75 protein-coding genes and 2 pseudogenes (1 of these 77 running past the window's edge) are annotated in these 92,874 nt (G+C 73.7%); 35 read left to right on the top strand and 42 right to left on the bottom strand.

The window, feature by feature from the left end:
• Nucleotides 1–1,643: 1,643 nt before the first annotated feature.
• Nucleotides 1,644–1,874: pseudogene (locus ACIBQZ_RS12895) on the top strand (transposase family protein); the annotation flags it as partial.
• 7 nt (nucleotides 1,875–1,881) lie between these two features.
• Nucleotides 1,882–2,283: a transposase gene (locus ACIBQZ_RS12890; RefSeq protein WP_396088761.1), complete on the top strand. Its 402-nt coding sequence runs from the start codon at nucleotides 1,882–1,884 to the stop codon at nucleotides 2,281–2,283.
• Between the two features lie 263 nt (nucleotides 2,284–2,546).
• On the opposite strand, the gene ACIBQZ_RS12885 is transcribed toward ACIBQZ_RS12890, so the two are convergent.
• Genes ACIBQZ_RS12885 through ACIBQZ_RS12865 form a run of 5 tightly spaced genes read right to left on the bottom strand, consistent with a single transcriptional unit; the run spans nucleotide 2,547 to nucleotide 8,931 of the window.
• Complete coding sequence (locus ACIBQZ_RS12885) at nucleotides 2,547–3,155, bottom strand: isochorismatase family protein (RefSeq protein WP_396088752.1); 609 nt, start codon at nucleotides 3,153–3,155, stop codon at nucleotides 2,547–2,549.
• A complete protein-coding gene (locus ACIBQZ_RS12880) occupies nucleotides 3,152–5,023 on the bottom strand; it encodes a hydantoinase B/oxoprolinase family protein (RefSeq protein ID WP_396088751.1) in 1,872 nt (623 codons plus the stop codon). Before ACIBQZ_RS12880 ends, ACIBQZ_RS12885 begins: the two co-directional genes overlap by 4 nt.
• Nucleotide 5,024: 1 nt before the next feature.
• Nucleotides 5,025–7,091, bottom strand: a complete 2,067-nt coding sequence (locus ACIBQZ_RS12875; protein ID WP_396088750.1) for a hydantoinase/oxoprolinase family protein — start codon at nucleotides 7,089–7,091, stop codon at nucleotides 5,025–5,027.
• Nucleotides 7,092–7,099: 8 nt separating this feature from the next.
• The gene (locus ACIBQZ_RS12870) at nucleotides 7,100–8,293 is read right to left on the bottom strand and encodes a CaiB/BaiF CoA transferase family protein (RefSeq protein ID WP_396088749.1); all 1,194 of its coding nucleotides are present in this window, start codon (nucleotides 8,291–8,293) and stop codon (nucleotides 7,100–7,102) included.
• The gene (locus tag ACIBQZ_RS12865) at nucleotides 8,290–8,931 is read right to left on the bottom strand and encodes a GntR family transcriptional regulator (protein WP_396088748.1); all 642 of its coding nucleotides are present in this window, start codon (nucleotides 8,929–8,931) and stop codon (nucleotides 8,290–8,292) included. Before ACIBQZ_RS12865 ends, ACIBQZ_RS12870 begins: the two co-directional genes overlap by 4 nt.
• Before the next feature lie 94 nt (nucleotides 8,932–9,025).
• Between ACIBQZ_RS12865 and ACIBQZ_RS12860 the strand changes: the two genes are divergently transcribed.
• Entirely contained in the window at nucleotides 9,026–9,925 is a 900-nt protein-coding gene (locus ACIBQZ_RS12860; protein ID WP_396088747.1) for a hydroxymethylglutaryl-CoA lyase, read from the top strand.
• A gap of 21 nt (nucleotides 9,926–9,946) precedes the next feature.
• Here the strand turns inward: ACIBQZ_RS12860 and ACIBQZ_RS12855 are convergent, their stop codons facing one another.
• The 3 genes from ACIBQZ_RS12855 to ACIBQZ_RS12845 all read right to left on the bottom strand — a co-directional run bounded on the left by ACIBQZ_RS12855 (nucleotide 9,947) and on the right by ACIBQZ_RS12845 (nucleotide 13,178).
• The gene (locus ACIBQZ_RS12855; RefSeq protein ID WP_396088746.1) at nucleotides 9,947–11,056 is read right to left on the bottom strand and encodes a pectinesterase family protein; all 1,110 of its coding nucleotides are present in this window, start codon (nucleotides 11,054–11,056) and stop codon (nucleotides 9,947–9,949) included.
• A 350-nt stretch (nucleotides 11,057–11,406) separates the two neighbouring features.
• The gene (locus ACIBQZ_RS12850; protein WP_396088745.1) at nucleotides 11,407–12,480 is read right to left on the bottom strand and encodes an FG-GAP repeat domain-containing protein; all 1,074 of its coding nucleotides are present in this window, start codon (nucleotides 12,478–12,480) and stop codon (nucleotides 11,407–11,409) included.
• Between the two features lie 152 nt (nucleotides 12,481–12,632).
• Nucleotides 12,633–13,178 carry an RICIN domain-containing protein gene (locus ACIBQZ_RS12845; protein WP_396088744.1) on the bottom strand — a complete coding sequence of 182 codons (546 nt, stop codon included), beginning with the start codon at nucleotides 13,176–13,178 and terminating at the stop codon, nucleotides 12,633–12,635.
• A gap of 202 nt (nucleotides 13,179–13,380) precedes the next feature.
• Here ACIBQZ_RS12845 and ACIBQZ_RS12840 point away from each other — a divergent pair, with 202 nt between their 5' ends.
• Complete coding sequence (locus ACIBQZ_RS12840) at nucleotides 13,381–14,103, top strand: TetR/AcrR family transcriptional regulator (RefSeq protein ID WP_396088743.1); 723 nt, start codon at nucleotides 13,381–13,383, stop codon at nucleotides 14,101–14,103.
• On the opposite strand, the gene ACIBQZ_RS12835 is transcribed toward ACIBQZ_RS12840, so the two are convergent.
• The 3 genes from ACIBQZ_RS12835 to ACIBQZ_RS12825 form a co-directional block, all read right to left on the bottom strand.
• The gene (locus tag ACIBQZ_RS12835; protein ID WP_396088742.1) at nucleotides 14,089–14,823 is read right to left on the bottom strand and encodes a hypothetical protein; all 735 of its coding nucleotides are present in this window, start codon (nucleotides 14,821–14,823) and stop codon (nucleotides 14,089–14,091) included. The genes ACIBQZ_RS12840 and ACIBQZ_RS12835 overlap by 15 nt on opposite strands.
• 29 nt (nucleotides 14,824–14,852) lie before the next feature.
• Nucleotides 14,853–15,515 carry a DUF6230 family protein gene (locus ACIBQZ_RS12830; protein ID WP_396088741.1) on the bottom strand — a complete coding sequence of 221 codons (663 nt, stop codon included), beginning with the start codon at nucleotides 15,513–15,515 and terminating at the stop codon, nucleotides 14,853–14,855.
• Nucleotides 15,516–15,593: 78 nt separating this feature from the next.
• The gene (locus ACIBQZ_RS12825; RefSeq protein ID WP_396088740.1) at nucleotides 15,594–16,781 is read right to left on the bottom strand and encodes a helix-turn-helix domain-containing protein; all 1,188 of its coding nucleotides are present in this window, start codon (nucleotides 16,779–16,781) and stop codon (nucleotides 15,594–15,596) included.
• 139 nt (nucleotides 16,782–16,920) lie between these two features.
• On the opposite strand from ACIBQZ_RS12825, the gene ACIBQZ_RS12820 reads away from it, so the two are divergent.
• Nucleotides 16,921–18,138 carry a YncE family protein gene (locus ACIBQZ_RS12820; protein WP_396088739.1) on the top strand — a complete coding sequence of 406 codons (1,218 nt, stop codon included), beginning with the start codon at nucleotides 16,921–16,923 and terminating at the stop codon, nucleotides 18,136–18,138.
• Nucleotides 18,139–18,249: 111 nt separating this feature from the next.
• Here the strand turns inward: ACIBQZ_RS12820 and ACIBQZ_RS12815 are convergent, their stop codons facing one another.
• Entirely contained in the window at nucleotides 18,250–21,012 is a 2,763-nt protein-coding gene (locus ACIBQZ_RS12815) for an AfsR/SARP family transcriptional regulator (RefSeq protein WP_396088738.1), read from the bottom strand.
• A gap of 174 nt (nucleotides 21,013–21,186) precedes the next feature.
• Here ACIBQZ_RS12815 and ACIBQZ_RS12810 point away from each other — a divergent pair, with 174 nt between their 5' ends.
• The gene (locus ACIBQZ_RS12810) at nucleotides 21,187–21,588 is read left to right on the top strand and encodes a hypothetical protein (RefSeq protein ID WP_396088737.1); all 402 of its coding nucleotides are present in this window, start codon (nucleotides 21,187–21,189) and stop codon (nucleotides 21,586–21,588) included.
• A 39-nt stretch (nucleotides 21,589–21,627) separates the two neighbouring features.
• On the opposite strand, the gene ACIBQZ_RS12805 is transcribed toward ACIBQZ_RS12810, so the two are convergent.
• The gene (locus ACIBQZ_RS12805; protein WP_396088736.1) at nucleotides 21,628–21,948 is read right to left on the bottom strand and encodes a hypothetical protein; all 321 of its coding nucleotides are present in this window, start codon (nucleotides 21,946–21,948) and stop codon (nucleotides 21,628–21,630) included.
• A 243-nt stretch (nucleotides 21,949–22,191) separates the two neighbouring features.
• Here ACIBQZ_RS12805 and ACIBQZ_RS12800 point away from each other — a divergent pair, with 243 nt between their 5' ends.
• Nucleotides 22,192–24,093 (top strand): adenylyl cyclase, encoded by a 1,902-nt coding sequence (locus tag ACIBQZ_RS12800; protein ID WP_396088735.1) that lies wholly within the window; start codon nucleotides 22,192–22,194, stop codon nucleotides 24,091–24,093.
• 142 nt (nucleotides 24,094–24,235) lie between these two features.
• A pseudogene (locus ACIBQZ_RS12795) lies at nucleotides 24,236–24,964 on the top strand (lysostaphin resistance A-like protein); the annotation flags it as partial.
• Between the two features lie 230 nt (nucleotides 24,965–25,194).
• Here the strand turns inward: ACIBQZ_RS12795 and ACIBQZ_RS12790 are convergent.
• The 3 genes from ACIBQZ_RS12790 to ACIBQZ_RS12780 all read right to left on the bottom strand — a co-directional run bounded on the left by ACIBQZ_RS12790 (nucleotide 25,195) and on the right by ACIBQZ_RS12780 (nucleotide 27,269).
• Nucleotides 25,195–25,914 carry a SigB/SigF/SigG family RNA polymerase sigma factor gene (locus ACIBQZ_RS12790; protein ID WP_396088759.1) on the bottom strand — a complete coding sequence of 240 codons (720 nt, stop codon included), beginning with the start codon at nucleotides 25,912–25,914 and terminating at the stop codon, nucleotides 25,195–25,197.
• Nucleotides 25,915–26,100: 186 nt separating this feature from the next.
• Nucleotides 26,101–26,775: a DUF6766 family protein gene (locus ACIBQZ_RS12785; protein WP_396088734.1), complete on the bottom strand. Its 675-nt coding sequence runs from the start codon at nucleotides 26,773–26,775 to the stop codon at nucleotides 26,101–26,103.
• 83 nt (nucleotides 26,776–26,858) lie between these two features.
• Entirely contained in the window at nucleotides 26,859–27,269 is a 411-nt protein-coding gene (locus ACIBQZ_RS12780) for a hypothetical protein (RefSeq protein ID WP_396088733.1), read from the bottom strand.
• A gap of 97 nt (nucleotides 27,270–27,366) precedes the next feature.
• Between ACIBQZ_RS12780 and ACIBQZ_RS12775 the strand changes: the two genes are divergently transcribed.
• Nucleotides 27,367–27,939 (top strand): DUF2087 domain-containing protein, encoded by a 573-nt coding sequence (locus tag ACIBQZ_RS12775; RefSeq protein WP_396088732.1) that lies wholly within the window; start codon nucleotides 27,367–27,369, stop codon nucleotides 27,937–27,939.
• Nucleotides 27,940–27,954: 15 nt separating this feature from the next.
• Here the strand turns inward: ACIBQZ_RS12775 and ACIBQZ_RS12770 are convergent, their stop codons facing one another.
• Both ACIBQZ_RS12770 and ACIBQZ_RS12765 read right to left on the bottom strand, forming a co-directional pair.
• The gene (locus tag ACIBQZ_RS12770) at nucleotides 27,955–29,637 is read right to left on the bottom strand and encodes an aminotransferase class V-fold PLP-dependent enzyme (protein ID WP_396088731.1); all 1,683 of its coding nucleotides are present in this window, start codon (nucleotides 29,635–29,637) and stop codon (nucleotides 27,955–27,957) included.
• Between the two features lie 93 nt (nucleotides 29,638–29,730).
• Nucleotides 29,731–32,805, bottom strand: coding sequence for a PAS domain S-box protein (locus ACIBQZ_RS12765; protein WP_396088730.1), 3,075 nt, complete (start codon nucleotides 32,803–32,805; stop codon nucleotides 29,731–29,733).
• Between the two features lie 177 nt (nucleotides 32,806–32,982).
• On the opposite strand from ACIBQZ_RS12765, the gene ACIBQZ_RS12760 reads away from it, so the two are divergent.
• Nucleotides 32,983–33,222, top strand: coding sequence for a hypothetical protein (locus tag ACIBQZ_RS12760; protein ID WP_396088729.1), 240 nt, complete (start codon nucleotides 32,983–32,985; stop codon nucleotides 33,220–33,222).
• On the opposite strand, the gene ACIBQZ_RS12755 is transcribed toward ACIBQZ_RS12760, so the two are convergent.
• Complete coding sequence (locus ACIBQZ_RS12755) at nucleotides 33,209–34,105, bottom strand: methyltransferase domain-containing protein (RefSeq protein WP_396088728.1); 897 nt, start codon at nucleotides 34,103–34,105, stop codon at nucleotides 33,209–33,211. The two genes, ACIBQZ_RS12760 and ACIBQZ_RS12755, sit on opposite strands and share 14 nt — an antisense overlap.
• 136 nt (nucleotides 34,106–34,241) lie before the next feature.
• On the opposite strand from ACIBQZ_RS12755, the gene ACIBQZ_RS12750 reads away from it, so the two are divergent.
• On the top strand, nucleotides 34,242–34,562 hold the full coding sequence (locus ACIBQZ_RS12750) for an STAS domain-containing protein (RefSeq protein WP_396088727.1): 321 nt from the start codon (nucleotides 34,242–34,244) through the stop codon (nucleotides 34,560–34,562).
• A gap of 6 nt (nucleotides 34,563–34,568) precedes the next feature.
• Here the strand turns inward: ACIBQZ_RS12750 and ACIBQZ_RS12745 are convergent, their stop codons facing one another.
• The 4 genes from ACIBQZ_RS12745 to ACIBQZ_RS12730 all read right to left on the bottom strand — a co-directional run bounded on the left by ACIBQZ_RS12745 (nucleotide 34,569) and on the right by ACIBQZ_RS12730 (nucleotide 38,515).
• Nucleotides 34,569–35,015 (bottom strand): ATP-binding protein, encoded by a 447-nt coding sequence (locus ACIBQZ_RS12745; protein ID WP_396088726.1) that lies wholly within the window; start codon nucleotides 35,013–35,015, stop codon nucleotides 34,569–34,571.
• A 104-nt stretch (nucleotides 35,016–35,119) separates the two neighbouring features.
• A complete protein-coding gene (locus ACIBQZ_RS12740; protein ID WP_396088725.1) occupies nucleotides 35,120–36,637 on the bottom strand; it encodes a PP2C family protein-serine/threonine phosphatase in 1,518 nt (505 codons plus the stop codon).
• A gap of 100 nt (nucleotides 36,638–36,737) precedes the next feature.
• Nucleotides 36,738–37,583, bottom strand: a complete 846-nt coding sequence (locus ACIBQZ_RS12735; RefSeq protein ID WP_396088724.1) for an amidohydrolase family protein — start codon at nucleotides 37,581–37,583, stop codon at nucleotides 36,738–36,740.
• The gene (locus ACIBQZ_RS12730) at nucleotides 37,580–38,515 is read right to left on the bottom strand and encodes an aldo/keto reductase (RefSeq protein WP_396088723.1); all 936 of its coding nucleotides are present in this window, start codon (nucleotides 38,513–38,515) and stop codon (nucleotides 37,580–37,582) included. Before ACIBQZ_RS12730 ends, ACIBQZ_RS12735 begins: the two co-directional genes overlap by 4 nt.
• A gap of 209 nt (nucleotides 38,516–38,724) precedes the next feature.
• On the opposite strand from ACIBQZ_RS12730, the gene ACIBQZ_RS12725 reads away from it, so the two are divergent.
• The 12 genes from ACIBQZ_RS12725 to ACIBQZ_RS12670 all read left to right on the top strand — a co-directional run bounded on the left by ACIBQZ_RS12725 (nucleotide 38,725) and on the right by ACIBQZ_RS12670 (nucleotide 52,320).
• Nucleotides 38,725–39,438: a FadR/GntR family transcriptional regulator gene (locus tag ACIBQZ_RS12725; protein ID WP_396088722.1), complete on the top strand. Its 714-nt coding sequence runs from the start codon at nucleotides 38,725–38,727 to the stop codon at nucleotides 39,436–39,438.
• Between the two features lie 448 nt (nucleotides 39,439–39,886).
• Entirely contained in the window at nucleotides 39,887–40,600 is a 714-nt protein-coding gene (locus ACIBQZ_RS12720; RefSeq protein WP_396088721.1) for an AbfB domain-containing protein, read from the top strand.
• 42 nt (nucleotides 40,601–40,642) lie between these two features.
• On the top strand, nucleotides 40,643–41,164 hold the full coding sequence (locus ACIBQZ_RS12715; protein ID WP_396088720.1) for a hypothetical protein: 522 nt from the start codon (nucleotides 40,643–40,645) through the stop codon (nucleotides 41,162–41,164).
• 69 nt (nucleotides 41,165–41,233) lie between these two features.
• Nucleotides 41,234–42,262: a substrate-binding domain-containing protein gene (locus tag ACIBQZ_RS12710; protein ID WP_396088719.1), complete on the top strand. Its 1,029-nt coding sequence runs from the start codon at nucleotides 41,234–41,236 to the stop codon at nucleotides 42,260–42,262.
• Between the two features lie 110 nt (nucleotides 42,263–42,372).
• Nucleotides 42,373–44,547 (top strand): carbohydrate-binding protein, encoded by a 2,175-nt coding sequence (locus tag ACIBQZ_RS12705; RefSeq protein WP_396088718.1) that lies wholly within the window; start codon nucleotides 42,373–42,375, stop codon nucleotides 44,545–44,547.
• A gap of 2 nt (nucleotides 44,548–44,549) precedes the next feature.
• The gene (locus ACIBQZ_RS12700) at nucleotides 44,550–46,676 is read left to right on the top strand and encodes a glycoside hydrolase family 36 protein (RefSeq protein WP_396088717.1); all 2,127 of its coding nucleotides are present in this window, start codon (nucleotides 44,550–44,552) and stop codon (nucleotides 46,674–46,676) included.
• Between the two features lies 1 nt (nucleotide 46,677).
• Entirely contained in the window at nucleotides 46,678–47,985 is a 1,308-nt protein-coding gene (locus ACIBQZ_RS12695; RefSeq protein WP_396088716.1) for an ABC transporter substrate-binding protein, read from the top strand.
• 6 nt (nucleotides 47,986–47,991) lie between these two features.
• Nucleotides 47,992–48,933, top strand: coding sequence for a carbohydrate ABC transporter permease (locus ACIBQZ_RS12690; protein ID WP_396088715.1), 942 nt, complete (start codon nucleotides 47,992–47,994; stop codon nucleotides 48,931–48,933).
• Nucleotides 48,930–49,766 (top strand): carbohydrate ABC transporter permease, encoded by an 837-nt coding sequence (locus tag ACIBQZ_RS12685; protein ID WP_396088714.1) that lies wholly within the window; start codon nucleotides 48,930–48,932, stop codon nucleotides 49,764–49,766. Before ACIBQZ_RS12690 ends, ACIBQZ_RS12685 begins: the two co-directional genes overlap by 4 nt.
• A 74-nt stretch (nucleotides 49,767–49,840) precedes the next feature.
• A complete protein-coding gene (locus ACIBQZ_RS12680) occupies nucleotides 49,841–50,458 on the top strand; it encodes a TetR/AcrR family transcriptional regulator (RefSeq protein ID WP_396088713.1) in 618 nt (205 codons plus the stop codon).
• Between the two features lie 165 nt (nucleotides 50,459–50,623).
• Entirely contained in the window at nucleotides 50,624–51,397 is a 774-nt protein-coding gene (locus tag ACIBQZ_RS12675) for a phosphatase PAP2 family protein (RefSeq protein WP_396088712.1), read from the top strand.
• Nucleotides 51,394–52,320 (top strand): hypothetical protein, encoded by a 927-nt coding sequence (locus tag ACIBQZ_RS12670; protein WP_396088711.1) that lies wholly within the window; start codon nucleotides 51,394–51,396, stop codon nucleotides 52,318–52,320. Before ACIBQZ_RS12675 ends, ACIBQZ_RS12670 begins: the two co-directional genes overlap by 4 nt.
• A gap of 145 nt (nucleotides 52,321–52,465) precedes the next feature.
• Here ACIBQZ_RS12670 and ACIBQZ_RS12665 read toward each other — a convergent pair whose 3' ends face one another.
• The 11 genes from ACIBQZ_RS12665 to ACIBQZ_RS12615 all read right to left on the bottom strand — a co-directional run bounded on the left by ACIBQZ_RS12665 (nucleotide 52,466) and on the right by ACIBQZ_RS12615 (nucleotide 64,411).
• Nucleotides 52,466–52,948, bottom strand: coding sequence for an ATP-binding protein (locus ACIBQZ_RS12665; protein WP_396088710.1), 483 nt, complete (start codon nucleotides 52,946–52,948; stop codon nucleotides 52,466–52,468).
• A 334-nt stretch (nucleotides 52,949–53,282) separates the two neighbouring features.
• On the bottom strand, nucleotides 53,283–53,957 hold the full coding sequence (locus ACIBQZ_RS12660) for an enoyl-CoA hydratase-related protein (protein WP_396088709.1): 675 nt from the start codon (nucleotides 53,955–53,957) through the stop codon (nucleotides 53,283–53,285).
• 1 nt (nucleotide 53,958) lies between these two features.
• Nucleotides 53,959–54,600, bottom strand: coding sequence for a TetR/AcrR family transcriptional regulator (locus tag ACIBQZ_RS12655; RefSeq protein ID WP_396088708.1), 642 nt, complete (start codon nucleotides 54,598–54,600; stop codon nucleotides 53,959–53,961).
• 38 nt (nucleotides 54,601–54,638) lie between these two features.
• Entirely contained in the window at nucleotides 54,639–55,316 is a 678-nt protein-coding gene (locus ACIBQZ_RS12650; protein ID WP_396088707.1) for a response regulator, read from the bottom strand.
• Nucleotides 55,313–57,814 (bottom strand): DUF4118 domain-containing protein, encoded by a 2,502-nt coding sequence (locus ACIBQZ_RS12645; RefSeq protein WP_396088706.1) that lies wholly within the window; start codon nucleotides 57,812–57,814, stop codon nucleotides 55,313–55,315. The genes ACIBQZ_RS12650 and ACIBQZ_RS12645 overlap by 4 nt, the downstream gene beginning before the upstream one ends.
• Nucleotides 57,815–57,838: 24 nt before the next feature.
• Nucleotides 57,839–58,705, bottom strand: a complete 867-nt coding sequence (locus tag ACIBQZ_RS12640; protein WP_396088705.1) for a potassium-transporting ATPase subunit C — start codon at nucleotides 58,703–58,705, stop codon at nucleotides 57,839–57,841.
• Between the two features lie 5 nt (nucleotides 58,706–58,710).
• Nucleotides 58,711–60,843: a potassium-transporting ATPase subunit KdpB gene (gene kdpB, locus ACIBQZ_RS12635; protein WP_396088704.1), complete on the bottom strand. Its 2,133-nt coding sequence runs from the start codon at nucleotides 60,841–60,843 to the stop codon at nucleotides 58,711–58,713.
• Nucleotides 60,840–62,486, bottom strand: coding sequence for a potassium-transporting ATPase subunit KdpA (gene kdpA, locus ACIBQZ_RS12630; protein ID WP_396088703.1), 1,647 nt, complete (start codon nucleotides 62,484–62,486; stop codon nucleotides 60,840–60,842). Before kdpA ends, kdpB begins: the two co-directional genes overlap by 4 nt.
• Nucleotides 62,486–62,575 carry a K(+)-transporting ATPase subunit F gene (kdpF, locus tag ACIBQZ_RS12625; protein ID WP_396088702.1) on the bottom strand — a complete coding sequence of 30 codons (90 nt, stop codon included), beginning with the start codon at nucleotides 62,573–62,575 and terminating at the stop codon, nucleotides 62,486–62,488. Before kdpF ends, kdpA begins: the two co-directional genes overlap by 1 nt.
• Before the next feature lie 215 nt (nucleotides 62,576–62,790).
• A complete protein-coding gene (locus tag ACIBQZ_RS12620) occupies nucleotides 62,791–63,726 on the bottom strand; it encodes a DUF2332 domain-containing protein (protein WP_396088701.1) in 936 nt (311 codons plus the stop codon).
• 25 nt (nucleotides 63,727–63,751) lie between these two features.
• Complete coding sequence (locus ACIBQZ_RS12615) at nucleotides 63,752–64,411, bottom strand: alpha/beta fold hydrolase (RefSeq protein ID WP_396088700.1); 660 nt, start codon at nucleotides 64,409–64,411, stop codon at nucleotides 63,752–63,754.
• A gap of 242 nt (nucleotides 64,412–64,653) precedes the next feature.
• Here ACIBQZ_RS12615 and ACIBQZ_RS12610 point away from each other — a divergent pair, with 242 nt between their 5' ends.
• Nucleotides 64,654–65,742 carry a winged helix DNA-binding domain-containing protein gene (locus tag ACIBQZ_RS12610; protein ID WP_396088699.1) on the top strand — a complete coding sequence of 363 codons (1,089 nt, stop codon included), beginning with the start codon at nucleotides 64,654–64,656 and terminating at the stop codon, nucleotides 65,740–65,742.
• Between the two features lie 9 nt (nucleotides 65,743–65,751).
• Here the strand turns inward: ACIBQZ_RS12610 and ACIBQZ_RS12605 are convergent, their stop codons facing one another.
• Nucleotides 65,752–66,591: an ATP-grasp domain-containing protein gene (locus tag ACIBQZ_RS12605; RefSeq protein ID WP_396088758.1), complete on the bottom strand. Its 840-nt coding sequence runs from the start codon at nucleotides 66,589–66,591 to the stop codon at nucleotides 65,752–65,754.
• A 158-nt stretch (nucleotides 66,592–66,749) separates the two neighbouring features.
• Here ACIBQZ_RS12605 and ACIBQZ_RS12600 point away from each other — a divergent pair, with 158 nt between their 5' ends.
• On the top strand, nucleotides 66,750–67,850 hold the full coding sequence (locus tag ACIBQZ_RS12600) for a phosphatidylserine/phosphatidylglycerophosphate/cardiolipin synthase family protein (protein WP_396088698.1): 1,101 nt from the start codon (nucleotides 66,750–66,752) through the stop codon (nucleotides 67,848–67,850).
• Here the strand turns inward: ACIBQZ_RS12600 and ACIBQZ_RS12595 are convergent.
• Both ACIBQZ_RS12595 and ACIBQZ_RS12590 read right to left on the bottom strand, forming a co-directional pair.
• A complete protein-coding gene (locus ACIBQZ_RS12595) occupies nucleotides 67,847–71,485 on the bottom strand; it encodes an ATP-binding protein (RefSeq protein WP_396088697.1) in 3,639 nt (1,212 codons plus the stop codon). The genes ACIBQZ_RS12600 and ACIBQZ_RS12595 overlap by 4 nt on opposite strands.
• 377 nt (nucleotides 71,486–71,862) lie before the next feature.
• Nucleotides 71,863–76,878: a family 43 glycosylhydrolase gene (locus ACIBQZ_RS12590; protein WP_396088696.1), complete on the bottom strand. Its 5,016-nt coding sequence runs from the start codon at nucleotides 76,876–76,878 to the stop codon at nucleotides 71,863–71,865.
• Between the two features lie 225 nt (nucleotides 76,879–77,103).
• Between ACIBQZ_RS12590 and ACIBQZ_RS12585 the strand changes: the two genes are divergently transcribed.
• The 5 genes from ACIBQZ_RS12585 to ACIBQZ_RS12565 are packed head-to-tail and all read left to right on the top strand — an operon-like array spanning nucleotide 77,104 to nucleotide 85,514.
• A complete protein-coding gene (locus tag ACIBQZ_RS12585; RefSeq protein WP_396088695.1) occupies nucleotides 77,104–80,316 on the top strand; it encodes an amino acid adenylation domain-containing protein in 3,213 nt (1,070 codons plus the stop codon).
• Nucleotides 80,313–81,602: an ATP-grasp domain-containing protein gene (locus ACIBQZ_RS12580; protein ID WP_396088694.1), complete on the top strand. Its 1,290-nt coding sequence runs from the start codon at nucleotides 80,313–80,315 to the stop codon at nucleotides 81,600–81,602. The genes ACIBQZ_RS12585 and ACIBQZ_RS12580 overlap by 4 nt, the downstream gene beginning before the upstream one ends.
• A 54-nt stretch (nucleotides 81,603–81,656) precedes the next feature.
• On the top strand, nucleotides 81,657–83,108 hold the full coding sequence (locus ACIBQZ_RS12575) for an ATP-binding protein (RefSeq protein WP_396088693.1): 1,452 nt from the start codon (nucleotides 81,657–81,659) through the stop codon (nucleotides 83,106–83,108).
• Nucleotides 83,105–83,554: a response regulator gene (locus tag ACIBQZ_RS12570; RefSeq protein WP_396088692.1), complete on the top strand. Its 450-nt coding sequence runs from the start codon at nucleotides 83,105–83,107 to the stop codon at nucleotides 83,552–83,554. Before ACIBQZ_RS12575 ends, ACIBQZ_RS12570 begins: the two co-directional genes overlap by 4 nt.
• Entirely contained in the window at nucleotides 83,547–85,514 is a 1,968-nt protein-coding gene (locus tag ACIBQZ_RS12565) for a response regulator (protein WP_396088691.1), read from the top strand. Before ACIBQZ_RS12570 ends, ACIBQZ_RS12565 begins: the two co-directional genes overlap by 8 nt.
• On the opposite strand, the gene ACIBQZ_RS12560 is transcribed toward ACIBQZ_RS12565, so the two are convergent.
• Complete coding sequence (locus ACIBQZ_RS12560) at nucleotides 85,502–85,921, bottom strand: hypothetical protein (RefSeq protein ID WP_396088690.1); 420 nt, start codon at nucleotides 85,919–85,921, stop codon at nucleotides 85,502–85,504. The genes ACIBQZ_RS12565 and ACIBQZ_RS12560 overlap by 13 nt on opposite strands.
• 349 nt (nucleotides 85,922–86,270) lie before the next feature.
• On the opposite strand from ACIBQZ_RS12560, the gene ACIBQZ_RS12555 reads away from it, so the two are divergent.
• Both ACIBQZ_RS12555 and ACIBQZ_RS12550 read left to right on the top strand, forming a co-directional pair.
• Nucleotides 86,271–86,615 (top strand): Lsr2 family protein, encoded by a 345-nt coding sequence (locus ACIBQZ_RS12555; RefSeq protein ID WP_396088689.1) that lies wholly within the window; start codon nucleotides 86,271–86,273, stop codon nucleotides 86,613–86,615.
• Nucleotides 86,616–86,756: 141 nt separating this feature from the next.
• Nucleotides 86,757–87,269: a S41 family peptidase gene (locus ACIBQZ_RS12550; protein WP_396088688.1), complete on the top strand. Its 513-nt coding sequence runs from the start codon at nucleotides 86,757–86,759 to the stop codon at nucleotides 87,267–87,269.
• On the opposite strand, the gene ACIBQZ_RS12545 is transcribed toward ACIBQZ_RS12550, so the two are convergent.
• Nucleotides 87,262–88,755 (bottom strand): diguanylate cyclase, encoded by a 1,494-nt coding sequence (locus ACIBQZ_RS12545; protein WP_396088687.1) that lies wholly within the window; start codon nucleotides 88,753–88,755, stop codon nucleotides 87,262–87,264. The two genes, ACIBQZ_RS12550 and ACIBQZ_RS12545, sit on opposite strands and share 8 nt — an antisense overlap.
• Nucleotides 88,756–88,814: 59 nt before the next feature.
• On the bottom strand, nucleotides 88,815–89,453 hold the full coding sequence (locus tag ACIBQZ_RS12540; protein ID WP_396088686.1) for an NADPH-dependent F420 reductase: 639 nt from the start codon (nucleotides 89,451–89,453) through the stop codon (nucleotides 88,815–88,817).
• Nucleotides 89,454–89,575: 122 nt separating this feature from the next.
• Between ACIBQZ_RS12540 and ACIBQZ_RS12535 the strand changes: the two genes are divergently transcribed.
• Entirely contained in the window at nucleotides 89,576–90,283 is a 708-nt protein-coding gene (locus tag ACIBQZ_RS12535; protein ID WP_396088685.1) for an ANTAR domain-containing protein, read from the top strand.
• A 21-nt stretch (nucleotides 90,284–90,304) separates the two neighbouring features.
• Here ACIBQZ_RS12535 and ACIBQZ_RS12530 read toward each other — a convergent pair whose 3' ends face one another.
• Nucleotides 90,305–90,886, bottom strand: a complete 582-nt coding sequence (locus ACIBQZ_RS12530; RefSeq protein WP_396088684.1) for a TetR/AcrR family transcriptional regulator — start codon at nucleotides 90,884–90,886, stop codon at nucleotides 90,305–90,307.
• Between the two features lie 81 nt (nucleotides 90,887–90,967).
• On the opposite strand from ACIBQZ_RS12530, the gene ACIBQZ_RS12525 reads away from it, so the two are divergent.
• Nucleotides 90,968–91,987 carry an aldo/keto reductase gene (locus ACIBQZ_RS12525; RefSeq protein ID WP_396088683.1) on the top strand — a complete coding sequence of 340 codons (1,020 nt, stop codon included), beginning with the start codon at nucleotides 90,968–90,970 and terminating at the stop codon, nucleotides 91,985–91,987.
• Nucleotides 91,988–92,013: 26 nt separating this feature from the next.
• Here the strand turns inward: ACIBQZ_RS12525 and ACIBQZ_RS12520 are convergent, their stop codons facing one another.
• Entirely contained in the window at nucleotides 92,014–92,442 is a 429-nt protein-coding gene (locus ACIBQZ_RS12520; protein WP_396088682.1) for a hypothetical protein, read from the bottom strand.
• A gap of 168 nt (nucleotides 92,443–92,610) precedes the next feature.
• Between ACIBQZ_RS12520 and ACIBQZ_RS12515 the strand changes: the two genes are divergently transcribed.
• Nucleotides 92,611–92,874: the 5' portion of a hypothetical protein gene (locus tag ACIBQZ_RS12515; protein ID WP_396088681.1), read on the top strand. The gene runs 138 nt beyond the window's last position; only the first 264 of its 402 coding nucleotides appear in the window; its start codon is at nucleotides 92,611–92,613; its stop codon lies off the right edge, out of view.

The raw sequence follows: 92,874 nt of genomic DNA, 5'->3' as shown, positions 1-92,874 counted from the left end.
GGCAATGCTTGGCGCGGCCGTTTCGGCGCGGCAGAAGCGTGTCGCCCGTCCGGGGGATGGCGATCGATCATCACAACAGCCATGCAAAAGACTCCGGAGCTAACACCCATGCTCCAAGATCTGGCCGAACCACCCTCCCCCGATAGCCCGCGCACCGATCATACTGCGCATTTCGGTCCGGATTGATCTCATTCGGAAGGTCATCGACGTGTCGCACGAATGCATTTCTGCGACGCGATGAATTGGCACGATCCACCCCTGAGCCGAGGGCCAAAAATGTCACCCGGCGGCGAGAAAATGGTTCCATGGGGCAGCTTCAATTGTTCACTGCGACCGAGGTGGCCGCGATGCGCGACCGCACGAAGGCCCGCGGTTACTCACGCGAGCGCGAGGAGTTCCGCCGCGAGCACGAGCGCCATCGCGCCTGGGGTTTGGCTCAGCGCCACGCCGAGCGCCTGCGTCAGTTGCGGGAGAGGCCGCGTGATTCCCGGCCCTCGGCAACCGGGCAGCATCCGCCACGTTCCCGGACGCCAGGCCGGTCGTCCGAAACCCCGCCGACTGACTCGCGACCGTGCCCGGCGCCGGGCGGCGAGGCCGTGATCAGCCGGGACAACCCGGGTAGCCGGACACGGAAGCCCACGCTGCCGGAGTCCGCCGAGCCGCGCTCGCCGCGCCCCGCACCCGCCGCCACACCCACAGCTGGCCCCGGGCCCACAGGCGCGCCGGGCGGTGGGACGGGGCGCGGCGGTGGTCACGGGACCAGGCCAGGGACCGGGACCAGACCAGCAACCGACACCAGACCAACAACCGGGACCAGACCAACAACCGACACCAGACCAACAACCGACACCAGACCAACAACCGACACCAGACCAACAACCGCACTCGATGCCGTTGGGTCCCGGCGGTCTCGGCCCGCCGGGCGAACCATCGCCGATGAAGACGTGCCGCAGCCGATCGCGCGAGGCGCCGCCGCTGGCCATCCCACACCCCAACCGGCGCTACCTGCCGAACGAGACACCCACGCTGAGCCCAGGTCGATCACCCGAGCCGCCACCGCTGACCGCCCAACGCCCCAATCACCACGGCCCACCACCAATGCCGCTGCGCCCCGGCCCACCGTGCAAACCACTGCTACCGATTGCCCAGCACCACGACCGTCTCGACCCGCATCGGAGGGCACGGGCCATGGTGTCCGCGCGCCCTCGGTGCGGACTGTCCCAGTGCCGGCGAGCGGCCGAATGTCGGCAATGCATGCGACAGCGGCCAGCCCGCGTGGCCCACCGAGATCGGCCGGAAGATATCGCCATTCGGCCCGACAATGGTTCCAGGCGAACGGTGCCGGGTCGATCGGATCCGTTACTTGCGGCTGCGAGAAATGTGCATGCCTCCGCATTTGCTCGGTGAATCCGCCCTGGTCTGTCAAACGAACGGTGCCTTCTTGTTACCGGCGCCTTGATGACACAGGAGGCGCCGCTCCATGCCGGAATAGGGCAGGGCTATTGCGTGTTCGCCCGGCGGCGGTTTGAACTGGGGTTATGCGGGTTGATCGGCCCTTGTGGAGGCGGCTGGGACGGGTGAGGTCACTCAGGTGATCATGGAGTTCTCACACAGCCACGGCACCTTCGAGGACCTCACCCGCGATGTCAGCATGCCCGATCCAGGTACTGTCCGCAGTCGCCGCCCCCACCGATACACCCGCCCGCCCGATAACCGAGGGTGAACAAGCTCGGCTGCTGGACGCGTTGACCGCGATGCCGGACCCGCGCAGCCCGCGCGGTCTGCGCTACCCCCTGACCGGGCTCCTCGCGGTCGCGGTCTGCGCGGTCATGGCTGGTGCCAGCTCGGTCGCCGCGATCGCGGACTGGCTACACGATCTGGATGACATCGCCCGGGCCCGGCTTCCCGCACGCCGAGCAGGCCATCCGGATCACCCGAACCCGCACCATCACCCGCACCGGCAAGACCACCCGCGAAACCGCCTACCTGACCATCTCCCTGCCCGCCGCCGACGCCCACCCGGTCGACCTACAGGAATGGATCCGGCGCGAGTGGCTCATCGAAAATCTCGTGCACTACGTCCGGGATGTAACGTTCTGTGAAGACTCGCAGCAAGCCCGGACCGGCAACGGCCCCGCCGTCATGGCCACACTGCGTAACACCGCGATCGGCTTCCACCGGACCAGCGGCGACACCAACATCGCCCGCGCCACCCGACGCGCCAACCGCCGCCCCCACGACCTCATCACCGCCGTGATCAGCAGCAACCCGAGAACGCAATGACCCTGCGGAATAGGGTCCGCCGGGATCGGGCGGGAGGTGGCTGCTTCGCGCCCGCTCGCCGACGTGTCATGAGCCGGGTGACCTCCCGACTCCGATGAGATGTCGATCGTCGGTGTGGTCGTGCAGGTGGGTCATGACAGCGTCGGCTCGAGCGCCGCGATCGGCGGTGGCGCCGGGCGGGTGAAACGGGCCGGGAGGTGCAGCCGGATGAGCCAGGGGTGTTGCGCGGGCACCACCCGGGACGGGTCTGCGTGAGCCCGATCTCATCCGCCGGCTGCCGAAATTCTTTCCACCGCCTCGGCGACTGTGGTGATGTCCGCGTATTTGGCGCCCAGGTCGTACAGGTTTGCGTTGTGTGCTTCCGGGGTGCGGTCGCCGCAGGCGTCGGCTACCACGATGGGGTGGAAGCCGTGTTGCATGGCGTCTGTTGCGGTTGCTCGGATGCAGCCTGATGTGGAGACGCCGGCGATCACTGTGGTGTTGATGCCGGCTGCGGTCAGGGTTGCGGCCAGGGATGTGCCGAAGAATGCTGATGCGTACTGCTTTGTCACTACCGGTTCGCCGGGGGCGGGGGTCAGTTCCGGGACGAATTCGCCGAGGGGGCCGGCGCCCTCGGCGAGCAGGGCCAGGCTGGGCACCTTGCGGACGAACAGGCCGCCGTCCGCGCATCCGGGTGCATAGCGCACCCGGGTGTGCAGGACCGGTACGCCGGCAGTGCGGGCCGCCGCCAGCAGGGTCGCGCATCCTTCCACCGCTGCCCGGGAGCCCAGGTCGAACGGGCTTCCCGGGGTGAAGTACGCCCGCATCATGTCGATGACCAGCAGGGCGGGGCGGCTGCCCCAGCCCAGCCGGCCACCGAACGGTGACGTCATGCCCAGACGGGCCGGGTCGGCGCCGGCAGGCCGGTTTCCTCCAGGCACCGGGCCAGGATCGTGTCCAGGTCCGGGCCCTTGTCGAAGACCGGCAGCTCGTCCGGGCGCTCGGTGCGCAGCCGCGCCCGCAGTTCCTCGGTCGCGGCCGGGTCCGGCGTCCCGTGCTCGTCCACCACGACACCGTAGCGCCGGGCGCCGTCGGGCGTCACCAGGCCGCGCCGGACCTCCAGGCCGACCAGGGCCGGGTCGCGTTCCAGCGGGTCGCCCCAGCCGCCGCCGCCCCAGGTCACGAAGTGCAGCACGTCGCCGGGGCGGACCGGGACGTCGTGGCACTTGCTCGGCAGGATCTCCCGGGTGCCGTCCACGCGGTCGATCCACTTGCGGCCGCGGGCGCCCGGCTCGCCGCCGTTGACGCCCCACGGGTACATCAGCCAGCGGTCGTCGTGGATGGCGATGGTGCCCGGTTCCAGGAAGTTGTAGGCGACGTCCACGCCGTTGCCGCCGCGGTGCAGGCCCGCGCCGCCGGTGTCGGCGATGGTCTCCCACTTCTCGATCCGCAGCGGGTAATACGATTCCAGGAACTCGCAGGGGATGTTGACGAAGCTGGGCCACAGCGAGTGCCCGTCCGGGCCGTCGCCCAGCGGCCGGCCGGGGATGCCACCGAAGCCGATCGAGTAGAGCTGGAACCACTCGCCCTTGCGGTCGCCGCCGGAGTAGGTGCCGGAGTACATGAAGTGCGGCGACGACGAGAAGCCGGCGGCGTTGAGCAGCGCCGGGTTGGTCTGCCCGAGCAGGCCGCCGAACAGGTCGAAGACCCGGCCGATGCCGTGGTTGCGGGCGTTGAGGGCGGCCGGATGCTTGGGTTTCCAGTAGGAGCCGTCCGGGATCGTGACGTCGATCAGCGGGTAGAAGCCGTCGTTCCAGAGGATCTGCGGGTCGGCCACGGTGATCATGTAGATGCCGAAGAACATCCGGGCCAGGTTCTCGTTGAGGTAGTAGTTGATCGGCCCCTGCGCCTGCGGCGACGAGCCGGTGAAGTCCAGGTGCACCTTGTCGCCGGTGCGGGTGAGTGACAGCTTCAGCTCGTACGGGCCGAAGCCGACGCCGTCGTCGCAGATGTAGTCGGTGAACGACAGCGTCCGGCCCTCGGCGAAGACCAGGTGCAGCAGGGCCTTCATCGCGTCGTGGTTGCGCTGCAGCAGCGCGTCCAGCGCGGACAGGTACGTGTCGACCCCGAACCGGGCGCACATCTCCTGCACCCGCCGGGCGGCCGTGCGGCAGGCGGCGACCAGCCCGTTGAGGTCGGCGCGGTTCCAGTCCGGCACCCGCACCTGGTTCAGGATGATCCGCAGGGCGTCCTCGTTGATCCGGCCCTCGGCGTAGAGCTTGAACGGCGGGATCACCACGCCTTCCTCGTAGATGGTGCGCGCGTCGGTGGGCATCGAGGACGGCGTCTTGCCGCCCACGTCGGACATGTGCCCGAACATCGACGCCCAGCCGACCACCCGTCCGTCGACGAAGATCGGCAGCACCACCAGCCAGTCGTTGGCGTGGCTGATCGCGGCGCCGCACGCGTACGGGTCGGAGGTGAGCAGGACGTCGCCCTCGCGGATCTCACCGTCGAAGCCGGCCAGGAAGTCCGGGATGGACAGTCCGAACTGGCCCACCACCATCTTGCCGGCCGGGTCGGCGATCAGCGGGAACTCGTCGTGCTGCTCGCGGATGCCGGGCGAGAGCGCGGTGCGGAACAGCACCTCGTCCATCTCGTACCGGGCGTTGCGCAGGCCGTTCTCGACCAGGTCGAGGGTCACCGGGTCGACCTCGACGCGCGGGACCGGGGTGCTGTTCGGCTCGACGATCGTTGCCATCTCAGGCCTCCGTAGCGCTGGGGCGGATGAGCAGACTGCCGCCGGCGTCGGCGGTCGCGGTGTGCCCGGGGAGCACGAGGGTGGTCGAGTCCATCTCGACCACGATGGCGGGGCCGGGCACGACGTCCCCCGCGCGCAGCTTCAGCCGGTCGTAGAGGCCGGCGTCGACGAAGCCGCCGTCGACGTAGATCCGGGTCTCGCCGGTGCGGGCGGCGGTGGCGTCGCCGTCGCCCGCCTCCAGCCGGATCGGGGCGACCCGTGGCCGCGGCCCGGTGACGGTGGCCCGCGCGTTCACCAGCTCGTGCCCGGCGGGCAGCGTGAACGAGAAGAGCCGCTCGTGCTCGGCGTCGAACTGCCGGGCCAGCTGGGCGGGCCCGTCCGCCGCGGCCAGCAGGTCCGCGTCGAAGATGACGGCCAGCTCGTTGCCCTGCCCGACGAACCGCAGGTCGGCCGAGTAGGTGGTGGTGTGCGCGCTCGCCGGTACGCCCTGGGCGACCAGCCGCTGCGAGGCGGCCTCGGCCAGCTCGCCGAAGACCGTCCGCAGCTCGGTGGCGTCCAGCTCGTCGAGCTTGCGCAGCACCGTGCGGGCCGACTCGTCGCGGGCGGAGGTGGTGGCGTCGCCCAGCGCGCAGAGCACCCCGGGCGACGGCGGCACGATCACCGGCCAGGCCCCGGTGAGCCGGCCGAGCGCGTTGGCGTGCAGCGGCCCGGCGCCGCCGAAGGCGACCAGCGCGAAGTCCCGGGGGTCGAAGCCCTGCTGCACGCTGACCAGGCGCAGCCCGCCGAGCATGTTCTCGTTGACGATGTCGATGATCCCGGCCGCGGCGGCCTCGGCGCTGGGCAGGCCCATCGCGTCGGCCACGGTCTGCACGGCCGCGCGGGCGGCCTCCCGGTCGAGGGTGATCTCGCCGCCGGCCAGCGCGGACGGCAGGTAGCCGAGCACCACGTTGGCGTCGGTCACCGTGGGTTCGGTGCCGCCCTTGCCGTACGCGGCCGGTCCGGGCTCGGCGCCGGCGGACCGGGGGCCGACCCGCAGCGCCTTGGTGAGCTGCGGGACGTGGGCGATGGAGCCGCCGCCCGCGCCGACCGTGCGCACGTCGACGGCGGACGCCCGTACCGTGAGGTCGCCGACCTTGGTCTCCCGGCCGATCCGGGCCGTGCCGCCGCGCACCAGCGCCACGTCGGTCGAGGTGCCGCCCATGTCGAACGTGATCAGCTCGGTGTGCCCGGACTGCTCGGCGATCCAGACCGCGCCGGTGACCCCGCCGGCCGGGCCGGAGAGCAGCATGGTGACGGGGGCGGAGATGGCGGCGTCGGCCGAGGAGAGGCCGCCGTCGCTGCGCAGGATCGACAGTTCCCCGGGTACGCCCTCCCGGGCCAGCTGGGCCGAGAGGTTCGCGACGTACCGGGCGACCTGCGGCTGCACGTAGCCGTTGGCCACAGTGGTCAGCGCGCGCTCGTACTCCCGCATCTCCGGCAGCACCACGCTGGAGAGCGAGACCTCGACGCCGGGCAGCTCCTCGGCGGCGAGCTCGGCGATCCGGCGCTCGTGCCGGTCGTCGGCGAAGGCGTTGATGAGCGAGACCGCCAGGGCCTCGACGCCGTTGGCGCGCAGCGCCCGCAGCGCCTGCCGGGTGGCCTCCTCGTCCAGCTCGAGCACGACGCTGCCGTCGCTGCCGATCCGCTCGGGAGCCTCCACAGTGTTCTCCAGCGCCGCGAGCGGTTCCGGCTTGGGCCAGATGATCCAGCCGGCCAGCCCGCCGGGCACGAAGGAGCGGGCGATCTGCAGCACCTGCCGGAAGCCGCGGGTGGTCACCAGCCCGACCGTGGCGCCCTTGCCCTCCAGGATCGCGTTGGTCGCGACGGTGGTGCCGTGCAGGACGTGCGCGATGTCGCCGCGGGCCACGCCCGCTTCCGCGCACACCTTGTCGATGCCGTGCAGCACCCCGATCGACTGATCGCTCGGCGTCGAGGCGGTCTTGGCCCGCCAGGTGGATCCGGATTCCTCGTCTACCAGTAACACGTCGGTGAAGGTTCCGCCGACATCCACGCCGAGTCGATATGACATGTCGCTCCTCAGATGATTCCGTCAGCGCGCAAGCGCACCTGCTCCTTGCCGTCCAGTCCGATCAGTCCGCCGTAGATCTCGTCGTTGTGCTCCCCGAGGGCCGGCCCGGCGGTGCGGACGGCGCCGGGGGTCGCGGACAGCCGCGGGGTCGCGTTCTGCATGGGCAGCTCGCCGAAGTCCGGGTGCGGCACCCGGACGATCGCCTCGCGGGCCGCGAAGTGCGGGTCGGCGAACATGTCCTTGGCCCGGAAGATCCGGCCGGCCGGCACCCCGTTGCCGTGCAGGGTCTCGAGCAGCTGCTCGGCGCCGATCGTGGCGGTCCACCGGGCGATGTGGTCGTCGAGCTCGGCCATCGCCGCACCGCGCGCCGAGTGGGTGGCGTACCGGGGGTCCCGGGCCAGTTCCGGCTCGCCCATGGCGGCCGCCAGCCGGCCGAACACCGTGTCCTGGTTGGCGGCGATGAGGATCAGGTCGCCGTCGCCGGTCGGGTAGACGTTGCTCGGCGAGACGTTCGGCAGGGTGGCGCCGGTGCGCTCGCGCTGGTAGCCGGCGACCGACCACTCGGGCAGCAGCGACTCCATCATCGCCAGCACCGCCTCGTAGATGGCCGAGTCGACCACCTGGCCGCGGCCGGTGCGGCTGCGGCTGTGCACCGCGACCAGGGTGCCGAGGCAGGCGTAGACGGCGGCCAGGGAGTCGCCGAGCGAGATGCCGGCGCGCACCGGGGGGCCGTCCGGCTCGCCCATCACGTACCGGATGCCGCCCATCGCCTCGCCGATCGAGCCGAAGCCGGCCCGCCCGGCGTAGGGTCCGGTCTGGCCGTAGCCGGTGACCCGGGTGATGATCAGCCCGGGGTTGGTGCGCCAGAGCGTCTCCGGGCTCATCCCCCAGCGTTCCAGGGTGCCGGGCCGGAAGTTCTCCACCACGATGTCGGCGGTGTCGACGAGCCGGCGGATGAGCTCCTGGCCGCGCGGGTCGCGCAGGTTGCAGGTGATCGACTTCTTGTTGCGGGCCACCACCGGCCACCACAGCGACTTGCCGTGCGGCTTCTCCCGGCCCCACTCGCGCATCGGGTCGCCCTTGCCGGGGTCCTCGACCTTGATCACCTCGGCGCCGAAGTCGCCCAGCAGCTGCCCGCAGAACGGCCCGGCCAGCAGCTGCCCGAACTCCACCACGCGCAGATCGTCCAACGGAAGGTTCATGACGGGACCCCGATCATCGTGGCGCGGGCGTTGTAGAGGTGGGCGCGCATGATCGCCTCGGCCCAGTCGCCGTCGCCGGCCCGCGCGGCGGCGACCATCTCGACGTGGTGGTGCAAGCTGCGCTGGAGCGCCTCCGGGCTGTAGTCGTGGAAGTTCTGGTGGACGACCGCGGCGTGGGTGACCCCGCGCAGCGCGGCCGCCAGCGGCGGCGAGCCGGCCGCCTCGATGAACAGGCCGTGGAACCGCCGGTTCGCCTCGACGATGGGGGTCAGGTCCTGCCGGCGGCCCGGCCGGCCGGTCCGCAGCATCAGCTCGGCCAGCTCCTGCAGCTCGTCCAGCTCGGCGGCGGCGAGCTTCGGGACGGCCAGGCGGACCGCGTACGGCTCCAGCCGCAGCCGCAGGTCGAAGATCTCCCGCAGTTCGTCGGTGGACCAGCTCGCCACCCGGGCGCCGCGGTTGGGCTGGAGCTCGACCAGGCCCTCGGCGGCCAGCCGGGTCAGCGCCTCGCGGATCGGCGTGCGGCTCACCCGCAGCCGGCCGGCCAGTTCGGCCTCGCCGAGCCGGGCTCCGGACGCGATCGCCCCGGAGAGGATCTCCTCCCGCAGGGCCTGCGCCGCCTGTTCCGCTGCTGGTCGCACCGGGCCTCCCGTTCCGCTCGATTGCATGCAATCCTTGTCATCGATCGGGTGTTTGCGCAAGAGAGGTGTCCACGATGTCGACAGGTTGTATGCAATGAGCGTTTCGATCGTGGAGGTCTCCCCGCGCGACGGGCTGCAGAACGAGGCCGTGCCGGTGGCCACCGACGACAAGCTGGCGCTCATCACGACGCTGGTGGCCGGCGGCCTGCGCCGGATCGAGGCGACCAGCTTCGTCAACCCCAAGCGGGTGCCGCAGCTGGCCGACGCCGAGGCGCTCGCCGCGCGGCTGCCCCGCGGCGAGGTCTCGTGGATCGGGCTGGTGCTCAACGAGCGCGGGCTCGACCGGGCCATCGCCGCCGGCATGGACGAGGTGAACGTCGTGGTGGTCGCCACGGACCCGTTCAGCGAGCGCAACCAGGGCGTCGGCACGGCCGAGGGGATCGTGGCCTGGCACCGGATCGCGGCCCGGGCGAAGGCCGCCGGGCTGCGCACCACGGTCACCGTGGCGGCGGCGTTCGGGTGCCCGTTCTCCGGCGAGGTGCCGGTGGCGCGGGTCCGCGAGGTCATCGCGGGGTGCCTGCAGGCCCAGCCGGACGAGCTGGCGCTGGCGGACACCATCGGGGTCGGGGTGCCGGCGCAGGTGCGGGAGCTGGCGGCGGTGGCGGCGGCCGAGGCGCCCGGGGTGCCGCTGCGGTGGCATTTCCACAACACCCGCAACACCGGCTACGCCAACGCGATCACGGCGGCCGAGCTGGCCGGGGCCGGCCCGGTGGCGCTGGACAGCAGCGCCGGCGGCATCGGCGGGTGCCCGTTCGCGCCGGACGCCACCGGGAACATCGCCACGGAGGACCTGGTGTATCTGCTCGGCCGCAGCGGGTACGACACCGGGGTGGACGTCGCACCGCTGCTGCCGCTGGGCGCCCGGCTGGGCGGGCTGCTCGGGCACGAGGTGCCGGGGCAGCTGGCGCGGGCGGGAGTGTTCCCGCCCGGGTGATCCCGGATCAGCGCGAGGCGCTCAGCACTGCGGCGACCAGCCGTCGGCGCCGGCGAGGAACGCGGCCACGGTGAGGCCGGCCGCCTCCTCCCGGGTGAGCTGCGGGCGGTCCGGCGTGACCAGCGCGCCCGGCCCCCAGTTGTGGTATTCGGCGAACCGCGCGTCCCGCCAGGGCCAGGTGCCGAAGTCGCTCCACGGGGTCGGCCCCACGTGCGCGCCGAGCCACGAATCGCGGATGACGGTCTGGCCGATCGCGTTCGGGTCCTGGCTGGGGTGCCAGGGCCGGCCCAGGTAGACGCTCGCCGCCGGCGCATCCGAGGTGAACGCGCACCCGGCGAAGAGCAGCCCGTACGGGTTGGTGATGCTGGTGCTCGGCGCCGTCACGTACCCGTTGTTGGTGGCCGATCCCCGGTCGAGCGCGTGGATCCGGCACCGGTCGAAGGCGGCCGTGCCGCGGCCGAAGATGAAGTCCACGTCCCCCTCGACGTAGCAGCGGCGCAGGTAGATCCGGGCCGGCACGTCCGCGGCGCGGCTGTTGAGATAGAGCGTGTCCTGGTTGCCGAGGAACCGCACGGTGTCGAACTCGATGCGGTCGGCCCGGGTCAGCACGGCCACCGCCTGCCGCCCGGTGATCTCCGGGTGCGCCGCCTCGTCGAACGAGTTCCCGAAGGTCAGGTTGCGGGCCGCGAAACCGGCGCCGTCCACGGTGACCGAGGCGCTGCCCGAGGTGCCCCAGGTGCCGCCGTCCGGGCGCGGCGTGCCGTTGGCCCGATCGTCGGTGATCACCACCTGCTCCGGGCGGGTGCCCCGGCCGCGCAGCAGGATGTTCGGCTTGTCGGCGGGGATGATCACCTGGCCGGGGTAGGTGCCGGGCTCGACGTTGATGGTGAAGCGCTCGGTCCGGCCGGCCGGCACGGCGTCGACCGCCGCCTGGATGGAAACGAAGTCACCGCTGCCGTCCGCGGCCACGGTGCTGCGGTCACCGGATCGGGCGGAAGCGGCCGGGGCGCTGCGGGAACCGGACCGGGCGGAGGCGGCCGGGGCGGCCTGGGCGGGGCCGCCGGTGACGGCTCCGGCGGCGAGCGCCGCGCCGGAGCTCGCCGCGAGCCTGATCAGGGTTCGGCGATCCATGAGGACTCCTGCCGGGGACGGAGCGCTAGAGGTAAGCGCTTTCCCGCCGACCGTAGAAGCCGGAACCACGTCCGTCAATGCCTGGGCGCGGACCGAGCCGGGCCGTGTGCCGGCCCGGCTCTTTCCATACGGCGCAACCGGCGCCACCGGCCTCGCTGGCGCAACCAGCGCTACCAGCGCGACCAGCGCGACCAGCGCGACCAGCGCAACCAGCGCAACCAGCGCAACCAGCGCAACCAGCGCGACCAGCGCGACCAGCGCGACCAGCGCGACCAGCGCGACCAGCGCGACCAGCGCGACCAGCGCGACCAGCGCGACCAGCCTCGCTGGTGCAAACGGCGCTACCAGCGCTACCAGAGGATGCCCGGCTGCGGGATCTCGGCGCCCACGGCGAAGAAGTCGTGCCACTTCACGCCGGTGCCGACGAAGCGCCGGCCGGTGGACCGGGCCACGTACACGTCGGCGGCCGGGCCCCGGGTGAACGTCGCGATGTCGGTGCGGCCGTCGCCGGTGAAGTCGCCGGTGCCGGGGATCTCGGTGCCGACGGCGAAGAAGTCGTGCCACTTCACGCCGGTGCCGGCGAAGTAACTCCCGCGGGACAGGGCGACGTACGCGTCCGCGGAGCCGCCCCGGGTGAACGTCACGATGTCGTCCCGGTGGTCGCCGTTGAAGTCGCCGACCGAGGCCAGCTCCGAGCCGACGGCGAAGAAGTCATGCCACTTGACCCCGGTGCCGGCGAACGAGTGGCCGGTGGACAACGCGACGTACACGTCCGCCGCCGCACCCCGGGTGAACGTCACGATGTCGTCCTTGTTGTCACCGTTGAAATCACCGACCGCCGGCGTCTCCGAGCCCACCGCGAAAAAGTCATGCCATTTCACCCCGGTGCCGGCGAACGAATACCCGGTGGACAACGCGACGTACACGTCCGCCGCCGCACCCCGGGTGAACGTCGCAATGTCGTCCTTGTTGTCACCGTTGAAATCACCGACCGCCGGCGTCTCCGAGCCCACCGCGAAAAAGTCATGCCATTTCACCCCGGTGCCGACGAACGAATACCCGGTCGACAACGCGACGTACACATCCGCGGCCGGGCCCTTGGTGAACGTCGCGATGTCGTCCTTGTTGTCGCCGTTGAAGTCGCCGACCAGTGGCGTCTCGGTGCCCACCGCGAAGAAGTCATGCCATTTCACGCCGGTGCCGGCGAACGACGATCCCGTCGACAGTGCCACGTAGACGTCGGCGGCCGGGCCCCGGGTGAAGGTGACGATGTCGTCGCGGCCGTCGCCGTTGAAATCGCCGGCCACGCCGCTGAAGCCGCCGCCCGCGGGCGGGGCGGCGGCCGCCGGAAGGGCCGCGACCTGGACGGCCATCGTGACTGCGGTGACCGCTGAGAGCGCCAGCAGGCGCCGGTTCCTGAGCATTGTTCTCCCCGTTCCGATGATGCTGACCGAATGGTGTGGTGCCGGGAGAAAACTAACGCCGGAAAACGCCGGCGCGACCATTCAGTCCGCTTGCCGTCCAGCTCCGGTAAAGCCGGCGGCGCGCGCGGGAAAGGGGTACGATCGCCGCCGGTTCAGCCCCGCTCGGTGCTGCCGATCAGGCGCGCGTCCCAGCGCCGCGAGCGCGCGGGCCCGCAGCCGGCCAGGACCACGGCGGCGTTCTCGGCCCGGCCGCCGCCGGCCACGGTCAGGCACCGCCCGCTGGTGGCGGCACGGATCGTGAAGCCCGTACGCCCGGCGTCCCGGAGCCGCCACCGGCGCGGGAGCGCGTCGTCGCACCGGTACTGCACGACCCGCCCGCCGCCCGCCGCGGAGAGGCACCGGCCGCTCTTGATGTTCTGCACCTGGAACAGCCCGGTCAGCGACACCAGGCGCATCCGCCACAGGTGGGCCCGCTCCTCGCGGCACGCGCTCTGCACCACCGCGGTGTTGTCGGCCGTGCCGCCGCCGGCGATCGCGAGGCACTTGCCGCTGTGCACGTTGACCAGCTGGAACCCGCGCAGGAACGGGAACTCCGGCGCCGCCCGGGCCGGGCCCGCCGGCGCCGCGACCGCGACCGCCGCGGCGGCGGCGGCGACCATCCGCGCCCCGGCGAAGAGAACAGTACGGCGAACAGACATGACACACCTTTCACATAAGACCTCACCATTCATTCCACAGCCGACAAGAAGGTATCCGTAGCACCATTTCCGATCGTGGACATCCGCGCGAATCACCCATCGCGTCGCGCCGGTTCACCCGCGTCGGCGTCTCGTCTAGGCTGACCACAGCGGTGCCGCGGCCATTCGACAGTCCCGCCCCGGACGGCGAGAGAAGGTGACGGTGTCCTCGACGGCGCATCCCGACGAGCGCATTCCGGGCTCCCGGTCGGCCACCGATCCGGACCGGCTGCTGCCGCGCGGGCGCCACGATCTCACCCGGGAATTCGTCAGCCGGACCCAGCGGGACCGCCTGATCGACGCGATGGCCCGGACGGTCGCCGAGCGCGGCTACGCCAACGCCTCGCTGGGTGAGGTGTGCACCGCCGCGGGAGTGTCCACGCGCGCCTTCTACCAGCACTTCACCGACAAGGAGGCGTGCTTCCTGGCCACCTTCGACCGCGGGGTCACGCTGCTGCAGAGGTCCGTCGCCGTGGCGTACGCGCGCCCGGCCCGCTGGCCGCAGCGGATGCACCGGGGCCTGGACACGCTGCTGCGGATCCTGGCGGCGGAGCCGGCCTTCGCCGCGCTGGCGGTGGTCGAGGTGCTCGCCGCCGGGCCGCGGGCGCGGGCCTGCCGGCGGCAGCTGCTGGACGCCTACGCGGTGTTCTTCGCCGAGGCGCCGCGCCGGGCGGGGGCGCCGCCGGTGCCGGACGGGGTGGTGGAGGCGGTCATCGCCGGCGTGTACGGCGTCATCTACGACTTCGTGTCCACCGGCCGCACCACCGAGCTGCCGGCCCGCTTGGGCGACCTGACCTACCTGGTGGTGGTGCCGTTCCTGGGCCCGGCGGCCGCCGCTCGGGTGGCCGCCGGGACACCGGGATGGGCCGCGCTACGCGCTGGGTGAGGGCTCGACCGGCGGCGCGCCGGCCGAGACCGTGATCTGCTGGGTGGTGTCGGTGGTGTCGGTGACCGCGTACCGCGCCGAGAACCGGGCCGTGGTGGCGCCGGTCGGGCAGGTCAGCCCGCCGGTCACCCGGATCGGCAACGTCACGCCCGCGGAGAAGTCCAGCACCGGGGCGCCGGCCTCGGTGCCGGGCAGCCACGGGCCGCTGATCGACGCGGGGCCGTCCGGCGCCACCGTGACCACGCAGGACGCCAGGCCGGAGATGGTGGTGACCACGCCGGCCTGCGGGATGGTCATGGTGCCGACCGAGCCCGCCTCGTCGTACTGCAGCGCGATGGTCCAGTCGCCGTTGGTCGAGTTGGAGACCGTGCGCGCGGTCGTGAAGAGCACGTTGGTGGGACAGGACCCGCCGTTGTTGGCGAACGTGGCCGGGGTCAGCGACGAGACCACCGGGCCGTCCGGGCTGGAGTTGCCGGGCTCGGCCGGCACGGCGCCGGTGTTGCCCGACTGGTTGCAGGTGACCGTGGTGCTGCCGACCAGGAAGGTCGCCGTGGTCCCGGGCACCAGCGAGGCGGTGCAGCTGTGCCCGGCCGGGCCGACCGTGGTGGCGGCCGCGGCCTGGGCGGGCCCGGCGGGGAAGGCCGCCAGGCCGGCGCCGGCGACGACGGCCGTCACGGCCAGCGCCGACCGGCGGACGGTACGGGTACGGGTGCGAACCATCTCGATCTCCTTTGATCGCGGATTACCGCTCAGACGCACTCGTCCTTGCCCCACTTGAGCCGCAGCGACAGGCCGGTGAGGTTGAACTCGCCGGCGGTCGTCGCCCAGGCCACCTGCTTGAGGTCGGTGATGGTGACCTTGTCGGCCTGCTGGCTGAACATGCCCTCGCGGCGCTGGGCGGTCTCGGCGGGGTCGTTGACCGGTCCCTTGTCGAGGGTGGCGGCGTCCCGGCCGATCTCCATGCCCTGGAACTTGGCGTTGCCGTCCATCGCGTTCATGTCGATGACCATGTTGGTGGCCGTCACCGGGTCCTTACCGGTGCCCGCCCTGATCTTGAGGGTGACCGCGCCGAAGTCACCCAGGTCGGTGACGACCGACTGGCACAGGTTGGTCAGCGTGGCGTTCCTCATCGCCGACACCGCCACCGGTTCCGGCCGCGGCGAGCCGGCGCCGGGCTCGGTCCGGGCGTCGACCGTGCCGTACTGGACGAAGCCGGTCGCCACGAGCTGGTCGGCGCTGACCTTGAACTGCTGGCCGGACACCGAGAACGAGGCGGCGAGCGCGCCGTGGGACATCAGCGTGAGCAGCCCGCCGACGGTTGCCGCGCAGAGGCCGACCAGCAGGCCGAAGCGGCGCCAGCGGGTGCGGCCGTACCGGGTCAGCCGATGCTCAGGACATTGACAATCGCGCATGGGCTCTCCCCCACTTTGATCCAGAAAAGGTGGTTGTTCTGGATGGGAGGCACGCTAACCCCCGAGCCCGAGACATCGTCAAGCGTCGAAGTCTGCGCCGCCCGGTCCGGCCCCGGCCGGCGACTCCCGCCAGGTCCGCAGCGCCCACCACAGGCCCACCGTGGCCAGCACGGTCCCCGGCGCACCCGGCACCAGCGGGACCCCGGTGAGCTCGTGCAGCCGGCGCAGCCGGTACCGGACCGTGTTCGGGTGCACGTGCAGCGCCGCCGCCGTGTGGTCCAGCCGCTGGCCGTGGTCCAGATAGGCCATCGCGGTGCCGGCCAGCTCGCGGTGGAAGTCGTCGCCGGGGTGCAGCGCACCCAGGACCGCGGCGCCGGCGAGCCCGGCCAGCAGCGGCTGGGCGGTCAGCGCGAGGTCGCCGGCGTGCTCGACCAGCAGGTGCAGCCCGGCGCGGCCGGACCCGGCGGCGACCGGCAGCGCGGCCACGCACAGGTCGTACACCCCACGGATCTCCGGCAGGGGCCAGGCCGGCGCCGCGACCATCAGCAGACCCGGGTCGAGCGCGTCCGGCCCCGGCAGGCGTGGCGCCAGCACGGCCAGCCGGCCCAGCACCGTACCGGCGAGGCCGCCGCCCACCACCAGCCGGCGGCCGGCCGCGCGCAACCGGGCCGGGTCGGCCACCTCGGACAGCAGGCAGTGGTAGCGGCCGTCCGGCCGTAGCCCGGCGCCGGTCAGGTCCGGCGGCGTCGGTGCCGGCTCCGCACCGAGCAGCAGCCCGCGCAGCACCCGGTCGCCGGCCGCCGAGCGGCTCCCGGCGAGGTCGCGCTCCGCGGCCCGGTGGCCCGCGATCACGTGCCGTTCCATGATCCCGAGGTAGCGGTCCAGCTCCAGCAGCACCTCGAGCAGCACGCTGTCGGGGATGGCCGCGGTCCGGGCCCGCTGCACCGCGATCTCCAGCGCCCGGTTGCGGCCCGCCTGGATCGCGCCGAGCAGGCCGCCGATCGAGATGCCCTGCGCGGCCCGGTCCGCGCCGAGCCGGGCGGCCTCGGCGAAGTCCCGCTCGCTGGGGTCACCGGCCCGCTCGAACGAGGCCAGCCCGGCGGAGAAGAGCAGGGCGACGTGCCGGCGGGTCTCCGCCTCGGGCAACCGGGCCACCTCCGGGGCCTCGGCCCGGGCCGCCCGCACGAGGTCGTCGACGATGCGCTCGTCGGCCGCCATCGCCGCCAGCACCTTGAGGAACACCTCGCCGCGCGTGGTCAGCGTCATCTCTCCCCCGGGCCGGTTGTGGCCGCCGCACAACGACGGGGCCGAACGTTGGACACCGGCACCTATCGACGGGCGACGATCCCCTGTTTCCTGTGCGTTACCGCAAAGTAACATCACTCGCCGTGGTCAGGAGAGTCCCGTGGCCCGAAAATTCCTCGCGTTGACCGCCCTCGCCGCCGTCCTGCTGGCCGGCCCGCAGCCGGCCGCCGCCGCGCCGGCGCTGCAGGAGGTGATGTTCGTCGGCAACAACTGGGCGGGCACCGTGGACGTGATCCGGTCCAGCGGCGACTACGCCAAGCTCGGCGGGTTCAGCGTGGTGCCGGACCTCGACGCCCGGCTGCTGGACATCTACCTCAACCCGATCAAGCTGGCGTACTTCCTCGGCATCCGCTCCGGCCCGGGCGAGGGGCACGACCAGCTCGTGGACGACATGTACACCACCCCGGACGGCACCGCGCTGGTCGCCTCCCGGCCCAGCCTGGCCGACGTGGTCTCGATCGACCTGCGCACCCGCGCGGTGAAGTGGCGCTTCGGGGTCTCGGGCTTCCGCGCCGACCACATGGCGGTGTCCCCCGACGGCACCCAGGTGGCGGTCTCCGCGTCCACCTCGAACACGGTGCACGTGCTCGACATCGCCACCGGCCGGCAGCTCGGCTCGTTCGGCACCGGCGACAAGCCGCACGAGAACGTCTACACCGACGGCGGCCGGTACCTGTGGAACATGTCCATCGGCGAGGTCAACACGGATCTCGACGCGCCCGGCTGGGACTGGACCAAGGGCAACCGGCGGATCACGGTCGTGGACACCACCACCTTCCGGACGGTACGCACGATCGACATGCGCGCCCGGCTGGACGCGTTCGGCCGCAAGGACCTGTCCAACGCGATCCGGCCCGCGGTGTTCACCCCGGACGGCGCCAAGCTGTACTTCCAGGTCTCGTTCTTCCACGGCTTCGTCGAGTACGACGTCGCCACGGACAAGATCACCCGGGTACGGACGCTGCCGAAGAACCCGGCGACCAGCGACGACCGCACCACCTTCGTCAACGACTCCCGGCACCACGGCCTGGCGATGAGCCCGGACGGCGGCAAGCTCTGCATCGCCGGGACCATGGACGACTACGCCACCGTGGTCGACCGCGGCACCCTCCAGGAGGGACCGCTGGTGCCGGCGAGCAAGCCGTACTGGGCGACGGTCAGCGGCGACGGGCGCGACTGCGTGATCTCCGAGTCGGGCGCGGACCAGGTCTCCGCGATCAGCTTCGCCACCGGCCGGCGGGTGGCCACGGTGCCCGTCGGCGACCACCCGCAGCGGGTCCGGATCGGCCACGTGCCCACCGGCTGGACGGCGCCCTAGCGCACGCGGCATCCTGACCTGCACCGACGGCGCACACCGCGTCATCCATCTCCTGGTCCGCGACCCGCCGGCCCGCTCCGTCGAGCGCCGGCGGGTGCGGCCGGGGCCGGCTCAGGTGTCGGCCGGGACGCCGGCCGTGACCTCGCCGAGCTCCCGGCGGACCACGTCGGCGTCGGCGTGGCCGAGGTCGCCGAGGATCACCGCCGCCCGGCGCCAGGCCGCGCAGCCGTCCGCGACCGCTCCGGTGTCCAGCAGGACCGCGCCGAGCCGGCGCAGCGTGTCGGCTTCCTGGAAGCGGTCGCCGCAGGACCGGAAGGCCGCCACCGCGAGCCGGAAGTGCGTCAGCGCGTTCCGGTGGTCCCCGGTGAGCCGGTACGCCACCCCGAGGGTGTCCCAGGTCAGGCCCTGGCCGAAGCTGTTGTGCAGCCGCTCGTGCAGGGCCAGCGCCCGCCGGCAGTGCGTGATCGCCGCTTCGGGCCGGTCGAGATGCGCGTGGTGCCAGCCGATCGCGTTGAGCGCCGTGGCCTGCCCGGCCAGGTTGTCCTCGGCCTCGAACAGGGCCAGCGCGCGCTCGTCGTGCCCGAGGGCGTCCGCGTGCCGGTGCCGGCGGGCGAACATCCTGGCTGTCGTGCGGTGGGCCGCCGCCAGGCCGGTGCGGTCGCCGATCGCGCCGAACAGCTCCCGGGCGATCGTCAGCTGGGCGGCCGCGTCGTCGTAGGCGCCCAGCCAGATCTGGGCGATGGCCAGCCCGCGGCGGGCCTCCGCCTCGGCGCCGCGGTCGCCGAGCCGGATCGCCGCGCTGATCGCGGCCCGCTGCAGCGCCGCCCGGTCGTGCCACCGGCCGCGGCGCTCCAGATAGGTGGTCAGGCCCTGGACCAGCTCCAGCACCCGCGCGTCGGCGCCGCACTCCGCGGCCCGCGCGACGCAGGAGAGCAGCACCTGGTATTCGTGGTCGAACCAGACCGCCGCGTCGACCGGGTCGACGGCCGCCGGCTCGGCGGCGCGGGCCCGCGGCAGGTCCCGGGTCGGGTCGAGCGCCCGGTCCGCGGCCAGCGCGGCCTCGGCGTAGTAGCCCAGCATCCGGTCCCGGACCGGGGCCGGGTCGCCGCCGACCTCGGCGGCGTAGAGCCGGACCAGGTCGTGCATGCGGTAGCGGCCCGGCTGGTGTTCCTGCACCAGGTGACCGTCGACGAGGTCGCGCAGCGAGGGCAGCAGCTCGGCGCGGGCCAGCCCGGTCAGGCACCGCACGGCGGCCAGCGCGATGTCCGGGCCCGGCGCCGAGCCGAGCCGGCCGAACAGCTCGGCGGCGGCCGGCCGGACCGCGGCGAGCGAGGCGGCCAGCACGGCACGCAGGTTGCCCCGCAGCTCGCCGCCGTCCAGCCCGTCCAGCCGGGCCGACGACTCCCGCAGGTCGGCGGCGAGCGCGGCCAGCGGCAGCTCCGGGGCGAGCGCGGCCCGCCCCGCCACGATGCCGAGCGCCAGCGACAGGCCCGCGCAGTGCCGGATCAGCTCGGCGGTGGCCTCGGGCTCGGCGGCGAGCCGGTCCGGGCCGAGATGACCGGCCAGCACCCGCGCCGACTCCCCGTCGTTGATCACCCCGAGCGGCACCGGCCGGGCGCTGTGCCCGGCCACCAGGTCGGCCAGCCCGGTGCGGCCGGTGATCAGGGTGGCGCAGCTCGCCGAGCCGGGCAGCAGCGGCTCCACCTGCGCCGAGCTCCGGGCGTCGTCCAGCACCAGCAGGATCTGCCGGCCGGCCAGCAGGCTGCGGTAGAGGGCGACCTGGCTGTCCGGGTCCGGCGGGACGGCCGCCGCGGTGACGCCGAGCCCGGACAGCAGGCCGCGGACCGCCACCTCGGCCGCCAGCGGTTCCCGGCCCGGGTCGAAGCCGCGCAGGTTCAGGTACAGCTGGCCGTCGGCGAACCGGTGGGCGTTGTCGTGGGCCCAGCGCAGCGCCAGCCAGGTCTTGCCCACCCCGCCCGGTCCGTGCACGACAGCCACCCGGCTCGCCCGGGCGGAACCCGCGGGCAGCAGCGCGGCGTCGAGGCGGGACAACATCACCGTACGGCCGGAGAACGCCGCCGGCAGCGCCGGCAGTTGCCGCGGCACCGCCCGGTGCCGGGGCCCGCCCGCCCGGGGCGCCGCCAGGGCGGCATCGGTGCGCAGGATCCGCTGGTGCAGCCGCTGGAGCGAGGGGCCCGGGTCGATGCCGAGCTCGTCGGCCAGCTGCCCGCGCACCCGCTGGTAGTGCGCCAGCGCGTCGGCGCGCCGGTCGCTGCGGTACAGCGCCAGGATGAGCTGGCCGGCGAGCCGCTCGTCGAACGGGTCGGCCGCGGCCCGGGCGGTGAGCGGGCCGACCAGCTCCGCGTGCCCGCCGCCGGCCAGCAGCAGGTCGACGTGGTCCCGCTCGACGGCCTGCCGCTCCCGGGCCAGTTCCGCCCGCACCTGCGCCGCCCAGGGGGTGTCGAGCCCGCCGAGCGGCTGCCCCCGCCACAGCCGCAGGGCCGCGGCGTACGCGTCCGATGCGCTCGCCTCGACACCGGAGCGTGCCGTCCCGACGAGGTGCCGGAACCGGTGCACGTCCACCGCCGGCGGATCGACCGCCAGCAGGTAGCCCGCCGCCTGCCGGACGATCGTGGCGTCCCACGGCTCGAGGGCCTGCCGGAGCCTGCACACGTACGCGCGGGTGGTGTCCCTGGCGCCGCGGGGCGGGTCGGCACCCCACACCCGCTCGACGAGGCTGCCGGTCGGCACGCACCGCCCGGCGTCGATCGCGAGCGCGGCCAGCACGTACGCCTGCTTGCTGTGGCCGATCGCGATCGGCCGGCCGTCGACGCCCACGCCGATCTCACCGAGCAGCCGGAACTCCACTGGCACCGTGATCAGACCCTCCCCCCGCACGCCGCCGCCCCAGTCTGTGCCACCGGCGCCCGGACCGCTGTCGGGCAGCGGACCTGCGGTGCAACGGGAATCCAACGTTGGCCCAACGGCGCCGGCCCACGGTGAGGGGCAACGGCGGGCCATCGGGCCGGCCATCCCGCAGGAGGAATCATGAACAGCACGGCAGGAAACAGCACAGCCGGCAGCAGCACCGCGGGCGCCGGCACCGCCGGCGCCACGGCGACCAAGCGGTACCGGGTCCAGCTCACGTCCCTGACCTGCAACCGCCGGCAGGACACCATCGGACGCGACGAGCCGCAGCTGTTCGTCAACGGCGTCTCGGTCTACGGGCCCGGCGACATCGGCAAGGGCGAGACCGTGGACCTGCGCCCGCGGTCGGCGGTGTTCACCTCGGTGGCCCACCTGGCGCTGGTCGAGGTGGACGCGGGCTCGGACGACTCGCTCGGGGTGGTCACCGCGATCGCGGGGCAGTCCGGCCAGGGCGCCCAGCGCGGCGAGTTCCACCTGACCAACGCCGACTACTCGATCACCTTTCAGGTCGTACCGGCCTGACGGCTCCCTCGCGCGGCGGCCCACCCGGGCCGCCGCGCGTCAGCAACCCGACGGCCCTTTCGCGGTGAGTGCGGCCATCAGGTCTTCGACCTCGGGCACCCCGGCGAGCCCGCCCGGTGTCCGGTACACGCGGCAGGCCAGCACGCCCACCGACGGCGGCGGGCCGAACAGGTCGACCCCGTCGACGGTGAAGGTCGGCGACCCCGCGAACCCGACCGCGGCCGCCTCGGCCTCCGTCGTGACCGGGACGAGCCGTACGTCCGCGTCACCACGGCCGATCCGGTCGAGGGCCCGCCGGAGACGCTGCTCACCGACGCGCCAGCTCGGGCAGTCCGCGAAGTACCACACCGTCACCCGCACATCCCGATTCTGCGACACCTCGAATGGATCTTCCTCGGCGCAGGCGGCGACCGGCGCCGGTGGTACGCGCAGCCTGCCGGGATGGTCCGTTCGGGTGCCGCCGGTTCCGGAACTCGGGCGAGTTGTCCGGATGCCGCCGGGATTGCGGCTTGCCGGGCGAGAGCGCTCTCTTGACAGTTGGCCCCGGCTGTCGCTTGCTGTGACGAGCTTCATTGCAGCCCTGTTACGAAAGGACCTCCCCGCATGACGACACGCCCCTCCGGCGTTCGCCGTCTCGCCGGGCGCCGGTATCTCGCCGGCGCCCTGGCACTCGCTCTCACCCTCACGGCGACCGGCACGCTGACCGGGTCGGCAGCCGCCGCCACGCCGGGCCGGCCGGGCACGTCCGGGCCGAACCTCGGGGCCAACGTCACCGTCTTCGATCCGGCCACGCCGGTCGCGCAGATCCAGGCCACCCTGGACGCCGCATATGCCAAGCAGGTCGACAACGAGATGGGCACCGAGCGGTACGCCTTCCTCTTCAAGCCCGGCACGTACGGCACCGCGGACCAGCCGCTGCAGATCAAGGTCGGCTACTACACCGAGATCTCCGGGCTGGGCGCGTCCCCCTCCGACGTCGTCATCAACGGCAAGGTCGAGGTGTACAACCGCTGCCTGACCGAGGGTGGCACCGCCAACTGCCTCGCGCTGGTCAACTTCTGGCGCACGCTGTCCAACCTGTCGATCAACGTCAACGGCAAGGGCCAGGACGGCTGCCGGGGCTCGGCGAACTTCTGGGCCGTGTCGCAGGCCGTGTCGCTGCGCCGGCTCAACATCAGCGGCGGCAACCTGTCGCTGATGGACTACTGCACGGCGGGCCCGCAGTACGCCAGCGGCGGCTTCATCGCCGACTCGACCATGCCCGACGTGATCAACGGCTCGCAGCAGCAGTGGCTCACCCGGAACAGCAAGGTGAACAGCTGGTCCAACGCCGTGTGGAACCAGGTGTTCGCCGGGGTGGAGGGCGCGCCGTCCGAGTCGGCCTTCCCGGCCACTCCGTACACCACGCTGGAGAAGACCCCGGTCAGCCGGGAGAAGCCGTACCTGTTCACCGACGCCGCGGGCAGGTACAGCGTCCGGGTGCCGGCCGCGCAGCGCAACACCAGCGGCACTTCCTGGTCCGCCGGGCTCACCCCGGGCCGGACCATCCCGCTGGGCAACTTCTTCGTGGCCAAGCCGGGCGACCCGGTCCGGCTGATCAACGCCAACCTGGCGCTGGGCAAGAACCTGCTGCTCACCCCGGGCGTGTACGACATCGCCCAGAGCATCAAGGTCCGGCACCCCAACCAGGTGGTGCTCGGCATCGGGCACGCCACCCTGACCGCGGTCAACGGCGCGACGCCGCTGACGGTCGCGGACGTGCCGGGCGTGGTGGTCGCGGGCGTGACCATCGACGCCGGGACGAAGAAGTCGAAGAACCTGCTGAAGGTCGGCAACAAGAACGCCTTCGGCCACAGCTCGGCGAGCAACCCGACCACGCTGTCCGACGTGTACTTCCGCGTCGGCGGGCCGCACATCGGCAAGGTCGACGTGGCGCTCGAGGTCAACAGCGACGACGTGCTCATCGACCACACCTGGGTGTGGCGCGGCGACCACGGCGTCGAGGGCTTCACCGAGGGCGTGAACGGTGACACCCAGCGGTGGCGCACCAACACCGGCCGCAACGGCGCCGTGATCAACGGTGACGACGTGACCGCCACCGGCCTGTTCGTCGAGCACTTCCAGGAGTACAACACCATCTGGAACGGCGAGAACGGCACCACCGTGCTGTACCAGAACGAGCTGCCGTACGACCCGCCGACGCAGGCGGACTGGACGCAGCAGGACGGCACGCTCGGCTGGGCCGGTTACAAGGTCGGCGCCAAGGTCCGCAACCACAAGCTGTACGGGGCCGGCGTCTACGTCTTCAACCAGAACAACCCGGCGATCCACACCGAGAACGGCTTCGAGGTGCCGGACCGCCCGGGCGTCAAGCTGCACCACATCATGACGGTCAACCTCAGCGCCGGCGTCATCGACCACGTGGTCAACGGCGTGGGCGCGGCGGCGGACACCACCAAGATCGGCGTACCGGTCTACGTGACCGACTACCCGGCCGCCCCGTAACACCCGCATCACCCAGCGGCGAGGGCCGGATCCGTACGCGGGTCCGGCCCTCGCTCGTGCGCGGGGCTATATCCTGCGGTGGAGCCGGGAATCCCGCTGCGGCCGGATCCGCCGGGCCCGTCGTTCCCGCGAGACTTCCCGCATGCCGAATCTCGCACCGCCGCTGAGCCCGTACCACCGTCTCGGCCGGACCGCCGCCCACCGCTGGTGGCGTCCCGTCGCCGGCACCGCCCTGGTGATCGCCGGCAGTGTCCTGCTGGTCCTGCTCGGTCTCGGGCTCACCGCGCTCGCCGCGGCGCTCGCCGGGCGGCCGGTCAACGCCGACGGCATCCCGTCCTTCGGGCCGCTGGCCGACCTGGCCCTGGATTTCCTGCTGATCGCCACGCTGCTGCCGGCCGTCCTGGCCGCCGCCCGCTGGGTGCAGCGGCGCCCGGCCGGCACCCTGTCGTCGGTCGCCGGGCGGCTGCGGCTGCGCTGGCTGCTGACCTGCCTGCCGGTCGCGCTGGTCGCGATCGTGACGATGATCGGCGCCGGCCTGGCGGTCGCCGCCGCGACCGGCGAGGACCTCGGGCTCGGTGCCGGGCCGGCCGGTTGGCGGCCGTTCCTGCTGGGCAGCCTGGTGCTGCTGGCCGTGGTGCCGGTGCAGGCGGCCGCCGAGGAGTACCTGACCCGGGGCTGGCTGCTCCAGGCGGTCGGCGCGTTCTGCCGGGGGCCGTGGGTGCCGATCGGGGCGCAGGCGGTGGTGTTCGCCGCGCTGCACGGCTGGGGCACCCCGTGGGGCTTCGCCGACCTGGTCGTGTTCGGGATGGTCGCCGGCTGGCTGACGGTGCGCACCGGCGGGCTGGAGGCGGCGATCGCGCTGCACGTGCTCAACAACCTGATCGGCGGCGCGCTCAGCGCGGCCCACGGCGACCTGTTCGCGGACGAGACCGCGGCCGACATGCCCTGGCAGCTGGCGGTGGTGGACGTGCCGGTGCTGCTGGCGTACGCGGCGGTGATCGTGGTGCTGGCCCGGCGCCGGGGCCTGGCCACCCGCAGCGCCGCGGCCGATCCGGCCGGGCCGGTCGTGCTGCCGGCGCCGGCCCACCGGGAGCGGTTCGCTCAGAGAGTGTCGTCGCCCAGCTTGCCGCGCAGCGTCGCCAGCGCGCGGCTGATCAGCCGGGAGACGTGCATCTGCGAGATGCCGACCTGCTCGGCGATCTCGGTCTGGGTGAGGTTGCCGTAGAAGCGCAGCGTCAGGATCCGGCGTTCGCGGTCGTCGAGCGAGGCCAGCGCCGGGCCGAGCGCCAGCCGGGCCTCGGCCAGCGCGTACTCGTGGTCCTCGCCGCCCAGGGTCTCCCCCAGCTCGGTGGTCCCGTCGGCGCCCACCGGGGTGGACAGCGACGTGGCGTTGTACGCCCGCGCGCCCTCCAGGCCCTCCAGCACCTCCTCCTCGGTGATGCCGAGGTGGACGGCGATGTCGGCGACCGTCGGCGACCGGCCCAGGGTGTGTGCCAGGTCGTTGTTGGCGGCTGTGATGGCCAGCCGCAGCTCCTGCAGGCGCCGGGGCACCCGGATGGACCAGGTGCGGTCCCGGAAGTGCCGCTTGATCTCGCCGATGACGGTCGGGATCGCGTACCCGGCGAAGTCGGTGCCGAAGCCCGGATCGAACTTGTCCACCGCCTTGATCAGGCCGACGGTCGCCGTCTGGAGCAGGTCGTCCACCGGCTCGCCGCGGCCGGCGTACCGGTTCGCGAGGTGCCGGGCCAGCGGCAGCCAGGCCTCGATGGCCCGGTCCCGCATGGCCGGCCGGGACGGGTGCGCGGGCGGCATCGCCGCCATCGCGCACAGCAGCTCGTCCGCGTTGCCGGCGGTCCGCGTGCTGGTCAGCGGGTTGTCCTCAGTCGCACGCCGAGCGGTCTTCGTGTTCACGCGATCTCCCTGCAATAGTTGCCGTACCGCAATGGACTTTACCGGCGCCGGAGGTGCTCAAACCTCCTCGAAACCGGAAGTACCCTAAGGTGTCGGTCACCCCTCGACGCCGGTCGCGGAGTGTGCGGCGCCCACCGGCTTGGACTGCGGGGACCCGCGCTGACGCAGGTAGATGGCCAGGACCGCGATCGAGGCCACGGCGAGCAGCTCGGACTGCCAGTTCTGCAGCGTGCGGTTCCAGAAGTCCGGCTCGCCCAGGTACCGGGCCCAGGAGACGGGATCCTGGAGCTTGCCCAGCTGCTGCTCGTTGTAGGCGGCCACGCCGGCGACCGACTGGGCCAGCCAGGAGCCCAGGAAGATCAGGCCCATCACCAGGCCCAGCGAGTTGGAGTACAGGTGCCGCCGCCAGCCGCCGGCCCGGGCCCACTTCGGCGAGTCGGCGCCGGCGTACCGACCGACCTTCTGCTCCTGGTCGGACTCCAGGCCGGACTCGCCCAGCGACTTGGACTCCGGCGAGCCCTTCTGCAGCAGCCAGACGGTCATGAACGTGTAGAGGAAGAACTGCAGGTACTCGGACTGCCAGTTCTCGGCCACGTCGGCGCCGAAGCTCGCCGAGGTGAGGTAGCGGCCCAGCGAGACCTCGGGCAGTCCCTCGGTGAGCTGCATCCGGTTGAAGTCGGCGTGCCCGGCGGCGGCCTGGCCGGCCAGCACGACGAGGAACAGCAGCCCGAAGACCAGCCCGAGGGAGTTCTCCCGGAGGAAACGCTTCACCGGTGCAGCACCCCCAGCGCAACGATGGAGATCAGGCCGGCGCCGACCACGACCAGCAGCAGAACGAACAGCGCTCGCACGGCTCAGCTTCCCTTCAGCACACAGTCGTAGGGGCGCTCCGGACGCGGGGTGCAGCCCGCGGCGACCACCCGCCAGCCGCCCGGGAACGCCGCGAGGAACACCGTGTCGCCGGTGAGCCGGACCTGGGCCCATTGGCCGTACACGTCGGTGCCGGTGACCGCGCCGGCAGCGGGCAGGTCCGCCGCCAGGACGGCCTCGGGGCAGGGCCTGTCGCCCGCGTCGGCCACCTCCTCGGCGGTGTCGGGGGCGAGCAGCGCACAGGCCGTCTCGCCGTCCCGGGCCGCCACCGCGGTCAGGAACCGCACGCCGGCCTCCTCGGCCGCCCGGCTCCGGTCGCCGACCGTGGCACATCCCGCCAGCAGAACGCCGGTCACGCCGAGCAGCGCCACCGACCGAGATCGACTCCTGGACACGGCACCTCGTATTCCCACCGTCCCGGGCCTTCATGCCTGATCCCGGCCGGCGCGAAATGCGGGTGCGGGGCGGGCCCCCGCTGGCTACGTTGGCGGGATGTCCGTCGAAGCCGCCCGGGCCGCCGAGGTGCTCGCCCAGCTGTCCGTGCCGGTCCGCCTGCTGGCCCTGGCCGAGCTCGTCCGCCGGGGCAAGGAGGGCGCGTCGCTCGGCGAGCTGTCCTACGCCATGGACCTGCCGCTGCCCGAGGTCGGCGACGCCTGCGCCCGGCTGGTCGGCCTGGGGCTGGCGACCGGCACCGGCAACGGCTTCTACCGGGCCCGGCCCGAGGGCCTGCGCGACGCGGCCGCCGCGGTGGACCGGCTCCAGCCGATCACCGCGCTGCTCGCGGACTACCCTCAGCTGCGCGGCAACTTCTCGCACGGCCGGCTGACCGGCCTGCCGCCGACCCTGAGCGACCGCTACCAGCTGATCGGCGAGCTGATCGCCCGGTTCCTGGCCCTGGACGGCTTGTACGCCGAGGACGAGATCAACCGCAGGCTGGCGGCGATCACCGACGAGGTGGCCGGCACCCGCCGGATGCTGGTCGACACCGGCTGGCTGGAACGCGACCGGGCGGGCCGCACCTACGGCCCGGGACGGCCCCTGCCGGAGCCGGCCCGCACCGCCTGACGGGCGTGCCGAAGGCTACGGTGCGGGCGACAGGCACACCGCGGGCAGCAGGAACCAGCGCAGCTTCTCGAAGGCCGGCGGCAGGTCCAGGCCCGTCCCGTCGAGCGGCTCCTCCCGGTCGCGCATGAGCCGGCGGGCCTCGTCGAGGTAGCCGGCCAGCACCTCCTCGCCCAGCGTCGGCCGGGACGGCGGCATCGTGACGCTGCCGTCGGCGCCGAGCCGCAGGTCCGCCAGGCGCACCGGCAGGCGGGGCGCGGTGACGTGGCACCAGCGGCCGGTGCGCGGGTCGAAGCGGTAGTCGGTGAGCAGCCGGTGGCCGTCCCGGGCGATCAGCGCGACCGCCTCGGCGAGGTAGCCGGCCACCGTGTCGGAGATGAAGTAGTTGAGGTTGATCCGGGACCAGCCGGGCTTGATGCCCTCCCAGCCCGCGACGATCTCGGCGTGGAACTCACGGGAGTGCGCCTCGTCGATGCCGAGCAGCCGGTGCCCGTACGGGCCCGCGCACGAGCAGCCGCCCCGCGCCTGGATCCCGAACAGGTCGTTGAGCAGCGCCACCACGAAGTTGTGGTGCAGGTGCCGCTGCCCGGCCCGGATCTGAAACGAGACTATGGACAGCCGGTCGGCGGCCAGGTCGCCGAGCACCTCGATGCCGGGCTCGCCGGCCCAGCGGTCCAGGGTGCGCGACCACAGCGCGCGTTCCCGGGTGCCGATGGTGGCGGTGCCGACCGCGTCCTTGACCGCGAAGACCAGCCCGGCCCGGATGGACTCCACCACCGCCGGGGTGCCGCCCTCCTCCCGGGCCACCGGGTCGTCCAGATAGCGGTGGGTGACCGGGTCGACGAAGGCCACCGTGCCGCCGCCCGGCACCGTCGGCACCCGGTTGGTCAGCAGCGCGCGGCGCAGCACCAGCACGCCCGGGGTCTGCGGGCCGCCGACGAACTTGTGCGGGGAGAGGAACACCGCGTCCTTGTGGTCACCGTGGCCCGGCGCCGACTCGCGCATCCGGATCGGCAGGTACGGGCCGGCCGCCGCGTAGTCCCACACCGACAGTGCGTCGTGCTCGTGCAGCAGCCGGGCCACGGCGTCGGCGTCGGTCAGCAGCCCGGTGACGTTGGAGGCGGCCGAGAAGCTGCCGATCCGCAGCGGCCGGTCGGCGTGCACGAGCAGCAGCCGGCGCAGGTCGTCGAGGTCGATGTGCCCGTCCGGGCCGGCGCCGACGGTCACCACGTCGGCGATCGTCTCGCGCCACGGCAGCTCGTTGGAGTGGTGCTCGTACGGCCCCACGAACACCACCGGGCGGTCCTGCCACGGTATCGCCGCGGTGAGGTCGTACCGGTCGGCCAGGCTCTCCGGCAGCCGCAGCCCGAGGATCGCCACCAGCTTGTTGATCGCCGCCGTGGCCCCCGAGCCGCAGAACAGCACCACGTCGCCGGGGCCCGCGCCGACGCCGCGGTGGATGATCCCGCGGGCCTCCTCGCGCAGCGCGCCGGTCTGCAGGCCGGTCGCGGAGGCCTCGGTGTGGGTGTTGGCGTAGCGGGTCAGCACCTGCCGGCGGATGAAGTCCTCGACGAAGTCCAGCGCCTGACCCGACGCGGTGTAGTCGGCGTAGGTGAGCCGGCGGGGCCCGTACGGCCCGTCGAGCACCTCGCCCGCGCCGATCAGCCCCCGGCGGATCCGGTCCAGCAAGGTCATCTCCATCGCGGCCTCCCCCGCCCGGACCGGCGGCGGTGGCGGCCCGGGTCCTGCTCACCCCCGGTTCTACTGCACCGGCGCCACCGCGTCCACGCCCGGTCAGCAGGAGGGGTCGCCCGGGTGCGCCGCGGCCAGCCGCTCGGTGCCGTCGTCGCCCTCGACGGGGGCGCCGTGGTGCAGCCGGGCGTGCACCCGGTCGAGCAGGTCGCGCCGGGTGAAGGGCTTCTCGATGATGATGACGCCCGGCTGCAGGGTGCCGTTCTCGGTGAGGACCGGCTGGGCGTAGCCGGACATGTACAGCACCGGCAGCTCGGGGCGCAGCGCGCGGACCCGGGTGGCGACCTCGTTGCCCATCATGTTCGGCATGATCACGTCGGTGAGCAGCAGGTGGATCGGGGCCGGGTGGTGCTGGGCGAGGCGCAGGGCCGCGGCGCCGCCGTCCGCGGTGAGCACCTCGTAGCCGGCCCGGACCAGGATGCGGCTGGTCGCGATCCGCAGCGCCTCCTCGTCCTCCACCAGCAGGATCGTGGCCCCGGCCGCGGCCGGCGGGGACGTCGTGACCGGCCGCGCGGCCACCTCGGCCTCGTCGATCGCGGCGTCGCTGGCCGGCAGCACGATGGTGATGGTCGTGCCGATCCCGGCCTCGGAGTACAGCCGGACGTGGCCGCCGGCCGCGGAGGCGATGCCGTACACGGTGGCCAGTCCCAGGCCGGTGCCGGCGCCCTGCGGCTTGGTGGTGAAGAACGGCTCGAAGGCGCGGTCGGCGACCTCCGGCGGCATGCCGCTGCCGGTGTCGCTGACCCGGACCCGGACGTAGCGGCCCGGGGAGAGCTCCGTGCTGTCCGCGACGTCGTCCTCCTCCAGCTCGGTGTTGCTGGTGTCGATGGAGAGCGTGCCGCCGCCCGGCATCGCGTCCCGGGCGTTGACCGCGAGGTTGAGCAGGATCTGCTCGAACTGGCTGGGATCGACGCACACCGGCCAGAGGTTGCGGTCCAGCTCGGTGATCAGGTGGATGTGTTCGCCCAGCGTGCGGCGCAGCATCTGCTCCACGTCGCCGACCACGTGGTTGAGGCTGAGCACCTGGGCCTGGGTGATCTCGCGCCGGCCGAAGGCCAGCAACTGCTTGGTCAGCCGGGCCGCGCGCTCGGTGGCCCGGGCGATCTGGCCCAGGTCGGCCCGGGCCGCGGTCAGCTCCTCGGGGTCCGGTACGGGGGCTTCCAGGGTCTCGGTGAGCAGCTCGGTGTAGCTCGCGATCACCCCGAGGATGTTGTTGAAGTCGTGCGCCACCCCGCCGGCGAGCTGGCCGAGGCTCTCCAGCCGGCGGGTGTGCTGCAGCCGGCGCTCGGCGGCGTCCCGTTCGGCCTGCGCCGCCAGCCGCTCCCGCTCGGCCTGCGCCTGCAGCCGCTCGGTGACGTCGCGGACCGCGGCCGACACGATCACGCCCTGGTCGGTCTCCAGCGCGGACAGGCTGATCTCCGCCGGGAACTCGCTGCCGTCCTTGCGGACCGCGGCCAGCGCCATCCCGGCGCCCATCGGCCGCTGCTGCGGGTTGGCGAAGTAGTGCAGGCGGTGACCCGGGTGGGCGGCCCGGACCCGCTCGGGCACCAGGCAGTCCACGGACTGCCCGAGCAACTCGTCGCGCTGGTAGCCGAACAGCCGCTCGGTCTGCGCGTTGAGCAGGGCGATCTTCCCGTCGGCGGTGACCCCGATGATCGCATCCGGCGCGGCCTCCAGCAGGCCCCGGAACATCACCTCGGCCCGCCGCCGCTCGCTGGTGTCGCGCACGATGCAGGCCACGCCGGCCGGCCGGCCGGCGCCGTCGGTGATCAGCGAGGAGGTGAGCGACACCATGACCGGGGCGCCGTCCCGGGTGCAGTTGCGCACCTCCAGCTGGTCGATCCGCTCACCGCGGGCGGCCCGGGCCAGCAGCTCGGTCTCGAGCTCGCGTTCCTCGGGCGCGAAGAGCATGGCGGCGTTGCGGCCGAGCACCTCCTCGACGCGGTAGCCGTACAGCCGCTCGGCGGCGGCGTTCCAGCTGGTGATGACGCCGTCCAGGGACTTGCTCATGATCGCGTCGGCGGAGGACTCGACGATGATCGCGAGCCGCTGGCGGTCACCGAGCACGGCGGCGCGCTCAGCCAGGGCCGCGGCCTGGCTCGCCAGCTCCGCGTAGAGCTCGATGTCGTCGTCGGTGAACAGGGTCCGGTGCCGGTGCAGCAGGACCAGCACGCCGCCGGAGCCGGGCAGCGGCGCCGCGTCCACGAACCGGGTGCCGCTGAGCCGGGCCAGCTCGGCGGCGACCGGCGGCGGACCGGTCCAGCCCGCGAGCGCGTCGAGGGTCCCCGGGCCGGCGGTCAGGCCCTCGATGTCGGCCGTCCGGTAGCGCGGCTCGGCGGTCCCGAGGCCCGGATCGCTGATCAGCTGGACCGAATCCCCGGCGCCGGGCAGCAGAACGACCACGGCGTCGGCGCCGAGCACCTGCCGGGTGCCCTCGCAGTAGCGCCGCCAGATCCGCTCGGCGGGCTCGGTCGGCGGAGCGGCGAGCAGGCTCCGCATCAGGGCGTACGCCGTGCCCGCGGCCCAGGCGCGACGCAGCCGGCGCGGGGGCAGGAAGGCCAGCAGATACATCAGCGCCGAGACGACCGCGACCGATCGGGCCAGCACAGCCACGCCGGCGCCGGCGAACAGCAGCGTCGCGCCGAACAGCACCGTCCCGACGGCGGCGCACCAGAGCCGGATCCGGGCGGCGCCGCCCCGCCGCCGGCCGTCGACCGCCAGCAGTCCCGCGGCGACCGTCTCCACCACGAAGAACAAGGTCACCGCGACCCACACCACCGGGCCGGGCAACGGCCGCGGCAGCACCAGCACCGGCACCGCGCCCGCGACCCAGCCGGCCAGCGCGCCCCGGATCACCCACGCCGGCACCGGGCGCAACCGGCTCACCAGCCGCACCGTGAAGAACGGCTGGCCCAGCAGCAGCGCGCTGACCAGCCCGGCGACCGGCCAGGGCGGCGAGCCGAAGAACAGTCGGAGCACGCCCAGGACGAACAGCATCGCCACCGACCCGAAGATCAGCATGACGTCGCGCAGCAGCGGGTCCCGCCGGCGCCGGTACTCCACCGCGGCCCAGACGAAGATCAGCAGGAACAGCGCCGTGACCGCCAGAATCGCCATCAGAGCGCCCGCACCGTCGAAACCCCGTCACGCATCCCCTCATCGTCGACGATTCCGGGTCAAAATGGAGCGAATTTCGGCCAACGCACCCGGCAGCCGGCCGCCGGTGCATCCGTGCGGGCGCCGGCGCCCGAAGCCCCTTCGCACGGCTACCGCGACGACAGAGGGGGTCAACACGTGTCGGTCACCCCGGACACCGCACCTGAGCAGGGACGACAGAGCGTTCAGGAGATCACCGACGGCCTCCGGTCGGCGGTCTGGGACCTGGCGTACGCCGGCGAGGTGCCGGCCGAGCAGGCCCTGCAGCTCCACCACGCGGCGCAGCTGATGCTGTCGGCCAGCGAACAGCTCGTCCGGGCCGCCGTCGCGGCCACGGCGGGCGCGGCCGTACGGCGGGAGCAGGTCAGCCCGCGCTGAGCTCGAAGTCCCAGAAGATCACCGCGGGCGCGTCGTGCCAAGCGGCCGCCGACGCCGCCGGCACGAGGCCCACCAGCGACCACGGCCAGCTGTCCCAGGGCCCGGGTTCGATCTCCGCCGGCGCCGCCCCGGCCGGCACCTCGCCGCCGGCGCGTCCGGGCTCCTCGCACCGCCGTACCCGCAGACCCAGCGGCAGCGCCGCGGCCAGGTAGTCGGCCGCGTGATGGCGGTACGCGGGCAGCAGTCCCGGCTCCCCCGCGGCGGAGCGCATCCGGGGCACCGAGCCCAGCGCCACCGTCTCGTGGTGCACGTCGGTGATCAGCAGCCGGCCGCCGGGGCGCAGCACCCGGGCGAACTCGGCGAAGGCCGGCCCGAGCTCGCCCAGGTGGACCAGGGCCAGCGCGCACACGACGAGGTCGACGTGGCCGTCCGGCACCGGCAGCCGGTGCAGCTCGCCCAGCCGGAACTCCGCGCCGGGCACCCGGGCGCGGGCCCGCTGGAGCATCTCCGGCGAGCTGTCCACGCCGATCGTCCGGTGGCCCCGGCCCGCCAGGTACGCGGCGTGCCGGCCGGTGCCGCAGGCGGCGTCCAGCGCGACGCCGGCCGGCAGCAGGTCGACGGTGCCGTGCACGAGCGGCTCCTCGAACGCGAACAGCCCGTTGCCCGGCTCGTCGTAGGTCCGCGACCAGGCCCGGTAGCCGGCCACCGTGCCGACCCGGGCCGCCGTCACGCCGGGGCCGGTCAGCTCCGGGCTGTCCAGCAGCCGGCGGATCTCGGCGATCCGGGCCTCGGCGAACTCCCGGTCTCGCTCCCCCGCGAACGCCCGCAGCAGGGCGACGCCCTCCAGGCCGAGCAGGTACATCAGGGGGTGCTGGTAGACCATGGCCGGGACGCTAACCGACCCCGCCGGGGGCGGCCAGCGGATTACCACCCGGCCGGTCCGGCGGGCCGCCGACGTGACCGGATCGTGCTGTGCGTCCGGGGTGCGATGTCATACCTCCGTGCTAGACATGCTGCTTGTGACTACTCCGATCCACGAGATCAGCACCGAGCTGGGGCCCGGCGGAGTGCTGACCGTGTGCCTGGCCGGTGACTTCGACATGAGCGTGGCCGGCGAGCTGAGCGACGCCCTGGTGCGCGCCGCCCGGGCGCCGGGCGTGCACCGGGTGGTGGTGGATCTGCGGCACACCGCGTTCCTGGACTCGCACGGCATCGCCGGGCTGCTGGCGGGCTTCGAGGCGGCGCGCCGGGAGGGCCGGGGGTTCCGCGTGACCAACGCCGCGGGCATGGTGCGCCAGGTCCTCGAGATCACCGGCCTGGCCGAGGTGTTCGCGGGCTGACCGGGCTCACCCGCCGGCGCCGTCCGCGCGGGTGGGAAAGGACGCCCAGATGTGCTTGGTCCGGTCGGTGCGATACCAGCACATCTCGCGCGACAGGGTGCGGGCGATGTGCAGGCCCCGGCCGCCGACGCCGTCGTGGCCGACGTGGGCGAGCTGGGGTGTCCCGGCCGGGTCGTGGTCCGCCACGTCGAGCAGGAACTCACCGGCGCCGCGCAGCAGCACGACAACCGCCGGCGGCGAGCCGTGCCGCAGGGCGTTGCTGGCCAGCTCGGTGGCCACCAGGATCACCCGGTCCCCGGTCTCGGCCGGCTCCGCCGGGCCGACCAGCCCGTACGCGGTCAGCGCGGCACTCAGCCCCACCCGCATCGGCCGCAGGTCCGTGCCGCTCGAGAGCAGCCAGCGCTCCAGCTCCACGGCCTGGGCGGGCGGCAGCGCGGTCCGCAACAGACTCATGGGGTCGCTCATTGCCCTCCCGGATCTTGAGGAAACCTTAGCGACGATTCGCCGTGGTCGATACCGGGGGTTGATCTTCCCGGGGCGGCGGCCCCGGCGCGCGGTCAGGACAGGACGCGCACGGCGAGGGTGCAGGTGTCGTCGTCCGGGCCGGCGGCCGGCAGCAGGTCCCGCAGGCGCTTGAGCGTCAGGTCTCCGGTCTCGCCCGACACCTCGGACATGGTCCGCATGACCTCGTCCAGCAGCCCCGCGTCGCCGGGGTCGCGCCGCTCCACCAGCCCGTCGGTGTAGAACAGCACCAGGTCGTCCGGGCACAGCGGCACGCTGACGACCGGATAGCGGGACCGGTCGGCCGCGCCGAGCAGCACCCCGGGCGGCAGCGCCAGTTCGCCGGTGCGCCCGGCCCGGGTCAGCAGCGGGGCCATGTGGCCGCCGCGGGCCCAGGAGAGCACCCGGGTCGCCGGGTCGTAGGCCGCGATCACCGCGGTGCCGGTGACGGCGAGCTGGCGGCTCAGCCGGTTCAGGTTCGCGACCAGCTCGCCCGGGTCGCTGATCCCCACCGACAGCCAGGCCACCAGCGCGAACCGCAGGTGGGCCATGCCGCTGGCGGCCCCCAGCCCGTGCCCGGCGACGTCGCCGATGGCCAGCAGCGACTGCCCGCCGGGCAGGGCCTGCGCGTGATACCAGTCGCCGCCGACCTGCACCGCGCGCTCGGCCGGCAGGTAGCTGACCGCGGCCTGCAGGCCGGGCAGCGGGAACGGGTCCCGGGGCACCGGCTGGATGAGATTCTGCAGCTGACCGGCGAGCCGGTGCTCGGCCAGCGCGGTGATCTCCCGGCTCCGCAGCCGGTCGCCCAGCCGCTCGATCTCGCTCCGCGAGTCCACCCGGGCGGTGACGTCCTGCACCACCGCGCAGATCTTCATCGGCACCCCGTCCGCGTCCCGCGCCACGTCGGACAGGATGCGCAGATACTTGACCCGCCCGGCCGGCTGGAAACGGACCGTCACGTCCGAGGTGGCGCCGCTGTCCAGGGTCTGCCAGGCCGCCTCGCTGAGCCCCTCGTCGGCGGGGACCAGCATCGCCGCCTGCTCGGTGCGGGACAGCGGGCCCAGCGCGGGATCCCGGTCGAAGATCCGGTACATGCCCGGCGACCACCTGCTGCGCGCGGTGCGCAGGTCGTACTCGGCCCAGCCGAGCTGGCCCAGCAGCTCGGTGCGCTGCAGCCGCCGGTGGTCCTCGTCGAGGCGCTGCCACCAGACCAGCAGGCCGCCCCGCAGCGGGTGCACGCTGACGTCGAACAACGCCTCGGGATCGGTGGGGTTCTGCTGGTACTGGAACCGGTGCAGCTCGCCGGGCTCGCCGGTGGCCAGGACCTGCTCGTAGATCCGCCACAACGGCCCGCCGGCGACGCTCGGGTACAGCGCGGTGAGCAGCGCACCGACCCGGCTGGTGCCCCGGCCGTGGACGTCGCTCTGCAGGCCGCTGACCGCGGCGATCCGGAAGTCGGCGACGTGCCCGGCGGCGTCCCGCTCCGGCAGCAACCAGGAACAGCCGGCCGGGGCCACGGCGAGCACCTCCCGCACCACGGTGACCGCGTCGGCCGGCGCACCCTCAGTCACCATGCCCAGCAGCCTAACGGTCGACACGGGCGGGGTAACCCACCGATCGCGGGACGGCCGGCGGCGCGTCCCGCGGCCCGCCCGGGTCCACTGTGACCGCCGGTCAGGCCGGGGGCAGCCGGTAGACCCGGGTGGCGGTGCCGGCCAGGACCTGCTCACGGTGCGCCGGCGGATGCCCGGCGAGCGCCTCGAGCACCACGGCCACCCAGTGGTCGTAGCGGGAGGTCAGGGTGGCGACCGGCCAGTCACCGCCGAACAGGCAGCGGTCCGGGCCGAACTCGGCCAGCGCGTGCCGCAGGTACGGAAGCAGGTCGGCGGGCTCGCCACGGCCCGGACCGGCCTCGGTGGTGAGCCCGGACAGCTTGCACACGACGTTGGGGTGCCCGGCGAGCCGGCGCAGGTGCTCGCGCCAGGGGTCGAGGCCGCCGTCGCGCACCGGCGGCTTGCCCAGGTGATCGAGGACGAAGGTCACCTGGGGCACCCGGGCGACCAGCTCGGTGATCTCGGGCAGCTGGGCGTGCCGGACACACAGGTCGGCGGTGAAGCCGTGCCCGGCGAGCAACCGGACACCGTCGAGGTGGCCGGGGCCGGTGGCGAAGCCGGGTGGCTCGTCCTGGACGTTGCGGCGTACCCCGCGCACCAGCGGGATCGCGGCGAGCCGGCGCAGGTCCGCCGCGACCTCCCCGCCGCGTTCGAGGTCCGCGTGCGCGACCGCGCCGCGCAGTGCCGGCAGGCCGGCCGCGAACCGCTCGACCCAGCGGATCTCGTCGACGGCCTGCGCCGGGGCGCGGCCGGCCTCGACGAAGACCGCGCCGGTGAGCCGGTGACCGCCGGTGTCCAGCTCGGCCGGCCCGAACGGCCGGTCCAGGGCGGGCAGGCCGGCCAGCCAGGGATACCGGAACCGGCGCGGGTCCCACAGGTGCAGGTGGGCGTCGACGAGCGCGGTCACGGCCGGTTGTTCTCCGGCCGGCCGCTGGGCCAGGTGCGGTTCCGCGCCGGCGCGAGCACCCGGTCCACCTCGGCGAGCAGGTCCGGGTCGGGAGGGCCGAGCGCCCCGCGGACGTTGGCGCGGACCTGTTCTTCGTCGGGCATGCCGACGAAGGTGGTCGCCACCCCCGGGTAGCCGACGGCGAACCGCAGCGCCAGCTCCTCCAGGGTGGTGCCGCGCCGCGCGCACACCTCGGCGGCCGCCGCGCAGCACCGCAGCACCTCGGCGGGCGCCGGATGCCAGGGCGGGGCGCCGCGGGCGGTGAGCGCGCCCATGGCCAGCGGCGAGGCGTTGAGGACCGCTACGCCCCGCTCGGCGAACATCGGCGCCCAGTCCGCCAGGGACCGGTCGAGCAGGGTGTAGTGGCAGTAGGACAGCACGGTGTCCAGCTCGGCGCGGGCGGCCACCGAGGCGAGCGCGGCCAGCGGGTAGCCGGTGACACCGAGGTGGCGGATCTTGCCGGCCTCCCGCAGGCCGGCCAGCGCGGGCAGGGTCTCGTCGACGACCTGGGTGAGGTCGCCGAACTCGATGTCGTGCACCTGGACCAGGTCGAGGTGCCCGGTGCCGAGCCGGGCCAGGCTCTCGTCGACGCTGCGGCGGACCCGGGCGGCGCCGAAGTCGAAGTCGTCGAGGCCGTACCGGCCCACCTTGGTCGCCAGCGTGTACGCGTCCCGGTCGACGCCGGCGAGGGCCCGACCGAGGACGGTCTCCGCCCGGGTCCGGCCGTAGTACGGCGACACGTCGATGACCGTGACGCCGAGGTCGAGCGCGGCCCGGACGGACCTGATCCCGGTCGCCGGATCGACCTGGCCGTAGACGTCGCCCAGCGGCGCGGCGCCGTAGCCGAGCACCGAGACGCGCAGGTCCGTGCCCTCGATCGGCCGGTACTCCATCAGCCGCGGACATCGATCAGCATCAGCGGATGGTGGCACGCGAAAACCGCTGCCGTAAAGGGCGGCCCGGTTGCCGGGACGGCCCGCACGCCGGGGTGCCGGCCGGACGGCATCTCCCGGGACGCCGAGCAGGTGACCGGCGCGGCGCCCGGAGCCTTATCCTCCCGGTAGCGGCTGCTCGGCCGCGATGACGGACAAGGAGGTCGCCCGTGGCGCTCACCGACGAGGCGATCTCCAAGATCAGGGATCTGATCCAGTCAGAACAGCTCGCCCCCGGCGACCGGCTGCCGCCGGAGCCGCAGCTCAGCGCCCAGCTCGGGCTGTCGCGCAGCGGTCTGCGCGAGGCCGTCAAGGCCCTGGAGCTGGCCCGGGTCGTCGACGTGCGCCGCGGTGACGGCACCTACGTCACCAGCCTGGCGCCGCGGCTGCTGCTGGAGGGCTTCGGCCTCGCGGTCGACCTGCTGCGCGACGACAGCCTGCCGCAGATCATGGAGGTCCGCCGGCTGCTGGAGCCGGCCGCGACCGGCCTGGCCGCGAGCCGCATCTCGGCGCCGCAGCTGGCCGAGCTGGCCGGGCTGCTGGACCGGATGCGGGCGGCCGCCGACGACGCGGAGCTGCTGCTGCGCTACGACGCCGAGTTCCATCACGTCATCGCCGCGGCCACCGCCAACGAGTCGCTGGTGTCGCTGCTGGACGGGCTCGGCGGGCGCACGCTGCGGGCCCGGCTCTGGCGCGGCGCCTCCGACCGCGCGGTGCCGGCCCGGACGGTCGCCGAGCACGAGCAGATCTACCAGGCGCTGCGCGCGGGCGACCCGGTGCTGGCCCAGGCGGCCGCGCTGGTGCACCTCAACACGTCCGAGTCGTGGCTGCGCTCGCTGCTGCCCGCGCCGTCCGAGCCCGGCACCACCGCACCGCCGGCATAAGCGCAGGGACCGGGCCCCGGAGAATCGCCGGGTGATTCACCGGAATGGATGTCTTGTCGATATCGGCCGCCGCGGCTTTCCGATCCGCCGGCCGCCGGCGGCCGGCCCGGAGGGCATCGACCGGGGGCCATTCCAGACATCTGACGATGTAAGGGTTGCGAAGTTCGCCCGAAGGCCGGAGCATATCCGCGTCGGCCACCGCGGTCCCCCGCGATCCGGCCCGATTCTCAGCGAACGGAAGCGCATGACCTCTGAGGACGACGCCCGCACCCGGCTACGGGTGGGCGGGTGGTTACCGCCGTACCAGGCATTTCCGCCCGCCGACAGCCCCCTGACTCGAACGAGTGTTTACCGTTCACAATCCTCGCCGGATATCGATACATCTTATGAATTAAGTGCCGGCTCGAAGAACGACCGCCGGGGCACCTCGTTGGTCTTCTGTGCCGCCGTGGCGGGCCTGCTGGTGATCGGGATCGCCGCCCTGCAGATCGGCGGGGAACCGGCGACACCGGCCGCGAACAGCGAATGGCAGCTGCCGGCCGCTCCGATCCTGCCGCCGCCGTTCTACCCGACGCCGCTCTACCCGACGCCGTCGTCCGGCTCCCCGGCGACCTCCGGCGTCTCCGGGCCCGTCCGGACCAGGTCCGAGGTGCCACGGGAGCCGGCCCGCCACGCGCGGGTCACCGCCTCCCCCACCCGCCGGCCCACCTCGCCGCCGCCCGCCACGCCGGCCCTGCGGGCCGGGGCCACGATCGGCCTCGAGCTCGCCGGCGCGCCGGGCTACCGGGTGCGGCACCGCGACTTCCGGGGCCGGGCCGACCGCATCGGCCCGGAGAGCACGGCACTGTCCCGCGCGGACTCGCGCCTGATCGTCCGGCGTGGACTGGCCGACCCGGAGTGTGTGTCGTTCGAGGCGGCCAACTACCCGGGCTGGTTCCTGCGGCACCGGAACTTCGAGATCCGGCTGGACCGGGCGGAGCGGAGCCGGCTGTTCGCCGAGGACGCCACCTTCTGCCCGCGCGGCGGCAGCCGCGCCGGCGTCGTCGCGCTGCGCTCGCACAACTACCCGGACAGGTTCCTGACCGAGAGCCGCTCGCTGCTGCGGCTCACCCCGGCGACGACCGGCACGGCGACCCAGTTCGTCGTCCGCTCCCCGCTCTGATCACCCGCCCGCGCGGCCCGCGGGCGGGAGAGGAATGAGGCAATGCCCCCACCCACCGACGGCGCACCGTCGAGCAGCCTGCAGGCCATCGCGATGTGGGCGGAGCGGGTGCACGGCGCCGGGGACCCCCGGCGGATCTGGGTGCCGCTCGACGACGACCTGCGGATGACCATCGCGCAGAGCTTCCTGCTGGGGATGAACGAGCGGCCTGACGACGCCCGGGCCGCGGCGCTCGCCGCCCGCGACTCCGCCGACCCCTGGTTCCCCGACATGCTGCAACGCTGCGCGCGGCACTGGCGCCGGTTCTACGCGTTCCTCGCCGCCGGGATGCCGACGGCGAGCCGCTCGCAGCCGGTCGGCGCCGACATGGAGCTCACCGTGGTGCCCACCCTGGCCCACTCGGGCGCGCCCGACCGTGGCCCGGCGGCCACCAGCCAGGCGTTCATCACCCGGCGCAGCGCCGACCACGGCTGGGTGATCGCGGCATTGAGCCACAAGCTCCCGGTGCCGGGCTGGCCGCCGACCGAGTGGATCATCCCGAACCTGCGCAAGCGCCGGCCCTGACCGGCCCGGCGCCCGCGACATGGCTCTCATGTCTTTGACCTCCGCCCGGCGGGCGCACACGATGGCGCAGTGACGAGAACTCCCTCCGACCGGCCGGCCCGGCGGCGACGCGAGCCCTCGCTGAGCATCCGTGACGTCGCGGCCGCCGCCGGAGTGTCCTACCAGACCGTCTCGCGGGTGCTCAACGAGTCGCCGAGCGTCAGCCCGGCCACCCGCCGCGCGGTGCTGGAGGTGATCGGCCGGCTCGGCTACCGGCCCAACCGCGCGGCCCGGGCGCTGGGCGCCGGGCGGGCCGGCGCGGTCACGGTCGTGACCACCAACACGACCCTCTACGGGTACGCCGCGACCCTCCAGGGCATCGAGGAGGCCGCGCGGCTGGCCGGGCTGGCGGTGGGCGTGCGGGTGGTGGAGTCGGGGCGGGCCGCGGACGTCCGGCACGCCGTCGAGTACGTCAGCGATCCCAGCGCCGGCCGGGTCATCGTGGTGGCGTTCGACGACGCCGGCGCCAAGGTGCTGCGGGCGCTGCCCGCGGAGGTGCCGGCCCTCGCCGTGACCGAGGCCGGCGGGGTCACCGGCAGCACCCGCCCGATGATCTACCTGGACGAACGGCCGGCGGCCGGCGCGGCCACCGAGCATCTTTTGGGCCTGGGCCACCGGACGGTGCAGCACGTCAGCATCCCGTCCGAGACCGGCACCGGCGCCCGGCAGACCGGCTGGCGGGACGCCCTGGTGGCGGCCGGCGCCCCGGTGCCCGAGGTGGTCGCCGGCGGCTGGGATCCCCGGTCGGCGTACCTGGCCGGGCGGCGGCTGGCGGCGGATCCGCAGGTCACCGCGATCCTGTGCGGCAACGACGACACCGCCCTGGCGGTGCGCCGGGCGCTGCACGAGGCGGGCCGGGACGTGCCCGGCGACGTCAGCATCGTGGGCTTCGACGACGTGCCCGGGGCGGCCTACTGGACGCCGGCGCTGACCACCGTACGGATGGATTTTGTCGCCCTCGGGCAGGCGTGCCTGGCCACGCCGGCCGGGTCGCATCCCGAGCTGCCCGCCCCGCACCTGGTGGTCCGGGAGTCGACGGCGGCCCCGCGGCGGCGGTAGGACATCCGCTCGTAACAGAACGGTAACGGCCTCTTCCGGCCGTCGATGTGACCGGTCACACTCACTGCTATGTATGTGACCGGTCACACATCGAGTCGTGGAGGTCCGCGGTGAGCTCGCTGAAGAAACGCGTCACCGGCTGCCTGGCCGCGGTCGCCGTCCTGCTGGCGGCGCAGCCCGTCGCGCCCGCCCGGGCCGCCGCGTCCCGGCTGGTCGTTGATCTCGCCGCCGGCACCGGGGCGCTGCGGTACGGCGCCACCGGCTTCCTCTACGGCCTCGGCGACGAGGGCATCCCGAACGAGACCATGCTGGCCGCCCTCAAGCCCCAGGTCACCGCACAGAAGGCGCCGGACGGCCGGCAGCACCCCAACGGCGACGCGCTGAAGATCGCCCCGATGTTCAAGCGGGCCGGCGGCCGGGACATCCAGATCTACCTGCAGGACGTCTACCAGCAGTGGCCGTACGAGGACCTCGGCATCGCGGACTACCTGGCCAAGGTGGACACCATCGCGCGCAAGGTGGTGGCCGACCCGTACCGCGCCTCGTACGTCTACGTGCCGTTCAACGAGCCCGACCAGATCTGGTACGCCAACGACGTCGCCGGCCTGAACGCCGACTGGCGGACCGTCTACCAGCGGATCCGGTCGATCGACCCGGGCGCCCGCATCGCCGGGCCGAACTTCGCCGGCTACCGCGCCGCCGACCTGCGCACGTTCCTGACCGCCGCCCGGGCCAACGGGGTGCTGCCCGACGTGATGACCTGGCACGAGCTCGGCGACGACTTCTTCACCGGCTGGGAGAGCCACTACAACGACTACCGGGCGCTGGAGACGTCACTGGGCATCAGCCCCCGGCCGATCTCCATCAACGAGTACGGGCGGTTCTCCGGCGACCTGGGCGTGCCCGGCAACCTGGTGCAGTTCGTCACCCGGTTCGAGAAGAGCAAGGTGGACGGCTGCCTGGCCTACTGGACCACCGCGGGCGGGCTCAACGACCTGGTCACCCGCAACAACCAGGCGACCGGCGCGTGGTGGCTCTACAAGTGGTACGGCGAGCTGACCGGCGGCACGGTGGCGGTCACGCCGCCCTCGGCCACCAGTTCGCTGCAGGGGCTCGCGGCCCTGGACCCGGCGAAGAAGCAGGCGCGGGTCATCTTCGGCGGCAACAACCCGGCGTCGGGCACGTACGACACCGACGTGGTGGTCACCGGGCTGGGCGCGGCGGCTTACCTCGGCTCGACCGTGCACGCCTCGGTCTGGGCCGTGGACACCTCGGGACTCAACCCGTCCACCGGCCCTTACCTGGTCCGCGAGGGTGACTACACCGCGAGCGGCGGCCAGCTCACCGTCCCGCTCACCGGGCTCAAGGGCACGTCCGCCTACCAGGTCGTGGTCACCCCGGACACCGATCTGTCCACGGTCGCCTCGGCGGCGCGGTACGAGGCTGAGTACGCCCGCACCGACGGCAGCGCGCGGATCACCTACGGCGGCAACACCGGCTACTCCGGCACGTACTTCGTCGAGGGGTACGGCGCCAGCACCACCGCGAGCACCAAGTTCGTGGTGACGGCTCCGGCCGACGGGTCCTACACGGTGGGGTTGCGGTACTCCGCGGGGCCGTACAGCGGGGCGCCCGTGGACCGGTCGGTGCGGATGCGGCTCAACGGCGCCGACCTGACCGACCTGGCGCTGCCCGGCACGGCGACCTGGAACACCTGGAACACGGTCAGCCGCAGGGTGTTCCTGTCCGCGGGCATCAACCGGATCGACGTGCAGGCGTACGCCGCCGACGACCGGGACGCGGTGAACCTGGACTTCCTCGACGTCTCCCCCGGCAGCGGCACGGTGACCACGTACGAGGCCGAGGCCGCCGGCAACGTCCGCTCCGGCACGGCCGTGGTCACCAGCGACGCCGCGGCCTCCGGCGGCCGGTATGTCGGCTACGTCGGCGCCGGCGCGGCGAACACCCTGCGGTTCACCGGCGTCACCGTCCCGGCCGCGGGCCGCTACCGGATGGTGGTCGGCTACGCCAACGGCGAGCTGGGCGACGGCGCGGCCAACTACAACAGCAACATCGTCGACCGGTACGCCGAGATCAGCGTCAACGGCGCCGCCGCCCGCCGGGTCTACTTCCGCAACACGCTCGGCTGGTCGAACTACCGCACCACGGTGGTGGACGTCGACCTGGCCGCCGGCGCCAACACCGTCACCTTCGGCAACCCGTCCACCGGGTACGCGCCCAACCTCGACCTGATCCGGATCGCCGCACCCCTCGGGCAGGGCTGACCGTGCTCCTGGGAGACACCACCACCAGCACCGTGTCCTGGGGCCATCCGGCGCTGCGGCTCGTCGTGGACGCCGCGCCGGACGCCCCGGCCGGGATCCGCTCGCTCGCCCCCGACGACCGCCGGCCGCTGCCCCGGGCCACCCAGCCCCTGGTCGAGCTGCTGGTCGCCGGCGCCGGCCGGGCCCGCGCCTCGCACCGCTTCTCCGGCACCGCGGTGGGCGTCCGGCTGCGCCACACCGCCCACTCGGCGAGCCGGCACGGGCGCTGGCACGAGCTGCGGATCGAGCTGCGGGACGAGCACACCGGCCTCGCCGCGCGGGTGTGGTTCCGCTCGGCGGACGGCGTCGGCGCGTGCCAGGTGCGGACCCGGATCACCAACGAGGGCCGCGAGCCGGTGCTGCTGCTCGGCGTGACCTCGTTCGCCGCCGGGTTCGCCGGGTCCACCGTGGACGACCTCGACCTGGTCCGGGCCGACAGCGAGTGGCTCGGCGAGGCCCGCTGGGCGCGCGAGCCGCTGCGCAGCCACCTGCCCGACCTCGGCCTGCGCGAGCACGGCCAGGACGGCCGCGGCCGGTACGCGGTCACCAGCGACGGCACCTGGTCGACCGGGGTGCACCTGCCCACCGCGGGCCTCGTCGACCGGGTCACCGGCCGGAGCTGGCTGTGGCAGATCGAGCACAACGGGCCGTGGCGCTGGGAGGCCGGCGAGCGCCGCGAGGGCGCGTACGTGGCGCTGCTGGGCCCGACGGACATCGACCACCAGTGGCAGGAGCGGCTGGCTCCCGGCGAGTCGTTCGAGACCGTACCGGTGTCGATCGCCGTCTCCGGCCACGGCCTGGCGGGCGCGGCCGCCGCGCTGACCGGGCACCGCCGGGCGCTGGTGCGGGCGCATCCCGACCGGCGGGACCTGCCGGTGGTGTTCAACGACTACATGAACACGCTGATGGGCGACCCGACCACGGCGAAGCTGCTGCCGCTGGTGGACGCCGCCGCGGCGGCCGGCGCCGAGGTGTTCTGCGTGGACGCCGGGTGGTACGACAACGGCACGACGTGGTGGGACAGCGTCGGCGAGTGGCAGCCCTCGCACACCCGGTTCCCCGGCGGCCTCGGTGAGGTGCTGGACCGGATCCGCGGCCACGGGCTGGTGCCCGGCCTGTGGCTGGAGCCCGAGGTGATCGGGGTCCGCAGCCCGATGGCGGCCCGGCTGCCGGCCGCGGCGTTCCTGCAGCGCGGCGGGGTCCGGCTGGTCGAGCACGGCCGCTACCACCTGGACCTGCGGCACCCGGCCGCGGTGGCGCACCTGGACGAGGTGGTCGACCGGCTGGCCGGCGAGCTGGGCGTGGGCTACCTCAAGCTGGACTACAACATCGACCCGGGCGTGGGCACCGACTTCGCCGCCGCCAGCGCCGGAGCCGGGCTGCTCGACCACAACCGGGCGCACCTGGCCTGGCTGGACCGGGTGCTGGCGCGCCATCCCGGGCTGACCCTGGAGAACTGCGCCTCGGGCGGCATGCGGATGGACTACGCGCTGCTGTCCCGGATGCAGCTGCAGTCCACCAGCGACCAGCAGGACCCGCTGCGCTACCCGCCGATCGCGGTGGCCGCGCCGCTGTCCGTGCTGCCGGAGCAGTCGGCCAGCTGGGCCTACCCGCAGCCGGACATGACCGACGAGCAGATCGCCTTCACCATGTGCACCGGCATGCTCGGCCGGCTCTACCTCTCCGGCCGCCTCGACGCGATGACCGCGGATCAGCGCGAGCTCGTGCGCGACGCGGTGCACCGGTACGGCGAGATCCGCGCCGCGCTGACGACGGCCGTGCCGGTGTGGCCGCTCGGGTTGCCCGGCTTCGCCGACCGCTGGCTCAGCCTCGCCCTGCGCGCCGGCGACGTCACGTACGTCGCGGTGTGGCGGCGGCCGGGCGCCGATCCCGCCGTCCGGCTGGAGCTACCCCACCTGCGCCACCGGCCCGTCCGGGTCGACGTGCTCTACCCCCGCCGGTTGCCGCCCTGGACCTCCTCCTTCGACACCGGAGCGCTGACGGTCGCGACCGGCAGTCCCGGGCCCGCCGCCCGCATCTTCCGGCTCGTCGCCGGGGCGGGCGGCACCCCACCCGAGAAAGAGAGCTGACATGCGAAGATTGCCGGTACTGGCCGCTGCGGCGGTGCTCACGCTCGGCCTCGCGGCGTGCAGTGACCCGTCCGCGGAGGCACCCGCCACGACCGTGGCCTCGTGGCCGGAGCCCACCGCCGAGCTGGACGGTGTGCAGCTGACCATCTGGGCCGCGCAGAACAGCAACACCGTGCCCAAGAAGGTCATCGAGGAGTTCCAGCGGGCGACCGGCGCCAAGGTCCAGGTCGTCACCATCCCCGACCCGTACGAGCAGGGGGTGCAGACCAAGGTCGCCACCGGGGACCAGCCGGATCTGGCGTTCTGGCAGCCGACCGCCTCGATGCTGACCGCGCTGAACGCCCGGGCCAACCTGCAGCCGCTGACCGGCGCCCCGTGGCTGACCGCGCTCGCCTCCGAGCTCAAGGACATCACCGGCGTCCTGGACGGCACCCGCTACGCCGCGCTGGTGACCAGCCCCGCGGTCGAGGGCGTCTACTACAACAAGGAGGTCTTCGCCGCCCACGGCATCACCGCGCCGCCCAAGGACTTCGACGCGATGGTGGCGCTCGCCCGGCAGCTCAAGGCCAAGGGCGTCACGCCGTTCCACGAGATGGGCGGGGACCGCTGGGCCACCCAGTGGTGGGTGCAGGTGCAGCTCGCCGACGCCGCCCGGGACGGGCTCTGGGACAGGGTGAACACCGGCAAGGAGACCTTCGCCGGCCCGGTCGTGCTCAACGCGATCAAGCGGTACCAGTCGCTGATCAAGGAGGGCCTGTTCAACCCCGACATCAGGACCGCGACGTTCGCCGACCAGGGGGCGGCGCTGCTGGGCGGCAAGGCGGCGATGGCCGTCCAGGTGAACTCGTTCTTCGGGCAGTTGCAGGCCAAGGCCGACACCGCCGAGCTGGACCGCAAGATCGGCTTCTTCCCGATCGCGCCCTCGGGCAACGTGGGCACGTTCATCCCGGACCAGTCCAACGCGCTGGTCGCGTTCAAGACCGGCGACGCCGAGCGGGAGGCGGCCGCCCGCCAGCTCCTGGCGTACTGGATGGGCCCCGGGTACGCCTCCTTCGTCGCCGACCGCAACACCGTGTCGCTGGAGCCGGCGGTGCCGAACCCGGCCGGCGTACCGAAGGCCCTGCTCGACGTGCACGCGGCCCTGCCCGCGTCGGTCGGCTCCATGCAGGCGCTCGCGGTGGCCAATCCCGACCTCTACCTGAACCTGGCCGACATGATCGGCGGCACGATGACCCCGGAGCAGGTCGCGAAGGCGACCCAGGACCAGTTCGCGCAGCTGGCCAAGGCCGCCGGCGCCCCCGGATTCTGACCGGCGATGTCCACGATGGAGAAAGCGCGGGTGCCCCGGGCGCCCGCGCCCCCACCGCCGGCCCGGCGCCGGGCCGGCACCGTCAACCGGCGCACCTACCCGGCGTGGTTCCTGCTGCCCGCCTTCTCGCTGCTGCTGGTCTTCTTCTTCCTGCCCACGCTGTTCAACTTCGTCTACGCCTTCACCGACTGGTCCGGGTTCAAGGCCGCGATCAACCCGGTCGGCTTCGACAACTTCACCGCGCTGGCGGCCGACGGCAGCCTGTTCCGCGCCCTGCGGATCACCCTGCTGTACGCCGTCCTGGTGGCGGCCTTCCAGAACCTGTTCGGCTTCGGGCTGGCCGTGCTGCTCGAACGTGACACCGTGCTGAACCGGATCGCCCGGGTGCTGCTGCTGGTGCCGGTGCTGATGTCCGCGCTGGCGGTGGGCTACCTCTTCCAGGCCCTGCTCAAGCCCGAGGGCAGCGTCAACCAGCTGATCGGCGGCATGCTGCGGCACCCGTTCGACTACGCCTGGCTGGGCGACACCACCTGGACCCTGGTGGTGGTGGCGGTCATCCACGGCTGGAAGTGGATGGGCCTGTCGATGCTCATCTACCTGGCCGGGCTCAAGACGATCCCGGAGGACGTCATCGAGGCGGCGCGGATCGACGGCGCCTCGCGGTGGTACGCCTTCTGGCGGGTCCGCGCGCCGCTGCTGGCCCCCGCCGTCACCTTCAACGTCGCCACGGCCCTGCTCGGCTCGATGAACGGCTTCGACATCGTCCAGGCCACCACCGGCGGCGGGCCGGCCCGGACCACCGAGATCCTCAACATCTTCATCTTCCGGACCTTCGGCCAGGGCCTGTTCGCCCAGGCCACCACGATGAGCCTGCTGCTGTTCCTGATGGTGGCCCTGCTGGCCTTCCCGGTCATCCACCTGCTGCGCAAGCGGGAGGAGATCCTGTGACCGGGCTCAGCGACGCAGCCATCTGGCGGCGGCTGCAACCGGTGGCCGCCACCGTGCTGGTGGCCGTGGTGATCGGCGTCCCGCTCTGGCTGGTGGTGATGACGGCCGGGAAGTCCCAGGGCGAGGCGCTGCACCCGGACCTGTCCCCGCCGCGGCACTGGCAGCTGCTGGAGAACGTCCGCCAGGTCTGGGTGGAGGGCGACGTGCCGGCGGCGCTGCTCGGCAGCCTGCTCGTCGTGGTGCCCACGGTCGCCGGGGTGCTGACGTTCGGCTCGATGGCCGCCTGGGTGCTGGCCCGCCGGGCCACCCGGCTCAACGCCGCGCTGTACGCGATCGGGATCAGCGGCATCGTGCTCCCGCCCGCGGTGGTCACGGTGGTGCTGCTGCTGCGCCAGCTCGGCCTGGCCGGCACGGCGACCGGCATGATCGGCGTCTACCTCGGCATCTACCTGTCCACGGTGATCTTCTTCGTGACCGGCTTCGTGCGGACCATCCCGCCGTCGCTGGAGGAGGCCGCGCAGCTCGACGGGGCCGGCGCCGTGCTGGTCTTCCGCCGCATCGTGCTGCCGATGCTGCGCCCGGTGCTGGCCACCGCCACGATCCTGGTCTGCCTGTACGTCTGGAACGACGTCTTCTACGCGTTCTTCGTCATCGGCGGCCGGCTGGACACGCTGCCGCTCAACCTGTTCCGGGTGGCGAGCGCGGGCTTGTACCTGAACAACTGGCACCTCATCTTCGCGTACGTGATCCTCATGAGCCTGCCGCTGGTGGTCGTCCTCGCGGTCGCCCAGCGCCGGATCATCGCCGGCATCACCAGCGGGGCGGTCAAATGAGCGGGTGATCCACAGCACAAAGTTTCCGATTTGGAAAACTTGCACGTCCGGAAAAAAGACGTAGCGTCAAGGTCATGACGGACGAGCTGGGGCTGCGCGAGCGCAAGAAGCTGGCGACCCGCCGCGCGCTCTGCGACGCCGCGCTCAAGCTCGCCCTCGACGACGGGGTCGCGGCCCTGACCCCGGAGCGGATCGCCGAGGAGGTGCGGGTCTCGCCGCGCACCTTCCGCAACTACTTCTCCAGCAAGGAGGAGGCGATCGTCGCCGGGCTGCAGGACCGCGCCCACGAGGTCGCCGACAACCTGCGCCGCCGCCCGGCCGGCGAGCCGATCTGGGAGTCGCTGCGGGCCGTGCTGCTGCCCTCGCTGGAGAACAGCATGCCCGGGCACGACCTGATGCAGCTGCTCGGGCTCATCCGCTGCCACCACGCGCTGCTCGCCGAGCACCTCACCAGCTTCGAGGAGCTGAGCCGGCGGATGACCGAGGTCATCGCCGAGCGCACCGGCACCGACGCCGCCCGCGACCTCTACCCCCGGCTGCTGGCCGACGCCTCGGGCATCGCGCTCAAGACCAGCCTGGGCCTCTGGTCCACCGGCGCGACCGGGCGCAGCCTCGCGGACATCTTCGGCGAGGCCCTCGACCTGCTCAGCAAGGGCATCCCGGCGCCCGCGGCGGAGTCCGGACCCGGATGACCCCAGCCACCTGAGCACTCCCCCACCCGCACTCCGCCGGCCGGACCGCCGGCGGACGGTGCCGCACGCCCCGCCGACGACCGCGCCGACGGTAAGTACCTGCCGGTCCACCACCCCCACGCAGCTCCGGGGGGCCGGCGCAAAACCCCTCGGAGGGACCGGCAGATGAGCCTGGTCGAGAAAACGCCGGTCGCCGATCCGGCCGCGCGCCCGCGGGCCCTGCCCGAGCTGGCCCTGGTGGTCGGGCTGTTCCTGGTGTACAAGCTGGCCCGGATCCTGATCCAGGGCCGCGACGACGTCGCCTTCGCCAACGCCTGGCGGGTGTGGGACCTGGAACGGTTCCTGCACCTGCCCGACGAGGTGGCCGTGCAGCACTTGTTCGTCGGGCCCGGGACGCTGCTGGAGACGGCGAACGCCTTCTACGCGTACGTGCACTTCCCGGCCACCGCCGCCTTCCTGCTGTGGATGTTCCTGCGCCGCCCGGCGCACTACCGCTGGGCCCGGCGCAGCCTTGCCGGGCTGACCGCCGCCGCGATGGTCGTGCACGTGCTGCTGCCGCTCGCGCCGCCGCGGATGCTCACCGGCACCGGGATGCTCGACACCGGCCGCCTGGTCGGACCGGCCGTGTACGGCGACCCGGCCACCGACACCCTGACCAACCAGTACGCCGCGATGCCGTCCCTGCACGTCGGCTGGGCGCTGGCGCTCGCCGTGACGCTGCTGGCCGTAACCCGCGGGCGGTGGCGCTGGGCCTGGCTGCTGCACCCCGCGCTGACCCTGCTGGTGGTCGTGGTGACCGGCAACCACTACTGGGTGGACGGCCTCGTCGCCGCGGCCCTGTACGGCCTCGTGCTGCTGGCCTGCCCGTGGCCGGGGCCGCAACCGCACCCGTCCTTCGGCCGCCCGGTCACCACGACGGTCGTGGAGCAGCCGGCATGACCGGGGCCCTGGCGGTGACCGTCCTGCTGGCGCTGCTCTCGGCCATGGCGTACGCCCTCGCGGCGGTGGTCCAGGAGCGCCTCGCCGCGGCCCCGCGCTGGTGGATGATCATCGGGCTGAACGGCGGCGGCGCGCTGCTGCACATCGGTGCGCTGGCCTACGGTTCGCTGGCGGTGGTGCAGCCGCTGGGCGCGCTGACCCTGGTGGTGGCGCTGCCGGTCGGTGCGGCGGTCGCCGGTCGCCGGGTCCGCCGCCGGGAGTGGCGGGGCGCGGTGGCGACCGTCGGGGGCCTGGTCGCGCTGCTGATCGCCGTCGGCACGGCCGCGCCGGCCCGGGCCCTGACCGACCGGCAGGTGGTGCTGCTGGTGCTGGCCTCGGGCGCGCTGATCGTGGCGCTCAGCGGGCGGGCGTACCGTGCGGTGCCGGGACCCGCCCGGCTGCCCGGCCTGCGGCTGGCCGCGGCCGGCGGGACCGCCTTCGCCGCCTCGTCGGCGCTGACCCAGACCGTGCTGCTCCGCATCGGCGCCGACGGGCTCGCCGCGCTGGAACGGCCGATGGTCGCCGGCACCACCCTGACGGTGGTCGCGCTCTCGGCGGCGGGCCTGCTGCTCTCCCAGGCCGCCTACCGGTACGGGCTGGGCGGCCCGCTGGCGACGCTGACCATCGCCAACCCGGTGGCGGCGGCGGGCATCGGGATCGCGCTGCTCGGCCTGGGCGCCGGCCTGACCTGGGACGCGCTGCTGGCGGCCGGCGCGGGCGCGGTGCTGGCCACGGTCGGCGTGCTGCTGCTGACGGCGCCCGAGCGGGTCACTGCCCGGCCCACCTGCCGCCGCTCCATGCGCCGGGCCCGCCGCCGGCCGCGCCGCAATCCGGTGCCCCAGCGCAACCGCCGGCCCGCCACCCGCGTCACCTCGACCCGCTGACCCCACCCGACCTGAACACCGGTGCCGCCGGTCCCTGCACGCCGCGCCGGTTACCCCCGCCGCCCGCCACCGGCCGGCGTTCCACGCCGCGCCGGCTCCCTGCGGCAACCGCCCTGCCCGGCCACCGGCGAGGCCGCCGTCGGGGTTACTGCTGGGTGGGTGCCGACGCCGGGGCGGACAGGCATCTGGTCACCGTCACGGTGACCCCTTCCGGGCCGTCGCTGATCAGCAGGGTGTCGGTGAGCCGGCGGGCGAGCAGGATCCCGCGCCCGCCGGGGACGTCGGCCGCGGGCGGTCCCGCCGTCACCGGCAGCCGGCCGGCGAAGCCCGCGCCGCGGTCGCTGACATCGGCGATCAGCGTGTCGGCGTTCAGGGTCAGCCGCAGCGAGCCCCAGCCGCCGCCGTGCCGCACCGCGTTGGTCACCAGCTCGTTCACGGCCATCACGAAGTCGTCGAGGGCGTCGCCCCGCAGCCCGGTCCGCTCCGCGTGCCGCCGCAGGTCATGGCGCATCTCGGTGATCTCCGCCGCGGTGAAGCCCCGGGTGAACACCTCGACCGCCGCCGGGGCCGGGGTGGCGGCCACGCCCGCACCCGGGTTCTGGGTGGGGGGTGAATCCGGCGCGGCCATCCAGGAACCATAGCCCTGCCGCGCGGGTGGCCCCGAACCGCAAATGCATTGTTGTCCTGGGACAACAACTCCGCGGACGGCGCCGGCGGCGGGTTCGGCGGGCAGCGCAGCGTCGTGCGGCGGTCACCGTCCGGTGCCGGACGGGCCTCCGGGGGGTGTGGAGGTCCCGCCCGGCCGACCGGTTGCGGGGGCAGGTACCGGTCGTCGCGGAAGAGTCGATCCTCGTTCGAGACATCATACGAATGAACGGCGGAGGAAAACCAGCGCCGCCTGAGAGAAGCGGCGCTCTCCCGGGACTTCGGGCAAAACATCTGCTCGGTGGGGCACCGGCGGCCTACCGGCCGATCGCCGGTTCCGCGGCGCGCAGGGCGGCGTACGCGCCGGCGAACATCGTCGACTTGATGCTGCCCAGAGTGTCGCGGTCCTTGCCGGCGAGCGGGCGTACCGCCTCCGTGGCCGCCGCCACCAGCGCGGCCTGGTCGGCCGCGCGGTCGACCAGGCCGTACCCGACGGCGGTGGGCGCGTCGAACCGCCGCCCGGTGGTCATCGCGGCGATCGCCGCGGCCGGGGTCAGCTTGGCCTGCACCAGCGCCGCCATCCCCGGGGTGAACGGGATGGTGATGTCCACCTCCGGGAAGCAGAAGTACCCGCGGTCGGACCGCATGATCCGGAAGTCGTGCGCCATGGCCAGCATCGCCCCGGCGCCGAAGGCGTGCCCGTTGACCGCCGCGATGGTCGGCACCGGCAGCGTGAGCAGCCGGGCGAGCAGGTGCTGGACGTCGCGCAGGTAGTCCGGCGCGCGGTCGCCGTGCTCGCCCAGCCAGGCCAGGTCCAGGCCGTTGGAGAAGAACTTGCCCCGGCCGGTGGTGACCAGCGCGGCCGCTTCCGCGCCGCGCACGACGGTGTCGAGCAGCTCGTGGACGCCGGTGATCCAGGACGGCGAGAAGCGGTTCTCGCCGTCGCCGAGGTCGAGGACGTGGACGGGGTGGTCCTGGTGCAGGGTCGGCATGTCAGCCCTTCCGGGTCGGTAGCGGGGTGGGCGGGAGATCCAGCACGGCGTGCACCGCCGCGGTGAGGCGCCGGCGCAGGTCGGCGTTGATGACCACGGCGCCGTCGGCGGCCGGGCCGGTCAGCGCGCGCCGGAAGAGCGCGGTCGGCAGGTCCACCACGCACGTCGTGACCACCTCGACGGCGTGCCGGTCGCCGCGGCCCCAGAGCAGCCGCGCCAGCCGCACCAGCACCTGCACCAGCCGCGCGTCGAGGCCGAGCAGGGCCTCGGCGTCGGCCTCCGGCAGCTCCGGGCCGAGCAGGTGCTCGCGGCGCACGGTGAAGAGCATGCGGGCCGCGGCCGGGCGCCGCTCGGCGAAGACCGCCGGTGCGCCCGCCGCGGCGACGACCGCCTCGCGGGCGCCGGCCGGGAGGGCCTGCTCGACGAGCTCGGTCTGCAGGCGCAGGAAGTCGTCGGCGGCGCGCAGCCAGGCCCGGGCGAGCAGGGCGGGCAGCGAGCCGAAGCCGTGGTAGATCGTGCCGTTCGGCACGTCGGCGGCGGCGGCCAGCGCGCGCACGGTGACCCCACCGGCGCCCAGCTCGACGACAAGACGCTCGGCGGTGTCGAGGACGTGGTCCAGGTCGTGGACGCGGCGGCGGGGCACCCGGCAGTTATATCAGAGCAGACGCTCCAATAACGCGGTCAGGGCTTGAAGCGGTAGCCCATGCCGGGCTCGGTGAGCAGGTGACGGGGGTGGGCGGGGTCGGTCTCGAGCTTGCGGCGCAGCCGTGCCATGTACTGGCGCAGGTAGTTGGTCTCGGTGAGGTACTGCGGGCCCCAGACGTCCTGCAGCAGGGCTCGTTGACTGAGCAGTTTGCCGGGATGGCGCAGCAGGTGCTCGAGCAGCTGCCACTCGGTGGGGGTGAGCCGGACGTCGGCACCACCGCCGGTGATGGTGTGGGTGCCGAGGTCGATGGTGTGCCGGCCGATGGTCGCCTGTGGCAGCGCCTCGCCGGAGGGCTGGGCGCGGCGGGTGACGGCCCGGATCCGGGCGAGGAGTTCGTCGATGCCGAAGGGCTTGGTGACGTAGTCGTCGGCGCCGGCGTCGAGCGCGTCGACCTTGTCGTGGCTGTCGGCGCGGCCGGACAGCACGATGATCGGGGTGGCGGTCCAGCCGCGCAGGCCGCGGATCACCTCGCTGCCTTCCATGTCGGGCAGGCCCAGGTCGAGCACGACCAGGTCGGGGTGGTGCTGCGCGGCGGCACGCAGGGCACCGGCGCCGTCCGGGGCCGTGTCGACGTCGTACCGGCGGGCGCGCAGGTTGATCCGCAGGGCCCGGACGATCTGGGGGTCGTCGTCGACGACCAGGATGCGGGTCATGCGCCGGCCGTCGTGGGCAGGGCGACGATCATGGTGAGACCGCCGCCGGGGGTTTCCTCGGGGGTCAGGGTGCCGCTCATCGCCTCGGTGAGCCCGCGGGACAGGGCCAGGCCGAGGCCGACGCCGACGTGGTTGTCGCGGTCGCCGAGCCGCTGGAACGGCAGGAAGACGTCGTCCCAGCGATCCGGTGGGATGCCGGGGCCGTGGTCGATGACGCGCACCTCGACGGTCTCGCCCAGGGCGCTCGCGGTGATGACGGGTGGCCGGTCGGCGGGGCTGTACCGCAGGGCGTTGGCGGCCAGGTTGACCAGGACCCGTTCGAGCAGGCCGGGGTCGGCGTGGACATAGGGCAGGTCGTCGGGGATGTGGACGGCGACGGTCCGGCCGGGCGGTCCGAGATCGTCCAGGGCCCGGGGTACGACCTCCTCGGCGCCGACCGCGATGGGGGTGACGCCGAGCGCGCCGGCCTGCAGGCGGCTCATGTCGAGCAGGTTGGTGACCAGCCGGGTGAGCCGGTCGAGGGACTCGTCGGCGGTCTCCAGCAGCTCGGCGCGGTCGTTGTCGTCGAAGTGCACCTCGGCGCTGCGCAGGCTGGCGACGGCGGCTTTCGCGGAGGCGAGCGGGTTGCGCAGGTCGTGGCTCACGGCGGCGAGCAGCGCGGTGCGCATGCGGTCGGCCTCGGCGAGCGGCCGGGCGGTCGCCGCCTCGGCGGCGAGCCGCTCCTGGCGCACCGCGAGGGCCGCCTGCGCGGCGAACGCCTCGACGATGCGCCGGTCGCCGGCCCGCAGCGGCCGGCCCTTGAGCAGCATGACCAGATGGTCGTCCACGGTGACCTCCGCGTCGGCGTCGGCGGCGTGGGTGCACGGCGGGCCGCCGGCCTCCGCGACCACGACACCGTTCTCCAGCAACGTCACCGACTCGAGGGTGAACGTCTCCCGCAACCTGCCGAGCAGCGCGAGCAGGGGCCGGTCGCCGCGCAGGACGCTGCCGGCGACGGTGGCCAGGGTCTGCGCGTCGGCGCCGGCCTGTGCGGCCTGGCGGGTCGTCCGGGCCGCCTGGTCGACGACCCAGCTGACCGCGATCGCGACGATCACGAAGATCGCCAGGGCGAGCAGGTTCCCGGTCTCGGCGATGGTGAAGCGGCCCACGGGCGCGGTGAAGAACCAGTTCAGCATCAGCGACCCGGACACGGCCGCGAGCAGCGCCGGCCAGCGCCCGCCGATCAGGGCGACGGCCACGACGGCGACGAGGAACAGCAGGATGTCGTTGGTCAGCGACAGGGCCGGCCCGACCCGCAGCAGCGCGGTCAAGGCGGGCAACCCGAGCAGGACGGTCACGAAGCCTGCCGTCCGCCGGCCGCGCGACAGCCCGACCGGCATCCGGCGCCGGCTCCGGCCCCGCCCGGCCCGTTCGTGCGGGACCAGGTGCACGTCGATGGTGCCGGACAGCGCGGTCGTGGTCACCCCGACGCCGGCGGAGAACAGCTGAGCGAACCGGCCGCGGCTGCTCGCGCCGAGCACGATCTGGGTGGCGTTGACGGCGCGGGCGAAGTCGAGCAGCGCGTGCGCCACGTCGGCGCCCGCCACCTGGTGGTACGTGCCGCCCAGGCTCTCCACGAGCACCCGCTGCCGGGCCAGCGCCGCCGGATCCGCACCGATCAGCCCGTCGTTACGGGTGACGTGCACGGCCATCAGATCCGCACCGCCGCCCGAGCGCGGTGAGGCGGTCCGGGTGGCGATCCGGGCCGCCCGGCGGATCAGCGTGTCACCCTCCGACCCGCCGGTCAGCGCCACGACCACGCGTTCCCGCGTCTCCCAGGTCGCGCTGATCCGGTTGTCCGCCCGGTACCGGCCGAGCTGGTCCTCGACCTTGTCGGCGAGCCAGAGCAGGGCCAGCTCGCGCAGCGCGGTCAGATTCCCGGTGCGGAAGTAGTTGCCGAGCGCCGCGTCGACCTTCTCGGGCCGGTAGATGTTGCCGTGCGCCATCCGGCGGCGCAGCGCCTCCGGGGTCATGTCGACCAGCTCGACCTGTTCCGCCGCGCGGACCACGGCGTCGGGCACCGTCTCCCGCTGTTCGACGCCGGTGATCCGGGCGACCACGTCGTTGAGCGACTCCAGATGCTGCACGTTGACCGTGGTCAGCACGTCGATGCCGGCGCTCAGCAGCTCCTGCACGTCCTGCCACCGCTTGGCGTGGGCGCAGCCGGGGACGTTGGTGTGCGCCAGCTCGTCCACCACGGCCAGTTCGGGCGCGCGGGCCAGCACCGCGGCGACGTCCAGCTCGGTGAACTCGGCGCCGCGGTACCCGACCGTGCGGCGGGGCACGACCTCCAGGTCACCGATCATCGCCTGGGTGTGCCGGCGTCCGTGGGTCTCCACCAGCGCGACCACCACATCGGTGCCGCGCCCGGCGCGCCGGTGGGCCTCCTCGAGCATCGTGTACGTCTTGCCGACGCCGGGGGCGGCGCCGAGGTAGATGCGTAGTTCTCCGCGTGCCATGTCGGCGCCGCCCTCCTCTCGTGGTTACTTCAGCCGGTCGAGCGCGATGTTGAGGGTCAGGACGTTGACCCCCGGCTCGCCGAGGAAGCCGAGCGCGCGACCGTCGGTGTGCTGCCGGATCAAGGATCTCACCGTGCCGGGCGGCAGGCCCCGCTCCCGGGCGATCCGCGGGACCTGGAGTGCGGCGTAGGCCGGGCTGATGTGCGGGTCCAGGCCGCTGGCGCTCGCGGTGACCGCGTCGGGCGGCACCACCGGCACGGCGGGCGCGGTGCCGCGGATCGGCGTCATGACCCCGCCGAGGGCCTGATAGTCCTGGCCGGGCCGGGCGGACTCCACGGTGACGCCGTCGAAGGTCGCGAGGAAGGGCGTACCGATCTGGTTGACCGACACCACCCGGGTGACCGGGCCGGTCAGGCCGTCGCGGCGGAAGACCGCGAGGACCGCGCCGACGCCGTCGGTGGTGCAGTAGGGGCGGCGGCCGTCGACGCCCTCCAGTTCGCCGACGGCGAGGCTGCGGGCGCAGACCTGGGTGAGCAGGCCGGGCGACGTGTCGTCCGGGTTGTCGGACACCGTGTCGACAACGCTGCTGGGGCCGAGGTTGCTGGCCGAGGTGGCGGTGGGGTCGTAGCCGTCACCGGCCGCGGAGGGGCGGCTCTGGAAGTAGCGCGGGATCGGGTTGCCGTCGGCGTCGGTGAACGACTGCCCGATCAGCCTGCTGCCGACCGCGTTGCCGGACGCGGTGACCAGGGAGCCGTCGGCCTGGTGGTCGAGGCCGGGTACCCGGCCGAGAGCCACGAAGGCCAGCGGATAGGCCAGGCCGAGCAGGACGGTGAAGACCAGCAGCGCGCGCAGCGCGGCGAGGTGCGGGGAGAGCCAGCTGGGCAGGCGCACGGTGATCAGATCCCTGGGACGAACTGGATGAGCAGGTCGATGAGCTTGATGCCGAGGAACGGGGCGAGGACGCCGCCGAGGCCGTAGACGAGCAGGTTGCGGCGCAGCAACGCGCCGGCGCCGGACGGGGTGTACCGGACACCGCGCAGGGCCAGCGGGATGAGCGCCACGATGACCAGCGCGTTGAAGATGACCGCGGACAGGATCGCCGAGCCCGGCGAGTGCAGCCGCATCACGTTGAGCGCGTCGAGACCGGGATGGACCGCGGCGAACATGGCCGGGATGATCGCGAAGTACTTGGCGATGTCGTTGGTGATGGAGAACGTGGTCAGCGCGCCGCGGGTGATGAGCAGCTGCTTGCCGATCTCCACGATCTCGATGAGCTTGGTCGGGTCGGAGTCGAGGTCGACCATGTTGCCGGCCTCCTTCGCGGCCGACGTGCCGGTGTTCATCGCCACCCCGACGTCGGCCTGGGCCAGCGCGGGTGCGTCGTTGGTGCCGTCTCCGGTCATCGCGACCAGCCGGCCACCCTTCTGCTCCTGGCGGATGTAGGCGAGCTTGTCCTCGGGCGTGGCCTCGGCCAGGAAGTCGTCGACGCCGGCCTCGTCGGCGATCGCCTTCGCGGTGCGCGGGTTGTCGCCGGTGATCATCACGGTGCGGATGCCCATCGTGCGCATCTCGTCGAACCGGGCGCGCATGCCCGCCTTGACCACGTCCTTGAGGTGGATCACGCCCAAGGCGCGGGCCGGGGCGCCGGCGATGTGCTCGGCGACCACGAGCGGGGTGCCACCGGCGGTGCTGATCATGTCGACGATCTCGCCGGCCTCCTCGGTGGGGTGCCCGCCGTGCTGACGGACCCACTTCATGACCGCAGCGGCGGCGCCCTTGCGGACGTGCCTGGCGCCGAGGTCGACGCCGCTCATCCGGGTCTGCGCGCTGAACGGCACGAACGTCACGCCGCCCATGAGCCCCGTCTCCCGCTCGCGCAGGCCGAACTCGTTCTTGGCCAGCACCACGACCGAGCGGCCCTCGGGTGTCTCGTCGGCCAGGCTCGCCAGCTGCGCGGCATCGGCCAGGGCGGCCGCGGTGACGCCGTCGACCGGGACGAACTCGGCCGCCTGCCGGTTGCCCAGCGTGATCGTGCCGGTCTTGTCGAGCAGCAGCGTGTTCACGTCGCCGGCGGCCTCCACGGCACGGCCGGACATGGCCAGCACGTTGCGCTGCACCAGGCGGTCCATCCCGGCGATGCCGATCGCCGACAGCAGGGCGCCGATGGTGGTCGGGATCAGGCAGACGATCAGCGACACCAGCACGATGCCGGTGACGCCGTGCGCGTCGATCGCCGCGGTGTCCGGCGCGGCGGCCTGCCACGCCTTCGAGAAGATCGCCAGCGGCTGCAGCGTCACCACCGCCAGCAGGAAGATGATCGTGAGCGCCGCGAGCAGGATGTTCAGTGCGATCTCGTTCGGGGTCCGCTGCCGGTTCGCGCCCTCGACCAGGGCGATCATCCGGTCGAGGAAGCTCTCGCCGGGCTGCTGGGTGATCCGGACGACGATCCGGTCGGAGAGCACCTTGGTGGCGCCGGTGACCGCCGACCGGTCGCCGCCCGACTCGCGGATGACCGGCGCCGACTCGCCGGTGATCGCCGACTCGTCGACGCTGGCGATGCCCTCGATGACGTCGCCGTCACCGGGAATGGTCTCGCCGGCCTCGACCACCACGGTGTCACCCCGGCGCAGTTCCGACGCGGGCACCCGCTCCTCGCGCCCGTCGGCGGTCAGCCGGCGGGCGACCAGGTCCTGCTTCGACCGGCGCAGCGCCGCCGCCTGGGCCTTGCCCCGGCCCTCGGCAACCGCCTCGGCCAGGTTGGCGAAGACCACGGTCAGCCACAACCAGACCGTGATCGACCAGGCCAGCACGCTCGGGTCGGCGATCGACAGGACCGTGGTGCCGACGGCGCCGACCTCGACCAGGAACATCACCGGGTTGCGCCACAGGGTGCGCGGGTCCAGTTTGGCCGCGGCGCCCGGCAGGGAACGCCACAGCTGGGCCGGATCGAGCAGACCGGCGCCGACGCGGCGGCCACCGGCGGCGGCCGGCGTTTCAGCCCGGGGTTTCTCGAGGGTGGGCATGGTCATGACAGGCCCTCCGCGAGGGGTCCGAGAGCGAGAGCGGGCAGGAAGGTCAGCGCGACCAGCACGACGGTGACGCCGACGACCATCCCGACGAACAGGGGTTGATGGGTGGGCAGGGTGCCCTCGGAGTCCGGGGCGGGCTGCTGCCGGGCGAACGAGCCGGCCAGCGCCAGCACCAGCACCATCGGCAGGAACCGGCCGAGCAGCATCGCCAGGCCCAGCGCGGTGGCCCACCATCCGGTGTTGACGGTGAGGCCGCCGAACGCCGAGCCGTTGTTGTTGCCCGCGCTGGTGAAGGCGTACAGCACCTCGGACAGGCCGTGCGGGCCCACGTTGAGCGCCGTGGCGTTGTTGCCGGTGGCGAAGGCGGCCGCCGTGCCGGTCAGCACGATCGCCGGGGTCACCAGGAAGTACAGCGACGCCAGCTGGAGCTGCTGGGCGCCGACCTTCTTGCCCAGGTACTCCGGCGTGCGCCCGACCATCAGGCCGGCCACGAAGACCGTGAGCACCGCGAGGACGAGCAGGCCGTAGAGGCCGGTGCCGACGCCGCCGGGGGCGACCTCGCCGAGCATCATGTTGACCATCGTCAGCATCCCGCCGAACGGGGTGTACGAGTCGTGGACCGAGTTGACGGCGCCGGTGGAGGTCAGCGTGGTCGCGGCGGCGAAGGTGGCCGAGTTCGGGACGCCGAACCGCACCTCCTTGCCCTCCATGGCGGCGCCGACGGCCTGCGGGACAGTGCCGCCGCCGTGCACCTCGAAGCCGACGGTGAGCGCGATCGAGGTGATCGCCAGCACGGCCATCACGGCGACGATGGCGTAGCCCTGCCGGTTCTGCCCCACCATCCGGCCGAACACCCGGGGCAGGCTGAACGGGATCAGGAGGAGCAGGAAGATCTCCAGCCAGTTCGTCCACGTGGTCGGGTTCTCGAACGGATGCGCCGAGTTGACGTTGGCGAAGCCGCCGCCGTTGGTGCCCAGTTCCTTGATCGCCTCCTGGGAGGCGACCGGGCCGCCGGTGATGTGCTGGGTGGCGCCGGCCAGGGTGGTGACGTCGGTGCCGCCGGACAGGTTCTGCACCATCCCGGCGACCATGAAGACGAGCGTGGCGAGCACGCAGACCGGCAGCAGGATCCGCAGGATGATCCGGGTCAGATCGACCCAGAAGTTGCCCAGCGTGCCGGTCCCGCGGCCGGCGAGGCCACGGACCACCGCGACCGCGACCGCGATGCCGACGGCCGCCGACACGAAGTTCTGCACCGCGAGCCCGGCCATCTGCACCAGGTGGCCGAGCGCCGACTCACCGGCGTAGGCCTGCCAGTTGGTGTTGGTGACAAAACTGACCGCCGTGTTCCAGGACACGTGGGTGGGCATCGTCGGCATGCCCAGCGACAGCCACAGTTTGTCCTGCACCCGCAGGAACAGATAGAGGAAGAGGATCGACACCGCGGAGAACGCGAGCACGCCGCGGGCGTAGACGCCCCAGGTCTGCTCCGCGGCCGGGTTCACCCCGACCAGGCGGTACACGCCGCGCTCGACCACGGTGCTGCGGGCGCCGGTGACGACCCGGTACATGTAGTCACCGAACGGCCGGTACACCGCGACCAGGGCGAGCACCAGCGAAATCACGAAGAGCCAGCCCGCCATCAGAACTTCTCCGGGAACAGCAGCGCCGCGACCAGGAACGCGGTCAGCGGGACGGCCACGATCAGGCCGATGAGGTTGACGGCGCTCACCAGCGTTCGACCACCCGGACCAGCACGGTCAGCGCCGCGAACAGCACCACCGTGAGACCGGCGAAAACGAGATCAGCCATCGGGAGGACTCCTTGACGAGGGGTGCGGACCTTCGTCAGGAAGCACAGCGCGCCCCGGCCGCGCTGTCATCGGCGTTCACGCGATGTCTACGCCGCCACCGCGGTTGTTGACGCGCTGTTGACGCCGGCCGCGGGTCAGCCGAACCAGGTCATCGCCTGCCCGTGCGAGCGGGTCCAGGCCAGCGGCCTGCCGTCGAGCGACAGCACGTTGTACAGCGCGTCGTCCGGGGGCGCCGGCAACCCCGCGCGGTCCAGCACCTCCGGCGCCTCGTTCGCCACCCAGTGCCCGGGCAGCGCCGTCACCAGCTCGGCGAACGCCTCCCGGCGTGGCCGCGGCACCTGGTAGAGCACCGAGGTGTGCAGCACCACCAGGGTCGCGCCGGCCGGGGCGCGGGCGGCCAGCGCCGGCAGGTCGTCCACCAGGTCGCCCCGGACCAGCAGCGGCGGGTCCGCCGCGGCGACGGCGGCCGCCGCGCGCAGCCGGGCCCGGCGGTGCTGGTGTTCCGGCCAGATGAGGGCGTCGAGCCAGGCCACGTCCGCGGGGGCGGTGACGTCCAGCGGGTTCAGGTCCAGGCCGGCCCGCCAGACCACCCGGGGCCGGGTGGCCGGCGGGACCAGGCCGGTCGCGGCGCAGTCCAGGACCGGCGCTCCGGTGCCCAGGGTGTGGTCGCCGTAGCGGTAGGCGTACCGGTCGGGGTAGAGGCACAGCCCGGCGGCCGCGCCGACCTCCAGCAGCGCCAGCGGCTGCGGCAGCGCCGCGAGGATCGGCAGCAGCACCGCGCACCGGCCGGGCTCGTTGGTCTGGGTGGCCCGGGCCCGCAGCTCCGGCTCGATCGCCGGCCAGTGCGTGAGCGTCCAGGCGCGGAACGCCGCGGGGTCGTGCACCGGGCCGCCCAGGAACCGCACGACGCCGAAGAGCAGGTTGGGTTGCTGCTTGTCCGGCGGCAGGGCGCCGAGCCGGGCCACCAGCTCGTCGTCGCCGGCGACCGCGGCCGAGAGCCGTTCGTAGGTCGGCGAGACCCCGCGGGTCTCCCGGGCGGCGAACTCGGCGTACCTCTCAGTGATCGTCATGGCCTCCGGTGTACCGCACCGGGCCTCAGAGCAGGGCGCCGAGGGCGCCGACGAACCGGGAGGCCGCGGTGAGGTGGGCGAAGCGGCCCGGGACGCCGTAGTCCGTGCTGCGCACGTCCAGCCGGGCGGTGCCGGGTGCGGCGGGCGGCGCCTCGAGGTCCACACAGGACCCGTACGCGGCCAGCAACCCCGGATCGGCGGCCGGCCGGACCAGGTCGCGGTAGCACTCCGGCAGCGTGTCGAGCCGCATCCGGGCCAGGTACTCCTCGCGTGGCACCGGCCGGCGGCAGTCGTCGGGCGCGTCCACGGTGACGACCGCGTGGCTCGCGTACCGGGCGGCGAACCGGAGCGCGAGCGCGGCCGACGCGCCGTGGCCGACCACCACCGGCGCCCGGGTGCCGCCCAGCCCCGCGACCAGCTCGGCCAGGTCGTCGACCAGCTCGTCCGGGTCGTAGCGGGCGCGGGCGGGCGACTCGCCGTGGCCCGGCAGGTCCACCGCGACCACGGTGGCGTACGGGCGCAGGTCGGCCGCGGCGGGCCACCACATCAGCCGGTCGAACAGGATCGCGGGGATCAGCACGAGCGGGCGGCCGTGCCGGCCCCACAGGTCGTACGCCCACGCGCCGGCCGGGGCGGGCAGCCGCTGGTCGGTCCGCAGCGGCGGGCTCGGGGAACTCAGGGTCACGACGGGCGCAGTACCGCGCCGCGGCCGCCCGCAAACCCTCGCCGGGCAGATCGAGGATGACCTCACCGCGGCAGGGCCACCCGCCCGCGCCGGCGGAGCCCCGGAACCGGCCGGCCACGAAGGCGGCGGACGGTGTGCAGCCAGAGCAGCGCCCGCAGTCGCGCGGAGGTCTTCGGCATGATCACCAGGATGCCCCGAGAAGCGGCCGGTTCCTGACCGCTTCTGCTGCCACGGTGAGAGCCATGACCGTTCTGGACACCCGGGCCCTCAACCGTGCGACGCTCGCCCGGCAGCTGCTGCTCGACCACGCCGACGTACCCGTGCTCGACGCCGTCGCGCACCTGTGCGGCCTGCAGGCGCAGGAGCCGCAGGAGCCGTTCATCGGGCTCTGGTCGCGGGTGCGCGGGTTCGACCCGGCGGTGCTCTCCGACCTGCTGACCCGGCGCCGCGTGGTGCGCACCCACTTGATGCGCCGGACCGTGCACCTGCTGACCGCCGCCGACGTGCTGGCCTGGCGGGCCCGGCACGACGCCATGCTGCGGCAGCGGGTGCTCGGGGTCTACCGGCGCGAGCTGGCCGCGGTCGACCTCGACGAACTCGCCGCGGCGGGCCGGGCGGTGCTGGCCGACGGCGCACCCCGCTCGCTGGGCGAGCTCGCCCGGGCGCTGGCCGAGCGCTGGCCGGCGCCGGGGCCGCGGGCGCTGGGCGAGGTGCTGATCGCCGCCCTGATCCCGGTGGTGCAGCTGCCGCCGCGCGGGCTGTGGCGGACCAGGGCGGGGGTCCGCATGGTGCCGCTCTCCTCGTGGCTGGGACGCGAGGCCGACCCGCCGCCCCCGGACGGCACCGATCCGGTCGGCGTGACGCTGGTGCGGCGCTACCTGGCCGCGTACGGCCCCGCCGCGACGGCCGACCTGCGCGCCTGGTCCGGCCTCTCCGGGCTGCCCGCCGCGGTGTCGGCGATCCGCGACGAACTGGTGACCTTCCGCGACGAACGGGGTCGGGAGCTGCTGGACCTGCCCGGCGCGCCCCGCCCCGACCCGGACACCCCGGCGCCGGTCCGGTTCCTGCCCGCCTTCGACAACGCGATCCTCGGCTACCACGACCGCAGCCGGATCATCGACCACGCCCACCGCGGCCTGTCGGTGGCCGGCGAGCGCGTGGTGCTGGTCGACGGCCGGGTCGCCGCGACCTGGACCGTCGACGCCGGCACGGTGGTGGTCCAGCCGCTGGGCGCCCTCTCCCGGGCCGAGCGGACCGCCGTGGCCGAGCAGGGGCGGGCGCTGGCGTCGTTCCTGTCCGACCAGGACAGCGACCGCGTCCGGATCGGCTGACCGGCCCGCCTACAACGCGCCGACGAAGACCTCCGCGGCGATCGACACCGGCCGGTCGCTCACCTGGCCGTCGCCCACCTCGATCACCCGCCAGGCGCCGTCGGCGCGCCGGGCCAGATCGACCGTCACGAACGGCAGCTTCAGCCCGGCGATCACCGGCGCGATCCCGGCCAGGTCAAGATCGTCCGGGGGCGGCTCCCCCGGCGTGTCCGGGTGCGCGCCGACCAGCCGGCACTCGCCCGCCACCCACCAGGTCCGCACCTCCGCCCCGGTGAACTCCTCGAAGCGGCGCAGCACGAACCCGCCGGTGAACTCGTCCCCGCGCAGCTCCCGCAGCCGGCTCGCCACCCGCCACGCGGCCGCGGCGTCGTCCAGCTCGGGGATGTACACCGCCTCGTCCCAGTAGTGCTTCATCGACTTGGTCCAGTCCCGCAGCACGGCCGGGCCACCACCCAGCTCGGCGCGCGCCCGGTCGAAGCCGGCCCGCTCGGCACCGTCGGTCCAGGCGGTGTCCGGCGTCCACCCGGCCAGCTCGGCACACCACCCCGGCAGCTCGTGCGCCCGGCGGTACTGCGCGGGACCGGTCCGCAGCGTCACACCCCGGCGGGCGAGCGCGCCGGCCATCGCCGCGTACTGCCCGGCCCCGAGCATCCAGCCGCGGTAGACCGCGCCGTCACCGGCGGGCACCCGGGCCACCGCGGCGTCCGCGTCCCCGCCGCCGCCGCCGGCCAGCGCGTCATGGTCGACGAGCGCGACCACCCACCCGGCCTGCCGGGCGGCAGCCGCCTCGGCGGCAAAATGCTCATCAACCCGCCGCGGCCGCACCACATCGGACGGAACCAGGATCATCACCGGACCATGGTGACCGATGCCGCGCCCGGCACCCGGACCAGGGTGGCGGCGGTCACTTCGGTGGTGTCGTGTTGGCGACCGAGATCACCGGCCGGTGGGTAGCCGGGGTCATCGTGGAGGCAGGGCCGGGCCGACGGTGAGATGAGGATACTGCGATGGCTGTGCAGCTTGGTGACGTCGCGTTCTACACCGGGCCGCCCGTGCTGGGCGCCCCCGACGACCTGCACGCGGTCATCCTCGGCTTCCTCAACGCCGCCACCTCCTCGCTGCGGATCGCGGTGCAGGAGATCGACTCCGAGCCGATCGCGCGGGCCGTCCTCGACGCCAAGGCCCGCGGGGTACGGGTCCAGATCATTCTCGAGTCGAGTTACCTGCACGAGGACCGGGCGCCCGCCGACCCCTGGGCAGTGGCGGGGGACAACGAGGTCAACCGGGTCATCCACGCGGCGTTCCTGCGGGCCGGCATCGACGTGATCACCGACCTGAACCCGGCGATCTTCCACCAGAAGTTCGTGGTGCGCGACCACGGCAAGCCCGGCGCCGCCGTGCTGACCGGCTCGGCGAACTTCACCGGCACCGACACCGGGACCAACACGGCCACCGGGGCCGGCCGGTCCGGCAACAACCTCAACCACGTTGTCGTGCTGGGTGGCAAGCAGGCCACCGACCAGTACCGCAGCGAGTTCGACCGGATGCGCAGCGGCACCTTCGGCGAGCTGCACGAACGGCACGAGGCCCGGCCGGACGAGTTCCGGCTCGGCGGCATCCGGGTCAAGCCGCTGTTCGCGCCGCGGCACGGGCCCGAGATGGAGATCATGAAACAGATGCTCAAGGCCCGCGAGCGGGTCGACTTCGCGATGTTCACCTTCGCGCAGTCCTCGGGCATCGACGACGCCATGGCCCGGCTGGCCGGGCCGGGCTTCACCATCCGCGGCATCCTCGACCGCGGCCAGGGCGCCCAGCGCTGGGCCGCCACCCAGCCGCTCAAGGCCGCCGGCGTGCGGCTCTGGGAGAACCGGCCGGGCACCGGGCTGCGCAAGGTGCACCACAAGCTGATGGTGCTCGACACCCGCCTGATCATCGTCGGCAGCTTCAACTACACCGGGCCCGCGACCACGCTCAACGACGAGAACATCGTCGTGCTGGGTGATCTCGAGGAGACCGACGCGGTCGCCGAGGCCGCGCAGCGCCGGCTCGCCGCCGCGGCGCTGGCCGAGATCGACCGGATCATCACCGACCTCGGCCGGCCGCTCTAGCCGGCGTCCCCGGCGGGTGGCGCGACCCAGCGGCGCTCGATGCTCACCCGCGTGCCGGTCCGGGTGGCGGTCACCCGCACGTCGCCGTACGCGTTCATCAGCAGCGCGCCCCGGCCGCGGTCGCGGGCCGGCGGCCGTTGCCGCCAGCCGCCGAAGTCCTGCACCACGATCCGGACCGTCCCGTCGGCCACCCGCAGCCGGACCTCGACCTCGGGGCGGCTGGGTTGCTGGGCGTGCTCGACGGCGTTGTTGACCGCCTCGGTCGCCGCCAGCAGCAGATCGTCGAGCAGGTCGGCGCCGAACCGGCCGCCGGACAGCGCGGCCCGCAGATCCTTGCGCAGCGTCGAGGACGCCGTCGGCGCCAGCGGGTACACCCAGGTCGCCGCGATGTCCGGCAGGTCGGCGGCGGCCACCGGGGCGGGCGCCGGGCGGCGGCGCACGGCGATCACCGCGACGTCGTCGGGCAGCGGATCAGGACCGCCGGCAAGCACCGCCTCCAGCAGCGCGGTGTCCGTAGCCCCGGCGGCCGGCCCGCCGGTGACCAGCAGCAGCCGCGCCCCGGGCGGCAGCGTCGCCGGGTGCTGCGGGTAGGTCGCCGCGGCGGTGCCGAGCGGTGGCCCTACCGGTCCGGCCAGCGGCCGCGGGTCCTCGCCCGGCGCGCACCACAGCGGCGCCGGGTGGCCCGCGCTGCTCCAGGTGAGCGCGCCGGTGGCGGGGGTCAGCCGGGCCAGTAGCAGGGTGCCGGAGAACTCCGCGCCCAGGCGGGACACCAGCGCGGCGACGCGGGTCAGGGCCGTCGCGGGCGCCGGCTCCCCGATCGCGTACGCCCGGAGCACCGCGCGCACCAGTCCGGCGGTCACCGCCGCGCGCAGCCCCTCGCCGGCCACCTCGCCGATGCCGATGAGCAGGTCGCCGCCGGGCAGGGGGTGGACGTCGTACCAGGCGCCGCCGGACGCCGGCCGGTGCCGCGCCTGCACCTCCCAGCCGTCCGGCGCGGGCACGCCCTCCGGTTGCAGGCTCCGTTGCACGGCGAGCGCCAGCAGCCGCCGGTCGTGGTCGGGCTGCCAGGTGCCCCGTGCCAGCGTGGCCAGCACGCCGGCGGTCGAGGCGAGCAGCGGGCCCGCGTCGGCCGGCGGGGTCGCGACGTGCACGGCGATGCTGCCGAGCCGGTCGCCGATCATCTCGGTCAGCTCCGCGGCGCCGTCGGCGGCCCCGGGGTCGGCGCGCGGCGAGACGAACCGCAGCGGGGGCCGGTCGCCGTCGCCGGCCAGCTCGGTGACCGCCCGTACGCCGCCGAGCAGCGCGCGGACCTGGTCGGTGGCGAGCTGGATCGTCTCCTCGAGCGCGCGGCCGGCGGCGATCAGCTCGGCGGTGCCGGTGTGCGCCTGCGGCTGCCGGGTGGGCGTGCCGCGCAGCCGGGCCAGCCGCAGCGTGGTCCGTACCCGGGCGACCAGCTCCGCGGCGGTGAACGGCTTGACCACGTAGTCGTCGGCCCCGGCCTGCAGGCTCTCCACCCCGGCCTCCTGACCCGCCCGCGCGGAGAGCATCACCACCGGCAGCGTCGCCGTGGCCGGGTCCCGGCGCAGCGCCCGGACCAGCTCGAAGCCGTCGAGCCGGGGCATCATCACGTCGGTCAGCAGCAGGTCGGGCTGCCGCCGGCCGATCGCCTCCAGCGCCGCCCGGCCGTCCGGCGCCACGTCCACCTGCCAGCCCTGCGCGCTCAGCAGGCGTACCAGATAGGCGCGCATGTCGCTGTTGTCGTCGGCGACCAGGATCCGGGCCGGCGGCGGCCCGGCCGGCGCCGGCCCGGCGGCGGGCTGCCCGGGCTGTTCCAGCCAGCTGCCGGCCTCCCGGGCCGCTGCCTCGACCGTGCTGAACGTGGCCGCGTCCGGCGCGGCCGGTTCGGCGAGCGGCTCGACCGCGGTCCACGGCAGGGTCACGGTGAACGTCGTGCCCTCGCCCGGCCGGCTGTCGGCGTGCACGTCGCCGCCCTGCAGCAGGCTCAGCTCGCGGACCATCGCCAGGCCGATGCCGGTGCCCTCGTGGCTGCGCGAGCGCACCCCGGGCACCCGGTGGAAGCGGTCGAACAACAGCGGCAGCTGCGCCGCGTCGATGCCGATGCCGGTGTCGCTGACCCGCAGCCGGACCTGCTCGTCGTCGGCCTCCAGCGCCACCCGGATCTCGCCCACGAAGGTGAACTTGAGGGCGTTCGAGAGCAGGTTGGTGACGATCTTCTCCCAGTTGCCGGGGTCGACGGCGACCGGCCGGGGCAGCGGTGGGCAGTCCACCACCAGGCGCAGCCCGGCGCGCTCCACGGCCGCCCGGAAGACCCCGGCCAGCTCCGCGGTGAGCTTCGCGAGGTCAACCGCCCGGGGCCGGTGCCCGGCCCGGCCGGCCTCCAGGCTGGCGAACGTCAGCAGGTCGTTGACCAGGCTGAGCAGGCGGTCGGCGTTGCGCCAGGCGGTGTCCACCCGGTCGCGCTGCCCGGCGCCGAGCGGTTCCTGCTCGTCGGTCAGCGCGTCGGCGAGCGGGCCCAGCATGAGCGTCAGCGGGGTGCGGAACTCGTGGCTGACGTTGGTGAAGAACCCGGTCTTGACCCGGTCCAGCTCGGCCAGCGCCTCGGCCCGCTCGCGTTCCTGCTGGTAGGCCTGGGCGTTGCGGACGGCGACGGCGACCTGCTGGGCGAGCAGCTGGAGGAACGACGTGTAGGTCTCGTCGAGGCCGCGGCTGGGGCTGATCCCGGTCAGCATCACCCCGACCGGCTGCTCGCGGTCGGCCGACGGCAGCGGCTGGGCCACCGCGGTCCGGACCGGTTCGGCCCAGGGACCGCCGGCCACGGCGAGCCGCGCCGCCACCGCGTCGGTCCGGGCGGTGCCGCCCGAGGCGGCCGACCGCAGACCCCAGAAATCCTCGTCCGGGTACGCGGCGCCGAGGCTCACCGACACCGGCAACGCCGCCTCGACCGGCCCGCCCCGCGCGTCGGCGCCGACGCACGCCGCCAGCCGCAGCACCCCACCGTCGCGCAGGTAGATCGCGGCGAACGGCACGTCGAGCGGGTGTTCACCGAGCACCCCGGAGAGCCGCGCGCAGGTCTCGGTGACCTCCACCCGGTCGGCGCGGCCGGGCAGGGAGAGGTCACGCAGCAGCCGCAGCCGCCGCTGCCCGACGATCTGGTCGGTGACCTCGCTGCAGACGGTGAGCACGCCCGTCGTGCTGCCATCGTCGTCGCGGACCGGGGCGTGCGAGACGCTGAAGTAGGCCTCCTCGCGGTAGCCGGCCCGGTCCAGCAGCAGTTGCAGGGCCGGCACCCAGCTGGCCACGCCGGTCGCCATCGCGTCCCGGATCAGCGGCTCCAGCACGTCCCAGCTGTCGGCGAGGGTGATCCGCACGTCCCGGCCCAGCGCGGCCGGGTGCTGGTCACCGATCAGCGCGGAGTACGCGTCGTTGTAGAGCTGGGTGAACCGCGGCCCCCAGAGCAGCAGCATCGGATACCGCGAGGACAGCACGATCCGCACGGCGGCGCGCAGGCTCTGCGGCCAGCCCGCGACCGGTCCCAGGTCGGTGCCGGCCCAGTCCAGCCCGGCCATCAGCCGCCCGGTGCTGCCACCCTCGGCGAACAGGTCATCCGGCGACATCAGGACCGATCACCGGTCATGCGAGTGCCCCACCTCCGGCCGGCCCGGCCGACCCCGTTGACGTTGACCTGTGTCCTGTACCCAGCCGGTCGACTTTCGCACATGCCCGGCACGGGCCACGCCGGGGAGGTGCGCACCGTCCGGGAATACATCGAGGGGGTGGATGTCCGGGGAGAGGCCCCGCTGCCGCGGGGCGCCCCGGCGGACCAGGGTGTGGACCTGACCGGTATCGATCAGTCCGTCGCGGCGCTGACCGCCGCGGGCCAGGTCAGCGGGCGCACCAGCGGGCCGGCGCCGCGAAGGTCGCCGTCGGTCAGCCCGGCGCGCGGATCAACCCGGTGCAGCAGGGCACGGCCGCGGTGCCGGGCCGGGAGTGCTCAGCGCACCCGGATCTGGAACGTCCAGGGCGCGCTGCGGTTGCCCGCCTTGTCGGTGGCCCGGTAGGACACCCGGTGGTTGCCCTTGCCGCGGACCTTGACCGGCCCGCGGTAGGTGGTCCACGCGCCCCCGTCCACCCGGTACGAGATCACCTGCACCCCGGAGACGTCGTCCTTCGCGGTCAGGGTGACGCGCGTCGAGCCGTTGCCGGGCCGGAACGAGGCGGCGACGGACGGCGCCCGGACGTCCCGCCGCACGGTGAGCGTGCCGGGCGCCGACACGTTGCCGGCGCGATCGGTGGCCCGGTAGCTCACCACGGTCACGCCGACCGGCAGCGGGACCGGCTTGGTGTAGGCCTGCCACCTGCCGCCGCCGATCCGGTACTCACGGGAGGCGATCCCGGACGGGTCGGTGGCGGTGACCACCAGCGCCACCGGGCCGGTGAACCAGCCGTGCTCCCCGGTCGCCCGGGCCGGGTCGGTCGCGCCGGTGACCGCGGGCGCCGTCCGGTCCGGCTGCAGCGGCACCCCGACCTGCTGCACGGTCTCGGCGTTGCCGGCCCGGTCGGTGGCGAAGAACGCGAGCCGGTGCGTGCCGGTGAGGGTGAACGGCTTCGCGTACGGCTGCCACGGCCCGTCGTCGACCCGGTAGCCGATCGAGGCCACCCCCGAGGCGGTGTCCTGCGCGCTGAGCGTGACAGTCCACGCGTCCCGGCCGGCCCGTACGGCGACCGCGGACATCGGCGGCTCCGGGTCCACCCTGACCGCCAGCTCCGCGACCGGGCCGAGGATCAGGTTGGCGCCCCGGGCCCGGTGCCGCACGGTGTACTCGCCGGCCGGCAGCGGCACCGGGCCGGTGTAGCCGGTCCAGGCGCCGTCGGCGAGCGCGTACTCGACGGCGCTGTTGCCCGTTCCGCCGTCGAGGGTGAGGGTGGCGCCGGCGCCGGACCAGCCGTCGGAGCCGGGCCGGGAGACCGCCGCCCGCGGCGGGATGCCGGTGTACGCCAGCGGGTCGACGCTCTCCAGCGTCGGGATCACCGGGGTGATCGCCCCGGCCGCGTCGAAGTAGAGCCGGTCCAGGGTGGTCTCCCGGTGGAAGCCGTCGCCGCCGGGGATGGCGAACCGGTGGTACGCGATGTACCACTCGTCGCCGCCGGGCACCTGGATGATCGAGCTGTGCCCGGTGCCGAGGATGCCCAGCGCCGGGTCCTTGGCCAGGATCAGCCCCTTGGCGGTGAACGGCCCGTACGGTGCGGTCGCGGTGGCGTAGCCGACCCGGTAGTTCTCGCTGCCGGTGTCGTCGATGGAGTAGCTGAGGTAGTAGGTGCCGTTGCGCTTGTTCATGAACAGGCCCTCGCGGAAACTCGTGAGCCCGCCGATGGTCTGCCGCTTCGCCACGTCGATCGAGGTCAGGTCCGGGTTCAGCGGCGCGACGTAGGCCGTGCCGTTGCCCCAGTACAGGTAGCTCTGTCCGTCGTCGTCGGTGAAGACCGCCGGGTCGATCTGCTGGGCGTTGCGGTAGTCGTCGCGGTCGATCAGCGGCGCTCCGGAGTCGGTGAACGGGCCCAGCGGCGAGTCGGCCGTGGCCACGCCGATGTTGCCGGCGGCGCAGAAGTAGAAGTAGTACTTGCCGTTCGCCGCCGTGATCGCCGGCGCCCAGGCGTTGGTGTGCGCCCACGAGACGTCGGCCAGGTCGAGGATCGTGCCGTGCTCGGTCCAGGTGGCCAGGTCGGTCGAGGACCACACCTTGAACGTGGTGCTTCCCCAGCCGGCGATGCCGTCGGTGGTCGCGTAGATGTAGTAGGTGTCGCCGAAGCGGACGATGTTCGGGTCGGCGGTGGTGCCGGGCAGCACCGGCGAGCGCATGACCCGGGTGGTGACCGTGTAGGCGCGGGTCGCCCCGGCCGCGCTCGTGACGGTGATGCGCCGGGCCGTGGACCAGTCCCCGGCGCCCGCCCCGGTGACCGTCGAGGTGCCCGCCACGGTGAAGACCGGGTTCAGGTTGCGCCGGTCGGTGCCGGGCCTGACCGGCAGCACGATGGTGCCGGCCTCGCTGTCGATCAGCGCCGGGGCCCGCAGGCTGTCCAGCGTCACCGCGGACACCGTGGTGGCGTTGGCGCCGAGCTCGGCGACCTCGGCGCCGGAGAGCGCCCGGTTGTAGATCCGGACGTCGCGCATCCGGCCCTGGAAGTACTTGTCCGCGGTGTACACCGAGCGGCCGAGGTAGTTGGCCTTGGTGACGCCGTTGCCGATCGCGCCGGGCGTCACGGTGACCGCGGTGTTCTGCGCGACCTGGCGGCCGTCCAGGTAGAGCGTCGCCCTGCCGTCGCCGGTGGTGTACGTGAGGGTCCGCCACGCGCCCCGGCCGAGCGGGCTGCTCGTCGCCGCGCCCTGCTCGGTGCTCCAGTTGCCCGAGGCGATGGCCGCGCGGTAGTTGTCGCCGGTGCTGAACACGTACCCGTTGCCCACGCCGGCGGCGTCGGTGTTGCCCATCCCCCAGAGGAAGTAGGGCTTCTGCTGGGCCGGGTCGACCCACACGTCGGCGGAGACCGTCAGCCCCCGCATCCCGGCCATGGTGTTGTCCGGCAGCTTCACGTGACCGTCGGTGCCGCCGAACGCCAGGCTGCCGTCGCGCCAGGTCGCGCCGCCGACCACGGTGGCGTTGTTGCCGTTGCCCGAGGAGTCGACGACCGTGGTGCCGGAGGTCTGGTCGAGGGCGTACCGGGCGACCAGGCCGTCGGCGCCGGCCGGCAGCGGCTCGGGGGCGCCGGAGAGCCGGTCCAGCTCGGCCTGGGTGACCGGCAGGACGGTGCCGTGGCGCGGGCTCTGCGGCAGCGCGTAACTCGCCGGCACCCGCCACTGGGGATTGTCCAGGTCGTCGGTGCCGAGCGGGATGTAGCCGCGGCCGCCGTACTCGTCGACGAAGAGGTAGTAGTCCGAGCCGGACTCGTCGCCGGGGTTGGCCTTGAAGGCCGTCGGGCCCTCGACGGCCGAGGTGCCGGCGGCCTTGCCGATGCAGGAGGCGACGATCGGCCAGGCCGGGTGGGCCGGGTCGTGCGCCGGGTCGGCGACGTCGTCGACCGCGACCAGCGAGTCGGCGCGCTCCTGGATGATGTCGCTGCACCCGGTGACGCCGCCCTCGTCCTTGGTGAAGCGGTGGTACCGGCCGCCCTCCTTGATCACCGTGCTGTCGATCCGGGAGGCGCCGCGGTCCTGCCAGATCCGCGGCGCGCTGAAGCTGACGAAGTCGCGGGTGGTGGCGTAGAGCATCCGGTTGTACGTGTCGCCGGTGTGCCCGGGGTCGGACTCGGCGTAGAGCTTCGAGGCCCAGAAGACCACGTACTGGCCGAGGGCGTCGTCCCAGAACGCTTCGGGCGCCCAGGTGTTGCCGGCGGTCGGCGGCGAGACCAGCACGTGCCGCTGCTGGCCCCAGTGCACCAGGTCGGTGGACTCCCAGACCTCGATGTGCCGGCTGCCGCGGCGCTGCGAGTCGTCCCACGAGGTGCCGCTGCCGATGGACAGGTCGGTGGCGATGAGGAAGAACTTGTCGCCCTCGGGCGAGCGGATCAGGAACGGGTCGCGCAGGCCCTTGGTGCCCAGGGTGGAGCTGAGCACCGGCTGCCCGCCGTTGAGCTCGGTCCAGCGCAGCGCGTTGTTGCCCTGGCTGGCGGCGAAGTGGATCTTCTCGCCGGCGATGCTGTTGCCGGTGAAGTAGGCGAAGGCATACCCCTTCAGCGGCGCCGGGGCGGGCAGCGGCGGCACGGTCGCGGTCAGCGTCTTCTCCGCGCTGACCGCGCCGAGGGAGACGGTCGCGGTCAGGTCGACCCGCCGGGCCGGGCTGCCGGCGGCGGGCCGGCGCACCACGCCGGTGGGGCTGATCGTGGCGGCGTCCGCGCTGGACCAGGCGACGGTGGTGCCGTGCCGCCCGGTGACCGGCAGCGTCAGGTTGCCCCGGACGTCGTCCAGGTTGGTCACGGTCAGCGCGGCGCGGGCCTCCTCGACCCGCTCCGCGGCGCTGAGCGCGGCCTTGACGGTGACCGCGAAGGCCCTGGTGTCGCTGACGGATCCGCTGCTCACGGTCGCGGTCAGGGTCACGGTGGTGTCGGCGGCGGGGCGCGTGACCGCGCCGGCCGCGGTGATCACGTCCGGGTCCGAGGTGGCCCAGGTGAGCTTGCTGCCGTACGCGGGGCCGGCGGCGGGCAGGCTCAGGTCCGCGGTGACCGCCGAGGTGTCCCCCAGGGTCAGCGCGGCCTTGTCCCCGGCGACCCGGGTGGCGGCCGGGATGGCGATCCCCGCGGCCTCGGTGGCGCTCAGCGCCCGGTCGTAGATCCGGAAGTTGCGGACCCGCCCGCGCAGGTACGCGTCCGCCGAGTAGACGGACCGGCCCAGATAGTTGGCCGTGGTGGCACCGGCGCCGATGCCGCCGGGCTTGACGGTGACCCCGGTCTTCGTGGCGACCGGCTCCCCGTTGAGGTATTCGGTGGCCACCCCGTCGGCGCCGAGCGTGTAGCCGATGCTCACCCAGACGCTGCGGGGCAGCGCCGCCGTGGCCCGCGCGGTCTGCTCGGTGCTCCAGTTCCCGCTCGCGATCGAGGTCCGGTAGACGTCGCCGGTGGCGAACAGGTAGCCGTTGCCGGCCCCGCCGGCGTCGGTGTTGCCCAGCGCCCAGATCATGTACGGCGACGCCTGCGCCGGGTCGATGGCGACGTCGGCGGAGACGGTCACCTCGTCGAGCCCGGCGAGCACGTTGTCGGGCAGGTCGACGTGCCCGTCGGCGCCGCCGAGCACCAGGCCCGCCCCACCGGCGGCCCACGACGCGTCGCCGCGCAGCACGCCGTCCCGGCCGTGTCCCGAGGTGTCCACCGCGGTGCCGCCGGAGGTCTGGTCCAGGTCGTACCGCAGCACCAGGCCGTCGGTGACATCGGCGGCGGCCGCGGCGGACGGCGCCAGGAGCATCCCGGCGGCCAGCAGCAGCGGCACGGCGATACGCGGGAACAGGCGGGACTCGGCGACCATGCGGGGCCTCTATCCGGGAGGTGGGGGCCGGGAGATTGCCGAAAGTGTTAGCGGTAACAACAACGCTGTCAAGCAGGTGACATCACACCGAAACGCCGTCGCAACCGAGCGGTACCCTTCGTCCACCTATCGAGGTACTTACCTTTACAGATCCCTCAAAATATGGACACCATCGGGGACGACTGGTGGGCATCTAGTCGGTCCGAGGTGGACGGAGGGCTGGCCATGGTTGCCGAAGGTTCCGGCGAGGCAGTTCCACAGGCGCACCGGCGGGACCCGGTGGCGGACTATCCGGACCGGGCCTCGCTCCCGGAGCTGTTCGCCGCGCAGGTCGCGGCGGCACCCGGCGCGACGGCGGTGGTCGAGGGCGAGCGCCTGCTCTGCTACGCGGAACTCGACCGCTGGTCCGACGGGCTGGCCGCCCGCCTGGCCGCGGCCGGGGTGCGGCCCGGCGACGCGGTGGGCCTGCTGGGCGACCGTTGCCTGGAGGCCCCGGTCGGGATGCTGGGCATCCTGAAGGCCGGCGCCGTCTACGTGCCGCTGGATCCGGCGGATCCGGACGGCCGGCTCCGCACGCTGATCGCCGAGGTGGGGATCCGGCACCTGGTCAGGCTGCCGGGCACCGCGGGAGTCCTGGAGGATACCGGCTCGGTCGCGGTCGCCGGCGCCGCCGATGGCGGCGCCCACCCGCCGGGGCCCGCAACCGGTGGCGGTGATCCGGCCTACATCATGTTCACCTCCGGGTCGACCGGCGTGCCCAAGGCCGTCGCGGTGCCGCACCGGGCGGTCACCCGGCTGGTCATCGGCGCCGACTACCTGCGGATCACGCCGGCCGACCGGGTCTCGCACACCGGCCACCCGCAGTTCGACGCGTCGGTGTTCGAGATCTGGGGTGCGCTGCTCAACGGCGCCCGGCTGGTCATCGTCGACCAGGCGACCCTGCTGGACCCGGTCCGGCTGGACCGGCTGTTCGCCGTCGAGGGGGTCACGGTCGCGTGGCTGACCGCCGGGGTGTTCCATCAGTGCGCCCGGACGCTGCCGAGCATGTTCGCCCGGTTGCGCTGCCTGATCGCCGGCGGCGACGTGCTCGATCCGGCCCTGGTGCGCCGGGTGCTGACGAGCCTGCCGCCGCAGCGGCTCCTCAACGGCTACGGGCCGACCGAGAACACGACCTTCTCCACCACCCACCACATCGTCGAGGTGCCGGCGGGGACCGCGCGGATCCCGATCGGACGCCCCGTGGCCAACTCCACCTGCCACATCCTCGACGACCACGGCGAGCCGGTGCCGATCGGCGTGGAAGGTGAACTCTGGGTCGGCGGTGACGGTGTCGCGTCCGGATACGTCAACGATCCGGTCCTGACCGCCGCGCGCTTCGTACCGGATCGGCACGGACGCCGGCCCGGCGCGCGGCTGTTCCGCACCGGTGACCGGGCCCGGTGGCTGCCGGACGGTGTCATCGATTTCCTCGGCCGCCGGGACCGGATGGTGAAGGTCCGCGGTTTCCGGGTCGAGCTGGACGAGATCGAGGCGGTGCTGGCCGGCGCGGCCGGCGTCGCCGGCGCGGCGGCGGCGGTCGCCGGCGACGACCCGGACACCCGGACGATCGTCGCCTACTACCAGCCGGCTCACCCGCCGAGCGACGGCGGCACGAGCGAGCCGGGCGGCCCGGCCGCGCTCCGGGCGTTCCTCGCCGACCGCCTGCCGCGGTTCATGCTCCCCGCGCGGATCGTCCCGCTGGACCGGCTGCCGCTGGCCGGCACGGGCAAGGTCGACCGGGTGGCGCTCGCCGCCCTCGCGGCCGCCGCGATGCGCGGCCCGGACCGGACCACGGCGCCCCTGCCGGCGGACCGCCGGCCGAGGACGCCGATCGAGGTGGGCATCGCCCGGCTCTGGGTGGACGTGCTCGACCTGGAACCCGCCGAGGTCGGCCTCGACGACAGCTTCTTCGACCTCGGCGGCAACTCGCTGCTGGCGGCACGCCTGTTCGTCCGGCTGCAGGCGATGTTCGGTGTCGACCCGACCCAGGGCCGGGTCCTGACGTCCCGGTTGCTGGCCGATCCGACCCTGGCCGGCTGCGCCGCCGCGGTGCGGGAGGCCCGCGCCGGGCTCCTCGACTTCGACGGCGCCGGGCTGGACGCCGGCTTCCGGCGCGAGAGCGGGCTCGACGCCGACGTCCGGGCGCCGGCCGGGGCGGGCGCCCCGCCGCCGGTGGTGGTCCGGCCCCGGACCCCGGCCGACGACGAGCCCGCCGCCGCGGCGACGCCGTACCCGGGCGGGCCCGTGCTGCTCACCGGCGGCACCGGTTTCCTCGGCAGCTACCTGCTGCGCCGGTTGCTGACCGCCACCGAGGCGGACGTCTACTGCCTGGTCCGGGCGGCCGACGGCGAGCAGGCCCGGCTCCGGCTGGCCGCCGGACAGCAGCGGTACCACCTCGGCGAGCTTCCCCCGGACCGGGTGCACCCGCTGACCGGCGATCTCGGCCGGCCGCGTCTCGGGCTGACCGCCGCGGAGTTCGACGGGCTGGCCGACCGGCTGGACCTCGTCCTGCACGCCGGCGCCTACGTGAACTTCGCCTACCCCTACTCGCAGCTGGCGCCGGTCACGGTGGGTGGCACCCGGGACATCGTGCGGCTCGCGATGCCCCGGCGCGTCCCCGTGCACTTCGTGTCCACGCTCGCGGTGCTGGCCGGTTCCGGCGCGGCCGGGGTGCGTGAGGTCTCCGAGGACACGCCGCTGGCCCACCCGGAACACCTGTTCATGGGCTACACCGAGACGAAGTGGGTCGCCGAGACGGTGCTGGGCCGGGCGGCGGACGACGGGCTGCCGGTCGCCATCCACCGGCCGTACGAGATCTCGGGTGATCTCGCGCGGGGGGCGTGGAACCTGGAGAACGCCACCTGCGCGCTGCTGCGGCTGATCGTCGACATGGGGTCGGCGCCGGACGTCGACGTCGCCCTCGATCTGGTGCCGGTCGACGTGCTGGCGGCGCAGATCGTCCACATCGCACTGACCAGGACCAGCCAGACGCGGACCTATCATCTGACCAACCCGCGGCCGGCGGTGCTGGGTGCCATGACCGAGGTGCTGCGCGAGCACGGCTACCGGATCCGGACGCTGCCGTTCGACGAGTGGGTGACGCGGGCGGTGGCGTTCGTCGCCGACCACCCCCGGCACCCGTTCACCCCGTTCGTGCCGCTCTGGGTGGACCGGAGCCCGCGCAGCGGCCTCGTGGTCAAGGAGATGTACTTCACCGCCACCTTCCCCCGCTTCGGCCGGGGCAACGCCGAGCGGGCCCTGGCGGGATCGGCCATCACGATGCCGCCGGTCGACGCCGCGCTGCTCGCCCACTACGTGCGGTTCTTCCAGCGGTCCGGGTACTTCCCCGCCCCCGACGGCGGCCGGCCGGTGACCGGCTCCCGGTCGGCGGCGGCATGACGACCCCGGAGCCGTTGCCCCGGCTGGCCGTCGTGTTCGACTTCGGCTCCGCCAGCCCGATGGGCATCCTCGCCTCCGCCCGGGGCCTCGCCCGGATCGTCTTCCTCTGCGACCGGGACCTGCCCCACGTCCGGTCGCGGTACGACGATCTCCGGGCGCTGGCGCCGGTCTGCGACATCACCGGCCTGACCGACGAGCAGATCCTGGCCCATCCCGGGTGTGCGGACCTCGCCGGCATCGTCACGTTCAGCGAGACCCAGCTCAACCGGACCGCCGCCCTCGCCGGCCGGTGGGGCCTGCCCTTCCTCAGCGTGCCCACGGCGGCGGCGGTGACGGACAAGTACACGCAGCGCCGCATCCTCGCCGAGGCAGGCGTGCAGCACACCGAGTGCCGCGTGGTCCGCGACCCGGCGGACCTCGATCCGGCCCTGGACGCGGTCGGCCTGCCGGCGGTCCTGAAGCCCCGCAGCGGCGCGGCGAGCGCCCGGACCTGCACGGTGCACAGTCTCGACGAGGCCCGGGCCCGGTTGCGGGCGTTCACGGACCCGGCGGCGGGCGGCTCCCCCGGCGAGTTCGTCGTCGAGCAGCTGCTGACCGGCGACCCCGCGGTGGCCGGGGAGGGCTGGGCCGACTACGTCTCCGTCGAGTCGATGACCTCGCACGGCGACATCCGGCACGTCGAGGTGACCGGCAAGTTCCCCCTCGCCCCGCCGCTGCGGGAGACCGGCTACGTGGTGCCCAGCACGCTGAGCGAGGCCCGGCGGGCGGAGGTGCTGGCCCTGACGACCGCGGCCCTCACCGCGCTCGGCGTGCGGCACGGCATCACCCACACGGAGGTCAAGCTCACCCCCGGCGGGCCGCGGATCATCGAGGTCAACGGCCGGCTCGGCGGGTACGTCGCCGAGCTGGTCCGGCGCGCGCGGGGATTCGACCTCGTCCGCGCCGCGCTGACGGTGGCGCTCGGACGGCCGGGCGATCCGCCCCCGACGGCCTACCGGCGGCACGCGTTCCAGTTCTTCCTGACTCCGCCCATGGACGCGGTCACGCTGCGGCGGCTGGACGGGATCGACGAACTCGGCGCCGTGCCGGGAATCCACCTCGTCGAGGTGCTGGTGGAGCCCGGGGCGGCGCTGGACTGGCGGCGGGGCACGCTCGCGTACCTGGGCATCGTGCACGGCTCGGCGCCGGACCACCGAGGAGTGCGGCGCCTGGTGGATCTTGTCGGCCGGACGCTGCGGATCGTGTACGAGGGAGCGCCCAACAGCGACGAAACCCCCACGAACTGACGCTGACCGGTGCTAGCGTCAGTCGCGACGTAGCTTGGTGCATCGGGGGCCGCCATGGTAACGACTCCCGCGGTCGGCGGGCATCGCAGCGTGGGCCGGACCCGCCGCGGCCCGGGCGCGACGGCGCGGCCGCAGCGAGCCACCCATGTCCTGCGGCGCCTGCTCACCCGTGGTGCGGGCCCGGCCGACCTGCGCCTGGCCCTGGCCGCCGCCGTCCTGGCGGGCTCGGCGCTCGGCGGTCTGCCCGGTCGCGACCGGGGCCACCGGGCGACGATCGTGACCGGCGCCCACCTCATCCTGCTCAGCGCCTTCGGCCTGTACGCCCTGACCGTCGTCGGGCGCGCGGACCGGGCCCGCACCGAGGCGCAGCGAGAGGCGGCGTCCAGCCACAACCAGCTGCAGAAGCTGATCGACAACACCGAGTCGAACATCTACATGAAGCGGGTCGACAACGGCCAGTACCTGCTGGTCAACCGGGAGTGGGAACGGCTGTTCGGGGTCACCCGCGACCGGGTCGTCAACCTCACCGACCACGGCGTGTTCCCGGCCGAGCTCGCCGACCAGCTCCGGGCCAACGACCTCCAGGTCGCGGCCTCCGGCAGGTCCGTGCAGTACGAGGAGACCGCGGACAGCATCGACGGCGTGCGCACGTACATCTCGGTGAAGTTCCCCGTGCTGGACACCGCCGGTGAGCCCTACGCCGTGTGCGGCATCTCCACCGACATCACCGACCGCAAGCGCGCCGAGGACGAGGTACGCCGGCTCAACGCCAGCCTCGAGACCAGGGTCCGGCAGCGCACCGCCGAGCTGGAGGCGTCCACCAAGGAGCTCGACGCGTTCGCGTACTCCGTTTCGCACGACCTGCGGGCGCCGCTGCGGTCACTGCACGGCTTCAGCGACGCGCTGCTGGAGGACTACGGCGACATCATCGACGACGTCGGCAAGGACTACCTGCACCGGCTGCAGCGCAACGTGGGGCGGATGGGCCGGATGATCGACGACCTGCTCAACCTGTCCCGCGCCACCCGGGCGGAACTGGACCGCTGTCAGGTGGACCTCTCCGCGATGTGCCAGGACGTCGTCGCGGACCTGCGGGCGGGCGATCCGGATCGCGTCGCCACGCTCGTCGTGCCCGCCGGCCTCACCGCCGACGCCGATCCGCACCTGCTCCGGCTCGCCCTGCAGAACCTGCTGGCCAACGCGTGGAAGTTCACCAGCAAGCGGGACGAGGCGGTCATCGAGGTGGGCCGCACCGTCCACTCCGGTGAGACGTTCTTCTTCGTCCGCGACAACGGCGTGGGCTTCGACATGACCTACGCCGGCAAGCTGTTCGATGCGTTCCAGCGTCTGCACACCACCTCCGACTTCGAGGGCACCGGCATCGGGCTCGCGATCGTGGCCCGCGTCGTGCGCCGCCACGGTGGTCGCATCTTCGCCGAGGCCGAGGCCGACCGGGGTGCGACGTTCTACTTCAACCTGATGAGCGGGGCACAGGGAAAGCCATGAGCGTCGACGGCAGAATCCTCATCATCGACGACAGTCCGGACGACGTGACGCTCACCTTGCGCGCGCTGCGGAAGAACAACATCACCAACACCGTGGACATCGCCACCGACGGGGAGGAGGCGCTGCGGCACCTGTTCCCGCCGGACGAGCCGGCGGCCGGCCGGACGGACGCGCTGCCGGCGCTGGTGCTGCTGGACCTGAACATGCCGAAGATCAGCGGCCTGGACGTGTTGCGGAGCATCCGGTCCGATCCCCGCACCAGATACCTGCCGGTCGTCGTGCTCACCACCTCCACCGAGGAACGCGACATCGTCAACACCTACGACCTCGGCGCCAACAGCTTCGTGCGCAAACCCGTGGCGTTCGACGAGTTCCTGGACGCGGTGCGGCTGCTGGGCATGTACTGGCTGCTGGTGAACCGGCCGGTGGGAAAGCACCGTGACTGAGGAGCCGGAGGAGATCCGGCTGCTGCTCATCGAGGACAGCGAGGACGACGCCGTCCTCGTCGTCGACCGGCTGCGCCGGGCCGGTCTGCGGGTCGACTACGAGCGCGTCGAGACCGCCGACGCGATGCGCGCCGCGCTCCGGCTCCGCTCGCCCGACGTCGTGATCTCCGACAACGGGATGCCGGCGTTCGACGCGGGGGCGGCGCTGCGCCTGCTCCGGGACACCGGGCTGGACGTGCCGTTCATCGTGGTCTCCGGGCAGATCGGCGAGGAGTCCGCCACCGCGCTGATGCGGGCCGGCGCGCAGGACTTCGTGCTCAAGGACAAGCTCGCGCGCCTCGGGCCCGCGGTGCAGCGCGAGCTGCGGGAGGCGCGGGACCGGCAGGAACGGCGGCGGACCGAGGCGGCGCTGCGCACCAGCGAGGAGCGTTTCCGGCTCGTCGCGGAGAACCTCCAGGACGTCCTGTTCCGGTTCCGGCCCGGTCCCACACCGGTGCTCGAGTACATCAGCCCGGCCATCGCCACGATGACCGGGCTCACCCCGGACGAGCTGTACGAGCAGCCGGAACTGCTCTTCACCACGATGGACCCGGACGACGGCGACGCCATGCGGCGGGCATGGCAGTCACCGCCGGACGGTCCGCTCACCGTCCGCTGGGCACGGCCCGACGGCTCGCCCGCGTGTGCCGAGCAGCGGCTCGTCGCGGTGTACGACGCCGGCGTACCGGTGGCCGTCGAAGGCATCCTGCGCGACATCACCGCCCAGGTGGAGGCGGCCGAGCAGCGCCGCGAACTGGAGCGCCAGCTGCACCAGGCGGAACGGCTGGACTCCCTCGGCCAGCTCGCCGGCGGCGTGGCGCACGACTTCAACAACATCCTCGGGGTGATCAGCGGCTACACCGGCTTCGTGCTCGACGAGCTCGGCCCCGGCCATCCGTGCCGGCCGGACCTGGTGAACATCGAGGACGCCACCCGGCGCGCCGCCGCCCTGACCCGCCAGCTGCTCATCTTCAGCCGGCTGCAGCCGTCCCACCCCGAGGTGGTGGACCTCAACGGCGTGGTCGGGCAGATCGAGCACCTGCTGCGCCGCACGATCGGCGAGGACATCGAGTTCCGCATCGACGTCGAGCCGGGCCTCGACTCCGTGGTCATCGACCCCAGCCGGCTGGAACAGATCATCATGAACCTGGTGGTGAACGCCCGCGCCGCGATGCCGGAGGGCGGACACCTCGTCATCCGGACGGCACGCGTGGATCGCCCGTCGGCCACCATGGCCGGCGCCCCGCCGCCGGCCGGGCGCTACGTGAGCCTCGCCGTCAGCGACACCGGCTGCGGCATGGACGAGGAGGTCCAGCAGCGCGCGTTCGAACCGTTCTTCACCACCAGGAGCACCGGCCAAGGCAGCGGCCTCGGCCTGGCCACCGTCTACGGCGCCGTGCAGGAGGCGGGCGGGACGATCGCCGTCGACTCCGCACCCGGTGCCGGCACGCGGATCACCGTCAGCCTGCCGGCCACCGACCTGGCGCCGGTCCCCGAGCCGGACGGCACGACCGGCCAGGCGGACCGGGGCCGGGGCGAACGGATCCTCGTGGTGGAGGACGACGACAACATCCGCACCATCACCCGGCGGGTGCTCACCGGCGGCGGGTACGAGGTCGCCGAGGCCGCCACCCGCGAGGAGGCGCTCCGGCTCATCCACGACGAGGCCCGGACGTTCGACCTGCTCCTGTCGGACGTCATCATGCCCGGCATGCCGGTCCTGGAGTTCATTCGGACCGTGCTCGGCGCCTGCCCCCGCACCCACGTCGTCTTCATGTCCGGCTACACGGCCGACAGCGGCCGCCGGCTCCCCGAGGGCGTGCCCATCGTCCACAAGCCGTTCGACGCGGCGACGCTGCTGCACCAGATCCACACGACGCTGCACAGCGGCAGCGCCACGCCGTCCGCTCAGTTCGGGTAGTAGCAGACGGAGAGGGCCCGGCCCGCCTGCCTCGGGACACCGAGGGCGGCGCAGTCGACCGAACTGCCCTGCCCCTTGTCCACCCAGGCGCCGGCGGCCGGGTCGTAGGAGAACAGCACCACGCCGTCACCCTGCTGCTCCGGCGTCGGCGCGGTCACGCCGGCCTGGGCCCAGCCGTGCGAGCACTCGATGCTCGACGCCTCGATCCGCCAGCCGGCGGGCAGGTCCACCACTTGCTGCAGCGCCGCCGCGGTGACCGGGCACCCGTCACCCGCGGAACTCGGCGAGGAGGCCACCGGTGCCGGGGCGACCGGGCCGGCGGCGGGCGCGGGGTTTCCGGCGCTACAGCCGGTGAGCGCCAGCAGCGCCGCCCCGGAGACGACGAGCAGCGAGGAGCGCGGGGCCATGAGGGATCCTTCGGTCGCCGCCCGGAGTGTCCACTCCGGTCCGGTGTGAGCAACCGGCACACCCTGGCACACCCGATTGCCGGTGGGGTCGGCGGACCGGCGCATTCCCGCGTTCCCGATCGGGGGAATTCCCCCAAGCGGACGGGCGGACATATAACGACCCGCTCGGGCCGCGCGCCGCCGTGGGCCCGCACAACGATGCGCTACGCCGCGGTAACGGATACGCGACACGAAGAACGCGGATTCGTTTATCGCACTGCGCCCGCAGACTGCCCGGCGATATCGGCTATGGTATCGCCAATAGAGGCGGTCACCAGGTGCCGCACCAGGCGTATTCGGGAGTGACCACATGGCAAAGCAGATCGTCACCCTGCTGACCGACGACATTGACGGCAGCAAAGCGGACCGCACCGTCGAATTCAGCATCGACGGCGTGAGCTACACCATCGACCTTTCCGAGAAGAACGCCGGCAAGCTGCGCAAGGCGCTCGACCCGTACCTGGCCGCCGCGTCCCGGATCGGCCGCAGCAGCACCGCCCGGATCGCGCCGCGGGGCGCGGCGCCGGCGCCCAGCCGGGCCAACCGCGACCAGAACCAGGCCATCCGGGAATGGGCCAACAAGAACGGTTACGAGGTCTCCGAACGCGGCCGCATCCCCACCTCGATCGTCGAGGCGTTCCACAGCAAGCGCTGATTCCGCCCGCCCCGGGGCACCGTTGCGAATGCGTTACCGACAACGCGCAACGGGGTCCCGGGTTATGCGAATCCGGGCGGCTCTGCCGAGGGCAGAGCCCGATTCCCGCCACCGCCGGCGGTCGTGGCCCAGGTTCGGAACATGTCTGCCCCGCCGACCGTCGCCGAGCTGAGCGAACTGCTGGTCTCCTGGCTGCACCGGCTCATGCCGGCCGGTGCCCGGCGGGACGGCCTCACCGCCGATCTCGCGGCCACCTTCGCCGGGAGCCGGGAGCCGCTCGACGCGGTCGGCTGCCGGGCCGTCCAGGACGTCGCCCAGCGCCGCCAGTGGTGGACCGTCGACCAGCCGGCCGGCACCGCGCTGACCCAGCCGGTGACGGTCCTGGTCGGCCCGCGCACGTACTCGTCGGCCGAGGCGCTGGCGTACCACCTGCAGGCGCGCGGGCGGGTGACCGTGCTCGGTGAGCCGACCCGCGGCGCCGCCGACCACGTCACGCCGGTCCGGCTGACCCGGCACGTGCTGGGGCTGCTGCCGGAGGCCGAGGTCCGGGACGCGGTGACCGGCGGCAACTGGGAGGGCACCGGCGTCGTGCCGGACATCTTCCAGCCGCACGCCGGCGCCCTGGAGGCTGCCCTGCGACGTCCGGTCAGCTGACCGGGACCGCCTCGACGTCCGCCGGGCCGGCCACCCGGTCGCGGCCGGCGTTCTTGGCGGCGTACAGCGCCCGGTCGGCGGCCAGCACCAGCTGGTCGGCCTCGTCGCCGGCGGCGTGCAGGCCGGCGACGCCGACCGAGACCGTCAGCCGGTGCAGACGGGTGTCGCCCACCGCGACGGGTGCGGCGGCCATCCCGCCACGGACCCGCTCGGCGATCACCCGTGCCTGCTCCGGGTCCGTGGCGGGCAGCAGGATCGCGAACTCCTCGCCGCCGTACCGGGCCACCAGGTCGCCGGGGCGGACCAGCTGGGAGATCCGGTGTGCCACCTCGACCAGGACGCGGTCGCCGCCGTGGTGCCCGTACGTGTCGTTGACCCGCTTGAAGTGGTCGACGTCGAGCAGCAGCATGCCCAGGTCGGCGCCGGAGCGGGCCGAGCGGGCCGCCTCGGCCCGCAGGCTCTCCTCGAAGTACCGCCGGCTGCGCAGGCCGGTCAGGCCGTCGATGATCGCGGCGTTGCGCTGGGCCCGGACCAGCCCGGCCATCCGGCCCAGCACCAGGACGAACAGCACCGTGCAGACCAGCCCGGCCACCGCGACGTGCGGCTCGCCGGTGCGCAGGTGCTGGATGACCATCGTCGCCGGGGCGAGGACGGCCGCCAGCGCCAGCACGGCCAGGCGCGCGGGGGTGGCGTCGGGGGTGACCACGCACGACGGTGCGACCAGCCGCCGCGCGGACGGGTGCAGCACGCCCGCGGCCAGCAGGAACGAGCCGCCCATCCACAACGTGTCGAGGTAGTTGCCGGCCTGGTAGGTGCCGTTGAGCGACTGGATGCTGTACATCGTGTCGGCCACCAGCACCAGGCCGAGGTAGCCGCCGAGCATCCGGAGCGCCGCGGTCCGCGGGCCGGCGCCGAGCATCAGCCGGGCGCCGACCATGATCAGCATCAGGTCGCCGACCGGGTACGCGACCGACACCAGCGTGGTCACGTTGCCGGTGGTCACCGACATGGTCGGCGCGATGACAACCTCGTAGATGAGATAGCCGGCGCTGACCGCCACGATGGCGGCGTCGATGCCGCTGGCGCCGTCCCAGCCCGGGGTGCGGCGCCGCACGACCACCAGCAGCCCCACCGCCATCAGCGGGTACGCCCCCAGATAACCCAGGTCGGCGATGCTCGGGTACGCCACCTCGCCCTGGACCAGCGCGAGGAAGTAGAAGATCAGGTCCGCGGCGGCCGACAACACCCCGGAGCCGGCCACCAGCAGCAGCGGCAGGCGCAGCGGCCGGTGCCGGCGGGCGGCCACCAGGCAGCAGGCGGTCAGCGTGACGTTGGCGCTGGCGTACAGCGCGACCTGGGTGCCGGCCCACGCGCCGCCGAGGCTGACGAGCCAGTAGTACAGCGCGATCACGACCGGGGCGGCGGCGAGACAGAGGTGCCAGGCCGCGGGACGCCGGGTGGCCGCGACGGACAGAGTGCTGCTCATTCCCCGTACGGTCGCAGCCCGCGGCTGCCGCCCGGTTCACCGTCGGTAGCGGCTCGGTTTCACCAGTTGGCGCCGACCGCCTGGGCGAACGTGGCCGTCGCGTCGGCGACGTCGACCTCGCGCAGCTGCAACGGCCCGCCGGTCTCGGTCAGGCAGGCGTTGCTCCCCCCGCCGGCGAAGAACGGGGCGAACCCGACGTCCTGGATCAGCCGGGTCGCCGCGGCCCGGGCGTCCCGGTGATCGGTGCAGATGAACTCGGCCAGCAGCGGGTCCCGGCCCCGGCGGCGGCGCAGCACGCTCGGCGCGACGGTGTTGAACGCCTTCACCCAGTGCGCGTCCGGCGCCCAGCCGGCGAGCGTCTCGAGCCCGCTGAGGTCGTCGGGCACGGCCCGCCGGTAGCCGGCGCCGTCGCGCCACACGACGGGATTGGTGGCGTCCAGCACCGGCTTGCCGGCCAGGGCGCCGGCGGTGACGTCGACCAGGGTGTGTGCGGCCGCCCAGTCCGGGGCGAACAGCACGACCTCACCGAAGGTGGCGGCGTCCGCCGCGGTGACGGTGGCGGTGATGGCCGGGCGCCCCTCGGCGCCGGCGAGGTGTCCGGCCGGTGCGGAGCCGACGACGACGTCATGTCCGGCCTGAGTCCACCACTCGGCCAGCGACCCGCCCAGCTCCCCCGCGCCGATGATTCCGATCCGCATGTCAGCAGTCTGCGCCCGCCGTTCCGGGGCTGTCCGAGAAATGCTTGAACCGGTTCAACTTCCCCGCCCGGCGCGGAGTAATCTGACCTTTCCGATCACGCACCGGGCCACCGAGGAGGGGCATGGCGGAGCACCACCGGCTCCCGGCGGCGGAGGCGTTCGCCCGGATCGGCCGGATCAAGTTCGGCGAGACCGGGCTCGACGACGTGCTGCAGATCGTGGCGGACCTGGCGAAGGCCACGGTCCCGGGCGCCGACGAGGTCTCGGTGACCCTGGTCCGCGATACCCGCGCCACCACCGCCGCCCGCACCGGCGAGCTCGCCCTGGCCCTGGACGAGGCCCAGTACGGCCACGGCGACGGGCCGTGCCTGGACGCCGCGGCCGGCATCACCACCCTGGTCACCCCCGACACCACCGCCGACCGCCGCTGGCCGGGCTGGGCCAGGCGGGCGGCCGACGCCGGGGTGCTCAGCGCGCTGGCCGTGGGGCTGCCGGTCGACGACGGCGTCACCGGCGCGCTCAACATCTACGCCACCGCGCCGGCGGCCTTCGACCGGGACGCCGTCGTGCTGGCCCAGACGTTCGCCGGCTACGCGGCCGTCACCCTGGCCAACGCCCACGTCTACGACCTGCAGTCCGTGCTGGTCCGGCAGGTGCAGGCGGCGATGACCAGCCGGGCGGTCATCGAACAGGCCAAGGGCATCCTCATGCGCGACCACCGGTGCACCCCCGACGAGGCGTTCCGGATCCTCACGGCGGCGTCCCGGGAGAGCAACCGCAAGCTCCGCGACGTGGCGGCCGCGCTGGTCGCCGGCACCGCGTCGCGCTGACCGGCGCCGCGGCCCCCGTTCTCACCGGACGCCGAGGCCGGCGACGACCAGGGCGACCAGCCGGCGCGCGTCGTAGCGGGGGTCGTTGCCCGCGCCGATGCAGAGGTTGCCGACGCCGCGCAGCAGCGCGAAGGCCTCGACGTCGGTGACGATCTCGCCGGCCGCCGCCGCGGCCGCGAGCAGCTGCGCGCACACCGGCACCAGGCGGTCCAGGAAGTAGGCGTGCAGGCTCCGGAACGCGGCATCGTCCGACTGCAGCGCCTCGGCGAGGCCGTGCTTGGTGACCAGGAAGTCCACGAACATGTTGACCCACTGCGCGAGCGCGGCGTGCGGGCCGGCGCTCTCCGCCAGCAGGGCCGGCCCGGCCGCCGCGCAGGCCTCCACCTGGTGCCGGTAGACGGCCACGATGAGGTCGGCCCGGGTCGGGAAGTGGCGGTAGATCGTGCCCACGCCGACGCCGGCCCTGGTGGCGATGTCGCGCACCGGCACGTCGACGCCCGCGGTGACGAAGGCGGCCGCCGCCGCCTCGAGCAGCGTCTCCTCGTTGCGCCGGGCGTCCGCCCGTTTCCTGATGGCCATGACTCCCCTTGGCAAACGGAACATCGTTCCGTATGTTGGTTAACGGAACAACGATCCGTTTGTTCAGGATGTCAGAAGCCGCGCACCCCCTCAAGGAGAACAGTCATGCAGTACCGCACCATGGGCCGTACCGGCGTCCGGGTCAGCACGCTCGCGCTGGGCGCGATGAACTTCGGCAGCCTGGGACGCACCGGCCAGGACGAGGTCACCGCCCTGGTCGACGCGGCCCTCGCGGGAGGGATCAACCTCATCGACACCGCCGACATGTACGGCCGGGGCGAGTCGGAGGAGCTGGTCGGCCGGGCCGTCGCCGGCCGCCGCGACGACCTCGTGCTGGCCACCAAGGCGGCCCTGCCGATGGGCGACGACCGCAACCAGCAGGGCAGCTCGCGCCGCTGGCTGGTGCGGGCGCTGGAGGACAGCCTGCGCCGGCTGGGCGTCGATCACGTGGACCTCTACCAGATCCACCGGTGGGACCCGGAGACCGGCGACGACGAGACGCTGGCGGCGCTGACCGACCTGCAGCGGGCCGGGAAGATCCGCTACTTCGGCTCGTCGACGTTCCCGGCGTACCGGATCGTGCAGGCCCAGTGGACGGCCCGCGAGCACCGGCTGAGCCGGTACGTCACCGAGCAGCCCAGCTATTCGATCCTCCAGCGCGGCATCGAGACCCACGTCCTGCCGGTCACCGAGCAGTACGGCCTCGGCGTGCTGGCGTGGAGCCCGCTGGCCTCGGGCTGGCTGTCCGGCGCGATCCGGGCGGGCCGGGAGATCACCACCAGCCGCGCCTCGCTCATGCCGCAACGGTTCGACCCCGCCCTACCCGCCAACCGAGCCCGGCTCGACGCCGTCGAGCAGCTGGCGAAGGTCGCCGAGGGTGCCGGCCTCACCATGATCCAGCTGGCGCTCGGTTTTGTCACCGCGCACCCCGCGGTGACCAGCGCGATCATCGGCCCCCGCACGCCCGGCCACCTGGCGTCCCAGCTCGCCGCCGCGGACACCGTGCTCGGTGCCGACGTGCTCGACGCGATCGACACGATCGTCGCCCCCGGCACCGACCTGGCCCCGGAGGAGAAGCACGACACGCCGCCCGCCCTGCTCGACAAGGCCCTGCGCCGGCGCTGACCGGAGCACCACAAAGGACGGCGGTGTCACCGGAGCCGCCGCCGGCGCCACCACAGGCCGTGCTGCACCATGTCGATGAGGGCGACGGCCACCACGCCCCAGCCGAAGACCTGCCACCAGTCGTCGAGGCGCCGCAGGGCGAAGCCGGCGCCCAGCACGAGGAAGACCAGGGCGCGCCACCACGGCAGGAACGCCTCCCCCTCGGCGGCCACCCGGCCCGGCGACCGGAACGGGTCCCGGCCGATCGCCGCGCGCAGCCCGTCGCCCAGCCGGATCCGGCTGTAGTCGTTGCGGCGCTCGGCCGCCACGGCCGCGTCCAGCACATCGCTGACCCGGGACAGCTCCTCCCGGGTCAGCCGGCCGACCAGCTCCCGGGGTCCCACCCGCAGCAGCACCTCGACCTCGGTCCGGCCGGCCCGGGTCACCGCCCAGGCGGCCACGTCGGGAGTGTCCACACCGGCCACTGTGCCAGACCGGGAAACCGTCGATGTTTCCGCCTCGCTACCCCCGGGGTCGCGCCGGTGACAAACCTGTTCCGCCTCGTCGAAAGCCGCCCTGACCTCGGGGTAAGCCCGGCCGACCGGCTGATCCGGAACGGCCGGGCGCGCCGCTACGCTCCGCCCGTGAACGACATCCAGTCCACCCGCCGGCCGCGCCCGGCGCTGTGGCTCGCCGTGGTGGCCGTCATCGTCGTCGCCGCGATCGCGGTGTTCGTGCTGGCCCGCGGCGGCGGCCCGCACACGGTCACGTTCGAGGTCACCTCCAGCGGCGAGAAGATCTCCACCATCACCTACGGCAGCGGCGAGCAGCAGCTCGGCAAGGACGTCGGCGCCGCCGCGGCCGCGCCCTGGTCCAAGTCCTACGAGGTGACCGACACCTCCGGCAAG

It is taken from the genome of Actinoplanes sp. NPDC049599 (genome assembly GCF_044465625.1).
Classification (GTDB): Bacteria; Actinomycetota; Actinomycetes; order Mycobacteriales; family Micromonosporaceae; genus Actinoplanes.
Note: the sequence above shows the minus strand (reverse complement) of the source record. Positions and strands in the feature narration are given on the sequence as shown.

Bases quoted from the DNA above. Each gene is read 5' to 3' on its own strand.
- ACIBQZ_RS12890 (WP_396088761.1), top strand. From the start codon at position 1,882: ATGACATCGCCCGGGCCCGGCTTCCCGCACGCCGAGCAGGCCATCCGG.
- ACIBQZ_RS12885 (WP_396088752.1), bottom strand. From the start codon at position 3,155: ATGACGTCACCGTTCGGTGGCCGGCTGGGCTGGGGCAGCCGCCCCGCC.
- ACIBQZ_RS12880 (WP_396088751.1), bottom strand. From the start codon at position 5,023: ATGGCAACGATCGTCGAGCCGAACAGCACCCCGGTCCCGCGCGTCGAG.
- ACIBQZ_RS12875 (WP_396088750.1), bottom strand. From the start codon at position 7,091: ATGTCATATCGACTCGGCGTGGATGTCGGCGGAACCTTCACCGACGTG.
- ACIBQZ_RS12870 (WP_396088749.1), bottom strand. From the start codon at position 8,293: ATGAACCTTCCGTTGGACGATCTGCGCGTGGTGGAGTTCGGGCAGCTG.
- ACIBQZ_RS12860 (WP_396088747.1), top strand. From the start codon at position 9,026: ATGAGCGTTTCGATCGTGGAGGTCTCCCCGCGCGACGGGCTGCAGAAC.
- ACIBQZ_RS12855 (WP_396088746.1), bottom strand. From the start codon at position 11,056: ATGGATCGCCGAACCCTGATCAGGCTCGCGGCGAGCTCCGGCGCGGCG.
- ACIBQZ_RS12850 (WP_396088745.1), bottom strand. From the start codon at position 12,480: ATGCTCAGGAACCGGCGCCTGCTGGCGCTCTCAGCGGTCACCGCAGTC.
- ACIBQZ_RS12845 (WP_396088744.1), bottom strand. From the start codon at position 13,178: ATGTCTGTTCGCCGTACTGTTCTCTTCGCCGGGGCGCGGATGGTCGCC.
- ACIBQZ_RS12835 (WP_396088742.1), bottom strand. From the start codon at position 14,823: ATGGTTCGCACCCGTACCCGTACCGTCCGCCGGTCGGCGCTGGCCGTG.
- ACIBQZ_RS12830 (WP_396088741.1), bottom strand. From the start codon at position 15,515: ATGCGCGATTGTCAATGTCCTGAGCATCGGCTGACCCGGTACGGCCGC.
- ACIBQZ_RS12825 (WP_396088740.1), bottom strand. From the start codon at position 16,781: ATGACGCTGACCACGCGCGGCGAGGTGTTCCTCAAGGTGCTGGCGGCG.
- ACIBQZ_RS12810 (WP_396088737.1), top strand. From the start codon at position 21,187: ATGAACAGCACGGCAGGAAACAGCACAGCCGGCAGCAGCACCGCGGGC.
- ACIBQZ_RS12800 (WP_396088735.1), top strand. From the start codon at position 22,192: ATGACGACACGCCCCTCCGGCGTTCGCCGTCTCGCCGGGCGCCGGTAT.
- ACIBQZ_RS12790 (WP_396088759.1), bottom strand. From the start codon at position 25,914: ATGGCGGCGATGCCGCCCGCGCACCCGTCCCGGCCGGCCATGCGGGAC.
- ACIBQZ_RS12775 (WP_396088732.1), top strand. From the start codon at position 27,367: ATGTCCGTCGAAGCCGCCCGGGCCGCCGAGGTGCTCGCCCAGCTGTCC.
- ACIBQZ_RS12770 (WP_396088731.1), bottom strand. From the start codon at position 29,637: ATGGAGATGACCTTGCTGGACCGGATCCGCCGGGGGCTGATCGGCGCG.
- ACIBQZ_RS12765 (WP_396088730.1), bottom strand. From the start codon at position 32,805: ATGGCGATTCTGGCGGTCACGGCGCTGTTCCTGCTGATCTTCGTCTGG.
- ACIBQZ_RS12755 (WP_396088728.1), bottom strand. From the start codon at position 34,105: ATGGTCTACCAGCACCCCCTGATGTACCTGCTCGGCCTGGAGGGCGTC.
- ACIBQZ_RS12745 (WP_396088726.1), bottom strand. From the start codon at position 35,015: ATGAGTCTGTTGCGGACCGCGCTGCCGCCCGCCCAGGCCGTGGAGCTG.
- ACIBQZ_RS12740 (WP_396088725.1), bottom strand. From the start codon at position 36,637: ATGGTGACTGAGGGTGCGCCGGCCGACGCGGTCACCGTGGTGCGGGAG.
- ACIBQZ_RS12730 (WP_396088723.1), bottom strand. From the start codon at position 38,515: ATGGAGTACCGGCCGATCGAGGGCACGGACCTGCGCGTCTCGGTGCTC.
- ACIBQZ_RS12715 (WP_396088720.1), top strand. From the start codon at position 40,643: ATGCCCCCACCCACCGACGGCGCACCGTCGAGCAGCCTGCAGGCCATC.
- ACIBQZ_RS12695 (WP_396088716.1), top strand. From the start codon at position 46,678: ATGCGAAGATTGCCGGTACTGGCCGCTGCGGCGGTGCTCACGCTCGGC.
- ACIBQZ_RS12690 (WP_396088715.1), top strand. From the start codon at position 47,992: ATGTCCACGATGGAGAAAGCGCGGGTGCCCCGGGCGCCCGCGCCCCCA.
- ACIBQZ_RS12680 (WP_396088713.1), top strand. From the start codon at position 49,841: ATGACGGACGAGCTGGGGCTGCGCGAGCGCAAGAAGCTGGCGACCCGC.
- ACIBQZ_RS12675 (WP_396088712.1), top strand. From the start codon at position 50,624: ATGAGCCTGGTCGAGAAAACGCCGGTCGCCGATCCGGCCGCGCGCCCG.
- ACIBQZ_RS12670 (WP_396088711.1), top strand. From the start codon at position 51,394: ATGACCGGGGCCCTGGCGGTGACCGTCCTGCTGGCGCTGCTCTCGGCC.
- ACIBQZ_RS12665 (WP_396088710.1), bottom strand. From the start codon at position 52,948: ATGGCCGCGCCGGATTCACCCCCCACCCAGAACCCGGGTGCGGGCGTG.
- ACIBQZ_RS12660 (WP_396088709.1), bottom strand. From the start codon at position 53,957: ATGCCGACCCTGCACCAGGACCACCCCGTCCACGTCCTCGACCTCGGC.
- ACIBQZ_RS12650 (WP_396088707.1), bottom strand. From the start codon at position 55,316: ATGACCCGCATCCTGGTCGTCGACGACGACCCCCAGATCGTCCGGGCC.
- ACIBQZ_RS12645 (WP_396088706.1), bottom strand. From the start codon at position 57,814: ATGGCACGCGGAGAACTACGCATCTACCTCGGCGCCGCCCCCGGCGTC.
- kdpB (WP_396088704.1), bottom strand. From the start codon at position 60,843: ATGACCATGCCCACCCTCGAGAAACCCCGGGCTGAAACGCCGGCCGCC.
- kdpA (WP_396088703.1), bottom strand. From the start codon at position 62,486: ATGGCGGGCTGGCTCTTCGTGATTTCGCTGGTGCTCGCCCTGGTCGCG.
- ACIBQZ_RS12620 (WP_396088701.1), bottom strand. From the start codon at position 63,726: ATGACGATCACTGAGAGGTACGCCGAGTTCGCCGCCCGGGAGACCCGC.
- ACIBQZ_RS12610 (WP_396088699.1), top strand. From the start codon at position 64,654: ATGACCGTTCTGGACACCCGGGCCCTCAACCGTGCGACGCTCGCCCGG.
- ACIBQZ_RS12605 (WP_396088758.1), bottom strand. From the start codon at position 66,591: ATGATCCTGGTTCCGTCCGATGTGGTGCGGCCGCGGCGGGTTGATGAG.
- ACIBQZ_RS12600 (WP_396088698.1), top strand. From the start codon at position 66,750: ATGGCTGTGCAGCTTGGTGACGTCGCGTTCTACACCGGGCCGCCCGTG.
- ACIBQZ_RS12595 (WP_396088697.1), bottom strand. From the start codon at position 71,485: ATGTCGCCGGATGACCTGTTCGCCGAGGGTGGCAGCACCGGGCGGCTG.
- ACIBQZ_RS12590 (WP_396088696.1), bottom strand. From the start codon at position 76,878: ATGGTCGCCGAGTCCCGCCTGTTCCCGCGTATCGCCGTGCCGCTGCTG.
- ACIBQZ_RS12585 (WP_396088695.1), top strand. From the start codon at position 77,104: ATGGTTGCCGAAGGTTCCGGCGAGGCAGTTCCACAGGCGCACCGGCGG.
- ACIBQZ_RS12580 (WP_396088694.1), top strand. From the start codon at position 80,313: ATGACGACCCCGGAGCCGTTGCCCCGGCTGGCCGTCGTGTTCGACTTC.
- ACIBQZ_RS12575 (WP_396088693.1), top strand. From the start codon at position 81,657: ATGGTAACGACTCCCGCGGTCGGCGGGCATCGCAGCGTGGGCCGGACC.
- ACIBQZ_RS12570 (WP_396088692.1), top strand. From the start codon at position 83,105: ATGAGCGTCGACGGCAGAATCCTCATCATCGACGACAGTCCGGACGAC.
- ACIBQZ_RS12560 (WP_396088690.1), bottom strand. From the start codon at position 85,921: ATGGCCCCGCGCTCCTCGCTGCTCGTCGTCTCCGGGGCGGCGCTGCTG.
- ACIBQZ_RS12555 (WP_396088689.1), top strand. From the start codon at position 86,271: ATGGCAAAGCAGATCGTCACCCTGCTGACCGACGACATTGACGGCAGC.
- ACIBQZ_RS12550 (WP_396088688.1), top strand. From the start codon at position 86,757: ATGTCTGCCCCGCCGACCGTCGCCGAGCTGAGCGAACTGCTGGTCTCC.
- ACIBQZ_RS12545 (WP_396088687.1), bottom strand. From the start codon at position 88,755: ATGAGCAGCACTCTGTCCGTCGCGGCCACCCGGCGTCCCGCGGCCTGG.
- ACIBQZ_RS12540 (WP_396088686.1), bottom strand. From the start codon at position 89,453: ATGCGGATCGGAATCATCGGCGCGGGGGAGCTGGGCGGGTCGCTGGCC.
- ACIBQZ_RS12535 (WP_396088685.1), top strand. From the start codon at position 89,576: ATGGCGGAGCACCACCGGCTCCCGGCGGCGGAGGCGTTCGCCCGGATC.
- ACIBQZ_RS12530 (WP_396088684.1), bottom strand. From the start codon at position 90,886: ATGTTCCGTTTGCCAAGGGGAGTCATGGCCATCAGGAAACGGGCGGAC.
- ACIBQZ_RS12525 (WP_396088683.1), top strand. From the start codon at position 90,968: ATGCAGTACCGCACCATGGGCCGTACCGGCGTCCGGGTCAGCACGCTC.